Raw genomic sequence first — 115,343 nt, forward strand, 5'->3', positions numbered from 1 at the left:
GCCACTAAGTTATATCTTGTACAAGTACTCAATATTTCTCCGTTCGACTTGCATGTGTTAGGCACGCCGCCAGCGTTCGTCCTGAGCCAGGATCAAACTCTTAGTTTAAAATTTATTAAAACTGCTCATCGCAGTTTCTTTCTTTTTTACTATTTCGTGATCCAGGCTGCTTTTTTTCCGTTATTTTCCTTACTTTGCTCTTTTTCAGGCGCTTATTTAAAGTTTTCAAGGTTCTCCGCTATCAAGCGGCTCATTCATATTATCAAATCTGGCTCCCATTGTCAACATCTTTTACCCTTTTTTTTGAAAAAAATAAAGCACTCGACATAAATATCGGGCACTTTATTAACTGCTTAATAATTACTTAAAAAAATAAGGTTTATTCGCCGAAAAATTCGTTCAATTTTCCAACGAGATCATTAACATCTATCCCATGTACCTGGCATGCCTCTTCCAAACTTTCCCCTGCACTTGCTGGACATCCGACACAATGCATTCCTGCATCCATTAATATTTTAGCGCTATTGATATCGCGTTTTAATAAATCTCCCATAATGGTATCTTTTGTAATCTTAGCCATTTTATCTTCCTTTCTCCTTTTTAATTATTTTAAGTTTTTTTGGTGAACTTATGTTGACATTTATTGCAAGTTATATTAATTTTCCCTTTTCCTCTTGGCACCCTTAGTTTCTGTCCGCAGTTAGGGCATCTAAACACCTTGTGGTATTTATCTGTCTTTTCATTTACCGTCCCTTTTAATCTCTTAAATAAATTACTGAACCACGTGTAAAACTTATAGTTTTCAGAGCGCCTGCGCACTACGTTTTTTGAAAACATCCTAAAGATAACATATACAAATGATACAGCAACTAATATAGTACCTATTGTTGGCTGACCTACTAATGAAAATATTATATTTACGGCCATAGCCAGGATAAGTACGGCAAGTGATATGTGGTCCGGGCCGTTCCTGCCTTGAAATAATCTTTGAAACATTACTTTATCCTTAAAACTTTAATTTACAATAATTTATCTCCCCTAACAGATGGACAAATTACTTTAGTGTTTTCAAAATTGTTTTCCCTTTTAAATCTAGAAAAAACGTCCATCCGCTCTGAGTGCATCGGTATAAAAATACTTGGCTTTAATTCCTGAATAAAATACTTTGCACCTTCATCATGTTTACGCCCAAGACGTATATCCACTGGAAAAAATGCCAAATCTATCGTTTTTATATCTTTTTTTATATCCTTTATCTCTTCTAAGAAATCTTCCCTGGCTCTCGCCGCATATTCTTTTGAAGCCTCGTCTTCCCAATGCCAGCAGTTTAGATCTCCTGCATGAAATATTTTTATGCCGCCTGTTTCTACATAAAACGATATGCCTATATCTGTAGACCCAAAAGCTTTTACAAAAATATCTCCGTTATTAAATTCTGTCCCTTTTTTAAAAAAGTTTATGTTTTTTACGTTTAAAAGCCCTCTACTGTTTTGTATGTCTGAGTCTAGCATATAATACGTGTTATTATTATATTCCTGCCAATCAAATATAACTGGGTTGAAATGGTCAGGGTGAGAGTGGCTTACAAAAACATATACATGCTTTTTCTTCTCTAAATCTTCCTTACGGATAACTCCGCTGTTTACATTCTTTTCTTCGTCTAGTGTAGTGTTTTTATAATAATCAAACACTAAAAGCTTGTCTTTTAAAAAGACGGCGTATCCACTGTTTGAAAGATAATAGACCTGCATAGTTTAAGCTATTTCTCCGTTATATGCAATTACCGAGGCATCTAGGACGCCGGGCATAGTGCCTAACTTTTCAATGCTTTGCATATCGGATCCTGTTAAACGCATCTCTATTGTAAGTTCTATATAGTCGCGGTTTACAGTCTTAGACTTTATATTCCCCTGTGGCAAACGGCGAAGCGCATTTTGCACATCAGCACGTGCTGATTCTTCAAACCTTACTATTAATAGGTAAGGCATTGTCCTTTTATTTTTAAATACAGAGGAAAGGACCATAAGCCCACCGATTACGAGAGAGCCGATTATTGCCGGAGTATATTGCTTGGCTCCGAGTGTAACGCCGGCCGCTATGGACCAAAACATAAATACAGTATCCATAGGGTCTTTTACCGCAGTCCTGAAACGTACGATAGATAAAGCACCGACCATGCCTAAAGATAAAACGATATTGCTCGTTATCGGCAGTATCATCATAGATGTTACTAAGCAAAGCATTACTAAAGCGCTGCCAAAGTTTTTAGAGAACATAACTCCTGAAAACGTTTGCTTGTATATGAAATAGATAAATATGCCTATCAAAAATGCTATTACTAAAGTCAGCAATACAACAGGCACGGTCAAATCACTTGACGTTTGAAAATATTGCATTAATCCACTTGGTATTACACTATCAGTGGCCCTAGATATTAATCCTGATCCCATAAATTTTTCTCCTTATTCGTACTTTCTGCAAATTAAATATTTTGATATAGCGGAACGCGATGCACCTTCCGCAGTATTTATAATTCCCTTTATAAATAAAGGTAAAAACTTGTTATACTTAATCTCTAATATGGCAATGCCTTTTTCATATACGGGCATCGTTAAAAGTTCTTTGTCAAAAATATTCTTGTTAAACATTCCAGAGCGCAAGTTTAAATCAAATGTTACTCTCACGTCTTCTATCGGATATACAAATGCCTTTCTGAAATAATCTACAACGACTTTGGGAGATAAGCCCTTAAACTTTATCTCTGCAAAAAAATCATGTGCTAAAATGCTTTTTTTCTCAAGCAAAAACTCTATGTCGTTTGAAAGTATCCTCTCAAACTCATCCCTTGTTAAGGGTAAAGACTCTTTTGCTATGTATTCTCCTATCTTTTCCTTTCTCTCAAGCCGTATTATAGAATCACTTTTATTGTATATTCTGATACGGTACTTTTCCCGAGAATTAACTCCGCTTATCTTTTCCCTTAAAGCTCTGTCGTATAGATCGTCAAAGTATAAGCTTCTTACATGATATCCGCCTTCTATGGAATTTTCGTCCGGAAAAAGCGCACACTGAGCCGCAGATAAGAGCACACGGTAATCTCTCATATTTATATAGTACTTAAGCTCATGCCTGTATTGTTTTTTTGCTTCATTGTTTGCAGTTACATTATAAGGCTTTGCAGCCGAATGCTTATAAGAACTCCTTAAAGAAGATTTACCGCTGCTTGTCCCTGTTGAAGGGTGCGGCCTCAGTGCTTCCGGCATATTATGCTTAGGCGGGTTCTTTTTAACTGAAACTGTACCTTTGTCTAACCTGGGTTGCCTGTCTTCAGCCGGCTTGTCTTTAAAGACGCTTTCAGCGAGTTTGTTTTCCGCTTCTCTTTTAGGCTTTTCAAAGTTAAATAGTTCCGGCGTCTTTTTTACATCGTCCCGCGTCAATACCACGCGCCTGACAGATATGCCATCGCTTGTTACGCTAGCTTTATTGGATTTTCTTTTTATTACATGTTTTGTTTTTCCATAGGGCGTGCCTTTTACGCCGTCTTTATCTTTTATCGCCATGTATATATTCCTTAACCGTAATCAGTTTTAGTCTATTGTATCTTCAAGCATCTGCTTTTGTTCCGTTGTAAGTGATAAGTTGTTTTCCAGATGCTGAACCACATATTTGTTCCTGTTCTTTGCAAACTCCCTTAGTTTTTCTACATGGGACTCCCAGTTTGCAACAGTGCCTCCGAATTCTTCGCGTTCGGCTTCCATTTCGCCTTTCATTGAATTATAAATTTCATCTATCCTTGCAACTACTTTTTCTGAATTAAAAGTATTTTCAAGATGATATGCAAACCTCTCTATGAACTTGTCTTTCCAAGCTTCATTTTTGATCAGACTTCTGAAAATAGTCGTCGGGTACATTGAACCAACGCCGTGCCCGTCAGGATCCAGCTGCCTTTCTACCCTGTCACTGTCCACATAAGATGGCCACAGTGCCCAGTCTAAATCGTAATATATCCAGCGCCACTTACCGTCTGTTGTGCCGGATTTATCACGCCAATATTTTATATTGCCTGTATCCGAATTAGAAGACCATATCTCGCAAATTATATAGTCCATAAAATTATCGACATCCATTAGACTTGCTATATAGTCAAAATTATCCTGGTCAGCCAGGCTGTTATTTTCCATAAATTCTATCATCTTTTTATAGTCACTGTTGTCCCCAACTAGCGCAGTGCCTGTGCCTACTAAAAGATCTATGTTGTCCGGGTCTGAAAGCCCGTTGTTCTGTGCTATAAAATACTTGTTTATTTTTTCTCTTAAGTGGTAAGTACCCCAATATTCACCGTTTAAATAAGCGACATAAGTCTGGTATCCGGCAATGTCTAAATCAGTCGTTTCTTTTACCAAACTGGTGCATATTATATCTCTCATCTTTGCCATAGTCCCGTCGTTTCCGCCGTTTCTTAAAACTATGGATTTATATTCCGTAAAGTCCAAACTATCTATAAACGGATATTCAAGCATAGAAGCACCATACTCGCTCCTTGCAAATAAGCCAAAGACTTTGATTATTCTTTATTAAATCTCCGTTTATTCTAAGCTTCACATTTTAAGAGACTCCTGTCTTTATGACTTCAATAGACGCGGGCGCTCCCATTTCTGCTGAAAGTTAGCTTTTTTATATGGGAAATTATCGATATTATTCTTATACTCTTCCGTAACCTGGTCTCCCCAATCATAAATACCGGTAGACCCCCATAGATTATTGTCGTCTGTAACGATAGATATTATTGAAAGCTCATGGCTCACATTCATTAAATAAGTAGCCGTTGTCGAATAGCTTGGCAGATACCCTTCTTGTACTGCCATAGCCCTTAAAATAGTAGTCTTGCTAACTGTTATTGGTGCGGTATAGACCGTTGAATTCTTTGTAGGGGTACTATTATCAGTTGTATAGTAAATAGTAGCTCCGCTGGGCGCCTTGATTTCAACTTTCTGTGTGCTGGTATATATGCCTCCGTCAACAGTAAATGTCGGCGTTTCTGTAAAGCCTTGTGCGCCTGCTCCGTTAGCACTTCCGGGAGTTATATCTGTATAAAAATAAAGGCTAACATCGTCAGCATTTTTTCTCCCGCATGATACATCCGTTGGATTGTATCCCATGTTGTATCTATCTAACAGATTCCCGTCTGGATCGTAAAGTGCAACTATGTCCCCCTCATTGCTTAGTTTAAATGTCGCATGCATATAATTTTTACTAGAACTTTCAGAAGAGGTCAGCCCCGAAGCTAAAACGACTTTATATTCCCCTGCTTTTATTGAAATGTCTGGAAACTTCCATTTAGCCGGATTACCTGTATTGTTTGTTAAAGCATAATCCTTTAAATTTATGGCTTCACCGCTTCCGTTATATATCTCTATAAAATCGTAATAGCTGCCATCCCCTTCGAAATCCTTTTGAGTGTTTGAGGTTAATACTTCCGATATATAAATATCAGAGATAGCAACTTTATTGTTAGATGAAAACTCCGAATACCCTGCATCCGTATTCGGATATCCGGGAGTAGGTTTATAACTTACTTTAAAAGTGCTGGAAGGTGAGCCATCGCTGTATTCGCGTGCCCACGACGCATCAGATGTAAGTTCTGTTATGCTCGTCTTGTCAAGCAGTTTCCCATCCGACGTTGATAAGAGTATCGTCTCTTTATAAGTCGATATACGGAAATTAGCATGAGTGCCCTTTTTAGGGTCAGAGTCTGATAAATCGGGGTCCCCGGAACACCATACGATAAATTGTTCACCCGGGGCAAGTGTCACATTTGGAAACTGCCATTGCATCGGGTCTGTTTCATCGTCTGACAATCCCATACTATATAGGTTTACATTCTGGTCGCTGACATTAGTAACTTCTATATAATCTGAATATGCTCCCGTATTATCTGTTATGGTCGTCTTATTAGAACCCATTACTTCGGTTATCAATATAGAAGGATCCTCAACAGCCCTGGATTCTTTAAATGCAGTCAGCCCTTCTTCTGTATTGGGGAAGCCGGGCGTTGCATTTTCAAGCGCCTGCCATGTGCCGTCTTTTAGGCCCAGTGATACATTTTTGTCCATGTCTTCCCAGCTTTGTTTGTCTAAAACATCACCGTCAATATTTGATAGTAAAAGCGTTTCTTTTGATGCAGATAATTTAAAGCTGGCGTGGTAAATTCCATTTGATATATCTGAATAGCTGCTCTTGCCAGACATGAATACCACTAAATACCCGTCGGCCTTTAATGTACCTGCGTCAAACCCCCATTTTATAGGGGTGTTCTCATCGTCTGATAAAGCTAATCGGGAAAGATCTACGTCTTCTCCCGTGCCGTTATATATTTCTATCCAATCAGAATAATTTCCGTTATTGTCTACATAGGCCCCGCTGTTTGATGCCATGACTTCACTTATAACAACACCCCTGGTAACTGTTGAGGTGCCATTGTCATTAGAGCCGGCATTAAGTGCTAATATCGTAACTGTCACTGCCACGGCTGCTATTAATATTACCAAGAATATTTTTACTACTACTTTCATTAAATAACTTCTCCAACAATAAAACATTGTTTTTCGTACGCATTATTTTAACATTTACATGTGTATTTTGCAACAGAATATGTTTATTGTTAATAATTATACTGATTTATTTTATTGTCCATTTATAAATCATTTATACATGTATATATTTTATATCACTATAATTCATGTTCGCCGTATCTTAAGAAGTAAAGTATCTTTTGTTTAACTCTTAATCCAGTGATATTTAAAAGCGCACGTGCATAAAGATCAAGCTGTGTTTTGTAATTGTCAGAAACGTCTTTTATGCTTCCTTTTGAAACCCTGTTTGATTTATAATCAACGACTACCCACTCGCCGTCTTCTATAAAACATAAGTCAATGATTCCCTGTACTATAACTCCTTCATCGCTGTCAAACCCAATCTCACGGGCGGGGACTTCAAGGCAAAACGGCTGTTCGCGAAATGCCTTTTTTGCTTTTAAGGCCCGTAGCGCTATATCGCTTGCCAAAAAATTTTCAATAAGATTTATGTCTATCAATTTTGATTCTTCTTCTGTTATTTTTTGTTCCCTTACCATATTAAGTATAGCCCCGTTCACATCTGTCTCTGTAAAATCTATGTATCTCATTGCCAGATGCAGTGCCGTACCCCTTTTTGCCGCAGTTTCGCTTTGCTCGTCTGATATGCGCATATATATACGCTCTTTTTCCTCTTCTTCCTTCATCTTGGATACTGCACACTTAGTTGGTATCTTTGTGCTTAAACTATATTTATAGGAAAAATCAAGCTCTGCTTGCTTATCCTCTCCTAAGGCGGCTTTGAATTCATTTAAGCGGGCTGCCCTGTCGCTGCTTTTAATTGATTCTGCCGTGTTTAATATTTTGATTTCAATATTTTCATCTGCATATTCGTCTTTTTCTATCTTTAAAAACGGCAGGTTGTTTTTTACTTCCTTATCTAGTTCAGAGTTTTTTGTGGCTTTTAAAAGACGCGGCATAATAAAATCCAGATAGTTTCTTACCCGGCTTTTAGATTCGTCGTTTATCGGATAAGCCCATTTTAATATAGATTTATCCAGATTATGCACCGCAGCCATTATATGAAGCTGCTGTTTGGCTCTTGTCAAAGCAACATAAAGCACCCTTACCTCTTCAGACAGCATTCTTGAAAGTATGTCTTTAACTGCAAAATCTTTATAGATGCTGTTTTTCTTAACAAGCATCCTCTCATCTACAAATGCAGGGGCCAGGCCGAATTTCCTCGATACAAGAGGGTCTTTCCTCCTGTCCTGATCGTTTAACTGTTTTTGTAATCTCGGCAGTATAACTATCGGGAACTCAAGGCCCTTGCTTTTGTGTATGGTCATTATATTTACACAATCGCTCTGCATGGTTTTAGCAGTTAATTCAAATATCTTGTTTCTGTTTCGCATCTCGTCTAAATGCTCTAAAAACTCGTTTAAGTTATTTGCTGAATATTTTCCGGTTAAAGAAGCGTTTTCTATTAAATTGGATAAAAACGCACTTTTATCTGCTCCATCCTTTAAACCGCAAAGAAGAGTTAAAAAGTTAGTCCTGCGGTTTACCTCGTGTAAAAACTCTTTTAATGGCATATGCCGTGAAATTAAATTTAAATCTTTTATAACTGCCATAAAATTTTTTATCTTTTTAGACAGTTCGTTTGAATTGTCAGCCGCATAATTAATTACCGCACGGTAAAAAGGTATGCTTTGCTTTGTGTTTATACGTATACCGGCAAGCTCATCGGCAGTAAATGAAAAGGCATCGCACGTCATGGCGCTTAAAAGAGGTATGTCTGAATTAAAATTATCTACGATTCTTAAAATGTTTATAAAAGCTTCTGCTTCCGGCATATCATCAAAATTAGAATCTGCCTCTGTCGATACCGGTATATTCCTCTTTGAAATCGCTTTTTTTATCTTAGGCCCGGAACTACTCTGTTCCCTAAGAAGAATTGCTATGTCTCCAGGCTTTACAGGCCTTTGCTGCATTAGGTCCTGATCATATATTTCTCCTTTTAAAAGGCTGGCTACTTTTTGTGCTATCGCTTCAAACTCCGCTTCTTCTGCATCTATACCATTATTGATATCTTTATCTAGATCAGATAGCGTTATGCTTACTTTTCCACCCGTCTTGCCGCTCCCGTTATTTAGCTTTTCATCATCGTCATAAACTATATTGCCAATGCGTTCGCTCATTATATCGCCAAACAGTAAATTGACAAAATTTAAAATCTCGTCAGCGCTTCTGAAATTGTCGTTCATGCTTATGATAAGGCTGCTTTCGTCACACTTATATGCCTTTTCTTTTCTTTTGAAAATCTCCGTCTCAGCACGCCTGAAACTGAATATAGACTGTTTTAAATCTCCCACGCAAAAAAGCTTGCTGTTGCCTGAAACGGCATTTATAACCGCCTCTTGTATTGGGCTTGTATCTTGGTATTCGTCTACAAATACATATTTATATTTATTAAAATAACGCTTAGCAGCATCCTCGTCCATAAGCACCTTATAGGCAAGGTGCTCCATGTCGCTATAATCTATCGCGTTTTGTCTTTTCTTTAATTGGCTGTATTTTTGTTTGAATGCTAAATAGATTTTTTTAAACCTATAAGTGTCCTCAGCCAAGTGCACCCCTTCGTATAAATACTCTTTTACAAACTCATCTTCGGGTAAAATCTCGCCCGCCTCTTTAAAAAGCTTAGTTATCGTATTTCTTATGCCTTTTATATAATCTGCCAGATTAGAGTCCATATCCTTGTAGGTTGCTTTTTTCGGAAACACCATCCCGTCTTTTAAGTTTAAAAACCCGCTTGCGCCCTGTTCTAAGAACATTTCATAAAGCTTTTTGGCATATTCCTCGTTTTCGCTCTCTGTTTCGGCCATTTTTAAGTATCCGTTTTTTGCACATAACTCGCTTGAATAAGAAAACAGCTTTGCCGCATATTCTATCTTAATAGCCTCGGCAGCTTGCTTTTCTTTATACAGGGCTTTTGCTATATCTTCATCTTGCATCCTCTTGGCCGTTTCATCAAACCATTTCTCATCGTCTACTACACTGGATAAAAATTCGCTGATATCAAGAAGCCTTTCTGCAAACATCTCTTCCCTGTACTTGCCGTACCTTGCTACTAAGCATAAAAAGTCATCGTCTTCCCTTTCATACATATCGGCAAAGACTTCTTCAATGGCGCGCCGTTTCATCACCAGTATTTCGGCTGAAGAAAGAGTATAAGGTAAGGGTGCAATATCTAGTTTTAAAAAATTTTCCTTAACGATTTTTAAACAAAAACTATGAAGAGTGCATATATCCGCATTAAAAATCTGGTTTTTTAACCTTTTTATCTCATCTAAAGAACTACTTTGCAGTTTTATGCCTATTCGCTCTTTTAGCTCTGCTGCTGCTGCATTTGAAAAAGTAACTATCAAAAGCTCCTCTATACTTGCCTTTTTGTCACACAATAAAGAAACTGCCTTCTGTGTCAAAACGCTGGTCTTACCGGACCCTGCCGCCGCACGTATCAGTATATTTTTATCCGTTAATTCAATTGCTTTTAGTTGTTTTGGCGTCCACTTAGTCATTTGTTTCTCCAAAAAGCTTTTCTTGGCATGCTGTCCTGAATTCATTGCCTGAATAAGTTTCATCAAATCTGCAGATGCTTTTAAACCGGCAATATCTGCAAACTCCACTGTCATTTGTTTTTATCTTAATCGGATTTATGCTGATGTTGCCTTCATATATCTCATTCAATGCTTTAGTAACTAAGTCCTTAGTATAATCAAACAAGCTACTTAACTGATCTTCACTTAATATAACCGGTGCGCCCGTCCTGTCTATGCCATTTTTGGAAAGCTTAAGTTTTATGGCTTTTAATTCCCCTTTTTGAGTCTTACCCGAAAAATCAATAAGCGTGCCGATATCATCAACGCTTATGCCGTTCATTCTTTTTTCGCGGTATGCATCTATTTCATCTTCTTTTTGAAGATAATCAAGGCTTAAATCAAAATAATATGCACCAGACGGCTTAGCGTTTCTTTCTTTAAAATATTCCGATAAAACCATCAGATAGATAATGAGCTGGATATTGATACCTGCCAAAAACTCATCCTTGTTAAACTTCTTTTGGCTGCTCTTATAATCTACTACCCTAAAATAACTTTGTTCGCCTTCAAGTATGTCTACCCTGTCTATGAATCCGCGAAGATACGCTGTGCTGCCATTATTAAGTTTAATTTTAAATCCGGGTAATTTAGAGTTTAGCCCGAATTCCGCTTCGGTTAAAATAACCTTTGCAGCCGTATCCTCAAACTGCCACTTTAACGCATTTATAGAAGTTTCAAGCTGCCTCTTTGTTAAAGCGAGTAAAAGCATCCGCCGCTTATCATCAAAAAATCCTTTTTCTACCACTTCTTTAATGCTTTTATCAAGCCTTAAATTTATTTCAGCTTTATTAAGATCATTTAAATCTTTTTTATCTTCTATTAAGCCTTTAAAAAACAAATTAAGTACGCTGTGGCAAATGCTCCCTAAATCACGCCTTACGTCGTTAAAATCTTTCTCTTCTTTAATTTTAAGGCCGTTATTTAAAAAGAATTTATACGGGCATTCGCTAAACGTCTCTAGTTTGCTTACGCTCCCGCTGAAATCACCATAAAGCGGTACTGTCTTTTTTTCGTCTATCTTAAGAGCCTCGTTTTCAAATTTTAGCTGCCTTTCCATCCTGTCTATCAAAGGCTTATATTTTTCAGCAGACAAAAACCAGTTGCAAACTGCCGATAAATTTTTTGCTGGCTTTTTCCCGTCTAAATAGGCATTTAAATCAACAACCATGTTTTTAAACGTTCCGTTTTTCCCGATTAGCCTTAAATTCTCCTCATCAAAAGATGTCTTTACTTTCATCCCCGGAAAAATGGCACATATATTTTTAAGTATTATAGAATGGTTCTTATCCGGTACACTTAGATATAGCTTTTCTTTTGGCGCAGATAAAGCAGAGTAGATATCCAAACGCTCTATTTCTTCGTTCGTATTATAGCTCGTTTTGATGCCTGCGTCTTTTAGCATTGTAACTTCATTTAGATCAAGAAGCGCCCCAAAATTTTTGTTAGAAGGAATATAATTGCTATCAAGCCCAAGGATAAACAGCGCTCTTATATGCCCGGGTTTGCTTTTCTTTATGTCGCAAAACTTTATTTCATCTTTAACCGGAGGTATCGTTGAGATAAATACATTTGATGCCGAGAAAGATATTATTTCCCTTAGCTCGTCTGTCTTTATGTCCTCATCGTTAAAAACAGCCCTAAGCTCTGAAAGCATGTCCTTAAACTTGTCATAAGTCTGCCCGCAAATATCAGACAGCGTATTAAAGTTTATGTCGGATAGTTCTTTAGATTCTGCCTCAAGTTTCTTTGAAACTTCCATATTCTCCATGAAGTTTAAAATTGCGTCTATCTTTAGCCCTGCGTTTTTGCCTTTAAGCTGCGTTTCAAGTTTTATTATCGGGTCTGTCAGTTTTTTTCGTATGCGTTCAAATCCGCCGTACTTTTCTTCTATATATATAATCGGCTTTTTAAGCATATTGCCCCGAAGGGCAAATTCTTTCTGGCAGAGCAGAAAAATGCCTTGCTCATTTATCGTTAGATTGCTTAGTCCGGATTTTATGTGCGATATTATTGCACTCATCCGCATGTTGTCTTCTATTATAGATAATGCAGAAAGTAAAAACGCTGCTAAACTGCTGTTTGAAAGAGGTGTCTTTTTATCTATAAACACAGGTATGTCATTGCTTAAAAAAACATCGTTTAATGTAGAAGAATAACTTTCTTCGTCTGCCATAATGCCTATTTCATTAAAACGGTAACCCTTTTCAAAAACCAATTTAAAGATTTCAGAAGCGCACTTTTCCGCCTCGTCTTTTTTAGAAGCAGCCTGATAAAACGAAATGTCTTTTACTTCGCCTTTAAATACGTCGAAACTATCGGCATATAGATTTTGCTCCAGGTGGGAAAGCTCTTTTGAGGATTGCCTTTTTAAGATGTTTAGTTCTCCATTTGGGAGCCATACAGTGTTTATACTAGCGCCAGTACTTTGGCCAAAATAAGCAAAATCGTCTGAAAGCGCATTAGGTATTTCAAATATGTAAGCATCTTTGTCTTTATCTTTACAGGATTTTAAAGATACGTACGCTTCACTAGATGCTTTTACCGCTTCGCATGAGAGGCTGAACATCTGCTTTGTCATACTATCAAAACCATCTATTATAACTGTGGCGTTATTAAATATCTGGGCTTTAGCCGCTTTTTTAATAGCGCTGCTCATTATATCTTCACGGTCCTGCTTATCAAACTGCTCATAACTTTCATATATGATAGCAAGGTCATGAAATTTATTTTTTAAAGTCTCGTTTGAAACCTTGATATTAAAGACATCTTCAAATGATAGTTCTTGCTTTTTGAATTCTCCTATTAAACTTACTAAAGCCTCGTCAAACCCTTCCTTTTTATATATAGAAGAAAAGGCTTTAAATTTATCTTTATTTCTAAGCGCGGCCAAATGTACCATAGCGTACTTAGAAACGTCTGATACAGCACCTTTAAGCCCTCCCGCACATTCAAGTATACGGTTTGAAAGACGGTTTAAACTTAAAACTTCCACCCCAAAAAGGCCCTTGCCGGCAGTCAGCTCGATTATGTCTTTTTCCGTTTGATATGTCATGTGTTCGGGCACTAAAACTATTATTTTTTTAAAAGGATCGATCGAAAGTTTTTGGATGAGCCTTAAAACATACCTGCTTTTGCCACTTCCCGAACGACCGCGAATCAGCTCAATCTTTTTTACCAAGACTCTTCTCCTAAAATAAATTAACCTGCCTAAAATAAAATACCGCCCCCAAATAAAGGTTGCGGTTTAACTCAAAACCAATGATTAAGTTTCCATTATGAATTCCGACAGTAATTTAATATCATCTTCGTTAGATAAAATAAGTTCAAACTCAACTTCGTCGTTTTTCAGTTCTTCAAACATCTGGGTTAAGGCAATGTACTGGCAAAGCGTCGATTTTAAATTTAACAGGTCTCCTTCAGATGTAGCAAGCTCTACGTTGCCCTTGCATTTTTGTATGGTTTCAAAAAATTTTTGAGGTTCTTTTATACTTTTTATAATCAACTTTTTCTCCTCCAATTACACCCTAAGCTCATGATATCATAGCGATAATGTATATGTCAATTAGAGTAACTTTTGGTATTTTAACTTCCGTATTGAAACTCGTTAAGGCCCCATTTTGCGATAAGTTCTTTTAGCGTTCCGTCTTCTTTAAGCTTAGAAATTATCTCGTTTAATGCACGGCCTAATTCGGGATTAGAGGAGGAATAAGCTATTGTATAACCGTGCGGGAGAATCGTCCCTTCAAGCATCCTGCCACTTATGTTACCTTCTGTTACATACTTGTTGATCATAACGCTTCCGGCTGCGACCGCATCTATTTTCCCTCTCGTCATGGCATTGAATACATCCGGATAAGATGCATAGGTTAAAATCTCACAGTCTATATTTTTCCCCTCAAAAAACTTAGACAAGTTGTTTCCGGCATAACTGCCGCTTACAACTCCTATTTTCTTTCCTGAAACTTCTGCTATACTGTCAATGCCGTCTTCCGGGGCAAAAAATGCGACAGAATCTGTAAAGTATGGATCTGTATAGGATATATCGTCATCGTCTTCATAGATATACTGGGCGAAAACTAAATCTGCGTCTTCGCGGATTATGTTTACCCTTCCGGATTTAGAATCTACCCCGATTTGATTTATTAAAATATCTGTGCCGTCAAACAACCTCCTTATTATTTCGTTGGATAAATCTGCATCCAGCCCTATATAAGAATCAGTTTCCTCATCGTAGGTTGAAAAACCTCCCATATCGTCTTTTAACCCTACCGTAACCATACCATTATCTTTAAAAGGTTTGATGGCCACTTCATAGTCAATAGCTTTTGGAATTGAATTAATAACAATTATTGAAATTATCAATACGGCTAGCACAATAGCACTATATAAAATAAACTTTTTATTGATGCGTTTTTCAATATGCCTGTATATATCTCTAATAAAGCGTTTTGTTGAATCATATAAGTCTAGTAAAAACTTTATCATAAAATTTTCCTTCTTTATTTTTTATAATTATACATCATTTGTTTTTGATTGCCAAACCAATTTAATGGTGCTATTCTTATATCAAATCTTATTTCAATATCTTTAGAATCTATGGAGGCAACATGAAAGAAATAAATACAATATTAGTGTTAGGGGACTCTCTTTCTCGTGGCGTTCTTTTAGATGAAAAGCGCAAAAAATATTACTTTTCAGATAAATGCTTTTTTACGTTCGTAAAGGAAAAAATATCTCCTTTAATAAAAAATCTAGCAAAATTCGGTGCAACGACTCTTCATTGCCAAAAAAACCTGGAAAAAAACTTGGAAGAATATAAACCAGATCTTGTCTTAATAGAATACGGCGGCAACGACTGCGACTTTGATTGGAGCGAAATCGCCAAAACACCGCTTGAAGAGCACCTTCCCCACGTAACGTTAAAAGACTTTGAAGACCATTTAACAAAAATCATTTCAAAAGTCAAAGACTATGGTGCTATACCAATTCTAATGACGCTACCCCCGCTTGTGGCAGATTCTTATTTCAATTGGTTTACAAACGGCGATAAACAAATGGGAGATAACGTACAGGAATGGCTTAAAGGCACTTGGGTCATATACTATTGGCAGGAACGCTATTCATCTGCTATCAGGCACTTTGCCGATAAAAACAATTTAAATTTGATCGATATCAGGCATGCTTTTTTGGAACACCCTGATTTTAGGAAACTAATGTGTTCAGACGGGATACATCCAAATGAAGCAGGGCACCGCTTGATCGCAGACGAAATAATAAAATACGTCTCAGCTAACAGGAAAGAATTAATCGTCTGATTCTGCTTTGATATTTTCATCACTTATATAATCGACTTCATCCGGTGGCATTATGATTTCCCGTGCCCGGTCAAACATACATTCCGGCACGTACATCCTTGCGTGGACTTTTTCAAAATTAGGTATGTTTGCAAAATACTCATATAAATTCCCATGTTTTATCATAAAGGGGATTTCCTCTGCATTCAATAAGCTTTCTATTATAACAGTCTCGCTTTCTGTCCGTGTTATAACTAAAAGCTTGATTTTATCTTCCTCTTCGTCCTTTCTTCTTTTAAAAAACATAAATACCTCTATTGCTTTATTATATTAGATTATACTGCCCTTAAATTAAATAATTAAAAATATTTAATTAACTGTTAATTAAATACGCATAACAAAAGATGTTAAATAATTTCAATTAAAAATGGCATTTTTAAAAATGCCATTTTTAATATACTTCTAAATGAACCTTATCATCCTTGTATTCTAAAATACTATTTTTGTCCTCTGCGGGTAAACCTAACGCAACGGTGGTTACCGGTAATACGTCTTCTGGAAGTTTTAATAAAGTCTTTACCCGCTCTTCCTGAACGCTTCTACGGTAAGTACCGAGCCAGCAAGCGCCTATACCTTGCGCATGTGCTGCAAGTAATATGTTTTCCGTAGCGGCAGCACAATCGAGCATATATAAGGTCTGAGATGCTTCTGATGCATCTTTTAAATTAGCTACGACTGATATACATACATCTGCGTCTTTAAGAGTTTGCCAAAAAGGTATGCCTTCGCATAGACTTTTAAGCATTTCCTTGTCTTTAACTACAATGAACTCAACCGGCCTTCCCCCTTTAGCAGACGGGCTGGACATACCTGCATGTAATATCTTTTTAAGCTGCTCATCTGGTATATGCTCTTCCTTGAATTTCCTTATGCTTCTGCGTGTCAAAATACTATCAACTAACTCCATTTTTATCAACCTCCTTTTTTTATTATATCATTTATATTAAAAATATTAACATGTTTTAACATTTTTTAATCTTGACTATATTCAAAAAAACACTATCATTAATTATATGGTTGAATTAAAAGTAACATCAGACTACGATGAAAAAACACTTAAAACCTTTATAATGGATACTTATCCTGCGCTTAAACAAAGCGTATTTTTTGAGGCGCTTAAGAGTGGTGATATAAAGGTAAACGGCCTGCGCCAACGGCGTAATGTAGAGCTTGCTAAAGACGATAAAGTCACAGTTTATATAACCAATGCTAAGCTTAACTTTAATTTCTCCCTAGATATAGTTTATGAGGACCCTCATATACTTATCATAAATAAGCAAAGCGGCATTTCCGTTGACGACGATAAAAAGATCGGCGCACTTTCAATTTATTCTATGGCTATGGAACATATGCAGGATAAAGACGAAATCATAAACTGTATATCAAACGTTCCTCACTTAGTCCATCGCCTGGACCATTATACAGGCGGGCTTATGGTTATAGCCAAAAGCGACGTGGCGGCAGATATTTTGGTAAATGCCTTCCGCGAAAGAAAAATATCCAAATACTATCACGCAGTAGTAATAGGCCGCCCTTCTCCTGAAAGTTCGCAGCTGCATCATTTTCTAACTAAAGACGCAGCCGGTTCCCATGTATATATACATAAAACTCCTTCGCTTAAGTCGCTGCCGGTTGTAACTAGATACAAAACCCTTAAGACTAACGGAAAACTTTCACTGTTGGAAGTTGAGCTTGTAACCGGGCGTACTCATCAGATAAGGGCACATCTGGCATATATTGGCCACCCTATTTTAGGAGACGACAAATACGGCAAACGTATTATAAATAAACTTTATAAGCAAAAGCACCAGCTTTTATTTGCAAACCGTATGGTATTTAATCTAGGTCCTAACCATGTTTTATCATATCTAAATAACAAAGTATTTACACTGCCCGTTCCGTTTGAAACAGACGGTTCCATTTCCCTTTTTAAAAAAGATTAAACGGATAAACATCTGGCACTTTGCTTGAAATATTAAGCATTTCTTCCTTTGTGGGGTGTTTTACAATAAGCTGGCTGCAGAAGAGTGCAAGCTTATATTTTTCACCTTGCCCATATCGCATGTCGCCGACCAGCGGGCAGCCAATAGATGCAAACTGGACACGGATCTGGTGATGCCTCCCTGTCAATAAATCTACCTTGATAAGCGCCATGCCATCTTTTTTATTTAGCACTTTAAACTTTAGGCGCGCTTCTTTAGCACCTTCTTCGCCTTTTTCACATATCTTTGAATTTCCATTCGATTTCTTTATATATCCAGTAAGCTCGCCTTCATCTTGCGGCGGTATTCTTGACGTTACGGCAAGATAAACCTTTTGCATGCGGCCATTTCTTATTTCGTTAGAAAGCCTGGAGGCGGCTTTCGATGTCCTTGCAAATATCATGACTCCCGATGCAGGCCGGTCCAGCCTGTGAACAAGCCCTAAATATACGTCTCCCGGTTTTGAATACTTTTCTTTTATATATCCCTTTATTATGGTAAGCATATCCGCGTCTCCCGAAGAATCCGCCTGGGATAAGACGTTTGGCGGCTTGATAGCGGCTATTACATGATTGTCTTCATATAATATATGAAGCTTCATCTAAACCACCTCGTGGTTGCACCGCAAGGCAGAAGCGTTTTGGATTTTTCTATAGGAAGGGCAATTTCGCCGGCCTCAAAAGTTCCCTCCTTGCCTTTTAATGTCCTTATTAAAATATTTTTTGTAACTATGGGGCTAAGTCCAGTCGTATAAGAATTTATTATAAAAAACAATGGGTCTAAACTTAGTAATTTTACACTCTGTGCAACGAGCGAATATATGTTTTCCTCTATCTTCCAAAGCTGTCCGTCGGCTCCGCGCCCATAAGAAGGCGGGTCCATTATTATAGCGTCATAGGTGTTTTGCCGCCTTAATTCCCTTAAAACGAACTTTAAACAATCGTCGACTATAAACCTCACGGGATAATCTTTAAGGCCGGAGAGTTGAACGTTTTCCTTAGCCCAATTAACCATGCTCTTAGCCGCATCGACGTGAACTACTTCCGCCCCCGCTTTAAGGCAGGCAAGCGTAGCGCCGCCCGTATATGCAAAAAGGTTTAATACTTTGATTTTCCTCTGTGCTTTTTTGATTTTATCCATCATAAAATCCCAGTTGACAGCCTGCTCTGGAAAAAGCCCGGTATGTTTGAACCCTGTCGGGCGGACATAAAATTTAATATCATTATATGCTATCTGCCATCTCTCCGGCAGCTTCTTTTTAAAGCTCCACTTACCGCCGCCGGTCGAACTCCTTATGTAATCAGCATCTGAAGTGTTCCAAAGGTTTGGAAACTCTTTAGGCCAGATAGACTGTGGGTCCGGCCTGCGCAAAGTTACATCTCCCCATCTTTCCAGTTTTTCTTTATCGCCTGCATCTATAACAACGTAATCTTTCCAGCCAGATGCTATAAATTCCATACCATAACCTTCCACATATGTAATATTTCTTTAATTAAAAGCATACCATATAATTTTCCATTATGCTATAATATGATAGGTGATTTATTTGCACGGAATAATCTTAAAAGCGTACGCTAAGATCAATCTCTGTTTAAACATAGAAGGAAAAAGAAAAGATGGTTATCACGACATAGATACGGTTATGTTACCTATCTCTCTTTACGATACGCTTAGGATATTTAAAGATAAAGTATTAACAGTTAATACAGATAGCGAGCATATACCAAACGGCAAACACAACATAGCATATAAAGCTGCTAGCATTTTTCTAAAAGCCGCTAATATCTCGTCTGGTGCGCATATAACGATAAACAAACGTATACCGTCAGGAGCAGGTCTTGGAGGTGGGTCTTCAAATGCGGCGGCTGTAATTTTGGCTTTAAACAAGTTATATGAGACCAAATTTTCAATAGACGAACTGGTTAACATTGCAAAACGTATAGGAGCAGATGTACCCTTCTTTTTATATTATGGGTGCAAACGCGCCCAAGGCATAGGCGAGGTTTTGAATGTAGCTGAATATAATATTCCTGCGTATTTTGTTATAGTAAATTATAAATTGAGTGTATCTACAGCAAAGGCATATTCTGTTTGTTTAAACTTTAATTCTAAAAAAGCGGACATGCCTGCTGTATTAAGAGCTTTAAAAGAAGGAGATTTACCTTCTTTTATAAAAAACTCTGCCAATATGCTTGAAGCAGCGGCAAAAAGTATCGAACCAAAAATTAAAAATGCATTTCCACTCCTTAAAAAGGCAGGTTCGCTGTCTTCCATGATAACGGGAAGCGGAAGTGCGGTCTTTGGCGTATTCGACGATATAAAAAAGGCAATACTAGCTAAAACTTCACTTGAAGGTTTAAAGGCATTTGACTTTGTGTTTTTAACACAGGGAACGGACAAGACATTTGAAGAAATATTGACTATCTATTAAAGAGGTGTTTTTTATGGATAAATATTTAAGCGATTTGGCACGCAGCATCGTTCCATACACTGCAGGGGAACAACCTAAGAATAATGTAATAAAGCTAAACACCAATGAAAACCCATATCCGCCGTCACAGCATGCAATAGCTGCCGCAGCAAATGCAATAAAACCTGCGCTAAGGCGGTATCCTAAAACAGATGGGGGAGATTTTAGAGATGCAGCGGCTTTAGTAAATAAAGTCGATGCTAAAAACGTATTTTGTTCAAACGGCTCAGATGAGCTATTGGCTTTTTGTTTTGCCGCCTTTTTCGACCCTGATAAACCAGTTAAGATCTTTGACGTAACTTACAGTTTTTATCCTGTCTGGGCTAAATTTTTCAATATACCACTTGATATAATTCCTTTGAATAGCGATTTTAGCGTCCCTGTTAAAGAAATGTATATGAGTAAAGGCGGAGTTGTTTTTCCAAATCCCAATGCACCGACAGGTATGGCGATAAGCTTAAATGAGGTTGAGAAAATAGTAGCCAATAACGAGGGTAAAGTTGTAATCGTAGATGAAGCATACGTTGCGTTTGGCTGTGAGACTGCCGTACCCTTAACAAAGAAATATGATAATCTTTTAGTAGTTAGGACACTTTCAAAATCCCATTCACTGGCCGGGCTTCGGGCCGGATATGCCATTGGATCCGAATACTTGATAAACGGTTTGACCCGTATAAGGGACAGTTTTAATTCCTATCCTACAGATGCTATATCCCAAGAGATGGCTGCCGCAGCTTTAAAAGACGAAACTTATGCCAATATGGTATATCAAAATATATTGGAAACACGAAAGGAAACTATTTTAGCTCTTAAAAAACTTAAGTTTAACGTGCTTCCTTCTCTTGCAAACTTTGTATTTATATCACATGAAATCCCGGCAAAAACACTTCTTAATGAACTTAAAAAAGCCGGCATATTGGTAAGATACTTTAACCTACCGCGGATAGACAACTATTTAAGGGTAACCATAGGTACCGGTGCCGAAATGATCGCATTTATATCCAAACTTGAAAAAATTTTATCAAGCCTCGGATATGTTGTCGATTAGGTAATTATCATTAGAAGTCTTGTAAAATTCAAATGAGAAGCAGCGGATGTCGTATACATTGCTGCTTTTTTTATACCAAAGAGTAATTATATTACCCTCTTTAAACGGTGATTTAGTCGTTATTTTTGAAAATGGTCCTAAAAACTCACATATATCTTCGTAACACAGCCCGTCTAAAAGCTGCATCGTTAAAAATTTCAATGACTCTTCTTTGCGGTTCTTTAAAACACTATCTAAAAACAAAAGCGCGGTTGCCGTTTTTATATTTTCACAGCCTTCTATCATATTAATTTCACTTGATTTTAAAATAATCTGTCCATTTTCAGATGTAAAGTAATAATTTTTCTTAATTCCATTGTCTTTTTCTACTACATTAAACACAAGGCTGTCTAAGTGCACAGTCGCTTTTGCATTCAAAAACCCATCTATAAACCGTATTTCCGGGCTTATCTGAACTCCAAAGCAAAAATCCCCTTCACTTGATTCACCTGTGTATAATAAAAAAACGCTGTCGCCTATTTTATGCATTAAAACAGACGCGCTTTTAACGCGGAACCAGAGAGGATAGGCAAACACAGTATACCCTCTTCTTTCCTCTTCCAAAAAGATATATACTTCTTTCTCCTGATAGATTCCCGCAACGAAAGATATTCCTCCCGATTGAAATATAAACCTGCCGAACATCTGCGGCTTGATTTCGCCCCTTCCAGATGAAATAAAAAGCGGCTTGATCCTTATTAAATACATGCCGGGCATGCAGAGGACTTCTATTAACCCATCGTCTTCAAAAATAGATACCGTATTGCCGATTATTATCCTTCTTATAAGAGGCATCGCCATCCTTTCATATGATGAAGACAACGGCAGAAATGAAATATAAAAAGTACCTTTGCCCGATACTTGCGTGATAACCCTTTTCCCTTCTTCGCCTCCGACTTCGCCAGCAACGCCGTCGTTGATTTTAACGATGCCAGCAACACTGGATTCTATATTTATTATAACCGGTACGTTGTCCTTCACTAAATGTCTCTCCTTAAATCTTTTTTATTAATATATGTATATTATGTTTAAATTCCTTAAATGACTTTGGTTAACTTTAAAAAGTTTTTATTAACCCAATAGATGTTCTATATTTATTAAAATAGGCATAATTTATAATGTTTAAATATTTTTAACAAAAGCGAAGAGTTTCTTCGCTTTTATTTGTTTAATTTATATATTTTATGTTAATAATTATTAAAAATCAAAAATTCAAGGGGAGTAAGATATGGTAAACTCTGATAACAATCAACCATTAAGATCCTTTCAACGCCATCTTAAATCAGGCTGGAGTAATGAAGAAATTGAACTTTTATCTAGTGAATCGTCTCTGGCAGAGAAGAATGATCTGCCTCTTAACTATGTATTTGAAACTGTCGCTAAAAAAACAGGGCGCAGGCCAAACAGCATAAGAAATTTCTATTACTTAAAAATGCGGGAGAATTCAATAGGCCTTCATCCGCGTCTCAGTACTTTCGTACCTTTTAATAACGCTGAGATCTCGGAATTGATCCGTGAAGTATTAATCTCTCAGGCAAAAGGGGAATCTGTTAGAAGCTGTACTCTTAGAATAGCAAACGGAGATAAACAGAAAATGCTCAGGCTTCAGAACAAATACCGCAGTACAATAAGAAGCAACCGCGACCTTGTGAATTCTATCATGTTAAAACTTACAGAAGAGAACATTTTGTTCTTTAACCCTTATGTGGATAAAACGCTTCGCGGGAGAAAACCTCTTAAGATAAAAGAAAAGCAGCTAAACCTAGTTAAAATAATAGGCGATATCATAAAAAATCTGGATTATTTAGGTGAAGATACAGAATGTTTCTTTAAAAGCTTCTTGTCGCTGACAGAAGCGGCAGTGCAAAACGTATCGCTTAGCAAACAACCAACAGAACCGGCAAGGCAGGATGATTTATTAAACAGGTTAAATAAAGAAAATATTTACCTTGAGCAAAAACAAAAACAGCTGTTAGAAGAAAATACTTTTGAAAAACAAAAATACGATGAACTTTATAAAATGTATCATCAGCTGCTGGAAGCGAATAAAAATTTCCTAAGTTTAAACGGGCTAAATAAAATATCAGAACTTTCAAACTACATAGATACGCTTAATGAAGCTATCGGCAAAGCAAAAACAGGATGAAAAAACCGGTTTTAAACCGGTTTTTATTTTTATAATTTTAAAAAACTTTTCTGCCTTTTGTTAAATATCGTTATATATTTAAACCCTACATCTTTTAACAGCTCCATAGCCCATTTATTTTTATCACCGACCCTGCTTGCTGTATGCGCATCAGAACCTATCGTTATTATTTCTCCGCCCAGTTCATAATAACGCTTTATTATGTTAAGAGCCGGCAAACTTTGTTTAAATTTACTAAATGCAATAGTATTTAGCTCTATACCTTTATCTCTTGATATTACAGATTTAAGGATTTCATCTATAATGTCCAAAAATTCCAAAAATTCTATTTTTACATCTTTATACGGCACAAAACGGACTATATATCCGATATGTCCGACAACGTCAAAATTGTCAAATGCCGATATTTTATTAAATATTTCAAGAAGGTAGCTTTCGTAAACCGATTTCTGGTCTTTGCCTATATAATATTCTGGAAAATAAGGGTCTTCATCTCCTATCAAATGCTGGGAGGCTATTACAAAATCTAACCCATTGTTATCTATTATATCGTTCAGTCTGTCATAAACGCCGTCTTTTAAGCCTACTTCAATCCCTTTTTTAACTTTTAAATCGCCTTTTACTTTTATAGATTTAATAGCCTTATCATAAAGCTGCATATCAGAACACCAGTTATGTTTGGTTTGAAAAGGGTAGTCTAAATCCATATGCTCGGTAAAACATATTTCCTTTAACCCTTTTTTTTCAGCCGCCTCAACTAAGACCTGCATTGGATCTGTTGCGTCTGTAGATATGTTTGAATGAATGTGATAATCTATCATAATTGCTTCTCCGTTTTTTATTATAACGTCTTGCCCTATTTTTTACAATTGCTTTATATTATAAATGCAGGTTGCTTATTTATTATAATTTAAGCTATAATAACTTTATAGCTTAAATTATGGGGGAATAATCATGAGAGTTTATATAATAGATGGTCAGGGCGGTGGCGTTGGAAAAACCGTTATAGAAAAAATCCGCGCTAAAAAATCCGATTTAGACATCCTCGCAATAGGCTGCAATTCTCTTGCTACTTCTGCTATGCTTCGTGCAGGTGCAAAATTCGGCGCAACCGGTGAAAATGCAATAGTATATAATTCTAAAGTAGCAGAAGAATGCGATGTTATAATGGGCGCCGTTGGAATAGTGTGTGCTAATTCCTTTCATGGCGAACTGTCAGAAAAAATGGCATCAGCAATTTCTCAAAGCAAAGCAAGAAAAATTTTAATACCAACAAACAAATGCAATGTTTTCATCGGCGGCACTTATAGAGATTCATTAAATGAATGTATAGACCAGGCTGTGACCTTGTTGTTTAGCCTTTTTTAAAACATAAAAAATAAAAAACCGCTTTAAAGCGGTTTTTTTATGCATAGCGCATGGATTTCTTGAAAAACTTTTAAAGGTTTTCTTATTTACATCCAAATAAAACTTCTTCTGCTGCAGCAACTGCAGGAACGCATTTCTTAACGTTATTCTTACGGAATTCTTCTAATCCATCCCCTAAGTTTGTGTCAACAAATACTTTAGCCATATCACAAGCTAATTTTTCACCGATCATGAATCCGCCCATTGTAAGAACGTTTGCATTGTTTATAGCACGGCATTTTTCAGCTGAATATGTACTTTCACAAACAGCTGCATAAATACCTTTGTACTTATTGGCAATGATAGCCATTCCCATTCCTGTACCGCAGAATAAAATGCCTCTGTCATATTCACCCTTCTGTATAGAAGTTGCAACTTTAGCTGCAATGTCCATATACGGTATAGGCTTTGCAAGGTCTATAACGCCAACATCAAGAACCTCATGGCCTTCATCAGTAAGCATCTTTTTTACTGCATCTTTAATTAATACTGCATTAAAATCTGCGCCTAAAATAATTTTCATAATATCTTCCTCCTTAAATTAATGCAGACCTTTCAAAATCTGCTCTAAATTTATAACAAGCGCTATGCCCATTATAATCATATACGAATAGGAAATTTTTCCTATAGTATCTTTATTTATCTTCTTTAATACTTTAAGACCTAAAAGGCCGCCAAATATTACAGCTCCAACTGCAATTATAACATATATCCATGTACCAGGTATAGAGTAATTTCCATATATTGCATTTATTCCTATATCCCATATCTTTACTATAAACATTGTCGCTTGTATAGATGAAGCATATGCCAGTTTATCATCTAACACGGAAAAATAGTATACAGCTAAGACAATACCTGTTAAATTAAATAGCCCTCCCATAAATCCGGCTAAAAACCCTACGATAATACTGGCCGTAACTGAACGTTTAATAGATATTCTGCCGTTAAAGATAAACATAAACAGGCCAAATAGTATAAGTACTGCCCCAAGAGCCACTTTAAGAATACTGACGTCTACACTGATCAGTACATAAAACCCTAATGTATCCCCAAATAATGCGGTAATCGTTGGGATGATTATAAAGCTATAATCCACCTTCTGCCTTAATTTTCCGATTACCATGAAAGTTAAAGCAAGCATTGCTATTTTATTTATTACGGCAGCCGATACAAACGGTAATAAAAGCGGCATCAATGTCATAGCAAATATTGAATAACCAACTGCCGTGCTTGTATGCATAAATCCGCAAAAGGCTACAATGCTAAAGACGAGCAAGCAGTTAACCAATGTTACATCTAATACCGACTCCATAATCTAAAATACCTTCTGCCCTATTTTATATGAATTTACGAAAAAATATTTCCGCAAAATTTTATCAATTTTAAAAATTATTAATTTTTTGTCAAAATAAAAAACGCTTAAATCGTTTGAAAACTTTATACTAAGGATTTTAATATATACCACACTCTCAAGACATTTAAAAGCCTTGAGAGTGTAATAATATTATTTATTAATTTTTTTCTTATTTCTGCCCTGCTGCAGCGTTCATAAAACGTCTGTGGAACTGAACTACCAACGGTGAGCTTGTAAACTGAGCAAGGTGAGCCGGTGGAGATGTTATAACGATCTTATCCATTACATCATCAAATTCTCCATTGAATAATGTAGTATCTAAGAACGGATAAATTTCTTCTCCCTGGATGTTACAGATAATAAGCCTTGAATCTTCCATGTTGCATGTACGCATTACACGTAAGTTGTGCTTAACTCCATCTAAGCCTTCAAACCCATCGTATCCACAAGCTTCAAATCCACGGTAATCTGATAAGTATTCAGCACGGGATTTTACTGTATGTAAATCAAGAGCTAATTCGCCTGATGCGAGGTAGTCGTTTTGTACCATGTAGTTTCTTAATTCTTCTAAGAATGCATCGTCTCCACTAACTTCATATGCACCGAGCAAGCCTTTAATTCTCTGTGTCTGAGTCTGTCTGAACATTACGAAGCTGTTTATGAAATATGGCCTTGCCTGAAGAGCCATAGATGTCTGATACTGGTCAAACATAAGTGTGAAGTTAACTTTGTAACCATTCTCTTTCATTAAGAGAGCTAAGTTATGTCCACGGAAATTCGATTCTGCAGAACCGGCATTGTATCTTGTTTTAAACATCTTGTCGCCTGTCAAAAGCTCATTGACGTTTCCTGAATTAACTGGGCCGGTATGAGGAATCTTAATAACTGTACGCCATTTTCCTAAGATCTCTCTGAATCTTGCTGCTTCTTCTAAAAGCTGGCTTTCAGGTGTGCTGAATGGATCGTTTAATTCAACACTGATATCGATTCCAGGTCCTAAGATTCTGGCTAGTTCTGCCATAACTTCATCTCTTGTTTTAAACTTGTTACCAACATTAGCCTTTGGGTTGTTGATGAACATGTTGTAGATGATAGCTGGATTACATGTTAAGTTTGCAATTAAGTTCTTTATGCTTACAACTTCATATGGATTTGCAGAGTCTGCTGAGAAAAGCAGCTGTGTTGGGCGTTTTTCGCAGTTTTTGTCGTAAGATATATCACGAACTAAATCTACCAATAATAATCCTGAAGCTTTAAGCTCAAATCCTAAACGGAAACCTGCCGGTGTCTCGTTAGCCGGTACTTTAAAGTAGTCTATAACTTCTTTAAAGTTCTTCGTTACGCCTATAGTCTGTGCGCATTCACTCAATGTGCAGAATAAGTCATAGGACATTGGCATATCCATAACTCTCTTTGCATAGTCTTCGTCGCCGCGGGCGATAGAGACGCCATCAATTGCGCTAAGCGTACATTTTAACAAATCGTTTTCATATAAATATTTGTCAATCATGTATGTTTACCTCTCCTTTATTAATAATACATTTTATATCCATATGTTTACATTAAGGGATTTTCCCCCAATGTAAACAATGTTTTAAATTTAATTAGACATCTTCTAAGCTGTCGTTTTCCATCATGAGGTGAACAGCACCGATCTTGAATGTCTTAGGTAAAGCTAAGATATTCGGAGTTGGTCCAACGATCTTCTTGCAATCTTCCAATGCCTCTTCAAAAGTAGCGCGTGTCTTAAGCCCCATTCCGCGGGCAATACCTGGTTCCTCGGCTCCAACGATATAAATTGCGGCTGTATTCATTTCAGCAATGTGTCCGCAGCTCATCATGGAGAAACCATGGAACGGATGGAATGCATTTGTGAAACGATATTTACGTATGTATTCTTGATTTGTTCCGAAATATTCGCCGTATCTGTTCATATCAGGTAATATATTCATATAATCCTTCTGGAACAGCTCGTATACTTCACGAAGATATGGCCAACGTTCATCATGGAAATAACCGTTGCAATGAGATGAACAAATAATTACGCAGTTGTCAGCCATAATTCTCTTATGACGGATAACCTGTGCGGATAAAGCCTGCATCATCTGGATTGGGTTTGTGCCCATGCCGTTGCCATAGTGGAAAGCCTGTGGCATACCGAATAGTAAAACATTATATTTTTTCTTTGCCCAGGGAACGTATGTTCTCTTATCGGCTAATTTCCAGGAAATAGGCTGCATTTCTTTTGCATAGCCGCTGTAAATTCCTAACTGCCTTGAATAAGTATCTAAAACTGCATCACAGCAGAAGAATTTTTTGCCCATGCATTTTTCCATATGCATGCTGATTTCATCGAATTTTTTACGCATAAGCGAATGCTTTGAAACAGGTGTAAAACCAGGAATATGCATAACGTCAGGAACATGATGCGTAGCAATGCTTCTCCAGTGTGTTATACCGGTTGTGCTATGTTTATAACCGCCGGAATAACCACCGTATGGGTTTCCCTGTGCATGTCCGATTAATATAGCGATATCTGCATCATAAACGTATTTGTTCATAATTACGCGGTCGCCGCGGTCTGTATAACCAAGGTCAATAAGATGTTCATAGTCTTCGCTGTCGTGGCTTGTAATTTGATTGGTTGTATAGAATTCGTTGAATAATTCTGGCCCTAAGATTGCTCTTAATTCAGGTACTGTGGCTCTTGGATGTAACCCGTTTGATATTAAAAGTAAAATGTCTTTCTTTTCAACTCCTGCAGCGTAAAGTTCTTCTAATATAACTTTTATTGCAACTTTACGATGTGAAGTAGGCTGTACACCGCCTTTAACTATATCAGGAATAATAAATACTACTTTATCTCCTTTTTTAGCTGTTTTTGAAAGTGGCTCCATTCCTATAGGATTGTGAACTGATTTACGTGTTTCCTCAACAATTTTATCTTCTGGTATATGCGGAGGATCGGCAACTGTTTCGCCAGGAATAAATATATCAGTATTATCTGGAACATTAGCATCCATCATGCCATGACCGTATTCAAATGATAGTTTCATGTTTTTGTTTTCTCCTTTCAATGTTTAAAACATATATGCTACTTTACATATGCCATTATTATATTTTTAAGGCTCTGCGGATCAAATCCGATAGGCTGTACGAATTTTGTCAATGCAACTAACCCGCCGTCTATTGTGCTAACAGCAGCTATGCTCTCTGCATTTTCTTCTTTAAGCCCGCCACCGTAAACAACGTCTAATTCATATCCATAAAGCTCTTTTGTAACTTCTTTAGCATATTTGGAAACAAATGCTATGTAATCGCTGTCTGGAGGAGTTTTGCCTGGTCCAATAGCCCAGATCGGCTCATATCCTAAAACGATATCTTTTACTTTTTCTTTATCTATGCCTTTAAAAGCATTTTCGATCTGTGACCTTAAAACTGCTTTTACTCTTGGTGCATACTGGTCATATCCGCCTTCGCCTTTTTGCTCGGCTGTTTCACCTATACAGAAAAGAACATCCATTCCACGGTCTATTGCACACTTAACCTGTGCGTTAAGTAATGCATCAACTGCATCAGCGGATTTTTTAGCTGCAGCAGCATCTGTCTCTGTAGCTGGGTCATAAGCAGCGATCATCTGAAGTTTATCTCTTCTTTCTTCACTGTGGGCTATCATTGTCCAATTGCAGCCTATTTCTTTCATTGCAAGAGCAGGACGGTTAGATGTGAATGCACCGAAGTTTCCGCCGGCTTTGATGTCTGCGCGGTAAACAGATTGGCATCCTAAGTTAAGACGTGTTCTTTTTGATTCAGGATAGCCGTTAAGAGTGCTAAGTCCTGTATAAAGTGTTGCTTCTGGCAACAGATAACATACGAATACGTTATCGATGTTTCCTAAGTTAAGTTTGATAGATTCGTCAACTACCCATTTTGTCCACTCGATTGGATTGTCCATTGGGCAAATGCCGCCTTTTTCTTTACTAACTTCGAAACGTTTTAAGTTAACAAATATTTTTTTCATAATAACCTCCGTTACTTTAATTATTTTAAAAAATATTGCTTAAATTTTAATGCGCATATTTCCCATATTTTATGGATTTTTTGCACATGAAATACATGTTCCCATACTTTTTGTATTATATCATATATGGTTCATTTACGCCAACTGTATGTTGTGTTTATTTAAAAAAATATTGCACAATTTATAGATAAATTTTAACAACGAATTTTTTAAATTGCTAAAAAAATTATCAAATAAAAAAACTATAACTTATGCGGCTTTAATAAAAACCGCATAAGTATAGTTCTTTAAGAAAATATTCTTATTTTTACCACCATTTAATCTTGTCTGTAACATATCTTCTGATTTCAACAAACTCAGGAGTTGTGAAGTCACGTGGTCTTGGAATATCAACTATAACTTCTTCTCTTACTTTAGCAGGTTTATTTGTGAGAATTAATATTCTCTCTGCTAAGTAAACAGCTTCTTCGATGTTATGTGTGATAAATATAACCGTAGAATCAAACTCTTTCCACAGCTTTAGAACTTCGTCTTCTAAGTAATAGCGCATCTTTATGTCCATCTGGCCATAAGGTTCATCCATTAATAGAAGGTCAGGATATATAGCGAACGAACGTCCTATAACTATACGCTGTTCTGTACTAACTGACAACTGATGCGGGAAAGCATCACGGAATTTATCAAGGCCCATTAAATCACAAATTCTGTCGACTCTTTCTTTTATGATGTTTTCGGGCGTGTGCTTTATCCTTAATCCGAATTCCAGGTTCTGCTGAACTGTGAGCCAAGGGTAAGCCGAAGGCTCCTGGAAAACGAATGTCAGGTTATGGACTTTAGGATCGGCAACTACACCATCAACCAATATTTCTCCTTTTGTCGGAGGAATTAATTGTGTAAGTAAATTCAAAAATGTAGTTTTTCCGCATCCGGTAGGCCCAACAACGCACAAGAATTCGCCTTTATGAACGTTAAAAGAAATATCATCTAAAACGTGTAATGAACCAAAATATTTAGTTAAGTTCTTAACTTCAATTTTAATTTCTCTATTATCTGCCATTGCGTTGCTCCTTTTCTTATTCTTATAGAGCCAAGTCGGTATTGTAAGATATTTCTTTTCTCATGGTTAAGAAATATGGGTCAATCATATCTCTTGGCCGTGGAAGATCAATATCGTATACCTTCTTGATCTTAGCAGGACATGTTGTTAGCAATTGTATTCTGTCCCCAAGGTATATTGCTTCTTCGATGTTGTTTGTAATGAAGATAACTGTTCTTCTCTCTTCACTCCAAATACGTGCAACTTCGTTCTGCATGCTATATCTTGTCTGTGCGTCCAACTGACCAAACGGTTCATCCATTATTAGGATTTCCGGGTCATTTGTATATGCCCTTGCGATACCAACACGTTGTTTCATACCACCGGATAATTGATGTGGAAAATGGTTTTCAAATCCATTTAATCCAACTAAGTTTATGTAGTACTGTGCTTTTTCGCGTCTTTCTTTTTTATCTACTCCGCGAAGCTGTGGCCCTATTTCAACGTTTTCCATAACTGTTTTCCAAGGCATTAAGCCGAGTTTCTGGAATATCATACCTATTTTAGGGTTAGGACCAGTGACTTTTTCGCCGTCTAATGTAACTTCGCCTTCATCCTGTTTTAAAAGACCCGCCATCATATTGATTATGACGGACTTTCCGCACTGTCCTGGGCCAAGTAGAACGAAGAATTCATTATCATAAACGTCAAATGATACGTTATCAACAACCAGACGCGGTTCGCCTTTTACGCTGAAAAATGTTTTTGATAAGTTTTTAACACTTATTCTTGCTCTAGTTTTACGTTCCATGGACAGATCCACCTTTCTAAATAGTTTGTGATAACTGCAAGCAATGCACCTACGATACCAATCGTGATCATACCAACTAGTATCTGCGGAACATCAAAGTAGTCCATTCCGCGATAGATTAAGAATCCAAGGCCAGTTTTTGCAACTATCATTTCTGCGGCTAAAACAACCATCCATCCAAGAGATGTGGCGTTTCTGAATCCAGCGAATATCGCCGGTAATGCAGATGGAACCGCAATTTCCATCAGCAACTGGTTATTTTTCGCATTAAACATACGTCCTACATCCAATAACAGTGGATCTACAAGTCTTATACCAGTATAAGAGTTGATAACTAACGGTGTAAATGTTCCGATGAAAACTATGAATACTTTCGGGAATTCACCGATACCAAACCACATAACTGATAATGATAACCATGCAATTGGCGGTATTGGACGAAGTAATTCAAATAATGTTCCAAATATAGCTCTAAATGATTTGCTCCATCCGACCATAACACCAAATGTGATACCGGTTACAACAGAGATTCCAAGAGCTATTAAAACACGCTGAAGACTTGCCCAAATATGTCCGAATAAGCTAACTTTTGCAGAGAACTTTGTAAATGCGAGTTCTACAAACCTATCCCAAACTTTAAGGGGAGAAGGTACTAAGCTTCCATTGCTTGCTGATGCTAAGAACCATAGTACAACCAATAATATAATTGATAAGAATGGTGCAACTATATAAAAAACAGATCTGAATGTAATCTTCTTAACATCTTGTGCGCCTTCAATTACGGGCGCTTTGCTTTCTTTTGCCATTATACTGTCCTCCATTTCACTACAATATTTTCAATCTTGCCAAACACTGCCGTGAATATGAAACCGAGAACACCTATGATAAACATACCAAGTACTATTAAGTCGGTACGAACGAGCTGTCTGCCCATCGTTATCATATAACCAAGGCCAGCATTGGATGCCAGCAACTCAGCAGCTACCAGTGTTGCCCAAGCAGAGCTTAGTGCAACGCGCATTCCCGCAAATGCCATAGGCATTGAAGATGGTACACCCACCTTTCTAAACATCTGGAAATTGCTTGCGCCAAATGTTTTTGCAACATTGATATGAACTCTAGACGTACTCTTTATTCCAGTATAAGAGTTAATTACACACGGAACGAAAGCAGCGGCAAATATGATTATAGCTCTAGCTGTAAGTCCAATACCTACCCAAACTATCATTAAAGGTATCCATGCAATTGGCGGTATAGGTCTTACGAGTTCAAATATAGGGCTTACAAATCTGTCAAAACCTTTGTACCAACCCATAAGCAGTCCAAGTGGAGTTCCTATAAGTACAGCAGCTAATAATCCAGTTACAGCTTCCTCCAAACTAACCAATGTATGAGTTATAATAGTTGAATCATCCGGTTTTGTGTCCGTGAGTTTTACAAAGAAAGCTGAAATAACCGAAGTTGGGGTAGGTAATTTATCTGTAGAGACCCAACCTAATCTAACTACGGCTTCCCAAATTCCTAAAAACACTAAAACACTGCAGATAGCCATGATAGTGTACTTTAATTTACTAGTTTTTCTTTTTACAGGTGCCTTTTTGTTACTCATCTTTTCAACCTCATTTTCTGTGATGTTATATTTAATAATGAAATATTTATTAATTAATCTTTGTTTCTCGCCTGCGAAATATTAGCGAGGCACATCACAAAATGATACTTCCTCCTTTTCTTGAATTTTATTTTAATTAAATTTTCTATGCGCTAGTTTTGTGCTAGCGCATAAAAATTCAAAAACTTTGGACGTTTTATTATTTTTTCTTAGCCACAACTTCTTTAGCTGCTTCTACAATGTACTTGGATGTAATCTGATAAGCTTCTTTTAAGTAATCAGGTTTACCAACTTCACCGAATCTATCTTTGATGCCGACTCTCTTCAATAAAGTCGGGCAATCTTCTCCCAATACTTCGGCAACAGCGCTTCCAAGGCCACCGATAACGTTGTGGTTTTCAGCGGTAACTATTGCTCCTGTTTCTTTTGCGGCAGCAATAACAGTATCTTTATCTATTGGTTTAATTGAGAAAATGTCTATTACTCTAGCAGAGATTCCCTCTTCTTCTAAAGCTTTAGCAGCATCGATTGCTTCAACAACACAAATGCCTGATGCAATGATTGTAACATCTTTGCCATCGCGGATTTTAACAGCTTTTCCGATTTCGAATTCACTGCCGTCTTCATATACTTTTCTCTCGATCATTCTTGGTGTACGGATATAGAACATTCCATATGTTTCAACGGCTAATTTAACAACGCTCTTCATCATTGCGCGGTCAACAACATCTATAATTGTAATTCCAGGGAAAGCACGGATACAAGCTATATCTTCATCACCAGCGTGTGTGCCTCCGTTTAATGCTGCGGTTGCGCCAGGGTCTGTTGCTAAAAGTTTTACATTCTGGAATGCATAAGCACCCGACATATATATCTGGTCATTAGCCCTACGTGCTATAAATACGCTGAATGAATGGCAGAAAGGAATTTTGCCTTCTGCTGATAATCCGCAAGCTACACCAACCATGTTAGCTTCGCAGATACCGCATTCAATTATATTTTTAGGATACTTTTCCCAATATGGACGCATGCCAGATGCCATCATTAAGTCTGCATCTAAATGCATAACAGGTGCACCTTTGTCAAAATAACTTGTCATTACTTCAGCATAACCAGCTCTTACCTGTTTATCATCAGCTACATTTTCTTTTGCTAATATTATTTTCATAATTATATACCTCTCACTATCATCAATTTTACTGTTACGCTAATTCGGCAAGCTGTTTATCTAACAACTCACCAGCTTCTTTGTAATCATCCATGCTAAGTGGCATATTATGGTTTACTGGAGCTCTCAAAGCAGCTGGGCAATCTTTACCTTTTATAGTATTTAATGTAATAAATGTCGGTTTGCCTGACCCTTTAAATGATTTTGCTTTATCAACTGCGTCGCAGATTGCAGCAACATCATGGCCGTCTACTTCCAGTGCGTTCCATCCGAAAGCTTCCATTCTTTCACTTACATTACCAAGGCTTAAGCATTGATCTGTCGTTCCATCAAGCTGTTTTACGTTCTTGTCCAAAAATACAATGTAATTATCTAATTTCTGCTGTGACGCAAAAGCGAAAGCTTCCCAGCACTGGCCTTCCTGCATTTCACCGTCTCCGATCAAGCAGTATACATAATGGTCTTCTCCATTAAGTTTGCCAGAAAGAGCAATACCTGCAGAGCTAGATGTTCCCTGTCCAAGTGAACCTGTTGTCATATCTACGCCAGGTGTTTTTGACATGTCTGTATGGCTTGGAAGCCTTGTTCCCGGCTTATTCAACGTTTCTAATTCCTTTACTGGGAAAAAGCCTTTAAGTGCTAATGCAGAATACATAGATGGACCTGCATGGCCTTTAGACATAACAAAACGATCGCGGTTCTTCATTTTAGGATTTTTAGGATCAACATTTAAAATATGCCCATACAAACAAGCCATAAGCTCGCATATTGACATGGTTCCGCCTATATGTCCTACGCCCAAAAAAGCAATTTGGTAAATAGTTTGGCGTCTAATTTCAATTGCAAACTTTTTTAATTCTTTGATTTTTTCTTGTGATAACATTAGTTTCTCCTCGTATAATAGATTTACGGTATTTTTACGCAAGATACCGTATAAAAACTTGTCTTACATAAAATTAACAAAACTATCTGTGATAAGCTTAAAACAGCCCCTGCCATAAGTCTTTAAAGACTTCTTATTTGGAAAAAACGAGTGTAAAAACCTGGTTTGAAACAAACTAATTTTTGTCTTCAAAATAGATTTTTTTATGCATTAAGACGCAAATAAGAACAAACAGAACTCTCTACATTTGATGTTTTGTTCTCCAAATTTATATGAGTAAAAACAAGTTGCTTAAAGCAACCCCAATAATGGCTTATGTCTTAAGTTGTTTTTACTGTTTGTACTAACAGTAAGGATTTAAATTTTTAAAAATATATATAAACTTTTTACTAATGTTTAAATTAACATGCTATTTCTACTATATTCGTACAGATAACATCTGTATATTAGCACAATTATTAAATTTTTGTCAACAAAAAAAAACAATCTTAACAATTAATTGATTTCGTTTTTAGTTGTTTTTTGCATGGTAATATATGTATCGCTATTTTCTACTGTGTTAAGTCATCTAAAGTTTTAAATGTATACCCGGCTTTTTGATATTCATCTATTAAATCACCCAGTATACTTGCATTGGTTGAAGATGTACTGTGAAGCAGTATAATAGCTCCTGGATGGCAGCGGGGTATGAGCTTGCTCAGTGCATCTTCCTTTGTCGGCTGGTCATCCTGATACCAATCAACATAAGCCAGGCTCCAAAATATCGTTTTATATCCGAGCTTTTTAGCATACTGTAAGTTTAGTTCGCTGAATTTACCCTGCGGCGGACGATAATATTTGGATAAAGTTTTTCCTGTTACTTCCGTGAACAATTCTTCTAATTTAGTCATTTCTTCAGTAAATGTTTCTATGCTAGAAATTTTTGACATATCTGGATGGCTATAGGTATGGTTGCCGACTATATGCCCTTCCTCTACCATGCGACATACAAGATCTGGGTTCCTTTCTATGTAATTTCCTACTAAGAAAAAAGCTGCCTTTACGTTTTTTTCTTTTAAAGTATCAAGTATTTTGTCCGTGTTGCCGTTTTCGTAACCTGCGTCAAAAGTTAGATATATCGTTTTATCGTTTTCATCACCGACATAATAAGCGTCGTATTGTGATAGAAATTCTTTAGTTGCGTTTCCCGTCGGCTGAGTGCCGCTTTCGCCAAAACTAAGCCCCCAATTATCGACATTTGCTGCTGCCGTAACGCTCGAAACATCGCCTATACTTGGTAAAAATCCAATTAACATAATTATCATAACAGCAGTTATGGCTATATACATAATTTGATTTTTGCTCAAAGGCTTCATTTTGCTTCCTCCATATAGTATAGATAGTAAACTATTATCTATAAAGCTCTGTTTTTTTTATAAATATATTGTTATTAATACAAAAAAAGAACCTTTAAAGCATTGATTTATTGACGCCTTTTTAAATTGTAGTTATAATTAAATTGTAAGATTATACATATAAATTAAGTGTATTCATTGCAAAGGAAAGAGATAATAATATGGATAAATTAACAAAATATAAAAATATGACTGCTTGGCTCTCCATTATATATATAATTCTAGGATTAATATTTATTTTGTGGCCTGCTGCGTCTGTCTTATCTATATGTTATATAGTAGGAGCGGTAATATTAATAATAGGTTTAATAAAAGTGATTTCTTGGTTTTCTTATAACTACAGCCAAACAAATACTACTTTTACCTTTGATTTTGCATATGGTATTATAGCAACTTTGCTAGGGCTATTTATGTTGTTGTTCCCGCATATAATTGTATCCGCTCTTCCTATAGTGCTGGGAGTGTTGGTGCTCTTTGACAGTATAATTCGCATACAAATAGCGTTCGATTTAAAAAACGCAAGTTCAAAACGTTTTACATCAACTTTAATACTTGCGCTGTTAACCGCGGTTTTTGGCCTTATAATTATGTTTAATCCATTTAAAGTAGCAGTTACCTTAACTATATTTATAGGTATAGTATTTTTAATATCCGGTGCTGTAAACCTGTGGAATTATTTAAGTGTTAAAAAACTATTGAAATAAAGATTTATTAATTAGGGCGAAATAATTTTCGCCTTTTTTATTTTGCTACTAGTATAATTTAAAAAATATTTTAAATTTATCTATTGACATAAATGCTTCACTGTAGCATTTTAAGAATAAAATTATTTTAACTGTAGTTTAAATTATTATATTTAAATATTGCTTATAAAATGGGGGTTTTAAAATGAAAATTAAATTCATAGGTGCAGCTCATGAAGTTACCGGGAGCTGCTCTTATCTTAATGCATGCGGAAAAAATATTTTGATCGATTACGGCATGGAACAAGGAGTAGACTATTATGAAAATGAAAAGGTACCTGTTGCTGCATCTGAAATCGATTACGTTCTTTTGACACATGCACACATAGACCATTCCGGCCTTTTACCGCTTCTGTTCAAGGAAGGCTTTAGAGGTGAAATTCATTCAACTCAGGCAGCTTATTCGCTCTGTGACATAATGTTAAGAGATAGTGCACACATACAGGAATTTGAAGCAGAATGGAAAAACAGAAAGGCAAGGCGTTCCGGCAGCGGCGATTTTGTTCCTATATATACTATGGATGATGCTGTTGGTGCCTTAGGGCTGTTTCACCCGCATAAATACGAAACAAAAGAGATTCTTTGCCCCGGTATTGAAACACGCTTTATAGATGCAGGCCACCTGCTTGGTTCTGCAAGTATAGAAGTTTTCATAAAAGAAGATACTGTGTCTAAAAAATTTGTCTTTTCCGGAGATATCGGCAACCTAAACCAGCCGCTTCTCAGGGATCCGCAGTATATAAAAGAAGCAGATTATGTGCTAATGGAATGTACATACGGCGATAGAATACATAAAGAGGTCACAAATTATATCGAGGTTTTAACGGATATAATCCAAGATACTTTTGACCGTGGAGGGAATTTGATCATACCTTCTTTTGCAGTAGGTAGGACACAGGAGATGCTTTACTTTTTACGCAAGATAAAAGCGGACAACCTTGTAAAAGGGCACGGCTCTTTCCCTGTATATGTAGACAGCCCTCTTGCTATTGAAGCAACTACTATTTTTAATAAAAACAGTAACTCCTGCTTTGATCCACAGGCTCTTGAATTAATTAATAAAGGAATAAACCCGTTGATTTTCGACGGATTGAAACTTACAATTTCAACAGAAGAGTCAAAAGCGATAAATTTTGATCCTGAACCTAAAATTATTATATCTGCAAGCGGAATGTGCGAAGCAGGGCGTATAAGGCATCATTTAAAACATAATCTATGGAGAGAAGATTCTACAGTACTTTTTGTTGGGTACCAGGCTCAAAATACTTTAGGCCGCGCCCTATTAAACGGTGCAAAAAGTGTACGTCTTTTCGGTGAAGAAATAAAAGTCCGCGCGCAGATAAAAGAACTTCCGGGAATCAGCGCACATGCCGATCAAAACGGACTTATAGAATGGATAAGCAACTTTTCACCTAAACCAATAAAAGTCTTTGTCAATCACGGCGAAAGCGAAGTTTGCGATTCATTTGCTGAAAAACTAAAATCAAGCCTTAATTTGGATGCGGTTGCTCCGTTTAGCGGCATGGAATATGATTTAGCCACTAACACATGTACACACGAAAGCCATCCGGTTTTAATACAAAAGAAGATAGACAGGCTAAGCCCTGCGGCTTCGGCCTTTGCACGGCTTAAAACTGCTCTTGACCGCCTTGCTTCTCTGATTGATATAAGCTCCGGTAGGACGAATAAAGACTTAGCGCGTCTTACTGATCAAATCAACAGTATGTGCGATAAGTGGGAAAAATAACCTATATATTTAAAAGCCCTTATTCTTTTAAGATCAAGGGCTTTTTTTGACTCTCTATATATATAATGTATATAATTTTAATTAATACCACAAAATGTGTGTTTAAAGTGGATTGTTTTTCCCTGGGTTATCAATTGAATTTGAATATTTCTTCATATTTAACACAGACTTAACATTAAACCTCTTTTTGATTTTACATTGCTTTTTTATCATGAAATTGTAACAAGGAAAAGGAGAAAAAATATGAAGAAAAAAATATCAAAATTGATTTTATTTGTAACAGTGCTCGCAGTAGCACTTGCAGGATGTGCAAACAGTACTCCTGAAACTAGCACCAGCAGCGAAGCTTCTGATTCTTCATCTTTTGATCAGAGCAAAAGTATCACAGTTATTTCACGTGAAGAAGGTTCTGGCACAAGAGGTGCTTTCATCGAATTATTCGGGATCGAAGAAAAAGACGCTGACGGAAACAAAGTGGATATGACCACTGAAGAAGCAGAAATCAGCAATAGTACATCAGTTGTTATAACCGCAGTTGCAGGAGACGAATACTCAATCGGCTACATATCTTTAGGATCTTTAAATGACACAGTAAAAGCTTTAAAGATTGATGGCGCAGAAGCAACAGTTGAGAATATTAAATCTGGAACTTACAAAATCGCCCGTCCGTTCAATATTGCAACAAAAGGCACTGTAAGTGAAGTAGCTCAGGATTTTATAGACTATATAATGAGCTCAGATGGCCAGGCCATAGTTGAAGAAAACGGATATATCTCATCCTCTGATAATGCAGCAGCTTACAGCGGAAGCAAACCATCTGGTAAAGTCGTAATAGCCGGTTCATCATCCGTAACACCGTTGATGGAAAAACTTAAAGAAGCTTATCTGGCAATCAACACAAATGCAACGATAGAAATCCAGCAGAGCGATTCTACAACTGGCATGACCTCAGTAGCAGACGGTATCTGTGATATCGGTATGGCTTCAAGAGAATTAAAAGACAGTGAAGTAGACGGAGGCTTAAACGCAACGGTCATCGCAATGGATGGTATAGCAGTTATAGTAAACAAAAACAATACACTTGATGAATTAACCAGTGAATTAGTAAAAAAATATCTACACAGGTGAATCAACATTATGGTCAGATGTTTTCTAAAATAACATCGTAATAAAGGTAGCGAGCCGGGCTTTTGCTGATAAGCTAAAGCCCGGCTTGTATATGGGGAGCAATTAATGAAAAAATATAAAGAGAAAATAATGCGAGTGGTATTTTTACTAACAGCCTGCGTTTCCATATTAGCTGTATTGCTGATATGTATTTTTCTTTTGCAAACGGCATACCTGCTATTGGTAAAATAGGGGTATTTAATTTCCTGCTGGGCGATACATGGAAGCCTTCAAATGATATATACGGTATCCTTCCAATGATACTTGGTAGCATATATGTAACTGCAGGTGCAATGATAATAGGTATACCGATAGGAATACTCACTGCAGCATATTTGGCTTATTTTTGCCCTAAACGCATTTATAAAGTAATAAAGCCGGCAATAAACTTAATGGCTGGCATACCTTCCGTTATATACGGATTTTTTGGCCTGGTCGTAATCGTTCCTTTTGTACGGGATACATTCGGCGGCGGCAGCAGTATGCTGACTGCCTCGATATTGCTTGGGCTAATGATACTGCCGACAATTATAGGCGTTGCCGAATCTTCTATACGCGCAGTGCCAAGCAGTTATTACGAAGGAGCCTTGGCCCTTGGTGCAAGCCATGAAAAAAGCGTCTTCTCGGTGGTAATCCCCTCGGCAAAATCCGGTATTTTAGCCGGCGTAGTGTTAGGCGTTGGCCGTGCAATAGGTGAGACTATGGCAGTTATCATGGTAGCTGGGAACCAAGCCAGAATTCCGACAGATTTATTAAAAGGAGTAAGAACGCTGACCGCAAACATCGTTATAGAAATGGGATATGCGGCAGATTTACATAGAGAAGCTTTAATTGCAACAGCAGTTGTACTGTTTATCTTCATTTTGTTGATTAATCTGACGTTCTCTATACTAAACAGGAGGACGAACAAATGATTTTAAGTTTAATGAAAAAGTTTAAATCTAGGTTTAATGTTTATAAAAAAAGCCCCCTTTCGTTAGTACTCTTTATACTTGTGAACATTGCAGCTATAATTACAATAAGTGCTCTCGTTTTTATAATAGCGTACATTTTAATTAAGGGAGTACCGTATATTACGCCGCAGCTCTTTGCATGGGAGTATACAACCGAGACCCTGTCTTTGATGCCGGCTCTTATAAATACTATTATAATAACGTTTTTATCGCTTCTTATAGCAGCACCCCTGGGTATATTTTCGGCGATATACTTAGTTGAATATGCGCGTCGTGGCAATAGGCTGGTTGGTGTTGTTAGAATAACTGCAGAAACCCTGTCTGGAATTCCATCCATAGTTTACGGGCTTTTGGCCTGTTATTCTTCGTCACTACACTAGGCTGGGGGTATTCTATCTTAGCTGGTGCATTCACACTTTCGATAATGATATTACCGCTTATAATGCGTACTACCGAAGAAGCCTTGAAATCGGTTCCGGACACTTACCGTGAAGGAAGCTTTGGCCTGGAGTGCCGGGCGTTTAAGAACAGTATTCCGTATCGTTTTACCATCTGCAGTTCCGGGGATTCTGGCAGGAATAATCCTCTCCATCGGCAGGATAGTTGGCGAGACGGCGGCACTTATCTATACGGCAGGTACTGTTGCGCAGATAGCAGACAACGCTTTGTCCTCAGGGCGTACTTTATCAGTGCATATGTATGCACTTTCAAATGAAGGCTTATATATAAATCAAGCATATGCCACAGCTGTCGTTTTAATAGTCGTAGTAATTGCGATTAATTCCCTTTCGGCTTACATTGCAAAGAAACTAGTGAAAGGATAATCTTTATGAAAATAATAATAGAAAATTTAGATTTATATTACGGGGATTTTAAAGCGTTAAAAGATGTAAACCTAAAAATCCCTCAAAACGAAATTACAGCATTTATAGGCCCGTCTGGCTGTGGTAAGTCCTCACTTTTAAAGTCTATAAACCGTATGAACGACTTGATTGAGGGATGTAAAATAACAGGAAAGATAATGCTGGACGGAGAAGATATATATAAAGATATAGATATAAACCAATTAAGGAAACGTGTGGGGATGGTGTTTCAAAAGCCTAATCCATTTCCGATGAGCGTATACGATAACATAGCTTTTGGCCCGCGTACCCATGGAATCCACTCAAAAGCAAAGCTCGACGATATCGTTGAAAAATCACTTAAAAATGCAGCGATATGGGATGAGGTAAAAGATCGGCTTAAAAGAAACGCCCTTGGGCTGTCCGGCGGGCAGCAGCAAAGGCTATGTATTGCCCGTGCCCTAGCAGTTGAACCAGAGGTGCTTTTGATGGATGAGCCTACTTCAGCGCTAGATCCCATTTCCACCTCTAAAATAGAAGATCTTGCCGTAGAATTAAAGAAGAATTATACTATTGTCATAGTAACACATAATATGCAAGCAAGCAGCCCGAATTTCAGATAAAACGGCCTTCTTTCTTTTGGGTGAGATTATTGAATACAGTAATACTGAAAAAGATGTTTTCGGCGCCTCAGGATAAGCGCACCGAAGATTATATAACCGGGAGGTTTGGATGATGAGAAATAGATTTGATACTCAGCTCGAACTATTAAATACAGAACTAATTGAAATGGGCGCGCTTTGTGAAAATGCAATAGCCTGTGCCGCCAAAGCTTTAATCGAAAATGATAAAGATTCTATTAATCAAGCTATACAATTAGAAAAGGAAATAGATCAAAAAGAAAGGGAAATAGAAGATCTATGCTTAAACCTGTTGCTTAGGCAGCAGCCAGTAGCACGAGATCTCAGGCTTATTTCCGCCGCGTTAAAGATGATAACAGATATGGAACGTGTAGGGGATCAGGCTGCTGATATTTCAGAAATCGTTACGCTTGCAAATATAGGCTCTTCTGTCAATACAGTTCATATCGCAGATATGTCAGCCGCAACGATAAAGATGATGACCGATAGTATAGATGCATTTGTAAGGCGCGACCTCGAACTTTCAAGAGAAGTTATAGCATACGATGATGTAGTAGACAACCTTTTTAATAAGATAAAGAAAGAACTTATAAGTTTAGTCTCAAAAGATATAAAAAACAGCGAAGCTGTAATAGACTTGCTTATGATAGCAAAATACTTCGAGCGTATAGGAGACCATGCGGTAAATATAGCCGAATGGGTGGAATATTCCATTACCGGCAAACACAAATGGGAGGTTTATAGCGAATGATATACTGCGTAGAAGATGATGCAAGCATCCGGGAACTAATAGTCTATACACTTAAAAATACGGGATATGATGCTGCCGGCATAGAAGACGGGGTAGACCTGTTTAAAAATCTAAAGTCTACGATCCCTGAGCTCATTTTGCTGGATATAATGCTGCCGGGAGAAGATGGTATATCCATTTTAAAACGGCTTAAATCCATCTCGTCGACAAAAGATATACCTATTATACTGGTAACGGCAAAAGGCACTGAATATGATAAGGTTTTGGGCCTAGATTTAGGTGCAGACGACTATATAGCAAAACCTTTTGGTATGATGGAGCTTTTATCGAGGGTCAAGGCAGTCCTCCGCCGTAGTACGTATAAGAGAGAACCCGAAGAAAAAATAGTAGGCAATATTATATTAAATAAGGAAAGACACCTAGTTGAAGTTAATAATGAAAAAATAATGTTGACTTTAAAGGAATTTGAGCTTCTCTCTTACCTGATGGAAAACGAAGGTATAGTCATGACCCGTGACAAACTCCTAACTAAAATCTGGGGATATGATTTTGACGGAGAAACCCGTACAGTAGATGTTCATATTAGAACTTTGCGGCAAAAACTAGGTCCTGCTGGAGATATAATTGAAACAGTCCGTGGAATAGGTTACCGCATAGGAGCAGATACATGAAAAGAAAAATCTTCCGAAGCATGTGTTTAATTGCGTCTTTAACGTTTATACTTACTTCTCTTTTGATTTTTTTCGTCCTTTATGGAGAATTCTATAACAGTATGCGGGATGAAGTCAGAAAAGAAGCGATATACGTTGCAGAAGCAATTAACGGTTCAGGAGAATCTTATCTTTCAAGTATAAAAGATACGACTTTAAGCCGTATAACTTTAATTGCAGCAGACGGAACAGTTCTTTATGAAAGTGATGCCGATGCCTCTAAAATGGAAAACCATCTAACGCGCCCGGAAATTGCATCGGCATTAAAGAATGGAACCGGAGAATCAACACGCCTTTCAAATACTATCGGAAAACAAACCTTTTATTATGCAATACGTTTAGATAATGGAAATGTGATACGTTTAGCAAATACTACTTCAAGCGTGCTAAGCGTTTTTATGCGTTGTATCCCATATTTTCTCATTATAATTTTATTTATGCTCGTTTTAATCATATATTTTTCAAGATGGAGAACCAAAAATATCGTCGCTCCAATAAATCTTATTGATTTAAAAGAGCCTCTTTCAACTGAAACATACGAAGAACTTTCTCCGTTGCTTCTTAAGTTATCAAAACAAAATACCCAAATAGATAATCAGATAGATGAACTTAAAAATCAAAAAACTGAGCTCGACTCCATTGCAGAAAGCATGAACGAAGGGCTCATCATATTGGGTAATAACGGAATCGTGCTCTTAGCCAACAATAGCGCGCTTAAGATTTTTAATGCAAAACCGGATATAGTAATAGGAAAACACGTCTTTAATATAAATAGGAGTATGGCATTCAGGACTATAACTGAACGCGTCTTAAAGTGCGAACCGGCCGAAGCTTTGTTGACATTGAACAGGCATTATTACCAGCTAATGGCCACGCCTATTGAAAAAAACTCAAATGTAACGGGCGCAGTCATTTTGATTTTAGACGTTACCGAAAGAAGCGAAGCCGAGCAGAGGCGTCGTGAATTTACTGCGAATGTCTCTCACGAGCTGAAAACGCCTCTTACAGCCATTTTAGGTTATGCTGAGATAATAAAAGATGGAATAGCAAAACCGGAGGATTACCCCCGTTTTGCCGAGCATATCTATGCAGAAGCAACCCGTCTTATTGCACTTGTAAAAGATATCATTAATCTATCTAAATTAGATGAGGGTGATTTAGATACCGTCCGTGAAACTGTTGATTTGTTTGAATTGTCTAACAAAGTAATAGATACTTTAAAACCATTTGCAGACAGCAAAGGCATTTCCCTTTTGATTTCAGGCGAGCATGCTTTTATAACCGGAGTCAGGCAGATACTATATGAAATAATCTTTAATTTATGTGACAACGCCATCAAATATAATACTATAGATGGCACCGTTAAAATCACGGTTTCAAAAGAAGCCAAAGGAATACTGCTTAAAGTTAAAGATACCGGAATCGGCATTCCGATAGAACACCAAAGCCGTGTATTTGAACGCTTCTATCGTGTGGACAAAAGCCACTCCAAAGAAACCGGCGGAACAGGGCTTGGATTATCGATAGTAAAACACGGAGTTTTATATCATAATGCAAAGATAAAATTACAAAGCGAACCTGGCAACGGTACTGTTTTTGAAATATTGTTCCCTAATTAATATAACCTTTTAAAAGAAAAATAAAGAAAGCCTTTTTGTTAATTGCAGACATATAGCGCTGCTTTAAACAAACTAAGGCTTTCTTTATCTATATTATAATGAGATTTAGGCTTTTTAAACCCTGTTAAATCTTTTAATTAAAAGAGGGCGACGTAAAACCGCCCTCTTTTTAATTATTCTGCTTTTTTCTTTTTCTTAATTATTAAGGCTGTAGCAAAAGCTATAACAGCGACTATTAAAACGGCATACCAAATCCATGTAACTGAATCATCACCCGTTTTAGGGGTATCAGGTTCATCTGTTTCCTCAACAGTAAACACCCACTTTATAACGCCCTTAGTATTTTGATACTCGTCGCCAAGCGAACGAGGGACATCAAGCGTAACATGTAAAGTAGTATCTACCCCAGGACTTACGGTCCCAAGCAAGACGTTATTTACAAGGGTATCCTGCTGGTCTGCAGTAGCCTCAAAAAGTGTAGCATTTGTACTATCTTCACCATTTTCAACTACCTTAAGCGATAGCTGGCTTAAGAAAGAACGATATTGCTCCTCAACAGCCTCTGCTCTTAGATACACCTTAACGACCTTGTCGCCTGTATTTCTTACAATTATCTCCTGCGCAAGTTCATCTCCAGGCATGATATTCTTTAAATTCTGAAACAGGTCAGTAGTCTCAGGTACAAAGACAAAATTCTTTGCCGAGCCTTCATATACAACCAGCGAATCATTATTAGCATAAGCAGTTGTTCCTGTAAACAGAACTAATAGAAATATTGCCACCACGATGATGCGTTTGAGACGATTATATAATCTCATAGCTTTTCATCTTTCATTAAATAATTATTACTTTAAGCTCCGATCTCTCGGAATTAATTTGCCTTATTTAGTAAACTAAACTGTAGGCCAGCCTGTAGCTGTAAGTGCACTTGTACCATTGTTGTCGCTCTGTACTGCATATGCATTTACATCTATGCTGAGTTCTGCGCTTGCATATTCATTTCCAGCGCTTGTGCTGAATGTGTAAGAATCAAATAAGTCTTCTGTTTCATCACCTGGCTGTAATATGCTGTTGTAGTAGTAATATCCGTTGCTGTATGTCCAGTTTGTTGTGTTTAAGTTTAAGCTTATAACATCTGTTGAAAGCTCTTCATCATCAAAAGCAACGTCTAATTTTACACGTACATATGCTGCATCACTGCCTGTGTTCTCAACGCAAACGATCTTTGAACTTGTTGTTCCTGGTACTAAAGTATCTGTAGGATCTACATAAGGTACTTCTTCGCCATCATCAATCATTGTTTCGTTGACCTGAATTTCGATATCACCAGTCGTTATTGTGTTATTTGCTGTATCCTGGCTTGTAAACCAAGCGAGTGTTCCATAACCGACTAATGATATAGCCATAACCGCTAATGCGATTACTAAAATCTTCTTTTTCATATGAGTATCTCTCTTTCAAAATAATTTCTATTATGTTTTAAAAAGCAACCTGCTTTTTTAAGCTTTAATTATTTATAAGCCAACTTATTGCATCTGCCTCAATAGCTTCATATGAATTATTTGCAGATTGCTGAGCATATGCCTGGACTGTTATCTTAGGGTTAGTAAGCGACCTTATCTGAGTACGTGTTACATTTTCATCTATAGTCATCTTAGTAAACAACGCATCAAGAGTAGTATCATTCTCAGATTTTTCAATAATAGCAGGATTTATGCCGTCTGTTGTGTAAACATATATACCATTGGCAGCATCTATTAGTTTCCATGAGCTACTGAAATCAAATTCAGCTATACCGTCTGGAATGCTGTTGGTACATTGCATGAATACATAACAATCCTCGCTATCAGCCTCTATTGTTACTACCGGTTCTTTAGAGATCTCAGCGCCTGGATATATTTTATTTTCATTTTGATCCCAGTTGAGTTCTGTAAGCTTTATCGATATATTGCCAACCTGAAATGTATTAACAACAGGTCCGGTTTCGTCCGTTAGCCAGGCTAACGTACCGCCGAATGTCAATGCTACTAATAAAGCAACCAGCAGCGCAACAATTAATCCTTTCTTCATAATAATTCCTCTTCATCGTTATTTAAACGTTTTTCGCTTAATTATTTATTCCTTGCTTAAGTTTCCGTCACCATCGATTATTACCGGCCAAACTTCCTGTGCTGCTACGGTATCTTCTGCTTGTGTTGCAGAGATTATTACCTGCAGTTCAAATGTTTTTCCATCGTATTCTTCGCTTAAACCTTCGATTACTTTACATTCATCAATTAATATAGGTGAATACTCTCCAGGTTTAATAGGTGTTTTACAATAATAATATCCATCGTCTCCTACAAACCAGTTATTATCATAATCGTTTGGCCAATCTATCGTATAAGTCCCATCAGCTGTCAACGCTGTTCCTTCACCTTGTTCATCGCGCCATATAGGAACTAATGCCACCCTTATATATGCATCAATGTTTCCGGTATTTAAAAACATAACGTCTTCTTTAACATCATCACCATTGGTGAAATTTTCTTCTATGTTAAATGCTACATTGCCTGGAACAAAGGAGTTCACGATAGAATCGGTGCTGTCAATAAACCACGCTATAGTAAACCCGGCTGTACATAAAACTATAGTCAATAATAATATAAATGCTATTACAACTGTACTTCTGTTCCATCTTATTGATAGCCCTTTCATCGTTTCACCTCCTAATTTACAAATTTTTGTATTTTGTATTTGAATATTAAATTTCAATTCAATCTTTTTCTGTGATTAAATCACAGATTCGTTCTTTAGTCCTTTGCATTCTTTCTTATCTTTATCTCTGCTATAAACACAAGTAATATCAAAACGCCTAATATAGTAAGACCGATTATCTTGCCTGCCTGTGTGCTTAAGAACTCTGCTACATATCCCATATATGGAATAGTAAACACGGGCTTTCCAATAAGGTTTTTAAAATTAACCGGCGAACCATCCGCTGATTTATTTGCATCTCCCTTAGTATAAAACTGCTCATTTTCAGTATCAATTTCTACAACCCGGTGAGTTGCAACTACTAAGTTCTCATTAAGTACAAATGTTATTGGATCACCAACTTCAATTTCATCAGGTGTAGATTCTTTAACATATATCAGGCTTCCTACATGATATGTAGGTTCCATAGACCCAGAAAGAACTGTATATGGAGTAAGCCCAACAAAACGTATTCCTATCAGTAACAATGCCATCAACATAATAACTAAAACCAATATAGCAGTTATAATGTTTAATGTTCTAAGTGATCTTTTCTTTTTAATGTCCTTTTTCTTAGTACGCCTTAACTCAGTCTCCATTAATCTGCTCCCAATGCCTTAAATAGATTGATTGCAAAATTGTTTCCTGAGAGCCATTTGTCATTAGAATAAGAATTCTTAAATTCAACCTGGGCATTAGGATTACTGCTGCTAATAGTTACATTTTTAGTTGAACTATCTGCAGTATAGCGCCAAGACCAATCTGTCTGTTCTGTTATCGTATAGTCAGCGGCAACCAAGCCTGTTATAGTTTTGCTTCCGATCCCTTGTATAACTTCATATAATACAGCATCGTTGCCATCAAAATCGATATATTTTATTGCAAACAAGAACGACTGATCTTCTTCAATATTTGTTCCTGTTTTATCTATTGTTATAGTTCCTTTCTTTAAGTTTACTGTAAAGTCATGATCATCCGACGGAGAACCCGCTTTGGTCACGTTACAATAATCTTTGATAGAAACTGTGCCGCTTTGTCTTTGAACTGACACGTCAATATTTACATCAGTATAATTTTTAGGTCTAAATGAGCTGTAATTATCTCCAATATTAGATCCTCTTACAGTTGTAAAATCAATTATAAGGTCAGGAACTGTTCCTTCGGCAGCCGGAGCGATCTGGGTGCACTCCCAAGTTATTTCATCTACAATCGCTGTATTTAAATCAACCGAATCACCATAGAAAACATCTAAATCCTGAAGCGTTATATTTGGCTTATAAACATATACTGTAAAGTTATGGTCATCATTTTCGTGTGCGCTAACAACACTGTATTGACCTTCACTTAAAGTTAAATTTATATCCGTCCGTTTGACAGATGCAATATTTATATTTACAAAGTCAACATCAAGAGGTGAATACTCGTCAGCATTGTTTATAGTTTCTCCACTGCTTGCTAAAACAAAATCATAGCTGATTGAAGGAACGGCCCCATCCGGGTTCTCGATGCCTTCAGTACCACAAGACCATGTTACATTAGTGATCCTGTCGTTTAAGTCAGTTGTATTAGACAAGTATATCGAAGTATCCGAACATGTAAATGTCGGTTTAAACACGTATACATTAGAATTTACTGAAGAAGTCGATGCCGTTGAAGTACCAGTATATATAGGTGTTGCCGTAGCTGTTATAGTATAAAGCGTATTACTCTGAGGAGTTATCATTACCTGGCTGCCGTCAGTTACAGGATTGCCGTTTTCATCAAGCAATGTAAGTGTTGTTTCTCCTGCCGAAACCTTGTATTTAGCAATAACAGTATCGCCCTGCTTTATCTCATAAACTATATCTACATAAGAATTATTGAGCCCGTCAATAGTATATTGGGTGCTTGAACCTAATTTACTATAAACCGGTGCACCGTTTGAATCAGTCTTTATCAAACTTAACGCATCGATGCTGTCTCCTATATAAATGCTTTTATCATTGGCTACAGGTACATAGCTTATAGGTAAATCCACGTCCGGTTCTTCAAACAGACCCAACACCTGGCTTAAATCAGATGTGTAAACACCTGAATCTGATTTATTGGTCAGTACTTTGTTGCCGCCAATAAAATCTTCATTCGGCACAATATCAAACGTGGCGTGTACCACCCTGTCTTCATATCCAGGAGCTACATTACCATTAGAATCAAGGACTACCGGGCTCAATGTAACGCCGCTTACGTCAAGCGTATACGTACCGTCAGTATTTCTCACAACGGATACATCGTCCTGGTATTTAGACGGAGTTACCGTGCAGTCTACAGGATCAGGTATGTAAAACTGTGGTTTCACAGAATCCTTTATAACAGCATCCTCGACTTTATCGCCGATTAATTCGCTTATACTCTCAAAAATTTCATTTAATGCAGTTGGATTGGTCGCCGTCAGATAATAATTATAGTCTGAAGAAACCCTGCTTCCTGTACTATAAACACTTGTAGCATTTGGATAATTAGAAGATGTATAGTTCATAAAGCCATTTGCATTATTGCCTGTCTGGCTGGGATCTGCTCCAGAGAATACGCCGACTGTATAAACTGTTATACCGTCGTCTTTTATGTTTTTGCTTTCTGCTATTGCACTATTTGCAACAGTGGTATCGTATCCGCTGTAACCAGGTGCGCCGTCTGTAAACATAACTACTATACGGTTCCTGTTTTCCCCTTCAGAAAGTGGATCGTTTTCAAATATATTTTCTGCCATATTAAGCCCAAGGTTTGTATAGGTAGCACCTTCTGCATCTAACATATTTATAGCAGAAGCAACGTTTGTCCTTCCGGCTGAAGTGCTTACATCCTGTAACGCATTAGTGTAATTATAAGTTGTAAGATTGTTATATCTTATAGGTGCGCCTGAACCTGTAAGCATCTCTGTATTGTAATAATATCCGCCAACAGTGCTGTAATCGCCAGTACCAGGTCCGCCGTTAGCAAAACCAACTACCGCAATTCGATGATCTACATCATTTTGCTGTGCATTGGTTTGAACAGCGTTGATAAAAATATTAACAGCATCTTTAAGCGCATCTAAATTTGTCATATCCTCAGAAGTATAGAACTGAACATGGGTCGGGTCAGTATCGCTTGAACTAGTCATAGGCACAACGGTTATATTGCTCATGCCGTTATTCACATAATAGTACCAAATTTTTCCTGACCTAGCAGTATAAACCCTTAAATAATTACCATTTATATTTACATAATAGTTAGTTCCGTTTTGTCCGCTCCTGCTTGCTGCAGGAACATCATATGCAGCAACATAGCGCTGTCCAAAGGAATAATCCATACTGCCAGACTGGTCAAGCACCAATACTATGTCTGCCGGCATAGATGTAGTAACTAATTCCCCTATTGCATACGCGTTTAGATTAATGGTTACTGTTCCATCTTCGTTTGCTGTAGCTGACTTATCTAAAACTAGATTACTGTCATTACATGTTACAGTACAATCCAAGCTTTCAAGAGGGCCTGCTTTTGTCATGCTGACGTCTGCGGCGCCTTGCAATTCATTGTCTGCTTGTATAACAGGCGCTACGGAAGCACTATCATCTATCTGTGATCCAGAATCAACGGCAAAAGCATAGACTGAAAAAACGCTCATAAGCAATAAAACGCTTATGACAAAAATAATCGCCTTATCGATTCTGAAGGTATGTGTTTTATTTTTCTTTCTACGACTCATGGTATTCCTGTGACTCATAGCTTTTCTCCATATATATATTTAAAAAATTTTATTCAATAATTTCGTCCGTTAAAAACGCTAAAAACATAAGGTGTTTATTTTTTGTTTATTAAAGCACATATTTCTTATTTAAAAAACACACTTTAATTAAGGTGACAATATCAGTGACTCTATATTTTTCGTGAATAAGGTAACACACATAAACATATAAGGTCAACATCTTTATTTGTCAGTTTTGCAAAGACTTTGTAATCTAGTGTAATTTAATGCGTTTTACAACGATGTGTACATAGCTCTGCTTAAAATGCAATAAGTAATAATAGTATTTAAGCATACAAAGTAACAAGTCAAATACAAACTAATAGATTTAATTAGCGTATATACAGGAAGGTCTTAAGATTAAGATTGGATTGGAATATATAAAGTAAGAGTATTAAATGCTCGTTTTAACTATGATGTAACCTCACAAGCGCGATTTTTGATCTATACTTTAAAAATGCGATTAGAGGAACTCCTCTTTGTTTGCTACATATAGCCTATAAAAATGTATTCTATAAATATATTATAACACTAAACATACTTATAGTATATATTTTTGTCAGTAATAATATAGTATAAATGTAGCGTATTCTGACTATTCAGTTTCTTCTCTGTATAAACATAAAAACAATCCATAAATTTAAAAGCATTTTTATAATATGAATTGTCTCATTTAACTAGGTTGTTTACAGATTTTATCAAGTTCAAAATATTTTGTCAATACCTTTACCCAAAAAATCTGTAAATTTTTACGTATATTATATAAATACTTAACTTTTTATTACCATACAAAAATTTTTTTGTCAATACTTTATAACAAAAATTTAATATTTTTTACCTAAATTTAACAAAATCTCCAGCAAATACCTGGAGATTTTTATTTGGCGTGCCTGAAGGGATTCGAACCCCCGACCTTTTGATTCGTAGTCAAACACTCTATCCAGCTGAGCTACAGGCACATATTAATCAATTTAAATCAGCACATCAACTATATCATATGTAAAAATTTTTTACAATAAAATTTTGCGCTTCAAACCTTCTGAAATTATCCTTATTATTTTTGTGAAAATACTTATGTAATATACATATTTTAAAACCTTTTTATTATCCTTATATAAATATTTAAAAATACCAAAGTGTTTTAAAGCAAGAATATAAAAGGATAGAAAAAAAATTATAATTATGTGAAAACATATATATTGAATTATTTAAAAACAGATACACCAAGTATTGATATATTAGATAAGCTTGAGTTATCTAATATGTAAAAAATTTTTACAATTAAATTTTTTGCGTTTAAAAATTTAATATTTTATGATATATTTATTAATAATATATACTTTTGGGAGGGCACAAATGGGGAACGTTTTTTTCCTTTGGGAAAAATCGCTTCATATTTTAGAAAGCGAAATTGAAGGAATGAGTTTTGACACCTGGATAAAGGAAATAAAACCTGTTGCTGATTTGACAGATGCTTTGTATTTTGAAGTATCTAACGACTTTCACAAGCGTATATTAGAACAGCGCTATTTTGATGCAATATTTAACGCAATAAAGCAAGCCGCAGCAGATGTTGGTTTTACCGCTCCGTTTAAAGACCTAACTCCTGTATTCATAACAAAAGAAGAATATGCTTTAGTTAAAGTAAACTCCGTTCAGGACTCTACTCCGGACCTTATTAACTATTCGCTTAATCCAAATTATACTTTTGAAAGCTTTGTCGTTGGAAGCAACAATAACTTTGCGCATGCTGCATCTATTGCCGTTGCAGAAAATCCGGGATCTAAATACAATCCTCTTTTTATATACGGAGGAACCGGACTTGGGAAAACGCATTTAATGCATGCCATTGGCAACTATGCGTCATCTCAGTTTAAAGATAAAAAAGTTATGTATGTAAAAAGCGAAACTTTTTTAAATGAACTAATAGGAGCAATAGCAACTACGCAAGACGTTCAGGACTTTATGAAACATAAATACCGCCGAGAAGCCCAGGAACAGTTCAGAAATAAATACAGAGGCGCAGACGTACTTTTAATAGACGATATACAGTTCATTTCTGGAAAATACGGTTTCCAGGAAGAATTTTTCCATACTTTTAACGATCTATATCAATCCAATAAACAAATAGTAATTTCTTCAGATAAACCGCCAAAAGAAATAGCCCATTTGGAAGACCGCTTACGTTCCAGGTTTGAGTGGGGTTTAATTGCTGATATCCAAGAACCGGATTTTGAAACAAAAGTTGCTATTTTAATGAAGAAAGTTGAAGAGATGCGAAGCCGCGGTCTTTTAAATTTCCATATAGATAATAGTATACTGCATTTTATAGCAACGAAATCAACTTCAGATATACGCCAGCTCGAAGGAGCGCTTCAAAAAGTAATAGCATATACAAGCTTACTTAATATAAATACTGTAAACGTACAGATCGCGGAAGAAGCGCTTAAAAATTACTTCTTTGCAGCTAAAACTAAAAGGATAACTCCTCAGATTATTATAGAGACCGTGTGTTCTTACTTTGATATATCAGATGAAGATATAAAAGGAAAAAAGAAAAACCGTGAAATTTCATATCCTCGCCAAATGGCAATGTATCTTATTCGTTCAATGACAGATTGTTCGCTGCTTAAAATCGGTGAAATCTTCGGCGGAAAAGACCATACAACTGTAATGCATGCTATCGATAAAATAAAAACGCAAATAGATGAGGACGTGGAAACAGAAAAAGTTATAAACGACCTTGTGGATAAAATTAAGAAATAACTGTTTATATATATAATATTTAATAGGAATTTTCTTTTATAATATGTGTATAAAAAAAAGTAAAGTTATTTTAAAAGATATTTTTACCTATTAAAACAGTATTTATTTTAAAAAATTTTATAGGATTTCAATATTATTTCTGCAATAAATTTATATAATATACACATAACTAAATTAATTTTTTCGTTCATTTATAAGGGTTAAAAATGTTATTCACAATATATACATAACCTATTACTACTAATTTTATATAATAATTATTATTTAATAATTAAGGAGAGATAAGATGAAATTTTTCTGTGAAAAAAAAGACATTCTAAAAGCAACTAACATAGTTTCAAAAGCAGTAGCTATAAAATCAGTATTACCTATACTTGAATGTATTTTAATAAAAACTGAAAATAATTGTGTAGTGTTAAAAGGAAGTGATACTACTTTATCTATTAAAACAAATTTTCCTGCACAAATTTCAGACAGTGGATGCGTTGCAGTACCCTCAAGGCTTTTTCAGGAAATAATAAGCAAATATCCATCCGGTGAAATGACAATATGGACAGATGAAAACAATACGTTAAACATAAAGAGCGGAAGCTCAAAAGCATCTCTTGCTTTTTTGGAATGCGATGAATTTCCGGATTTTCCAAATGAAAATTTAAATAATAAGATAGATATGCCTGAAATTACATTTAAAAGTCTAATAAATCAGACTATTTTTGCAACTGCGATAACTGATGATAAGCCGATATTAAAAGGCGTTTTGTTTGAAAAAGAAGGAAATAAGTTAAACGTAGTGGCATTAGATAGATTCAGGCTTGCTATGAGAAGTGAAGAAATAAATACTAATTTAGACGATTTAAGTGTTGTAATACCATCTAGGTCGTTAAGGGAATGTGCAAAAATTTTAGATGACAATGCAGAAAATATAAGTATTTGCATAAGCAAAAACTGTGTTGCTGTATGCATCGGCGAAACGAGGATATATACTCGTCTTTTAGAGGGAGACTATGTAAAATATAAAAATATACTGCCGACTAATAATAATACGATAATAAAGATAGAAAAAGAAGAATTTTTAGAAGCAATAGAAAGGGCTTCTATACTGTCAAGAGAAGAAAATAACAATTTGATCAAAATAACCGTAATGGAAGATACCATATCTATAACAGCTAATTCAGAGATAGGAAAAGCATATGAAGAAGTTACGGCGATAATAGAAGGAAAAGAGCTTGAAATTGCGTTTAATGCAAGATATTTGACAGATGTTCTTAAAAATATAGACGATACAGAAATAAATATCTATATGAATACGAATGTAAGCCCTTGTTTGATACGCTCCAAAGAAGGCGACAGCTTTTTATATCTGATATTGCCGGTGCAAATAAGAGGTTAAATTGTATATAAAAAATATATCGCTTAAAAATTTTCGCAACTATGTTGATGAAAAAGCGGAGTTTCAAAATGAAATAAATATCTTTCAGGGAAAAAACGCTCAGGGAAAGACCAACCTGCTTGAAGCAATATACTTTTTAAGCTGTGCAAAATCATTCAGGACTAATAAAGAAGATGAAATGATTTTAAAGACAAGCGATTTTTCAAGCATTTCACTTTGTTATAATAAAAACCAATTAGATAGCTTAGTTGAAATTAAACTAAGAAAAGGCCTTGGAAAGAATATAGCTGTGGACAAAAATCAGATAAAGCGTATAAGCGACCTTTTTGGAAGGCTTATATGCGTTATTTTTGTTCCGGACGAACTTAAGATGATTAAAGACGCCCCGTCTTATAGGCGAAAATTCATGGACATAGAGATAGCAAAGATCCGGCCTAAGTATTTAGAAGACTTAAAAGAATATGAAACCTCACTTAAAAACAAAAATGCGCTTTTAAAATCCAATATGAACAAAGAAAAACTGTTTACGCTTATCGATATATTCAATAAGAAGATCGCTGCAGCTGCTAAAAGTATAGTAGCTTCAAGAGCCTACTTTATATCGCTTTTGAATGAACGCATACTTTTAACTCACGAGGAGATAAGCGAGAAAAAAGAAAAGCTTTTTATAAACTATAAAAAATGCGTAAACGATATAAAAAACACAGAAGAAGAACTCTATTTAAAGATGACGAAAGAATATAATAAAGAAGCTTGTGCCGGATATTCGCTTTTCGGGCCGCACAGAGAAGACATAGAGTTTTTGATAAACGGCGAAAATGCGGTTTCTTTTGGCTCTCAGGGGCAGCAGCGTTCCATTATCCTTTCTGTTAAAATCGCCATTGCAGATATAATTTATGAAAAGACGAATGAAAAGCCGGTGTTATTATTAGACGACGTTTTTAGTGAACTGGATTCATACCGTTTAAAGGCACTTTTGTCAGTAGTAAAGAAATATCAGACCTTCATAACGACCACATCTAAAATACCTGAAAATATTGATAAAAACAACATCTCTTTTTTCAATATAAGTTCGGGAAAGATAAAAAAAGCACTATAAAAACCTTCCATTTTATTCATTTTTAATATATAATATGGTATATAAAGTATAGTAAAGAGGGAAAAATGGTACTACATTTAGGTATGGACTATATTCTTCCAAAAAAGGATATTTTTTTTATTTTCAAGTATGATAAGGGTTTTAGGGAAGCTAATGAGGCGGTATTTTTAAATTTGGAAAAAAATTCGCAAATAGTTTATATAGGCAAAAAGAAATTAGAAAATATCAAATCTGTAGTTTACGGAAACTTTTTAGGGCGAAAATATATTTTTTATTCGCCCATATCAGCGTCAACGTTGGTAAAGAGAATGAAAGAAACAGCTAAATAAAATTTAAGGAGAGGCAAATGTCTTACGAAGCATCAGATATACAGGTTTTAGAGGGATTAGAACCAGTAAGAAAACGGCCTGGTATGTATATAGGATCTACAGATCTGCGTGGTTTGCACCATCTAGTATACGAAGTTGTAGATAATTCTATAGATGAAACTATGGCCGGTTTTTGTGATGAAATAATAGTTGAAATAAACGAAGATTCGAGTGTAAAAGTTACTGATAACGGCAGGGGAATTCCCGTTGGGATACACGAGAAGACGGGGAAATCTGCGCTTGAAGTTGCGCTTACAATACTTCATGCCGGCGGAAAATTCGATTCTTCCGGATATAAGGTGTCAGGGGGCTTGCACGGAGTCGGCGTGTCCGTCGTCAATGCTTTGTCTAAAAAGCTGATAGCTACGGTTTTTCGTGAAGGAAATGAGTTTACACAGGAGTTTTCACGCGGGCTGCCTGTAACAGACCTTATAAAAAAAGGCAAAAGCGATGAAACCGGAACTGTTATAGAGTTTTGGCCAGATGAGGAGATATTTGAAGACACTATCTTTGATTATGATACACTTAAAACTCGCCTTCGCGAACTTGCGTTTTTAAATAAAGGTGTGTCGATAACCATTGAAGATAAAAGGCTTTCCCCTCCCAAAAAGCACGTTTACTGCTATGAAGGCGGTATAAAGTCGTTTGTAAAATATTTAAACAAAACAAAGCAGCCGCTTTTTGAAGATACTATTTATTTTTCAACGACGGAAGGCGATACTGTGGTTGAAATAGCCATTCAGTATAACCAAGGATACAACGAAAACATATTCACCTTTGCGAACAACATATCCACATATGAAGGGGGATCACACCTTTTAGGTTTTAAATCAGGTTTAACGCGCGCAGTTAATGACTATGCGAAGAAGTTCAAGATGATCAAAGAAGGCGAACAAAACCTCTCCGGAGAAGATATCCGCGAGGGAATAACCGCAATAGTAAGCGTTAAATTAACAGAGCCGCAGTTCGAAGGGCAGACAAAGACGAAGCTTGGCAATTCGGAAATACGCCCAATAGTTGAAAATACGGTTTCTTCCGGCATGTCCGCTTATTTAGAAGAAAACCCAGGTATTGCCAAAAGAATAATAGATAAATGCTTAATGGCGCGCCGTGCAAGGGAAGCTGCAAGAAAAGCAAGAGAGCTTACAAGAAGGAAAACTGCTCTTGAAAGTACCGCCCTTCCGGGCAAACTTGCAGACTGCAGTGAAAAAGACGCTTCTCAGTGCGAGATATACATAGTAGAGGGAGATAGTGCAGGAGGAAGCGCAAAACAGGGAAGAGACAGGCGTTTTCAGGCTATACTTCCGCTTCGCGGCAAGATATTAAACGTAGAAAAAACGAGATACGACAAAGCTCTTACAAATAACGAGATAAAAGCAATGATAACTGCGTTTGGCGCAGGCATAGGCGAAGAGTTCGACGTTACCAAACTAAGGTATAACAAAATAATCTGTATGACAGATGCAGACGTCGATGGCAGCCATATAAGGATACTTATGCTCACGTTTTTTTACAGGTATATGAAACCGCTGATAGAAGAAGGGCATGTTTTTATAGCGCAGCCGCCGCTTTATAAAGTCACAAAGAACAAACAGGAAAAATACATCTATTCCGATAAAGAACTTGAAAACTATCTAAAAGAAATAGGAAAAGACGGGATAACGCTTCAGCGCTATAAAGGCCTTGGCGAAATGAACCCGCAGCAGCTTTGGGATACAACGATGGACCCTGATACGAGGACGCTTTTACAGGTATCTCTTGAAAATGCAATAGCAGCAGATGAGATATTTACGCTTTTAATGGGTGAAGTAGTAGAACCAAGGCGTGAATTTATCGAGCAAAATGCAAAACTTGTTTCAAATTTAGACGTTTAGGTAACAAATGAGGTGGAAAAATTGAATTCTGCAAGCAATAAAATTATCCCTATAGATATTGAACATGAAATGAAGAAATCTTTTATTTCCTATGCAATGGCGGTTATAATAAACCGTGCCTTGCCGGACGTAAGAGATGGGTTAAAACCAGTTCACAGGCGTATTTTATACTCTATGAACGAACTTTCTCTAACTCCTGATAAACCGCACAGGAAATGTGCCAGGATAGTCGGCGATGTTTTGGGTAAATACCATCCGCACGGCGACAGTGCTGTTTACGATGCATTGGTAAGAATGGCGCAGGACTTTTCCATAAGGCATATGCTGGTAGACGGGCACGGCAACTTCGGCTCCGTAGATGGAGACGGCGCCGCAGCTATGAGGTATACGGAAGCACGCCTTTCAAAGATATCTATGGAAATGCTAAGAGACATAGATAAAGACACAGTAGATTATTATCCTAACTTCGATGAGACACTTATGCAGCCGGTGTGCCTGCCTTCAAGATACCCTAACTTATTGGTCAACGGATCTGGGGGTATTGCAGTCGGCATGGCTACAAATATCCCTCCGCACAATTTAGGCGAAACGATAGATGCATGTATCGCATTGTTAGATGATGAAGATTTAAGCATATCTCAAATAATAGAAAAACTGCCGGGGCCGGATTTTCCGACAGGCGGCATTATCATGGGAAAAAGCGGCATAAATTCCGCATATTTAACTGGCAGAGGGCGTATAGTAGTCAGAGGCCGGGCGACTATTGAAAGCGGAGAAGGAAGAGACAGGATAATAATTACTGAACTTCCATATCAGGTAAATAAAGCAAATCTTGTAGAAAAGATTGCAGATTTAGTTCATGATAAAAAAGTAGACGGCATAGCGGACCTTCGGGATGAATCCGATAAAAACGGTATGCGTATAGTTATAGAGGTAAAACGTGATGGCAATGCAAATGTTATTTTAAATAGGCTTTATAAGCATACACAGCTTCAGGATACTTTTGGTGTGATAATGATCTCGCTTGTTAACGGCGAGCCTAAAGTATTAAATATAAAGCAAATGCTTGCATATTATCTAGAGCATCAAAAAGACGTTATCAGAAGAAGGACACAGTTCGAACTTGAAAAGGCAAAAGCCAGGGCGCATATCTTAGAAGGCCTGATAATTGCACTTGACAATATAGACGAAGTCATAGCCTTGATAAAAGGTTCTCCCGATGCTGCGACTGCAAAACAGGGTTTATGTGAAAGATTCGCTTTAAGCGAGAAACAAGCCCAGGCCATACTTGATATGAGGTTACAGCGTTTAACAGGGCTTGAGAGGGACAAAATAACGGCCGAGTATGAAGAACTGAAAAAGAGAATAGAGCATCTGGAATTAATACTTGCAACCCCGCAGATGGTTTCCGATATCATAAAGAAAGAAATGCTTGAGATAAGGGATAAGTATTTGGATCCACGCCGTACCGAGATAAGTATAGATGAGACGGAGATAAACTTCGAAGAATTAATAGCAGAAGAGGAAATGGTAGTTACTATTTCACACTTTGGCTACATAAAGCGTACGAAATCGGATATATATAAAACACAGCGCCGCGGCGGAAGAGGCATTTCCGCGATGACGACTAGAGAAGAGGACTTTGCGGAAAATGTTTTTGTAACTTCAACGCATAGCGAAGTGCTGTTCTTTACGAGTAAAGGCAAAGTTTATAGAATCAAATGTTACCAGATACCGGAGGCGGGCAGACAGGCAAAAGGCCTTGCCATAGTCAACTTACTGCCGCTAGAGCAGGGAGAAAAAGTCCAGGCGGCCTTTCCGGTTGAAAGCTACGAAGAAGGAGACCTTCTGATAGCGACGAAAAAAGGATTTATAAAGAAAACTCATGTAAAAGCTTATGCAAACATAAGGCAAAACGGCCTTTTAGCCGTAGGCTTAAGGGAAGACGACGAGCTTATCGGCGTTATGAAAACGACAAAAGACGATAATGTGATCATTGGTACAAAGAATGGCATTTCAATAGCATTCAGCGTATCCGACGTACGGGCCATGGGAAGGGGTGCAATGGGAGTTACTGCTATTTCCCTTAAAAACGGGGATGAAGTGGTAGACGCATGCGTTGTTTCACCGGATAAAGACGTTTTGGTAATAACGGAAAACGGATACGGTAAAAGGACCCGTGCAACCGAATATAAGATACAGCGCCGCGGCGGAGTCGGGATAAAGACTATTAAAGTAACGGGAAAGACGGGTAAATTAGTCGGCTTAAAAGTTGTAGATGAAAATGACGAAATAATGATAATAAACGATGCAGGCATAATTATAAGGACCAGCGTAAAAGAGATATCTTTATTTGGCAGAGATACACAAGGTGTTAAACTGATGCGTTTGTATGAGCAGTCTAAAGTTGCCTGCATAGCCAAAATACCGCCGAATGAGGACGAGGATTTAGAAGAGGAAGCAGAGCAAGAATAAATAAAAATGTTGATAATTGGGGTTATATAAGTAATGGAGATTCAAAAAGAAAAGACGCCGTCGTATCTAAAGATTTTTATCGTATTGATTCTTTGCGGTTTGTCCGGCATGACATGCGGGCCATTAATGAAGATTCAGATGGCGTCTGGTATTAGTCCCATGTGGGTGGCGTTTTTACGCCAGGCAGCATTTGTTTTACTTTTTTGTCCTATTGGTTTTTTTAAGAAACAATACAGGCAGGAAATCAAAAGTTTATCTAAAAAGAGCATAATTTTATGCGGTGTATCCGGGCTTTTATTGACAGCTTATTTTATATTATGGATACTTGCACTTAAATACACTTCTTCATTCAATACCGTCACGGTAATTTGTTCACAGTTTATTTTTATCGCTTTACTTGGTTTTATCTTTTTAAAAGAAAAGCTTGGTAAAATAGCTATAATCGGTGCGGTAGCTGCTTTTATAGGCATAGGGCTTATAGGCTATTCAGACTGGACTGCAATCGGGGACTGGTACGGGACCGCGATAGCCGCTGGGTCTGCCTTCATGCTGGCATCCTATTGGATAGTAGGGCGCGTTGTAAGGCGGGAAATATCAGTAATACCGTATATGAGCATCATAAATATAATAAGCGGTATTTTACTGGGCATTTTAGCAGTTTTGATAGGCGGGCCGCTTCGCCCTCTTAGTTTTTATGATGTAGGAATTGTTCTGATGGTAATGTTATTCGGATCTGTTTTCGGTCATTTAGGGCCGAATTGGTCTGTAAAATACATAACAAGCGAAGTTTTCGGCATTACACAGCTTTTTAATCCGGTTTATACATTTATAGATGCTGCATTGATAGCTTGGATCTTTAACACACCATATGAATCTATGCAATTAATAGCTGTTATAGGATGCGTTATAATAGTGCTTGGAATAGCTACATATATGTATCTAAAAAATAAAGAGAATTTAAAAAAGGCAAAGATGAACCAAAATTCAGTTAATATAAGCGAAGAAATAACAGGCTAAAGCCTGTTATTTCTTATATTGTTCAGGCCCTATTTCAAAAATGTCTTTACCAGTTGAATCGATTGCAACGGTTAAAGGCATATTTTTTACCGTTAATTTATAAATAGCTTCCGATAATAAATCTTCATACGCAATTAATTCAGCAGAGATAACGCTAAGCGCTATTAGCGCACCCAACCCTCCTGTAGCACAAAAATAAATGCATTTATTCCTTATAATAGCGTCTTTGACTTCGCTTGAGACCTGCCCTTTCCCAATAACGCATTTAACACCTTTGTCATAAAGAAGCGGGGCATATGCATTCATACGTTTGGAAGTAGTCGGCCCGCAGGAGTTAATAGGACGGCCGGGAGGGGTAGGGCATGGACCAGTGTAGTAAATCACGGCGCCTTTTAAATCTATAGGGAGAGGCTTGCCATTACTTATAGCTTCATAAAGCCTTTTATGTGCTGCGTCCCTTGCTGTATATATCTCGCCTGAAAGGGAAACGCTGTCCCCGGCTTTTAAATTTGAAATATCTTCTTGTGCCAGCGGTAATGTCAGTTCTTTCATATCATATCTCCTCAAAAGCATGACGGGAAGCATGGCATTGGAAATTTATAGCCACCGGCAAACCGGCTATATGTGTCGGGTATTTATCTATATGTACGGCCAGGCAGTAGTTGCTTCCGCCCATTGCCATAGGACCTAAGCCAAGAGCATTTATATCATCTTTTAGAGTTTGTTCTAGGTTTGCTAAAAAACTGTCCGGATTTTTGCTGCCTATATCGCGTAAGAGCTGTTTTTTTGCCATAAGCGCGCATTTTTCAAAGTCCCCCCCTATGCCTATGCCAAGTACGATAGGTGGGCAGGGGCTTCCTCCGGCTGAAAGGACGCTTTCAGTTACCAGCTTTTTTATGCCGTTAATTCCGTCAGAGGGATTAAGCATCTTTAAAACGGACATATTTTCGCTTCCAAAGCCCTTTGGCGCTACGGTTACCCTTATTTTATCACCGGGAACAATAAAGTAGTGTATTATGGCAGGCGTGTTGTCTTTGGTATTGACTCTTGTTATAGGGTCAAGTACGCTTTTTCTGAAAAAGCCCTCTTCATAGGCAGCGGCTACGCCTGAATTGACTGCGCTTTCAATGTCGCCGCTAATATGTACATCCTGCCCGATATCTAAAAATACGACAGCCATGCCGGTATCTTGGCAATAAGGCATCCCGGTTTCTTTAGCAGTATCCGCGTTTTTTATTAAACTATCTAAAATAGCTTTTCCATATGGGCTTTTTTCTGTTTTAGCCGCATACTTAATTGCAGATAAACAGTCTTCACCAGGGCAAAGCGCTGCTTTTAAAAACAGCTGTTTAACAGTTTTTCCTATTTTAGCTGCTGAAATTTCTCTCATATAAAAACCTCTTAAACATTCAATAAATAAAGTATACTTTTTTTGATTTAAAAAGTAAAATAAAAAAGCCTGATTTTTCAGGCTTTTTTTAAAAATTATTTCTTTTTCTTTTTTTGGTTTTTAGTAGTATTTTTTGTATTTTTATTCTCATTAAATATCTTTTTTCTAACATTTAACTTGTGTTCATTCCATACTACCCAAAGCGGGCAAGCTATAAACAGTGAAGAGTAACATCCGCTTATTAGACCGACCATCATAGGAAGTGCGAAATTAACTATAGATGTCAGATTATAAACCAATGCTACGATCAATACGCAAAGCATACTTGCAACTGTGGTTAAACTCGTGTTTATCGTTCTTGTCAAAGTCTGGTTTGAACTTACGTTTATCAAGTTGGCAAACGTTGTCTTGCTACCGAGTATGCGCTGATTTTCTCTTAATCTGTCGTATATTACTATGGTGTCGTTTATAGAATATCCAAGTATCGTTAGGATAACTGCAATGAAGCCGTTGTCAAGCGGTATTTTGAATGCAACGTAAGCCAAAAATACCATTATGACGTCGTGCAATAGCGCAACTAATGCCATTATGGCGGCAGAAAGCCCGTGTATTATCTTAAAACGCATGCTTACGTATATAACGGTGATTATACAGGCTAAAATTATCGCAGTTAAACCTTTTCTTAAAAACTCTGCGCCAATGGAAGGATTTACTGAAAAAGCTTCAGACAATTTAAGTGAGTTATCCGGAAAAGCCTGAGTTAAGGCTTCGGAAAGCTCATATTGTGTGGAACTATCAAGAGCTATATTTCCGGAAATGTTTAGAACCACTTGCTGTATATCATTTATCGGGTCGTTAGTCTTGGTGACCGATAAAGTTACATCAAGCACCTCTTGCGCAGTCTCAGCAATCGCATTCTCATCTATTTCCCCAGAGTACTCATATTTAAGTACGGCTCCGCCCTTAAATTGTATATCAAGCGACACACCGTTTACGAAAATCATGATTATACAAGCTAATATAAGTATTCCGGATACTATAAAGAAGATATTTCGCTTTTCATAAAAATTGAAATTAAACATCGCTCTTGCCTCCTTTATAACAGTAAAGCCACTTGTTATTTATAAAACGAAGAGCTCCAATAGATTTTTGCATGATTCTTGACAGATAAACTCCAATAAATAGATTTAATATAACGCCGACTAAAAGAGTAAATCCGAAAGATATCATAGTGCCGGAAGATAAAAGCAAAAGGAGCACGGCAGCGATAGCAGTTGTGATATTTCCGTCGATAATTGCGGAAAATGCTTTTTTATAACCGGAATCAATAGACAATCGTATGGATTTGCCTAAATTTATCTCCTCTTTTATTCTCTCGGATATAATAACGTTTGCATCTACGCCCATGCCGATTGAAAGGATGATACCTGCAATACCAGGCAAGGTTAATGTATATTGGGAAACCGCCAAAATCAAAAGCTGGCCGACTATCTGCCCAAACAGTGATATTATTGCAACAAAACCCGATAAGCGGTATACAAGCAGCATAAACAAGCAGATAAAAGCAAAGGCGATAACGCCGGCGATAACCATTGTCTCAAGGGCAGATTGTCCAAGAGTCGGGCTTATCGTACTGTTGCTGTTTGAAACCAGTTTAAAAGGAAGAGAGCCAGAATTTATAGTATCTGCAAGAGTCTTAGCTTCTTCAAGTGAAGAACAGTAAATTACAGCAGAACCACTTGGGATAGCTTCTTCAACAGTTGGGCTGTCTACTAAAGTTTCGTCCATATATATGCTTATTTGCTGATCGACCAACTCGGCTGTTGCTTCAGCAAAAGCTTCTGTGCCTGAAGCGTTAAATTCAAGAGAAACACCGGGTTCGTATGTACCGCTCGATTTTTGTATATTTCCTGCTTCAGCGCTCTCAACATCTGTGCCTTCTACGATTATGTTACCGTCAGGGTCCCTAAAAGTCAGAACTCCCATTTGGCCTAGTTCAGTCAAAGCGTTTTGGGCATCGTAAAGCGTCTCACTTGATTTCCATGGGAAGCGGACGAGTATCCGCTTATTATCGTAATCCACCATAACTTCTCTGTCTGAAATATTTTGTGCGTCCATTCTAAGTTCTATAATGGCTTTTGCTGCGTCAAGCGTATCACTTGTAACTAATGTCGGGTCTGTTCCGTCTTCTGCTTCGAAGTATGCTTCGACGCCGCCACGGATATCTATACCGAACCGTATTTCTGAAACGCTTGGCATACTGAAAGCTGTTCTACCGCTGTCATTGTATATAGTTATGCCATTAATCATAAAAAAAGCAGCGATAGCAAATATAAGAACCGGAATTATAAATCCCAAGCCTTTATTTTTCATAAAACAAAAGACTCCTTTCTTAAATAAAATAGGATTTACAAAATAGGGATGATTTTTTATAAAAATAACATTATAATGATACTTTATAATAGGTATTTAAGTCAATAAGGTATAAATAATTATTTAAATTATATAGTTACTTTTATTAATAAAGTATTTGACACTTAAAGGCGCTTTTTATATAATAAAAACGTCTTACTATACGTAAAAACCGTTAAAAGTTTATATATTTGAAAGAAATTTTAAAGAAATGAGGTGTAATAGATGTTACAGACATACCAACCTAAAAAAAGACAGAGAAAAAAAGTCCATGGTTTTAGAAAACGCATGAAAACAAGAACAGGAAGAAATGTTTTAAGTGCAAGGAGAGCTAAGGGCAGAAAAGTCTTAAGCGCATAAAAGATTTGAACAGACAATATTCTTTGCGGCGAAAGAAGGAATTTCGCTACGTCTATAATAGAGGCAAAAGTATTGCAACTAAAAATATAGTGCTTATATACTGCAAGAAAAAGACAGATGGTTTAAAAATTGGTTTTTCTGTAAGCAAAAAAATAGGCAAAAGTGTTGTTAGAAATAAAATCAAGCGAAGGCTTAAAGAAAGTGTACGTTTAAATCTATTTGATATAGATAAAAAGAACTTACTTATCTTTATAGCCAGAACGCCTATTAAAGAAGCAACGTATGCACAGATTTTTGCAGATGTAAAATATTTAATTAAAAAGGCTGTGCCAAACAAAAATGAAAAAATTGATGATCTTACTCATTAAATTTTATAAAGGGGCAATATCTCCGTATCTTCCCAGGTCCTGTCGGTTTACACCCACCTGTTCTGAGTATGCCATAGAGGCTATCAGTAAATACGGCGCTTTTAAAGGAGGGGTTAAGGCGGTATGGCGTATTTTGCGCTGCAACCCGTTTAGCCACGGCGGATATGATCCTGTACCTTGATAATAAGGATAGTATTTTTAGTCTTTGGGAGGATTATTTTAAGTGAGTATATTAACAAATAACTTTATCTCAGACTTTTTTTTGATAGTCATAAGATGGATTTATAGCATAGTCAACGATTATTCAATAGCAATAATATTATTAACGTTGGTTTTAAAGCTAGCAATGCTGCCGCTCGATATAAAACAAAGAAAAAGTTCTTTGAAAATGGCGGCAATAAAGCCGGAGCTTGATACCATAAAGAAAAAATATGGAAGCGACCCTCAGCTTATGAACAAAAGGCAGCAGGAGCTTTATAGGAGTTCTGGTGTAAAGCCGCTTGCAGGTTGTCTGCCGGCAATACTGTCTATGTTTATACTGTTCCCTTTCTTTGGCGCTCTTAGGGTTTTAGCAACTGAACAGACGATTGCACTTTTATTAAATGCAGTTAATTCAGGGGCTACTTCCATTCATCTGCCGCAATGGCTGTGGGTACATAACTTATGGCAGCCAGATTCAGGTTTTTCTGCAATAATTCCATCATCAACTGAGTTTTTGTCTTTTATAAAGACAAATTCAACTTATATATCACCTCAGACATTGAGTATGTTGCAGCAGGGAGGCCTCATATCCTTTGACAGTGCGCAGGGCATTTTGGTAAACGCAGATACTTACGGCACCCTTACAAGCGGGATTCTGTCTTCCAATGGAGTTGAAGGTTTAAAAAACGGGTGGTTTATTCTGCCGGTATTAGCTGGCGTTACGATGTATTTCTCGCAGTCCATGTCGATGAAGAACAATGCGCAGATGCAGCAGCAGGGAAAGATGATGCTTTACGTATTCCCTGTGATATCGGTATTGATATGTGCTTCTTCAAATACTGCGTTCTCACTTTATTGGACGGCGTCAAACGTATTTATGTTAACCCAGTATTTAATAATAGGAGTTATAGCTAAGGCAAGAGCAGTTAATAAGGTTTAAAAAAGATCTTTAAAATTTAATTATTGAGTGGAGGGAAAAAATGATTACCACTGAGGCTAAGGGTAAATCTGTAGACGAGGCAATTTGTAACGGACTTCAAAAGCTAAATTTGTCCATTGATGAAGTTACAATAGAGATTTTAGAAGATAAGAGCGGTAGTATATTTGGAATCGGCAAGACATCTGTTGTTCGGCTGACAAAGAAAGAAGGCCTGGCAGATGCGGCGGAGAAATTTTTAACAGGTCTTTTTGATAAAATCGGCGTTAATGCGGCTATCATAACAGAAGAAGACGAAGAGAGTATAAAGATCAAGGTTGAAGGGGAAAATACCGGATGCCTGATAGGCAGGCGGGGCGAGACACTAGATGCAATACAGTATTTGACCAGCCTTGTTGTAAATAAAGAGAAAAGCGAATATAAAAAGATAATGCTGGATTGTGCGGATTACAGGAATAAGAGAGAAGAAACACTTATTGCACTGGCCAACCGCCTAGCAGCAAAGACCAAAAAGTATGGGAAGAAAACGATGCTGGAGCCGATGAATCCATATGAGAGAAGGATATTTCATTCAGCGCTTCAGGGAGACAGCAAGATAAGGACATACAGTGAAGGCGAAGAGCCGTATAGGTACGTAGTTATAGACCTAAAGAAAAATTAAGTCACATATACCCGGCTTTTTAAAAGCCGGGTTTTTATATCTTATTTAAAGAAGGAAAGTTTAAATGCCGGATACTATATTTGCACAGTCCACTCCTGTTGGGACTGGGGGCATTGCTATAATCAGGATAAGCGGGACTAAAGCTGAAGAAATTATTAAAGAGATATTTAGCCCTGCTTATAAAGAAGAAGATTTTATACCCCGAAAGCTTTATTACGGGGACATAGTAAGAGGCGGCGAAATAATCGATAAGGTTATGGCCGTTATATTTCGTGCACCAAACTCATATACGGGAGAAGACATGGCTGAAATACATTGCCATGGAGGGCAAATGGCAATTACGCGCTTGATGTCCCTTTTATCCGAAGTCGCGGACAGGGCCGCTAAGCCGGGCGAATTTACCAAACGTGCTTTTCTAAACGGAAAGATGGATTTAACAGAGGCAGAAGCCGTTATGTCGTATATAGGCAGCATATCCGAGGCCGGAGCTAAAAATGCGGTAATGCAGTTATCCGGCGTGCTTGGCAATAAGATAAATGAGATAAAGGCAAAGCTTATAAATTTGACTTCTTATATAGAAGCTGTCATCGAGTATCCGGAAGAGGATTTCGATGCCCCGGAAAAGACGGCTAAAGAATCATTGACAGAAGCCAGAGATTTAATAGATGCTTTAATCAAAAGCTTTAATGCCGGGAAAATAATAAAGGAAGGTTTTTATGTTGCCATAGTCGGCAAGACCAATGTCGGCAAATCTTCGCTTTTAAATGCTATTTCTGGAGAACAAAAAGCAATAGTTACGGAGATACCGGGAACTACAAGGGATATAGTTGAGGCTTTGGTTTCGGTAAACGGTATACCCGTCTGTTTTTGGGATACGGCCGGGATGAGGGATACTTTAGATAAAGTCGAAGCTATCGGCATTGACCGTACAAAGGAAAAAATAGAAAATGCGGATATGATAATGTTCGTTATAGACTCGTCTGAAAAACTAAGCGAAGAGGATATTAAGATACTAAATAAACTAAATGAAAAAAATATGTTTATAGTATTAAATAAGACAGACGAGGAGCAGCTAACGACAGAGGAAGACATAAAAAAACTGACATCCGCGCCGATAATAAATGTATCGGCCAAGACAGGTAAGAATATAGAAGGGATATTTGAATATATCTTTTCTAATTTAGCGTATATCCCCCATTCAGATGGGCTTATCATAACTAATGAAAGGCACAAAAACTCTCTTTCCTTGGCAAGGGATAATTTGAATGAGGCTATAGCAGCGCTGGGCGATTTTCCGCTAGACGTTATATCGATAAATATACTGGATGCACTTAATTGTCTGGGTGAAATAACCGGTGAAAATATTACAGAAGAAATTATAGACAAGATATTTACTAACTTTTGTTTGGGGAAATAAAAATGACTTATGATTATGGGACATACGATGTAATAGTTGTGGGTGCAGGACATGCGGGCTGTGAAGCGGCCCTTGCTGCCGCCCGTCTTAATATGAAAACGCTTATGCTGACCATAAATTTGGATTCCGTTGCATTGATGGCATGCAACCCTGCGATCGGCGGAACGTCCAAGGGGCATTTGGTACGGGAAATCGATGCTCTTGGCGGGGAAATGGGAAAAGCATCTGATGAGACTTTTATCCAGATAAAAATGCTGAACACCTCTAAGGGAGAAGCAGTAAAATCCCTTCGTGCGCAGATGGATAAAAAGCAATATCATACATATATGAAAAGCACCCTTGAAAGAACGGATAATTTAGAGATCCGCCAGGCCGAGGCTGCACATATCATGGTTAAAGGCGGCAAAGTAAGCGGGATAATAACGACTTTAGGAGCAAAAATATATGCGCACACAGTTATTCTTTGCACCGGGGTATATTTAAAAAGCAGGATAATAGTCGGCGAGACGGCTCTTGAGAGCGGGCCCGCCGGATTTTTCGGCGCAAACAGCCTTAGTAATTCTTTAATTGAATTAGGCTTTTCCCTTCAGCGCTTTAAAACGGGAACGCCGGCAAGGGTAGACAGGCGGAGCCTAGACTTTTCCAAAATGGAGATACAAAGAGGCGATGAAGCGGGATATGCGTTTTCATTTATGTCGCCTAAGATATTTAGAGACCAGGAAGTCTGCTATCTTACTTATACGAATGAAACAACACATAATATAATACGTGAAAATATACATAGAAGCCCACTGTTTAGCGGGATGATAGAAGGTACCGGGCCAAGATACTGCCCTTCTATCGAGGACAAAGTCGTTAAATTTCCGGACAAGGTACGGCATCAGCTGTTTTTAGAGCCGGAGGGTAAAAGTACCAGCGAAATGTACGTGCAGGGAATGTCCTCCAGCCTGCCGGAAGAGGTGCAGCTTAAAATATACCGTTCTGTACGGGGGATGGAAAACGTCATATTCACACGTACGGCTTATGCAATAGAATATGATGCCATAGATTCAAAGAGGCTTAAAGCATCTCTTGAGACAAAGGACATACCCGGGCTTTTTATGGCCGGGCAAATTAACGGTACTTCCGGATACGAAGAGGCTGCGGCACAGGGTATAATCGCAGGTATAAACGCAAGCATGTATATAAAAGGCGAAGAACCTATTATATTAGATAGGTCAAACGCTTATGCCGGTGTATTGATAGATGACCTTATCACAAAAGGGACTAAAGAGCCGTATCGTATGATGACGGCGCGGGCAGAGTACCGGCTGTATTTAAGGCAGGGCAATGCGGATATGAGGTTGACAGAAATGGGAAGAAGGGTAGGCCTTGTAGATGATAAACGTTACGATGCATTTATGAATAAACGTGAAGCAATGGAGAAAGCTTCTAAAGTCTTTCGCGAAAGGAACTTGTCTCTAAAAAGCATAAATGAGCTTTTAAAGAGAAAAGGCGAGGCGGAACTAATGGCACCCACAAAGGCCAAAGAACTTTTAAAGAGGCCGCAGATAAGCTATACGGATTTATTGCCGCTTTTAGATGAGTTATCCGGCTTTAACGATGAAGTGTTATCCGAGGCGGCAACAGAGATAAAATATGAGGGTTACTTAAAAAAGCAGCAGCGCCAAATAGATCATTTTAAAAACCTGGAAAAAAAGGTGATACCATCTGATATAGATTTCTCTACTATACCAGGTCTGCGGCTTGAGTCTAGGCAAAAATTAAATGCCGTTAAGCCTGAAAATCTAGGGCAGGCTGGTAGGATATCCGGTGTATCGCCGGCGGATATCTCAGTGCTCATAGTTTATTTGTCCAGGAGAAAAGCCAATGTCTGAATTTACAGATAAACTTTCAAATGTATTGCTTAAAATCAACGTAAAAACGCAAGAGGAACAACTTTTTTTATTCGAAAAGTATTTTGAAGAGATTGTAAAAGCAAACAAGACGGTCAACTTAACCAGGATACTAGATGAAGACGATGCAATAGTCAAGCACTTTGCAGACAGCCTTTTAATATTTTCGTTTTTGAATTTTAAGAAAGGAGACAGGGTGCTCGACATAGGCACCGGCGCCGGCTTCCCGGGAGTGCCTATAAAGATCTTTTTTAAAGACATAGAAATGACAGTTTTGGATTCTACTGAGAAAAAAATCAATATAGTTCGAACCATAACGAATAATATTGGGATAGATGTCAAATGTATAACAGGAAGAGCCGAAGTATTGGCACATGATTTAAGTTACAGGGAAAAGTTCGACGTGGTAGTATCAAGAGCCGTTGCCAGATTAAACGTGTTGCTAGAGTTATGCCTCCCCTATGTTAAAACGGGCGGGTTGTTTCTAGCTTATAAATCTCAGGGAGTGGATGAAATCAAAGAGGCTTCCAGCGCACTTAAAGAATTAAATGCGCGAATTGAGGGAGTACATAATATCGCGATCGAAGGCATAGAAAGAAGCATAATAGTTGTTAAAAAGATTGGGAAAAATCAGAAAAAATATCCAAGAATATTCTCAAAGATAAAATCAAAGCCGCTTTGATAAAAAAATGCTTGTCGTTTTATAAGAAGTTTTATACTATTATGATTTGTTTTATAACATAAGGGCGAAGGCCCTTTTTTTCGTATTTTTACTAAAGTATAATATGGACAAGCAAGGTAAAGGGAGGTAAAATACGATGCTAAAGTTTTGTAAGGTACCACAGGATTTTGATGAGAACATTGACAATATAAATGCGGATGCAAAACTTGAGACCATACCCCTCGAAATGATACGTCCGAATCCATATCAGCCGAGAAAAATGTTTAACCAAGAAGCACTCGAAGAACTGGCAGCGTCTCTAAAGCAATATGGATTGCTTCAACCCATAAGCGTGAGGAAAATGGGTGCTGGAAGATATGAACTTATTGCGGGAGAAAGAAGATTCCGTGCGGCGCATTTGGCTGGCTTTACAACCATACGCGCCATTGTTTTTTCTGCGGTAGAACAGGACAGTGCGATGATCGCAATGATAGAAAACCTTCAGCGGGAGAATCTTCACTTTTTTGAAGAAGCAGAAGGTTATTTGAATCTTTTGCGGGACCATGGATTTACTCAGGAGGAGCTGGCAGTAAAGCTTGGTAAGAATCAGTCTACAATTGCAAACAAACTGCGCATTTTAAAACTGTCGACTAAAGTTAAAGACAGGATATTTAAAGAGCATTTAACAGAGCGGCACGCAAGGGCGCTTTTAAGGCTGCACGACGAACAAGAGCAATTGAAGTTAATACAGATAATATGTGAACAAAGTCTTTCGGTTAAAAAGTCGGAAGACTTGGTGGAAAAGACTTTGCAGCGCATGTACGGAGAGCTGCCTAGAAGGAATAAAAACAGCCAGAATGTCTTTTATATAATGAAAGATTATAAAGTATATTTAAATACCATTAAGAAAATAATAAAAAAAATGCAGGAAACGGGAGCAGATATATCCTATGATACGGAAGATATGAGCAAAAAGTTAAGGATAAATATCACCATAGCAAAGTAAATGGCTTATGGTAATGCCAAATGCCATATATTAATTAGTCCCCAATACCCCTACTTATAGGGCGATGTGTAGAAAAATTTTACACATCGCCCGTTTTTTTTCTTTAATTAACTGGAAAAATGAAGTATAATTTAATAAAAATATAAATGTTTCACATGAAACATTTTTCGGAGGTACAAATGCAGGTAATTGCGATTGCAAATCAAAAAGGCGGAGTAGGAAAGACTACAACAGCAATAAATCTAAGTGCGTGTATTGCTGATTGCGGCAAGAGAGTATTATTATTGGATTGTGATCCGCAGGGGAATTCTACAAGTGGTCTTGGAATAGACAAAGCTGAAGTAGAAAAATCCGCTTACGATATTTTATTAAATGATGTAGACATAAAAGATACGATATTGCATACAGTCCAAGAAAGGCTGGACATCGTACCGGCGAATATCAATCTTGTAGGTGCAGAAATTGAATTGGTTCCTGTGATGGCAAGGGAATACATATTGAAAAAAGCACTTGAAACGCTAAAAGATGAATATGACTACGCATTTATAGACTGCCCCCCTTCTCTAGGGCTTTTGACAGTTAATTCACTTTGCGCAGCCAATAAGATACTAGTCCCCATACAATGCGAATACTTTGCATTAGAAGGCCTGTCTCAGCTAATGAATACAATCAGGCTTGTGAAAAAGCAGATAAACCCAAGCCTGGAAGTAGAAGGTGTTGTTTTGACCATGTTCGACGGAAGGACAAACCTATCCATTCAGGTTACTGAAGAAGTAAAGAAGTTTTTCAAGAACAAAGTATATATGACTATAATTCCAAGGAACATAAGGCTTGGAGAGGCACCTAGTTTTGGTCTGCCGATAATAAAATACGACCCTAAATGCTTAGGTGCAGAGGCTTATATCAATCTAGCAAAAGAACTATTATCAGAAAGTAGGGATATATGATGGAAAGGCGTAGTCTAGGAAGAGGCTTAGGCGCTCTTTTAAATGAAAATATCGAAGTTACTACAAGAAAAAAGGATAATGAAGTACAGGAAATAGACGTAATGCTGATAGACAGGCAGATAAACCAGCCGAGAAAGTTTTTTGACGAAAACAAGTTAAAAGAACTTGCGGATTCCATTCGCCTGCATGGCATAGTACAGCCTATAGTAGTAAGAAAAGATGACGGCAGGTATTTGATTATTGCCGGGGAAAGAAGATACAGGGCCGCTCGACTTGCCGGGCTTAAAACTGTTCCGGTAGTTATAAGAAATATAGATGATAAAGAAGTCATGGAACTTTCGCTTATTGAAAATATCCAAAGGGAAGACTTAAATGCAGTCGAGCAGGCAGCGGCAATAAGGCTTTTAATGACGGATCACGGCATGACACAGGAACAAGTATCGGAGAGGATAGGGAAATCAAGAAGCGCAGTGGCAAATATATTAAGGCTGCTGACACTTCCGTCTCAGATACTTGAACTTATAAGAAGCGGGGCAATAAGTGCAGGACATGCACGTTGCCTGGTAGTTGTACCGGACGAAATTAAACTTGAATTAGCTCAGCGTATTGTAAAAGAAGGCTTGTCTGTACGCCAGATAGAGGATTTTATTGCATCACAGGACAAGAAGCGGCCTGTAGCAAAGCCGAAAAAAGAGCATGCTTCTAAAGAAATAATAGACGTACAGCAAAAAATACGTGATGCGCTTGGAACTAAGGTTAAAATAGTAGGCAAAGAGGATAAAGGAAAGATAGTAATAGAATATTATTCGATGGAGCAGTTACAGGGGCTCTATGATATGTTTGTTAAAGAGTAAAATGTAAATGTTTCATGTGAAACATTTAAAAAAGCCGCTTTTAGCGGCTTTTTTGATAGTTTAGTTTATTAAATTGTTCCACTTATTAAGAATACAAAGGCATTTACCTTGTAATAAAGCGAGCCCAGCAAGGAAGAGGAAACATATTGTGTCAGCTGGGACACGTTTGCCGTAACCAGCCCAACAGATACCAGCAGGAAGAATACGGACAACAGGAGTGAATAAAGCAAGGCGCCTGCAGCTCCTGCAAAAAGAGCTTCGTGCTTTTTAAGCACATAAAAGCCTTTGCGATGGTCCATGATATTTATTATAAACCGCATAGCTAAATAGTAAATAAAGAAGAGAAGTAAGAAACATACAGTATTTAAAAGGGCGCAGGCGAGTGTTTTATCTACATATTCGCCGAGTGTATATATTTCATTTTTGGAAAAAACACGATAATGTATATTGTTTTTTATAATATTTGAATAAGGCGCCGGAAAACTTGCTTCATCTATAACGCTCATAAGTTCGCTGTCCTCAGTAGTTTCAATATCCAAATGCTGGCTTTCTACCGAATCCAGCCTGTTTGAACCTTCTACATATAGCATTAAAGCGTTGCTTACATTTTTCTGCGAATTTAATATGCTTGATAAAATAGGATATGTAATAAGGCTTAACAGTATTGCCAATATTACAGCTATACATCCAAAGAAAGTGTTTAAAAAGCCTTTATGTATTGCTTTTATAACACCGAACGCCAATAATAATATTATAAAGAGATCGATAAAATTCATATTTTCTTCCTTTTTCGTTTATTTACTATGAGAGAGGGTAAGAATACACTTTATCTCCCTTGGAAAATAGTACGTAATCCTGTCCGGTTATACGTATACTTTCATACGTATAGGGCAGCGTAATAGCCTTTTCCTGAGTTCCAGAAATATCATACTTATATATTTTATTTAAACCTATCAAGTATATCTTATTTTTGTAAACGGTTATATTCTTAATGCCACCAGGCAGGTTTATTTGTGTGTCGGAAACGCCCGGTGTTATTATACGCATCATAGTATGCTCGTCTTCAGAGCGTTTTAAGCACATAAACCTGGGTGAACCGTCTATCACGGAGATACAGTCTGAATGCCAGCCATATATTAGTATAGTATTTTGTATTGAACCGTATAAATCGTATGTGCTTAAATAATTGGTTGTAAGTACATACATGTAACTATCATTAAAGTATACATCTTCTACTATGTTTTCTGTAAATTGGATATTACCTGTAACTGCTTTGCCGGGTTTGTATGTGACTACTTCAGATACAGGCGTTACACCGGATGTATCAAGGGATAATGTCCATAATTCATCGTCATCAGAATAAAAGTCGTATTTTAAAATGTTTTGATCTTCAAAGTCAATAGTCTCGATTTCATCTCCTGAGAGGTTTAAAACCAAAAGGTAATTTTGAGTCTGTTCTGTTTCAGAGTCAGAAGTCACCGAATAAAAGACACCGATAGAATTTTTGCCGCATATTACTTTTACAATATTTTGCCCTATATTTTTAGTAAACATAGAATCCCCATTGCTTTTAAAGACCTGAATAGTTTGCTCCTTAAAAGCAACTACATAATTATCCGACGCAAAAAGCGAAACTCCGGATGCAAACAATTGTGAAGACCAGAGCTGCTTTCCCGAGCTGTTTATGCATATTAAAGCATCGTCGGAAGCATACATTATGCCTTTTTTATTGTAAATAGACGAGGTTGCCGTTTGAAACGGCATTGTCTTTAAAAGGTCTTTTGGATTTGAACTTTTAAAGATAGTTATACCAATAATAAGAAGCACAGCGGCAAGAACGGCCAAAGAAATAAAAAAAATCAAACGTTTCTTTTTCTTTTTTACTCTATTTTTTTTAACTTCGGCGTAATTTTTTATGTACATATAAAAAAACCTCAGATAAATTATCGATTGGACTTTTTTATATTATAGTACAACGCACGGAAAAAAGCGATTAAAACATTGAGGAATACAGCTGGTTTTTTAGTATTTCAGCAGAAGTTACAACAGACTTGTTACGGACATTTAATAAAAAAAGAGGCTTTTTATCAACAGATATAGTAGAAAAGAGGTTTGTATTTTCACTTTCGCTATATATAAGTGCATCGAAAGGCATTCCGCTTTCATATGGGAACAATTCAAACCCAAATTCTTCTAGTTGCGTCGCGTATTTTTCCAAACCTTTGATATACCCGATTTTCTTCATAAAAAATAACCTCTTATATAATTTATTTACAAAAGAGGTTTGTTTTATTCTAACTTTTTTTAAAAGTATTTATTATACCGGTGAAAATACATTGAGCGCACTTTTTAATAATTTAAATTTTACAGGGGTTGTCCCGATCAAATCGCCGTCCATGTTTATAGAAAGGGTATTTTCACATAAGACTTCTATTTCATCGCACACAAAGGATTTGATTTCCGTAAATTTTTCGTGTTGCCCTTTAATAAAGCGGGGAAGCATAAAGAGTATCTTTAATTTAGAAGGCATGTCTATCGTCGTGATATGGAATATGCCGTCGTCTGGTTTTGCCATAGGGGCAACTTTCATTCCGCCGCCATATTGTTTACCGTTGGCGATTGCAATGAGCATTAGTTTTTTGGTTATAGACTGGCCGTTTGCAACTATTGTCATAGTCTGCCCTTTGTATTTAAGTATGGATATCAAAACTGCCAGATAGTAAGCTGGCATACCGGTAAAAAAGCGGTTAGTTTTCTTAGTGTATTCAACTACACATACGTCGAACCCGGTACCTGCGACGTTTAAAAAATAATTGTCGTTAGCCATGCCAACGTCTACTTTTTTAGTATTACCGGCTAAAATATTTTCAATTGCCGCCTCGAGGTTATTTGAGACGTTTAATGATCTTATAAAATCGTTTCCCGTTCCGCCTGGAATTATGCCTAAAACCGAGTCTGTATTTAAAAGGCCCTTTGCCACTTCAAGTACAGTACCGTCCCCTCCGAGAGCCAAAATATTTTTTTCCCCACGTTTAACGGCATCGCTGGCAATTTGAGTTGCATGGCCAGGGTATCTAGTTTTTATGATTTTATATTTAGCGCAAGCTTTATCTAAAAGCTTTGTTGCAAGTGAAAGCGTTTTTAAGGACCGGCCTTTACCAGCCACTGGGTTTGCGATAATAAGATACATATTTTCACCTTTTATAATAAAAAACTCATTATATCATACTATAAATAAATAAAAATGTACAGGAAAACTTAAGTTTGAGTTTTACATGATTAATGGTATAATATTTTTAACAATTTTATACTAAATATAAAGGAAAATTAGCTATGAACATAACAAAAATGCAAGGTCTTGGAAACGATTTTATTATCATCGAAGATGAAAAAGGAATAGATTTAAGCGGGCTTTCAAAGAGGCTATGTACCCGCCGTTTGAATATAGGGGCGGATGGTATTATAGTTGTCTGTAAATCAGATAAAGCTGATACGCGTATGCGCATAATAAATGCGGACGGATCCGAAGCCGAGATGTGCGGAAACGGGATACGTTGTTTTGCAAGGTACGTTTATGACAGGGGCATAGTTTCAAGCAAGGTTATGACCGTTGAAACTTTGGCCGGGATAATGAGCCCTGAAATCGTTGAAGAAGCAGGGCAGACGCTTGTAAAAGTAGACATGGGCAGCCCCTATTTCGACAGGGAAAAGATCCCGATGATTGGTACGGGTAGTGCATTATGCACGAATATCGATGTTGACAGGCGGGATATTGAGGTCTCCTCCCTTTTGATGGGAGTTCCGCATACCATGATATTTAGAGATGAGATAAGTGATGAAGAAGTTTGTGAATTAGGGCCTAAAATAGAAACAAACAAAGCTTACCCTAGAAAAACAAATGTCAATTTCGTTAAGATAATAGATAATAGGACGATACATGTAAGGACTTGGGAAAGAGGAGCAGGGCTGACACTTGCCTGCGGCACAGGGTCCTGTGCCAGCGTAGTGGCAAGCTCTATACTTGGAAAAACCGGAAGAGAAGTTGATGTAATGCTATCAGCCGGTAAGCTTCATATAAATTATGAACAGGAAAACAAAGTATTCATGACCGGAAATGCCGAATATGTGTTTGAAGGAAGGACGCTTTAAAAATTGAATGAGCGTATGGTGGTCTCGCCGGCTTTAAGTGAACTTGGCGGATACTTTTTAAAAGAGGGGTTTTCCCTTTTCTTAGTCGGCGGATATGTGCGAAACAGCATAATGTCTATTTTTGAAGGCGATCTGGACGTTTGCTCTTGCGCGCGCCCTGACGAAGTTAAAGCTATCTGCAGAAAAAGCGGTTTAAAAGTCATTGAAAAGGCTCCTGACTTAGGCACAGTCGAGATACATTTGGTAAAAAATGGAAAAAATACCTTTGAGCACACGACATTCAGGAAAGACTATTATTCTGCCGGCGGGGAGCACCGCCCTAAAAAGGTAGTATTTACCGACGATATGAAAGAAGATGCGCTAAGGCGTGATTTTACGATAAATGCGCTTTATCAAGACGTTAATACAGGGGAGATATCAGATCCGTTAAAAAGCGGCAGAAGTGATATAAAAAGAAAGTTAATAGCGGCCTGCCAAAAGGAAGCAGATAAGACGATAAAAGACGACGGGCTAAGGATTCTAAGGATGGTGCGCTTTGCATGCGAGCTTAATTTTAGTATAGAAGATGGTTTGTTTAAAAAAGCAAAGGAAAAGGCTTTTTTACTTAAAGACATCTCAAAAGAGCGCATTAGAGATGAATTTGTAAAAATACTTTTGTCTGACCTTAGGTATAAAATAAAAAGCTCTGTCTCGCCTGTTAAAAAAGGCATTGATTTGCTTTTTAAGCTACATGCATTTAAATATATATTTACTGGATTTAACGAAAATTCTTTTGATTATAATATACTGCTTAGGCTTAAAGAGGCGGATTTATATACACGCCTTGCCGCATTCTTTGCATTTGCCGGGGAAAAAGAGGCGGCAAGCCATCTTAAAGACCTAAGGTTTGACAATAAGACAATTAAAACAGTTTGTGAATTGATAAAACATTTAAATATAGCAGACGATGAACCAAACATAAGAAAAGCTGCCGCAGCAGTTGGAAAAGAACAGTTTTTAAGGCTTTGTTTACTAAAAGAAGCTAAATTGCAAAACGGAATATGGCCAAAAGCTTTAGGCAAAATGCTTAATGAAGGCGCGCCGTTTAGCGAAAGCGACCTTAACATAACAGGCCAGGATATTATGGACGCTCTTGATATATCTGCAGGGCGCCACATTGGGAAGATAAAGCGGGAATTACTTTTTATCTGCATAAAAGACCCTACGCAAAACAAAAAAGATATACTTATAAAACACGCTAAAGACATTTTTAAAGATTTTTAAGATACTTAACAAAAGAAAACATAAAGGATAAAACGATGCAACAGCCAACATTAAGTGATGCACAAGAGAATATTATAGCAACTCAGCAGTTAAAGGGGCTTATTTCAGGGTATTTTCTTGATGCTCCGGCAGAATATGTAAAGATATATGCATGCGCATATGCTTTTTTATCTGAAGGCAACGCCAATTTCGATGATTTTTGCCGTCTGCTTAACATGAGCTTTAACGACGTATTAAATGCTTTAGAATATTGGCAGCAAAAAGGGATACTCCGCATTGTAAACGACCAGACGGTCAAATTCGAATTTATACTGAAAAAAGATAAAAAAGAAGAAGATAATCTTTACACACAGGCCGGATACAACGAGACGCTGCAGCGTATATTTGGCATGAGGATCCTTAACTCCAACGAATATATGAGAATCTACGACTTTACGGATATATTCGGGCTTCCAAAAGATGTGGTGCTTTTACTGCTTGAATACTGCATAAAGAAAAAAGGCAATGCAGTTTCCGTTGCTTATATAGAAAAAGTAGCAAAGGCATGGTCTCAGGAAGGCATTTTTACGATAGAGGATGCAGTGCAGAAAATAGACAAGCAGGACCTTTATTTAAACGGCTGCAGAAAAGTCCTGGATCATTTGGGTATGATAAACCGCCTCCCCTCCCAGGCCGAAATAGCGCTTTACAATAAATGGACCAAGGAATGGGGTTTTTCACTTGACGCTATCAAGGCGGCATGCGACTGTACGACTTCTGCATCTACCCCAAGCCTTAAGTATTTAGACGGTATTTTGAAAAACATGCATGAAAACGGCGCGATAAAGACGAGGGAAGTAAAGGATTTTAACCTGATAACTGCAAAACAATCACAAAAAATCAGGGCGATATTAAAGAGGATAGGGATAGCAACGCAGACAATTACTTTGGAACATAAGAAATATTACCGTAAATGGACGGATCAGTATGGATTCAGCCAGGAAGTTATTTTACATGCGGCGTCTATCGCAAGCAAGAACTCAAAACCTTCTCTTGCGTATGTAGATAAAATACTTGAAAACCTGAAAAAGCAAAAATTATTTGAACTGCCTGAAATAGAAAAGGTAGATAAAGGCGTTTTAGAGCAAAATAATCTTTTAAAAGAAGTATTTAAAAATATCGGGATTAATAAGATGCCGTCCGAACAGGACAGGATTAAATATAAAAAGTGGCGGGAACAGGGCTTTTCACATGAGGTTATACTGCTTGCCGCTAAAAAGAGCCAGGATACACAGTCTCCTTATAAATACTTAGAGCATCTTTTGGGCATATGGAAAAACGAAGGTATTTTGACCGTAGACCAGGCATTAAAGGCCGCTTTTAAAAAGTCAACTAATAGTGCAAAAGAAAAATTAATAGCGCGTGAATATGAAAAAGAAGACTTAAATAAGATTGCTGTTGATTTAATGGCAGACGAGGAGATAGACGAATGAACGAAGCATATGCTGATATTTTAATGGAATATGAAGATACGCGCTATAAAAACGGGCAGGAATACAAAAACAGGCTTAAAACCGCCTATAAAGAGCAGCCAAGGCTATTAGCTTTAGAAAATGAGATATTAAAAGTTAGAGATGCCCTTGCCCATAGTATATTAAGGGGCAGTGAGAACAGGCAGGAACTAGAAGGAACTCTTTTAAAGCTTTACCGTGAAAGGGAAGACATATTAAAGACTTTTGAAAAAGGTTATCTAAACCCAATTTATACCTGTAACAAGTGCAAGGATACAGGATATATAGACAAACCGAAAAACATAAAGTGCCCGTGCTTTGAAAAAAAATTAAATGAGCGCCGGTTCAGGGAATATTCAATTGAAAAAAACGAGAGCTTTGAATCGTTTGATTTAAACCTCTTTTCAGATCAAAAATCGGGTAAACTGTCCCAAAGAGAACAGATGGAAAGGATAAGGGACAGGCTTTTAAAATATGTAAAGGATTATCCTGACAACAAGCAGCATACTCTGATTTTTTTAGGTGGCACCGGCCTGGGGAAGACATTTTTACTAAAGTGCCTTTTAAGGGAATTTAGCAAAGACCTTACATGTGTTTTTACATCTTCTTATAAGATGTTTAACGATTTTCACAAAAACCGTTTGGGAGAGGAAAACGATATAGATGCATATTTCGATGCTACGTGTCTTTTCATAGACGACCTTGCAAGCGAGCCAGTTACCAAAAACGTTACGGTTGAATATTTCTTCAACCTGTTAAACGAAAGACTGAGATTAAAAAAGTATACGTTCATAGCGTCTAACGCAACACTTCAGGGCTTAAAAGACAGGTATACCGAGGCAGTCTTTTCTCGGATTGCAGATAAAAAGAATTCCTGCGTTTATATTCTCGAAGGAAAAGACATAAGGATAAATTTATAAGTTTTAGTGAAATTAAAAGCGCTCCGTTTTAGGAGCGCTTTTTGCTATATCTTAAGAAGCCTAAAAACATTTGCAACGATAAAACATATAATTAGGCCTAAAACAGTTGGAATAGCGGCTGATAAAAAAGTCCACTTTGCACTTTGGGTCTCTTTTTTTATCGTTAGGCAGGTAGTTGCACATGGGAAATGCATCAAGGAAAAAAGCATTGTGCAGATAGCCGTTACAAAGGTCCACCCGTTTGCAACGAGCAGGTCTCTTAGCTGGCTTATACTATCTAGTTCTGTCAAGCTTCCGGTAGACATATACGCCATGATGATTATGGGAAAGACTATTTCATTGGCCGGAAAGCCTAAGATAAACGCCATTAAAATAACGCCGTCTAACCCTATTAATCTGGCAAACGGGTCCAAAAACCCGGTACAGTGGTTTAAAAGGCTTACGCCCTCTACATTGAGGTTGGCAAGCAGCCAGATAATAAGCCCGGCAGGTGCAGCAACGGCAATGGCCCGGCGTAGTACGAAAAGCGTCCTGTCTAACAGCGAGCGGACTAAAATCTTTCCTATCTGCGGCCGCCTATATGGCGGCAGCTCGAGCGCAAAAGACGAGGGATAGCCCTTTAAGATAGTTTTAGACAGCATTTTAGATACGAATAAGGTCATCAATATGCTGAATATTATCAAAGCGGTAAGTATGCCTGTTGATACTACAGATTGAAAAGACATGGCTACGCCGCCGGCGAAAAACATAGTTATAATGGCTATAAGCGTTGGAAAACGCCCGTTGCAGGGAACGAAATTGTTGGTTAATATTGCTATTAGCCTCTCCCGCGGAGATTCTATTATACGGCAGCCTATAACACCGCATGCGTTGCATCCAAAGCCCATGCACATGGTTAAGGACTGTTTACCATGGGAACAGGCTTTTTTAAAGAACTTATCCATATTAAAAGCCACTCTTGGCAGATACCCTAAATCCTCTAAGAGAGTGAACAGCGGAAAGAAAATGGCCATAGGCGGCAGCATAACGGCGACGACCCAGGCAAGCGTCCTATACATCCCAAGCACTAAAATGCCGTTTACCCAATCCGGTGCATTTATACTTGTAAAAAACAATGTGAGTTTTCCCTGTATAAAGGAAAAAGCGCTGGACAGCAGTTGGGAGGGATAATTTGCGCCCACTATCGTTATATAAAATATAAGCCCTAGAAGCGCTATCATTATAGGTATTCCGGTTAATTTAGAGGTTAGTATTTTATCTATTTTTTTATCGCGGTTAAGGTAGTTTTCATTTTTTAAAGTAACACAGTCTAAGTAGATTTTTTCCGCCTCGTTAGCGATTTTAAAGACTATTAGATCGTGGACCTGTTCTTTATCTATATTTTCATTTAGAAGGTAAGCCTTTGCTTCTTTTATGGCAGTTTTGACTTTATCTGTATTGAGCAGATTTAGTTTTAAGTTCTTATTGATTGTTGAGATGTATTTTTCATCGCAATCCAGCAGCTTTATAGCTGTAAAACGCCGGTCTATATTTTCAATTCCGCTTAGGCTTTCCTTGATTATATTTATTGCTGTCTCGATTGGCGGTGAGTATGTAAGTTTTTTAGGAATAGATTGTTTCAAGCCATGGGAAAGCAGATAGATTTCTTCTTTTAATTTATCTAACCCATCCCCGCTTCGTGCACTGCACCCAACAACAGGTATGCCAAGAGAAGATTCTAATTTTTTTAAATTTATGTTTATTTTTTTCTTTTTGGCTTCGTCTAAAATATTTAAGCAAAGTATTGCATTATCAGTTAGTTCTATTACCTGCAAAACAAGGTTTAAGTTTCGCTCAAGGCATGTTGCGTCTGCAACTATAACTGTAGTATCGGGGGAAGAAAAGCATACGAAATCCCGGGCTATTTCTTCTTCTACAGATGTCGCCATTAAAGAATATGTACCAGGCAGGTCCACCAGTATAAAGTTAAAGCCCTGGTGGACATATCTGCCTTGAGCATTTGCTACAGTTTTTCCCGGCCAGTTTCCGGTATGTTGGTTTAAGCCGGTGAGTTGATTGAAAACTGTGCTTTTTCCTACATTGGGATTTCCGCAAAGCGCTATAACTTTATCATCCGGAGTGGTTTTAACTATGTCTAATTCTCCGGATAGCACGGAAGTTCCCGTTGATTTATGTGTCAGCCCCATTATTACCTCCTAAAAAATATATAAAAATTGTTAAACGTATTTAACATAAATTTAAATTATTTATAATTGTATAAATATATCTTTTGCGTCATCTTCCCTAAGGGCAATGACAGTACCTTTGATAAGGTATGCTTTCGGGTCTCCTGATGGGCTTTTAAGTAAAGTTTCGACAATGCTGCCGGAAACAAAGCCTAAGTCTAGCATACGCCTTCGTTTAGAGCCGGTTGAGGCAAGGGACTTGACCTGGGCCCTGCCGCCTATTGGAAGGCTTAAAAGTGAAGGATTTACATCCATAAATAAACTCCTTTCTGTATATATAAACGGAAAAGTTTCCCTAGGCTAATATATGCAATGTAATAAACAGGTGTTCATGCATATAATTTATTAAAGGGGTGAAATTTTTGAACGATTTTTATACAGTGCGCGGTTATGAACTAAAGAACAGGGAAAATAAAGTGCTTTCCCCATCTCTTGAAGACTATCTTGAGATGATTTACCGTGAAATAGGGGAAAAAGGCTATGTGCGTATCAACGAGCTTGCTAAAAATTTAAACGTAAAACCGCCGTCTGCTTCCAAAATGGCGGCAAAGCTAAGTGAAAAAGGTTTTATAAGCTATGAAAAATACGGGATAATAAAGGGGACAGAGAGAGGGAAAGAGCAGGGGGCATATCTTCTTTGGCGGCATAAAGTGGTTTCAGATTTTTTCTCCCTTTTGTCGGATGATAAAGACGATAAACTCAAATTTATCGAAGTAGAGCAAGTTGAACACGTTTTAAACCCTAAAAGCGTATATGAAATAGAAATGCTTGTAAATTATTTTCAAGATGGGGAGAATTTATCTGAATATTTGAATTGGAAAGGTAAAACTAATATTAAAAGCGCTGAGACAGAGCATAAAACATAATCCCGCGGCATTCCCTCAGCCTTAAATACCATAAAAATTCTTTATCTGTCGGCATTGAGACTACTGTCATATCAAAATATCCAAGTTTACGCGCTACACTTATGCACCTTAGCAAGTGAAAATCGTTTGACACTAGTATAGAAGAAGAAAAACCGTTTTTCTCCATTATCTCTTTCACAAATATAAAGTTTTCCCACGTATTGGCTGCTTTTGTTTCAAGTATTATGCTGTCTTTAGGCACACCTAAGCCGGTAAGCATATCACATGCGCTTTGAGCTTCGGTCTTACATATATTTTCATCATAACATCCGCTTACTATTATATAGCCAGAGTAACCGCCTTTAAAAATTTCAGCCGCCTTTTCGCAACGTGAATATAATATGTCCGTTCCGCCGGTAGTTCCGGGAACTATTATGCAGTCTGCTTTAGTTATAGCGCAAGGAAGGTTTGTATACCCCATCATAACGGAAAAAGAAAAACAAAAATAAACGATAAACGCCGCCAAAGCGGAGACCACCGTCCATAATATAACAAAAAGTATATTTTTATTTAAACTTTTAAAGTTCGTAATCGATTTCATATTGCGATAAAATATCCTTAGAGCCATTATGGGCTTTTAGCTGTATATTGGCTAAGATGCTTGCATAGCCTTCTTTACTGACTATTATATGATCCAGCAAAGATATATTGACTGTAGACAAAGCCTTATTAAGGCTTATTGTTAAGTCTATATCATTTTTAGATGCATTAAAAGAACCATTTGGATGACAATGCGCAAGTATCACTTTTTTGGAGTTTGAGCGTATAGCCTCTGCGACGACTTCCCTTACGTAAAGGGGAACTTCGTCTATAGTTCCCTGCGCGATGCACTTTAAGCGGATTATTCTTGATTTAACATCTAACAGCAGGATATAAACTTCCTCTTTATTAGAATGCATCATAACTGCAGATAAATATTCACCAGCTTCACGTACGTTTGTAATTCTTTGCTTTGGGCGGGTTTTGTTTGAATTATACCGTTTTAAAACATATAAAAAAAGGTTTAAGAAACGCGCACTATTAGGCCCGACTCCTGAAACTTTTTGCAGGTCGAAAAAATTTGCATCCAGCACATTTTCAAAACTCCCAAATTCTTCTATAAGTCCATGTGCTATATTATTTGTATTTTTTCTGGCTTGAGTAAAAAAGAGCATATATTCCAAAAGCTCATGGTCAGCAAAACTATCTAACCCGGTTTTGTCTGCTCTTTCAAACATCCTCTGTCTGTGATAGTGATGCGTTGAAGTACTCATGATTTTAAGTCTCCAATATTTATTGCTAGTTAGTTATTTCGACGCAGAAACTTAAAAGTCCTTTTTCTTGGTAAAGATTTATTGAAAAGGCATGTTGCATATGGTATATTTAAATATTAGAAAATGAAAAGCAGACGGTATAATTTATGGATTTTAAAGAGCAAATAGCAAAACAATTATCAAAATCAGTTAATATGGACTTTAATTCAATATATGAGATGATAGAAGTCCCTAAAGACTATAAAATGGGAGATTATGCGCTTCCTTGTTTCAAGCTGTCCAGGGTTTTAAAAAGTGCGCCTGACAAAATCGCAAAGGAGCTGTCTCAAAATATAGACAAAGGGGAGTATATTGAAAAGGTAGAACAGTTAAATGGATATTTAAACTTCTTTTTAGACAGGGAAAAGTTTACTTTAAGCGTTTTAGAGGAGATACAAAGCAAAAACGAGGCTTACGGGTCTTCAAACGAGGGAAACGGCAAAACTATTTGCATAGACTATTCTTCTATTAATATAGCAAAGCCTTTTCACATAGGGCATCTGCTTACTACGGTAATAGGGAATGCGCTTTATAATATCTATTCTTTTTTAGGATATAAGTGCGTTTCGATTAATCATTTGGGAGACTGGGGTACCCAGTTTGGAAAACTTATATATGCGTATAAGCACTGGGGCAGCAAACAGTCTGTCGAAAAAGGCGGAGTTAATGAACTAACCAGGCTTTATGTCAAATTTCATGATTGCGCTAAAGAGGACGAGTCCTTAGAAGATGAGGCAAGGGCTTGGTTTAAAAAAATAGAAGAAAAAGATGAAGAAGCTATTGAGCTTTTTTCATGGTTTAAGGAAATAACGCTAAAAGAAGTAAGCAGGGTCTACGATATTTTAGGCATTAAGTTTGATTCCTATGCCGGAGAAAGCTTTTATAACGACAAGATGCAGACGGTAATAGACGAACTAAGAGAAAAAAACCTGCTTGAGTTAAGCCAGGGTGCGTATGTAGTGAATCTAGACGAATATAAGCTGCCTCCCTGCTTGATTCTTAAAAAAGACGGAGCAACGCTTTATTCTACTCGTGATTTAGCTGCTGCATTTTACAGAAAAAAGGAATATAATTTTTATAAGTGTTTATATGTAGTTGCATATCAGCAGAACCTGCACTTTAAACAATGGTTTAAAGTCGTTGAAAAACTAGGATATGACTGGGCTAAAGATTTAGAACATGTTGCATTTGGCATGGTGTCTCTTGAAGACGGCACGCTTTCTACGCGAAAAGGCAAAGTGGTTCTTTTAGAGGACGTTTTAAATAAAGCAATAGAAAAGACAAAACAGATTATTGAGGAAAAAAACCCGGATATTTCAAATAAGGAAAAAGTATCTTCTCAGGTTGGCGTCGGCGCTGTTATATTTAACGCCCTACTTAATAACCGTATAAAAGATATGGTCTTTTCCTGGGACAGGGCGCTTAACTTCGACGGGGAAACAGGGCCTTATGTACAGTATACCCACGCAAGGTGCAATAGCGTTATTAAAAAGGCCGGGGAAATAAAGCAAAAAGGGGATTATTATAGCCTTGATAACGACGAAGCTTTTATAGTTTTAAAGATGCTTTATAGTTTTCCGCGCACCGTTGCCGAGGCAAAGGAGAAAAACGAGCCATCATTGATAACCAGATATTCGGTGGATTTGTCTCAGGCGTTCAATAAGTATTATTATGAGCATAGAATTATAGATGAAGATGAAAAAGGAACTGCTAATCGCGTATTACTTACAAAATGCGTTAAAACGGTAATCAAGACCGCACTTAAACTAATCGGTATTGAAGCACCGGATCAGATGTAGTAAAACATAAGAAAAAATTATATAAATGAGGTAAGAAATTGTTAGATATAGTAAGGATCAGGGAAAACAAAGAAGAAGTAATAAAAAGCCTTGGGAAAAAGGGCGTTAAAAGCTGCGTTATTGATAATTTGCTTAAGTTAGACGAATCCCGCCGGGCAAATATAGTAAAAGTTGAAGAACTTAAGGCTAAGAAGAACGAGGCTTTAAAACAGGTCCCGATTTTAAAAAAGCAAGGGAAAGACGTTGAAGCGCTTTTTTCACAGATGAAAGAAGAATCCGAGCTTATCAAGAGTTTAGACGAAGAACTAAATACGCTTAACCAGCAGATTTTGGATATGCTTTTATCCATTCCGAATATGCCTCATGAATCTGTCCCCGTCGGTAAAGACGATACGGACAATGTGGAGATAAGAAAATATTTGGAACCTAAAAAGTTTTCATTTGAGGCTAAAGCGCACTGGGACATAGGAGAAGCGCTAGATATTTTAGATTTTAAAGCTGCTGCAAATGCTACCGGAGCGAGATTTGTATATTATAAGGGGTTAGGGGCACGCCTTGAACGCGCGTTGATAAACTTTATGCTTGATACACATACGGGCGATGGTTTTACAGAGGTATTTCCGCCGTATATGGTCCACAGGAAAAGCATGGTCGGCACAGGGCAGCTTCCTAAATTCGAAGAGGATGCATTTAAGATTTTTGGTACGGAGTATTTCTTGATACCGACGGCAGAAGTCCCGGTGACCAATATGCTAAGAGAGACGATACTTAACGGTTCAAAGCTACCGATAAATTATACGGCATATTCCGCATGTTTCCGTGCAGAGGCGGGAAGCGCCGGAAGAGATACGAGGGGGCTTATCCGCCAGCACCAGTTTAACAAGGTGGAACTTGTTAAGTTTGTCCGGCCGGAAACTTCGTATGAAGAGCTTGAAAAGTTAACTGCACAGGCAGAAAAGATACTAAAGCTTTTAAAGCTTCCGTATAGGGTCGTATGTTTGTCTACCGGAGATATGAGCTTTACTTCGGCTAAGACGTATGATATAGAAGTCTATATGCCGAGCTATCAAAGGTATGTGGAGATTTCCTCTTGCTCGAATTTTGAGGATTACCAAGCCAGGAGAGCAGGAATAAAGTTTAAAGATGGGGCTAATGCAAAAGCCAGGTTCCTGCATACGCTAAACGGCAGCGGCTTGGCAGTGGGAAGGACGGTTGCAGCTATACTTGAAAATTACCAGAATAAGGATGGCAGTGTTGCCGTACCCGAGGTTTTGCGCTCTTATATGAGAACTGATATAATAAACTAAATACTTTTTAATTGATATTAATAAATGGGGAAATAAAGGTCTTCCTTAAAATTAAACAGCTTAAATTTTTAAATTAAGAAGAGGCAGGGGTTGGAGAACAAATTAAAACAATTTAATTTAGAATTTTTAGCTGCCGGCATTTTAACTGGAGTACTAGTTTGGCTGGAAGCTATATTTCCATTAAGCCTATTATTAGTGCCAATACCTGCTATATATATAGCCGTAAAAAGAGGTTGCGTATATTCACTTATAACGTTTTCATTTGGTGCTATAACGGCATTCGTTTTTTATGGGTTTACGGCAGGCATGTTTATAATCTTAAATTTTTTACCTCCTGCTATTGCTGTAACCATATGCTTAAAAAAACGCCTTCGTATGTTTGAATCGGTCTTGATTTCCATGGCCGCGATAGCTTTAAGCATTATATTTTTTATCATATACGTTAACTTTAAATTCAATTCGGATTTGCTTACTTATTTTATTGATTTAACGCAAAAGACGTTTGTAAAAAACCAAGAAAGTGCGAATGCGTTTTTGATAGCTTATAATTTAGGGGAGATAACGGCGGGGACAAAGACGTTAGAGTATTTTACGCAGCTTAGCCAGTCTGATGCTATTCAAATGGCCATGGTCTATGTAAAAGATATATTTACATCGTATCTTCCGACCTTTTTGGGCCTGTACATTTTATCAAGCGGGCTGTTTAATTATACGCTCTCCCATTATCTTCTTAAAAAAAGCGGCGTAGACTTAGCCCCAATACCTTCATTTGAAAATTATACGCTGCCTAAAAATTTTATATGGGCTATTGTGTTTGTCATACTATATGTTCTTTTCGGAACTTATATCAATGAGGAAAACTATGCATCTATAAGTACTACTCTTATAACGGGGCTGATATTTATATTAGCTATTGAAGGGGCAAGTTTTGCAAGCTGGTTTTTAAAGAGAAAAAATGCAGGGACCTTTTTTAGGCGCTTTATATTGATTTTTGCATGGTTGGTTTTATACAATGTATTTATGTATATGGGTATATTTGAGTATATATTTAAAGTAAGGAAATCTTTTAATAGTATAGGGGATTCAAATAAGCTATGAAAAAATTGATTAAAAAAATAGACAAAAAAATACTTTTGCTTGTTTTGTCCTTTATAATAGTGGTCGCAGTTGTTTTTTCTCTTGACAGAACTTTAGAGAAAATACTTTTTGCCGCGCTGTCATTTATATTATTGCTGGGATATATATTTTTTATTAGCGCCAATAAGCTTAAGGATAAATACGTATATTCCGTTTTATCCAATATAAAAAATGGTCAGCGGCCTTTGGTTATAGGCGATGATATACCAACTGCGCTAATTGATAAGGGAAATAAAATTTGTTGGTTTAACCATGCTTTTGCTTCAATAGTTGATATTTCTCCAATGGGTGAAGACATCTATATGCTTTTACCAGATTTAGCACAGCCAAATAAAGAAAAACAAGTTACAATCAATGATACGGTTTATACAAAAAATTTAACAGAACACGAATTTAAAAGGCGTAAATTTAAGCTTCTTCGCCTTCTAGATAAAGAAAACGAGGAAGATATAAAAAGGGCTTATTTAGGCCATATGGGAGCTGTATGTTATGTACAGATAGATAATGTAGATGAAATTTCTACAGATATTACACTGTCTGAACGCTCCGCATTGTTTAACGAGATAGACAAGATTATAAATGACTTCACAAAGATGTTAAACGGCATATGTTTTAAATTTGATAGGGATAAATACATAATATTTTTCGAAAGAAGATATTTAAACGTAGTTTTGAGCAGGCGGTTTGGCATACTGCAGGAGGCGAGAAACTATAAAATAAATGGATTTAATGTTACGTTAAGCTTAGCCATTGGTGTTGCCGATACTCTAAATCAGGCAAATGAGTCTGCAGTTAAGGCATTAGAGTTAGCCCAGGGTCGCGGCGGAGACCAGGCTGTTGTAAAACAATATGACAAATATAATTTCTTCGGCGGGCTGCAAAAAGGCATTGAAAAGCGGTCTAAGGTAAAAATTAGGCAGTTTTCACGCAGCTTCAGGAACCTAATGGAACAGGCCGGCGATATCTTTATCATGGGGCACACTGTGCCGGATTTGGACAGCTTCGGTAGTGCGCTTGGTATTTTAAGCTGTGCCAGAAAAGTGAATAAAAAGGCGTATATCGTGCTTAGCCGTCCAACTAAAACGATATCTAACTTGATATCCGTTATGAAGGGCGAAAAGGAATATAACGGAGTAATAATAACCGAAGACGAAGCTGAGCAGATAATCAAGCCTACTTCCATGATAGTTATCTTAGATACACAGATAAGAAACCATTTGGAGGCTCCGGATCTTTTGGACAGGACGGATTTAATCGTTATTATCGACCACCATTTCAGGGGAACGGATTTCATATCGGACGCAACGCTTTTTTTGCATGAACCGTATGCCTCGTCTACATGTGAAATGGTAACGGAAATGATACAATATTTTGATGAAAAGCCGGTTCTTTTACCGTTTGAAGCAGAGGCGCTTTTGGCCGGCATAACTCTTGATACCAAGAGCTTCTCGTTTAAAACCGGTGCGCGGACTTTTGAAGCAGCCTCATTCTTGCGCAGGGTAGGGGCAGACGCTAAAAACATAAAGCAGTTTTTCCAGGATGATTTAGAGACATTTTCGATGAGGGCGGAAGTCGTCCGTCATGCCAGCATTTTAAGCCCCGGGATAGCCATAGCGACGGTACCGCCGAATACTGAAAATGCCGCTGTTATTGCACCGCAGGCTGCGGATTCGCTTCTTACCATAAGAGGGGTCATTGCATCTTTTGTCATATCCTCTATTGATGGAAACGTACTTATATCCGGCAGGTCTCTTGGAAGTATCAATGCGCAGATTATTTTGGAAAAGATAGGCGGAGGCGGGCAGACGACAGTCGCAGGGGCCCGCATAAAGAACGTAGATATAAAGACAGCAACTAAAATGCTTAAAAAAGCTATAGACGAATATATGGCGGAAGGGAAGGTAGAGCAATGAAAGTACTTTTGAAAAAAGACGTTAAAGGCCAGGGTAAAGCAGGACAGGTTGTAGAAGTCAGCGATGGCTATGCAAGGAACTATCTATTGCCGCATGGTTTAGCAGAAACTGCCGATGCTCAAAATGTAAACGAAGCAAAAGTTAAACAAGGTGCTTTAAATCATAAAAAAGACATGGAAAAGCAAGCCGCTCAAAATTTAGCGGCAAAACTTGAAGGTATGGAGCTTGTTTTGCAAGTTAAATGCGGAGACGGAAACAGGTTGTTTGGATCTATAACAGCCAAAGAAATATCCGAAGAATTAAAAAAGCAAAAGAATATAAATATAGACAAAAAAAAATTCGTTTTAAAAGGAAATATAAAAGAATTAGGCGAATATATAATTCAAGTAAAGCTTTATGCTTTAATCAGCGCCAATATAAAAGTTATTATTAAAGCAGGTTAAGGAAATTATGAGTGTAAATGCCTTAAGTAAATTGCCGCCACACAGCGTAGAAGCAGAGCAGTCTATTTTAGGATCGATGATTTTATCGTCTAGGGCTGCGTATTCGGTTTTGGAACGGCTGACCTCCGAAGATTTCTATGTCAAAAAACACAGCAAGATCTTTGCAGCGATGGTCGAGCTCATTATGGAAGAAAAGCCGATTGACTTAGTTACGCTTTCCGACCGGTTAGACAAGATGAAGATACTTTCAGGCGCAGAAGACTTAAAGTATATAAGCGACCTAACACAGATAGTTCCCAGCATTTCAAATGTCGAGCATTATATAGACATCGTCGAAGAAAAAAGCGTACTTAGAAGATTGATAAGTGCAGCAGACGGTATAATCAAAGATGCATACGACGATTCTGAAGAGGCTGTGGACGTGTTAAATCGTGCCGGCGGAAGTATTTACGACATAGCTACTAAAAAAAGCCATGATTCCTTAAAGCATGTAAAAGAAGCGCTTGTTGAAAGCTACAATCAAATAGGCCGTGCAGCGGAGAGCAAAGACGGTATTTTAGGCGTTCCGACGGGATTCCCAAGACTTGATAATAAGCTGTCTGGACTGCAAGGCTCACAAATGGTAGTTATAGCAGGAAGGCCGGGCATGGGCAAGACGAGCTTTGCCCTTGATATAGTAAGAAATATAAGCATGAAGAAAAAACTGCCGGCAGCCGTATTTTCCCTTGAAATGTCTTCGGCACAGTTAGGGACAAGGCTCATGTGCTCCGAAGCCGGGATAAATATGCAGGATATCCGGTCTGGCAAATTGTCTGAAAATGATTTTAAGAGGCTCATATCCTCTATTGAGAAGTTCAGTTCCTCGCCTCTTTATATAGACGACACGCCGGGGATAACAGTTGTTGAAATATTAGCTAAGGCAAGAAAGCTAAAGATGGATAAAGGCCTTGGCGTTATAATGATAGATTATTTGCAGTTGATGAGTTCTAACTCGAGAACGGAAAACAGGCAGCTTGAGATATCTGAGATAACGCGTTCTGTCAAACTGGTTGCAAGGGAACTGGATGTACCTATACTTTTACTCTCGCAGTTAAGCCGTGCATCCGAAAAAAGGGACGGCAAGATACCTATGTTAAGCGACCTTCGCGAATCCGGCTCTATTGAACAAGACGCAGACGTAGTTATATTCCTACACAGGGACAACTATTATGATGAAGAGGCGGATAATTCCTGTAAGGTTATAATAGCAAAACAGAGGATGGGCCCTACCGGCATAATAAAAATGCAGTGGATCGGAGAAAACACCCGGTTCCTTGAACTGGATGAACAGCATCAGGAGTTTTAAATGGGAAATAACGATAAAAGACAAGAAGGCATTATTACTAATAAATGGTTCCTTGGCAAAAGTGAATTTAAGGATATTAAAAAAATAAGGCGGGAAGTATTTATTAAAGAGTTTTTAGTAGATGAAAAAGAGGAATTCGATTCTTTTGACCGCTATGCCGTGCATGCAGTTGTTTATATAGACGATATTCCATCAGCAACTGGGCGTATATGGCATGACGGAAAAAAAGCTATGGTAGGAAACATAGCAGTATTAAAACCTTTTCGGGGTATAGGCATCGGGGACTTGCTCATACGTGTTTTACTGGTTAAAGTATTAAAGTCCTCTAATGAAGTTGAAATTTGCTCGCCAGTGTATCTCAATAGTTTTTTTTCAAAGTTTGGATTTAAAGCAGTTGGGGAAAAATTTAATAAATCGGGTATATCGTATATCAAGATGAATCTTAAAAGAGAAGATTTTACTCTTCCGTCTAAGTGTGGATGTGATTAAAAATCCAAATAGGTATTTTTAAATGAACGAGAACTTTTTTGAAAAAATCTGGAACAGCATTAAAGAGGGATTTTTAAAATTAGCGGACAACGCAGATGTTATTATAATTAAGATATTAATTATTATTGCGATTATAGTTGTTGCAAAACTTGTAATCGTCATTTCAAATAAGATAATAAAAAGAATACTAGATTCAAAAAGAAAAAAATCTTCGGCAAAAGAAATTAATAGGCGCCTTGAAACGCTTTATACCCTTTTTAAAAGCATAGTCCGCTATACCGTATACTTTTTTGCAATAGCTACCATCTTAGGAGAGCTAGGACTCGGTATAACTGCCGGGTCAATTTTAGCAACTGCCGGGATCGGCGGAATTGCAATAGGGTTAGGTGCGCAAGCGCTTGTTAAAGACGTGGTTGCCGGAGCGTTTTTTATGTTCGAAAGCCAATTTAAAGTTGGCGATATCATTGAAGCAGCCGGCGTAAAGGGTACGGTTGAGGAGATAACGCTAAGGACTACAAATATAAGGGCTTATACCGGTGAGTTGTTTATAGTGCCAAATGGCCAAATGGAAAAAATAACAAATTACAATAGGGGCAATTCTCTCTTTGGCGTTACGGTAGCAATTTTAAATGCTCTTGATATAGAAAAGACCATGGATATAATGAAGAACGAATTTTTAAAGTATGCGGCAACCGAAGATGGAAGCGTATTACTGGATGAACCAAAAGTTTTAGGGGTTATAAGTGTGGACTCAGATGGAATAAAGATAAGAACAGTACAGCACTCGCAGGCGCTTCAGTATTTCGACGCAGAACGCGAGCTTACAAAAAATATATATATGGAACTTACGCGCCAGGGAATAGAAATTCCAGTTAAGAAGCATATTGTAATAAAGAAGGAATAGGTAGTGGAACTAAATTTAAATGATATCGTAAAGATGAAGAAAAAGCATCCTTGCGGGGAAGATAGATTTTTAATAATAAGAACAGGCATGGATGTAAAGGCAAAATGTCTTAAATGCGGGCGTATAATCATGCTTCCATATGAAGACTTCGTAAAGAAAGTAAAAAAGGTGCTATCAAATGAATGAAGTAAACGACGAACAGCAATTTTCTTCTAGAGTTAAGGAGAAACGCATAAAAAAGAAAAGAGACAGGATAGGCTTTATGATCACGATTTTGATTGCAGCCGTCCTTGCGCTTTCGATACGTTTTTTTGTATTCGAATTTATAGTAGTAAACATGACCTCAATGCAGCCGACGTTGGAACCTGAATCTGTTATGTGCGTTGAGAAAGTGTCTTATATGTTAGGAGAGCCGGGCAGGGGAGATATAGTGATATTTGATTATGCCGGAGAAGACAAAGACCTAGTAAAGCGCGTTATTGGTATTGAAGGAGATACTATTGAAATTTTAGAAGGCCATTTATATATAAACGGCCAGCTTAAAGAAGAAAGTTATATAAAAGAACCGATGAGCAGTGATACGACTTACGGACCATTTGTCGTCCCTGAAGACAAAGTCTTCGTTATGGGGGATAACAGGAACGTGTCAAAGGATTCGCGGGACCCCAGTGTAGGTGCGGTAGATTTAGATACTATTATAGGCAGGTGCTTCTTTGTCATTTGGCCGATAGATCAAATATCATCTGTTAGTTAAAAAATAAAAAAATCGGGCTTTAAGCCCGATTTTTTTATTGCCCGATAGTAGCTTTTATACGCCTTACCCCTGCGGAAGAACTTTCCTCTTTAACTATCTTAAAACTCTTAAGCTCTCCTGTTGAATTGGCATGGGGGCCGCCGCATATCTCTTTTGAAATATCGCCTATAGTATATACTTTTACTATATTTCCATACCGCGAATCGAATATGCCTGTCGCACCGGATTTCTTAGCTTCATCTACAGGCATTTCTGAACAGTCTATTTTTATGTCTGCTGCAATGGCCTCGTTAACTAATTGTTCTATTTTATTAAGTTCCTCTTTTTCAAGTTTTCTGGGGCAGGTAAAATCAAACCGTAAACGCTCTGCGGTTATATTGGAACCGCGTTGCTCAACTTCAAACCCCAGGACTTTTTTTAATGACGCAAGCAAAAGATGCGTTGCCGTATGCAGCATGGAGGTCTGCTCGCTTGAATCGGCAAGCCCGCCTTTGAATTTTTTGTCCGCGCCTGCGTGGGACTTTAACTGGTGTTCGTGGAATGCCGCGTTAAACCCGTCTATATCGACAGTCAGGCCGTTTTCCTGTGCTAATTCCTGTGTAATCTCAATCGGGAACCCGAATGTATCGTAAAGTTTAAAGGCTGATGCACCGTCTATCTTAGAAGAAGTTTCATTCTTTAAATTTACAAGCATTTTATTGAATTCTTTTAATCCCTGTTTTATAGTTATCTGAAAGCGGTTTTCCTCCAGGTTTAATTCGTTCATTATAAATTCGCGCTTTTCACTGAGTTCGGGATAGACTTCTTTATACTTATTTATAATGACGTCTGCGATTTTAAAGAGAGCGCCTGTCGGCAAGCCTATACGCATACCAAAGCGGACGGCCCTTCTTATAAGCCGCCTTAATACATACCCCTGGTCTACATTAGAGGGGGTTATCGGACGAACATCGCCTAAGATAAAGGTGGCTGTCCTTAAATGGTCTGCGATTATACGGATAGCGCGGGTAACCTCTTTGCCTTCACCGTATTTTTTTCCTGAAAGCTCTTCGATTTTTTTGATTATCGGGGTAAACAAGTCCGTTTCATAAACGGAATTGACACCCTGTAGAACGCAAATAGTACGTTCAAGCCCCATGCCGGTATCTACGTTTTTTTGAGAGAGCGGAAGGAATTTTCCGTCTGCCGCTTTATTGTACTGCATGAAAACGTCGTTCCATATTTCAAGATAACGCCCGCAGCTGCATGCGGGTGAACAATCCGGCCCGCAGGGCTCCTTATCTGTTATGATAAACATTTCTGTATCCGGTCCGCATGGGCCTGTCTGCCCTGCCGGCCCCCACCAGTTATGCTTCTTGCCTAAGAAAAAAATGTTTTTTTCTGAAACGCCGTGGCTTTTCCAGCATTCGTAGGATTCCAAATCTTTTGGTACGTTTTCATCTCCTTCAAAAACTGTAAAGGCCAAGCGGTCTAAAGGTATATTTAGATACTTCTCGCTTGTTAAAAATTCAAAGCTAAAATCTATTGCTTCTTTTTTAAAATAATCCCCTAAAGACCAGTTGCCCAGCATTTCAAAAAAAGTCAGATGCGAGGCATCTCCGACGTTGTCTATATCGCCGGTACGTATACATTTCTGTACGTCTGCAAGCCTTTTGCCTTCAGGATGCGCCGCCCCTAAAAGATAAGGCACTAAAGGGTGCATGCCGGCAGTTGTAAACAGTACAGTCGGGTCGTTTTCCGGAACTATAGAAGAACTGGGAATTACAGCATGTCCCTTTGATTTAAAAAAATCCAGATACATTTTTCGCAATTCGTCACTTGAGAGTTTTTTCATAAAATACCTCCGCTTATATGTAAAATTTTCTTTTATAAAAACAAACGCCCCTAATATAAATTAGGGACGAAAATTCCGCGGTACCACCCACTATTTGGCGCTAAAGCGCCCAGCTTTTAAAGCCCTTAACGGGGGCAAAGCGGCGTTAATTTTACTAACGCTGCTAAACGGATAGCAAGACTTAAAAATTTTTACGGTATTTCCACCCTCGACCGCTCTCTTAAAAAAATACAAAAGGCTTTTTCCGCATTAAACGCATTTAAAATATTTTTCTAAAAAATTATATATTTAAAATTTAAACATGTCAAATATTATTCGCAGATCTTTGTTATTGCTTTTGCTATCATCGTTGCATTTAAGTAAAGTTCTTCTAAAATTATATATTCATCGGGGCCGTGTTCTAAGCTTGGAGCACCGGGGAATTTAGGCCCGAAAGTCACTGCGTTTGAAAACGCACGTGCATATGTGGCACCGCCTATCGAGATACAGTAAGCCTTCTTGCCTGTAACCTCTTCATAGACAAATTTTAAATCTTTTACAAGGTCGCTTTCTTCATCGACGAAGTGTGAATCAAGCTTATGTTTAACTGCAATTTCAAATATGTAGCCAAAGTGGTATTTTAGTTTGGACATTATAAATTCCGCATCGTATGAAACGGGGTACCGTATATCGACCACGATCTCAAGGTTATATTTATCATACGACACTTTGCCGACATTGAAAGTGAGCGCACCTGAAAGTTCGTCTTTTATATCTAGCTCTATTCCGCTTCCGTCGTGGTTTAATTTTATTTTACCGTAAAACGATTTAAGCGCATCTTTAAACTCACCGGATGCCAAAGGCAGAGTAAGCAACATATTAGCTAAATAAGAGGCAGCATTTACACCGTCTTTTGGGCGGGAACCGTGTGAGGCTACGCCCTTTACTTTTATTATGGCTCCTTTTGAATTCTTTTCAATAGTATATTCTATATTATTTTGCTTAAAGAATTTATCTGCGCTTAAAGCTATTTCATCGTAGTCTCCGGCAAGCATGCACTGCGCTGAGTTTGGCACTATGTTTGCCCTGCTTCCTGAATCAAAGGAGACGATTTTTATGCCATCCTCGCTGTTTGACATACATTTTGCAGTTAAAGATACGTGAAGCAGCCCCTTTTCAGTGTTTATTATAGGATAATCCCCATCTGGCGAAAATGCTATATCCGGATCTTTTTCATGAGATTTTAAATAGTCTATATCCGTCCAGCCGGATTCTTCGTCGCAGCCAAAGACCAGGCGGACTTTTTTATTTAATGGTATTTTTTGGTCTTTTATCATTTTAAGCGCATAAAGGGAAGCAATAGCCGGGCCTTTATTGTCTATGGTGCCACGCCCGTACATCTTGCCGTCTGTTATATCGCCGGCAAATGGATCAAACGTCCAGCCGTCTCCGGCGGGTACTACGTCTAAATGTGTGAGGACTGCCAAAGTTTCATCTCCGCTACCGTAGTCTATGAAACCTATGCGCCCATCTAAATTAGTAAAGTCAAACCCTAAGCGGCTTGACAACTTAGACATAAATTCAAGCGCATCAAATACTTCTTTCCCATAAGGCATTTTGGGTTGAGGAATGTCTTTTACGCTTTTGATTCCAATTAGCTCTTTTAAACTGTTGACCATGTCGGATTTGTAAGGTGAGATATCCATCAAAAATCTCCTTAAATTTTCTTATTTTTAATCTTACAATATCTATTATATTCATTTTGATAAAAAAAAATAGTTATTGCCCTTAATCAATATAAAATTTACGGATATATATTTAAAAGCAATTATTTACGGCAAAATTAAAATGTGGTATAGTATACAATAAATTGTTATGTATATTTGCGGCATAATTAAAAATTAAGTTTAAATCATATGCCGTTTATTAATGAAGAAAATTAAAAATTAATGTTTCAGCAATGGAGGAAAAACAAATGACCATAGAGCAAAAGCTGGGGATAAAGGTACCTGAGGTCTTGTTACCAGACAATAAGGTAAACATGAGAAAATGGGCAGTAATAGCCTGCGACCAATATACTTCTAATTTGGAATATTGGAGAGAAGTGTCGCATATTGTAGGAAGTGCTCCTTCCGTTTTACACATGATTTTACCAGAAGCATACTTGGACGCTAGTGACAGAGATGACAGGATCGCACATGCCAAAACAGTTATGAAGCAGTATATAGAAGACGAAGTTTTGGTTCAGCTACCAAGAGGCATAATATTAGTTGAGCGTCAGACATCTGTAGGCAAAAGAAAAGGGCTGATGTTTTGTGTTGATTTGGAGGAATATGATTTTAAACCGAAAAATAAAAGTTTGATACGTGCTACAGAAAATACCGTTATTGAAAGAATACCGCCGAGAATGGATTTAAGGCGCAGTGCGGTACTGGAAAGTTCGCATATAATTTTATTGATGAACGATGAAGAAGACAGTGTAATCGGCCCGGTTTACCGCAAAAAAGAATCCTTATATAGTTTGTACAAATTTGAATTGATGCAAACAGGCGGGCAGGTAAGCGGCTGGTTTATAGACAACGAAGAAGAGATAAATGAAATTTTAGAATCTATTCTTAATTTAAAGAAAAATGACAAAATGCTTTTTGCGGTTGGCGACGGGAACCATTCTTTGGCAACGGCTAAGGCTATTTGGGACGAGGCTAAAGAAGATTTAAGCGAAGAAGAAAAAAAAGACCATCCTCTTAGATACGCGCTTGTTGAGATAGTTAACTTATATGACCCGGGCATTAGTTTTGAGCCCATTCACAGGGTCGTATTTAATGTAGAACCATCCAGGCTTATCGTTGATTTAATGGAGATACTTAAATCAAAAGGATACAACACTAAAGTTATCTATTCCAGGATGAAGGGCGAATCGACAGATAAGATGCAGGTAATTAATTTTGTTACGAAGGAGTCTACCGGGCGAATAGAAATACTAAATCCGAAATTTGAAAATGAGATAGAAACACTGCAAGACATACTAGACGATTATATGGCTAAAAATGATAAGGTTAAGCTTGATTACATCCATGGAGAAGAAGCGTTTGATAGCCTGTCAAGGCAATATGATTGCATTGGATTTATAATGCCTGCGCTTAACAAGGATAAGTTATTTGACATAGTTGAAAAAAACGGCCTGCTGCCGCAAAAATCATTTTCCTTAGGAGAGCCTAATGAGAAGCGTTACTATATAGAATGTAGGCTTATAGTTCCAGCTACTCAAAAGCAGACAGAAGAAGTCGCTGTTGAGGAAAAAGCTATTAAAGAAAATATCAAACTAGAAGAAAAAGAAGCTATGGCATTTGAGGAAACTGCGGAAATCGAAGCTCCCAAAGGGGAAAAAGCAAAAGCCAAAAAGAAAAAGGCAAAAGTACAAGAGGCAAAGGTAGAAGAGATACAAGAAGAGGCAATAGCAGAGGAAAATAAAACTGATAACGAAGTAAAACCTATTATAGAAGAGATAGAAATCGAGGAAGTTTTATTAAAGGGAAGAAAAGAAAAGACGAAGAAGGCAGCAGCAAAAAAGCCTAAGAAAGAAAAAAATATAGAGATAGAGTTTATATCCGAATAATAGGGCAGTGATATAAAGGGAGTTGTTATATGGCAGCAGTTGTTGCAAAGTTTGGCGGAACGTCTCTTGCAGATGCAAAACAATTTAAAAAAGTTAAAGATATAATTATGTCTGATCCGGACAGAAAATATGTAGTTCCGTCTGCACCGGGCAAGAGATTCAGTGACGATACAAAAGTTACTGATTTGCTTTATTCGCTTTACGCTAAAAGAAATGACGGAAAAACAGAATTCGAAGATGTATACAAAAAGATTTTTACACGTTTTTGTGAACTTAGGGACGATTTAGATTTAAGTATTAAAATTGAGGATCATATTGAAAAGATAAAAAATGATATACTTGATGGCGAATCGGAGGATTATGCTGCTTCCAGAGGCGAGTACTTAAGCGGGGTAATCTTAGCTGAATATTTAGGCTACGAATTTGTAGACCCTAAAGATTATATCTTTTTTGACGAGAACGGAGTTTTTCAAGAAGAAGAGACGAAAACGGTATTCCGTGGGAAATTAAAGAATGTTAAAAATGCCGTTATACCTGGATTTTACGGTTCAACTCCAAGTGGCAGTATTAAGACTTTTTCGCGTGGAGGATCAGATATAACGGGAGCTATCGTTGCAAGGACCGTAAGGGCCAGGCTTTATGAGAACTGGACAGACGTATCTGGTTTTATGATGGCAGACCCGCGTATAGTTAAAGATCCTAAAATAATTAAAACTATTACATACCGCGAACTTCGCGAGCTTGCATATATGGGAGCCACAGTTATACACGAAGACTGTATCTTTCCTGTGTTTACTGCGGGGATATCTATTAACGTAAAGAACACCAATGCGCCGGAAGAAGAAGGCACAATGATAATACCCGATATGTCTAAAAGTAAGGAAGCAGATATAATAACCGGTATTGCAGGAAAGAAGAACTTTACTGTAATAGCTATAGAAAAAAACAAAATGAATTACGAGCTTGGATTTGGCAGAAGGATTTTAAGGGTTATAGAAAAAAACGAGATAAACTTCGAACATATGCCAACGGGAATAGATACGCTTTCTTTAGTAGTTGAAACGGATAAGATAAACGGGAAGAAACAAAAGATAATAGATGACATCTTTAAAGAATGCGAACCGGATTCCATAGAGATATTTGACAACTTAGCTTTGATAGCTACTGTAGGCCGCGGAATGATAAGAAATGTCGGTATTGCGGCAAAGCTGTTTGCAGCGCTTAGTGATGCTAATATAAACGTAAGGATGATAGACCAGGGTTCAAGCGAGCTAAACATTATAGTCGGAGTGGAGAATGACGATTTTGCAAAGGCGGTAAACGCTATTTACAAAGCATTCGTTTAGGAAACAAAAATCATGATTTTTAAGTCGGTTACAGCTGTTATATCGGTCTTTTTTATGATCGGTATCGGCGTACTAGCTGCAAAACTTAAGTGGGTCAATAAAGAAGTAGCTAATTTTATCCCGAAAATAATAATAAACGTATCTCTGCCCTGCCAGTTGATAGTTACGTTTTCAACGGAATTTACAAAGGAACAATTATCTACTGCATGGGTTTACGTAGCAGCGGGGATTGCAGCTTCTCTAGCCGGCATCTTAATAGCTTATATAGTAGCATTATTAATAAAAATACCTAAAAGCAGGCGCGGGGTCTTTTGCGTACTGTTTGCGCTTTCAAATTCTGTATTTATCGGGTTCCCGGTAGCGTCTGCTATTTTTGGAAATCCGGGAATGCAGTATGCCTCTTTCTTTTATATAGCGAATACGACGTGTTTTTGGACATTCGGTTATGCTATGATAACGAACGACGCAGAAGTAATACACGGGGAAACGCAAAGCCTTAGGCCTTTAGACAGGGTCAAGAAAATTTTATCCATACCTATTTTAACGTTAATAGCAAGTTTTATACTGATACTGTTAAACGTTTCAATACCTGAATTGATAACAAATACGGCGGGATATTTAGGCGGACTTACAACGCCATTGTCCACGCTGTTTTTAGGATATACCCTATATAACATGGGCAAAAAGATGTTTAAGTATGACAAAGGCATGATATCATATATTATAGGGCGGTTTCCCGTATCTTTTATGCTTATGTATTTAAGTTGTTTGGTATTTGGGATAGAGGGGCTTGCCAGGAATGTGCTTTTGACGCAGATGTCCCTTCCTGCTATGATACAAACCGTAGTTACCAGCGAATATGTAGGCGCGGACAGCGATTATGCGGCACGAGGCCTTGCAATAACCACGTTGCTTTCGCTTTTTACGATACCGCTGTTTAGCTTTTTAGGTTCTTGAAAAAAGTATAAAAAAATTTTTATATATTAGGAGAAATGTAAGATGTCAGGGGTAAAGAGAATATACGTTGAAAAAAGAGAAGGATTTGACATTGAGGCGGATGCGTTTTTTGCCGACTTAAAGGAGAACTTAGGTATTTCAGGGCTTAAAAAAGTCCGCATTTTAAACCGGTATGACATTGAAGGCCTTGAAGAGGAAGATTTTGAGCGCACCCTTAATACAGTATTTTCAGAACCAGCGGTAGATGCCGTTTACAAAGAGACTTTTGAGACAAAGATAGGGGATATATATTTCGGTGTCGAGTATCTGCCGGGGCAGTACGACCAGCGTGCGGACAGCGCTGCACAGTGCGTACAGCTGTTGACGCTAAAGGAGCGCCCGATAGTCAAGACTGCTAAAATATTCGTTTTATCCGGAAAAGTACGCGACGAAGAACTTGAAAAAATAAAGAAGTATGCGATTAACCCCGTCGATTCTATGCTGTCCTCATTTGAAAAGCCAAATACTTTAAGTATGGAACTTGAGGTGCCGACGGGCGTTGAAACTATAGACGAATTTATAAGCTTTAGCGAAGACGAGCTTGAAAAATTCAGGCTTGATATGGGCTTTGCAATGAGCCATGCGGATATATTGTTTGTTCAGGATTATTTTAAAAGCGAAAAAAGAGCGCCTACTATTACAGAATTAAGGGTAATAGATACCTATTGGTCCGACCACTGCCGCCACACTACATTTTTAACGCGTATTAAAGATGTTGAGTTTGAAGACAGCAAAATGGCAGCCAGGGTTAAAAAGGCATATGAAGAGTATCTTGAGTCCCGTAAATTTGTTTACGGAGACAGAAAAAAAGATATAAATTTGATGGACTTAGCTACAATATATACTAAAGAGGCAAAAAAGAAAGGGCTTTTATCCGGATTAGATGAATCCGATGAGATAAACGCCTGCACGATAAAGGAAAAAGTATCAGTTGATAATAGGCAAGAAGATTATCTGATACTGTTTAAAAACGAGACACACAACCATCCAACGGAAATAGAGCCGTTCGGCGGAGCAGCGACCTGCCTTGGCGGAGCGATAAGGGACCCTCTTTCCGGCCGTGCATATGTCTACCAGGCTATGCGTGTCACCGGCGCAGGAGACCCGCTTCAAAGTGTAGCAGATACGCTTGAGGCAAAGCTACCCCAGAAGAAGATAACGCAGGGTGCGGCCCTCGGGTATTCTTCTTATGGAAACCAGATAGGCCTGGCTACCGGCTTGGTAGATGAGATATACCACCCAGGCTATATAGCCAAAAGGATGGAAATAGGTGCGGTAATTGCTGCCGCCCCTGCTAAAAACGTAATAAGGAAGCAGCCAAGACCCGGGGACATAATATTGCTTTTAGGCGGAAGGACAGGTAGAGACGGCTGCGGAGGCGCAACTGGGTCCAGTAAGGCGCACAACAAAAAATCCATAGTGACATGCGGTGCCGAAGTTCAAAAGGGCAATCCGCTTATAGAAAGAAAGCTGCAGCGGTTATTCAGGGACGAGGAGTTTTCCCGCCTGGTGCTTCGCTGTAACGACTTTGGCGCAGGCGGAGTATGTGTAGCTATCGGTGAACTGGCACCGGGGCTGGAAGTTAATTTAAATGCCGTGCCTAAAAAATATGAAGGGCTTTCGGGGACAGAGCTTGCGATATCCGAATCACAGGAGAGAATGGCAGTTGTTATAAGCCCCGAAAATGTAGATAAGGCATTAGACAAGGCAAAAGAAGAAAATTTAGAGGCAACAGTCGTTGCTGAAGTTACAGATGATAAGAGAATGAAGCTTTTCTTTAACGGAAAGGCAATAGTTGATATATCAAGGGAATTTTTAGATTCAAACGGAGCGACACAGGTATCTGAGGCTTACGTAGGCAATTTAAAAGAAGATGTATTTGCCGAAAAAGAAACCGGTAATTTAGGGAGTATATTAAAAAGCCTTTTAAACGACCTAAACATATGTTCTAAAAAAGGCCTTTCAGAAAGGTTTGACTCGACAATAGGGGCGTCTTCAGTTTTAATGCCGTTTGGCGGAAAGCACCAGGCCACGCCTACCCAAAGTATGGCAGCTAAAGTTCCGGTTGAAGAGGGAGACAGCAAGACAGCGACCATAATGGCCTATGGGTTTGACCCGTATCTTTGCGAGGCAAATGAATTTTTAGGTGCAGTATACTCTATTGTGCTTTCTGTTGCTAAATCTGTCGCTTCGGGCGGCAATATAGACAAGATGTGGCTTACACTTCAGGAGTATTTCCAGACGATGGGAACAGACCCGAAACATTGGGGCAAGCCCCTAACAGCGCTTTTAGGTGCATATACGGCACAAAAGGGGCTAAAGGTGGCGGCTATAGGCGGGAAAGATTCTATGTCCGGCAGTTTTATTAATATGCATGTTCCTTCTACATTGGTATCTTTTTCAGTCTGTGCACAAGATGCAGACACTATCATATCAAATGAGTTTAAAAAGCCAGGCAGCAATATTTACCTTCTAAGCATTGAAAGGGACGGATTCGGCCTTCCTGAATTTGAAGATGTAAGAAAAAAATATGCGATATTAAGTGAGTATATAAAAGATAAAAAAATCCTATCTGCGTATGCTGTTGAAAGAGGCGGGATATTGGCCGCCGTATCTAAGATGGCGTTTGGTAATAAAATTGGCGTTTCAATAGATAATGGTATTGCAAAAGAGAAGCTTTTAAGCAAGAGCTATGGGGATATAATCATAGAATCAGATGAGGAACTGCCCGAGTTTGAAAAGATAGGGAATACGGTTAAAGAGTTCACCTTATCTGCGATAAACGAGAAAGCTGATTTAAATGAAGCTTACATTGCATTTTCAACAAAGTTAGATCCTATTTTCCCGCATAAAGCAGCTTTTAAAGAAGAAAAAAATATCAAGATACCGCTTTATAAAAAGAGGAGTAAGACAACAAGGCAGGCTGCTTTTGCCCGCCCCAGGGTTATAATCCCGGTATTTCCGGGCACCAACTGCGAGTACGACACTGCAGCAGCATTTAAGCGCGTCGGAGCAGACGCACATGTGCTGGTAATAAAGAATTTGACTCCGCAGGATATCGAAGAGAGCATTATTAAACTAAAGGATGAAATAAGCAAGTCACAGATAGTGATGATACCAGGAGGGTTCTCCGGCGGTGATGAGCCGGACGGCTCAGGCAAGTTTATTACTGCTGTCTTTAGAAATCCCAGTATATCCGATGCGATAAACGACCTTATGGAAGTTAGAGACGGGCTTATGCTTGGGATATGCAATGGCTTCCAGGCGCTTATCAAGTTAGGCCTTGTTCCTTACGGCAAGATAGTTAATATGCGGGAAGACAGCCCGACTTTAACATATAATACGATAGGCAGGCACGTTTCTTCTATAATCAATACAAAAGTCGTTTCAGTTAAGTCTCCCTGGCTTTTAAATGCCCAAATAGGAGAAATACATAGTGTGGCGGTATCCCACGGCGAAGGAAGGTTCGTGGCTACAGAAAAAGAGATAGCTAAATTGATAAAAAACGGCCAGGTTGCCACACAGTATGTAGACCTTAACGGGAACCCAACTATGGAGTCTCCCTATAATCCAAACGGGTCTTTTTATGCAATAGAAGGAATAACAAGCCCAGACGGCAGGATTTTAGGGAAGATGGCGCACAGCGAGAGAAGCACTGAAAATACTTATAAAAATATCTTTGGGAATCAAAATCAAAAGATTTTTGAATCCGGGGTTAAATATTTTAAATAAAAATTTTACGGGCGGCTTTAAGCCGCCCGTAATTTAACTTTAAAAATTTATTGCAAATACGTATTAATTACGTTATAATTCAAAAGGCAAGCGCTGATGTAGCTCAGGAGGTAGAGCACTTCCTTGGTAAGGAAGAGGTCCCGGGTTCGAGTCCCGGCATCAGCTCCAGCGAAAAATCCCTTACCATAAACGGCAAGGGATTTTTTATTTTACTTTTGAATATTATTTAGATAGAATTCACATATATTTAGACCAAAGCAAAATATTGACAATTTGTTTTATATAACATATGATGAAATCAAATTTATAACGAAAATCTAATTTTAGGGGGTAGTGTATCTATGGAAGAAAAATCTGATCTTAAAGAAGAAAAAACCGAATGTGAAGAGAAACCGAACAAGTGTGTTATAAAAAATATAGATAACCATTCAGGTGGTGCTATATACGGGATAGGCTTTATAGGTGCAGTTATATATTACATTTCAACAGCAACTACTTTTTGGATAGGCGTTTTAGGTATCCTTAAAGCTATTGTATGGCCGGCTTTTCTCGTTTACGAAGCATTTAAATTTTTAGCACAGTAGGTATTTAAACAGATTGACTTAAAATTATATTTATGGTATCCTTTTGAAGTAAACAGTTAACCATGAAGGTAAGCAAAAGATTAAAATCAAACGATAAGTACAAAAACAACAATTACATATTTTAAAAGACTAACCATGAAGGTATGTCGTATGAAACGGCAAATTTTCATGGTTTTTTATTTGCTTTTCAAGGAGGAAGAACTATTAAATGGACAAAGAACTGTGGGAAAGGTCGGTTAAGTTTCATGGCCATGAGTGCCCTGGCCTGGCAATAGGCGTGCGGGCATGCGAGGCAGCGATGGAAAAGATAGGAGTAAAATTTGCACCGGATGAAGAGGTAGTGTGTGTTACGGAAAACGATGCTTGCGGTGTAGATGCGGTACAGGTCATCACAGGATGCACTATGGGAAAAGGCAACCTTATTTACCATGACACAGGGAAAATGGCTTTCAGCTTTTTTGACCGCACAAACGGGAACAGCATAAGGGTTGTCTTAAAACCAAACACAAGCGGAATGGACAGAAAGCAGCGCCAGGAATTTATTTTAAACGCACCTGTCAACCAAGTTTTTGATTTTACCGAGACAAAGTTTGATCCGCCGAAAAAAGCCCGTCTATTTAATAATGTAATTTGTTATAACTGCGGAGAAAGTATGCCAGAGCATAAGGCGAGGATACAAAACGGCAAGATAGTTTGCCTTGATTGTTTTGAAGAATATTCAAGAGGATGGAAATAAGGCTATTTAATTACGATAATTAAGGGGAAACCCTTTAAAGTTTAATAAAGTGTGGCTACTCATTATTCTTAAAACCTTATTATATGGTTGTTTCATGTTGATAAAAGTGGAGAAATTTCTCCACTTTTATCGTATAATCAAAAGATATTTTCAAGATCAAACAATATTATTGAAAAAGCCCTAAAAATCGTATAAAATATTTTTGTAGATATTTCCTATAATTTTGGAGGTCAATGTGGATTTAAATGCTATTTTGTATGTAATCGTAGATTATGCGATATTGTTGTTTGAATATATCGGCGTGGGTGTTTTGATAAAATCCGGCATCGTAGCCTTGATAAACCTTTTCAGGCGTAAACCAGGCACACGCCTTGGCCTGGCCAAAGGAATGGCGATGGCGCTTGAGTTTAAACTTGGAAGCGAAATTTTAAGGACCGTGGTTTTGCGTAACTGGGATGATTTATTAATAGCAGCAGGAATAATCGTTTTAAGAGCCGCGCTTACATTTTTGATCCATTGGGAAATTACAAAGGAAGAAGCAAATTGCGTTTCAAAAGAAAGCGAGATTTAATAGCTAAAATAATTAATCTAAATTTGAAAGGACATTGTTTCGGCAATGCCTTTTAGTTTATAAAGACAAAATAGTTGCGTTAATAAAATTTTTACAAATCCTGAAAATCAAGTGATACAGCCAAATTTAAGTATATATCAATACTTCTTGTTGGGAAGATATGTTTTTTGTGTATACAAATTAAAATTAATGTTATATAATCTAAGTAATAAAATTGTAACATATATAAATAAAATTGTAACATTTATCAAATAATAAGATAGGGGCCTGAAAGGAATACTCATCTATGAATAGGTATATGAAAAAGATAAAGCTAAAATATAAGAATATTTTAAAAAATATAGCTAGACGGCTTAAGCAAAGGGAACTTAAGCGGCAAAATAAAGCTAATATTAAAAGTAAAAGAAGGGTAACTAAAAAAACCAACTTTATCTTAAAAACTACAATATCAAAAACAAAGAATGCCTTTAGTTTATTTGCGGCGAAAATAAAAAACATTATAAAATTACTGGCTATAAAACTCAAACTCAAGGGTAGAAGTGTTCAAGAAGAAGGAAGCGAACAGTCTTTACTCAGATCAAAAAAATTTAAATATAACTTTAATTCATGGATAAGAAGCAAGCGAGGGTTAATAAGCATTGGTGTAGCAGTTCTGATTATCGTTACACCGATAGTTATGGTATACGCATTCGGGAATAAAAATGGTGAGGATCAGGCTGCAACCAGTAGTACCGATGATACCCAAGATACAGCCAGTAACGAGATAACTTTAAATGATATGTTTTACGGGGTAGATACGCTTTCTGTTATAAGCACTGCTGTAGAAATAGACAGAGAAGATATAAAACCAGGTATAACATCTCCATATGTTGCTGAGTTACAGGAAAAACTGATGGAACTTGGATATATGGAACCTGATGAACCGACAGAATACTATGGTCCCGTCACCAAACAGTCAGTTATACTGTTTCAGCGTGAACACGACCTTACTATGGATGGTTGTGCCGGTGAAAAGACTTGGGAAATACTTCTTTCGGGGAATGCAAAACCCTATACAGTATCTATTGGTGATCAGGGAACAGACGTTTCAGAATTACAGAGCAGGCTAAGAGAACTTGGATATATGGATACTGTAAATGGGAACTTTGGAACGGAAACTGAGACGGCCGTAAAGAATTTCCAGGAGAAAAACGGGCTATCTGCAGATGGAAAAATAGGAGAGCAGACAAGAGAAGCGCTTTATTCGGAAAACGCTAAAGCATATTCTATTTCATATGGGGAAGAGAGCGAATTAGTAAAAACATACCAGCAGAGGCTTAAAACTTTAGGGTATTTAACGACAACGCCAGATGGTAAGTTTGGTGAAGATACAGTTGAGGCGGTTAAAAACTTCCAGTCTGATAACGGGTTGATTGCCGATGGATATATAGGGCCTACAACTAAAGAATTACTTATGTCTGATAACGCAGAAGCAAACGTACTTAAACTGGGAGACAGAGGAGATACAGTTACTAAAGTACAAAAGAAATTAAACAGCTTAAGTTATTTGAGCAGCAAAAACGTAACTGGATATTATGGGTCTATAACCGAGAGTGCAGTTAAAGCATTCCAGAAGAGAAATTCACTTAGTGCAGACGGAAAAGTTGGCGCAAAAACTATGACAGCGCTGTTCTCTGGTTCAGCCAAGAAGGCTTCTTCAGGAAGTTCGTCTTCAGCCGCATCTGCTGATACATCTAAGGTAAATCAGTTAATAAGCATCGCAAAGTCCAAACTTAATTGCAGATATGTTTGGGGTGCAAAGGGACCAAGTACATTTGACTGCTCCGGATATGTATACTGGTGCTTAAATCAAATAGGATTAAGACAAGGATATTTAACTTCTTATGGATGGAGAAGCGTATCAAAGTATCCTAAGATTACTAGCTTTAGCAGTATAAAAGCTGGAGACATAATAGTCTTTAACGGCCACGTTGGCCTGGCAATCGGCGGAGGGAAGATGATTAATGCATCGTCTAGCAAAGGCAAGGTGGTAATCTCATCCCTTGGGCAGACATATTGGAAAACGCATTTCATTTGTGCGTACCGTGTACTGTAAGATAAAAGATATTTTTTAAGAGGCAATTCATTGCCTCTTTTTTTTGGCCGTGTTATAGTTTTATATATAAAGAGGGGTTTAATATGAAAAAGTTTTTACTGGCGCCCGATTCATTTAAAGGCACTATGAATTCTATTGAAGTATGCCGCATTATGGAGAAAGCTATAAAGAAAAGCTATCCTGATTCCAAAATTCAAAAGGTACCTATATCAGACGGAGGAGAAGGCACTGTAGATTGTTTAATAGAAGCGCTTGGCGGGAAAAAGATATTTACAACAGTAAAAGGTCCGTATATGAATGATATGGAAAGCTTTTACGGTATGCTACCAGATGGCAGGACTGCTGTAATTGAGATGGCCGCATGCGCAGGGCTGCCACTTGTAGGAGAAGATAAAAGGGTAAGTGAAGCGACGACTTACGGCGTAGGGCAGCTTATATTAAAAAGCATTGAAAATGGTGCAAAAAATATAATAGTAGGTCTTGGCGGTAGTGCGACTAATGATTTAGGGGCGGGTATGGCCGCGGCGCTGGGCGTTAAATTTATAAGAGAAGATGGAGAAAATTTTATTCCAGTTGGAAAGAATCTCTCTAAAATAGTTAGAATTGATATATCAGGCTTAAAAGAGAAGTTAAAAGGTATTAAAGTAACGGCTATATGTGACATAACCAATCCCCTTTACGGCAAGAACGGAGCGGCATATGTATTTGCCCCGCAAAAAGGTGCAGATGAAGAAATGGTTAAGTTTTTGGATATGCAGCTAAGGTCTGCGGCTAAAGTAATAAACCG

Annotated in this window: 102 protein-coding genes, 2 tRNA genes, 1 rRNA gene and 4 pseudogenes (1 of these 109 running past the window's edge); 58 read left to right on the plus strand and 51 right to left on the minus strand. The window is 37.6% G+C overall.

What is annotated here, in order from left to right:
• From R2876_06695 to R2876_06750, 12 genes are all read right to left on the minus strand, one after another.
• Window positions 1-108, minus strand: a 16S ribosomal RNA gene (locus R2876_06695); the annotation flags it as partial.
• 271 nt (window positions 109-379) lie between these two features.
• Window positions 380-580 carry a DUF1858 domain-containing protein gene (locus R2876_06700; protein ID MEZ4358291.1) on the minus strand — a complete coding sequence of 67 codons (201 nt, stop codon included), beginning with the start codon at window positions 578-580 and terminating at the stop codon, window positions 380-382.
• A 29-nt stretch (window positions 581-609) separates the two neighbouring features.
• Window positions 610-996: a hypothetical protein gene (locus R2876_06705; GenBank protein MEZ4358292.1), complete on the minus strand. Its 387-nt coding sequence runs from the start codon at window positions 994-996 to the stop codon at window positions 610-612.
• Between the two features lie 23 nt (window positions 997-1,019).
• Complete coding sequence (locus R2876_06710; GenBank protein ID MEZ4358293.1) at window positions 1,020-1,751, minus strand: MBL fold metallo-hydrolase; 732 nt, start codon at window positions 1,749-1,751, stop codon at window positions 1,020-1,022.
• Window positions 1,752-1,754: 3 nt separating this feature from the next.
• Window positions 1,755-2,450: a DUF4956 domain-containing protein gene (locus R2876_06715; GenBank protein ID MEZ4358294.1), complete on the minus strand. Its 696-nt coding sequence runs from the start codon at window positions 2,448-2,450 to the stop codon at window positions 1,755-1,757.
• 12 nt (window positions 2,451-2,462) lie between these two features.
• On the minus strand, window positions 2,463-3,560 hold the full coding sequence (locus tag R2876_06720) for a polyphosphate polymerase domain-containing protein (GenBank protein MEZ4358295.1): 1,098 nt from the start codon (window positions 3,558-3,560) through the stop codon (window positions 2,463-2,465).
• Window positions 3,561-3,587: 27 nt separating this feature from the next.
• A complete protein-coding gene (locus tag R2876_06725) occupies window positions 3,588-4,520 on the minus strand; it encodes a CotH kinase family protein (protein MEZ4358296.1) in 933 nt (310 codons plus the stop codon).
• Window positions 4,521-4,622: 102 nt separating this feature from the next.
• A complete protein-coding gene (locus R2876_06730) occupies window positions 4,623-6,572 on the minus strand; it encodes a lamin tail domain-containing protein (protein MEZ4358297.1) in 1,950 nt (649 codons plus the stop codon).
• A 158-nt stretch (window positions 6,573-6,730) separates the two neighbouring features.
• Window positions 6,731-10,264, minus strand: coding sequence for a UvrD-helicase domain-containing protein (locus R2876_06735; GenBank protein MEZ4358298.1), 3,534 nt, complete (start codon window positions 10,262-10,264; stop codon window positions 6,731-6,733).
• Window positions 10,149-13,415, minus strand: a complete 3,267-nt coding sequence (locus tag R2876_06740; GenBank protein ID MEZ4358299.1) for a PD-(D/E)XK nuclease family protein — start codon at window positions 13,413-13,415, stop codon at window positions 10,149-10,151. Before R2876_06740 ends, R2876_06735 begins: the two co-directional genes overlap by 116 nt.
• Window positions 13,416-13,499: 84 nt before the next feature.
• Entirely contained in the window at window positions 13,500-13,739 is a 240-nt protein-coding gene (locus R2876_06745; GenBank protein ID MEZ4358300.1) for a polya polymerase, read from the minus strand.
• Window positions 13,740-13,819: 80 nt separating this feature from the next.
• Entirely contained in the window at window positions 13,820-14,722 is a 903-nt protein-coding gene (locus tag R2876_06750; GenBank protein MEZ4358301.1) for a transporter substrate-binding domain-containing protein, read from the minus strand.
• A gap of 122 nt (window positions 14,723-14,844) precedes the next feature.
• On the opposite strand from R2876_06750, the gene R2876_06755 reads away from it, so the two are divergent.
• A complete protein-coding gene (locus tag R2876_06755) occupies window positions 14,845-15,552 on the plus strand; it encodes an SGNH/GDSL hydrolase family protein (GenBank protein MEZ4358302.1) in 708 nt (235 codons plus the stop codon).
• On the opposite strand, the gene R2876_06760 is transcribed toward R2876_06755, so the two are convergent.
• Together R2876_06760 and R2876_06765 are read right to left on the minus strand one after the other, a co-directional pair.
• Window positions 15,541-15,837: a hypothetical protein gene (locus R2876_06760; GenBank protein ID MEZ4358303.1), complete on the minus strand. Its 297-nt coding sequence runs from the start codon at window positions 15,835-15,837 to the stop codon at window positions 15,541-15,543. The two genes, R2876_06755 and R2876_06760, sit on opposite strands and share 12 nt — an antisense overlap.
• A gap of 145 nt (window positions 15,838-15,982) precedes the next feature.
• Window positions 15,983-16,498, minus strand: a complete 516-nt coding sequence (locus R2876_06765; GenBank protein ID MEZ4358304.1) for a nitroreductase family protein — start codon at window positions 16,496-16,498, stop codon at window positions 15,983-15,985.
• 106 nt (window positions 16,499-16,604) lie between these two features.
• Here R2876_06765 and R2876_06770 point away from each other — a divergent pair, with 106 nt between their 5' ends.
• A complete protein-coding gene (locus R2876_06770; GenBank protein ID MEZ4358305.1) occupies window positions 16,605-17,534 on the plus strand; it encodes an RluA family pseudouridine synthase in 930 nt (309 codons plus the stop codon).
• Here the strand turns inward: R2876_06770 and R2876_06775 are convergent.
• Together R2876_06775 and R2876_06780 are read right to left on the minus strand one after the other, a co-directional pair.
• Window positions 17,521-18,174: an RNA pseudouridine synthase gene (locus R2876_06775; protein MEZ4358306.1), complete on the minus strand. Its 654-nt coding sequence runs from the start codon at window positions 18,172-18,174 to the stop codon at window positions 17,521-17,523. The two genes, R2876_06770 and R2876_06775, sit on opposite strands and share 14 nt — an antisense overlap.
• Window positions 18,171-19,031, minus strand: a complete 861-nt coding sequence (locus tag R2876_06780) for a class I SAM-dependent methyltransferase (protein ID MEZ4358307.1) — start codon at window positions 19,029-19,031, stop codon at window positions 18,171-18,173. The genes R2876_06775 and R2876_06780 overlap by 4 nt, the downstream gene beginning before the upstream one ends.
• Window positions 19,032-19,119: 88 nt before the next feature.
• Between R2876_06780 and ispE the strand changes: the two genes are divergently transcribed.
• Together ispE and hisC are read left to right on the plus strand one after the other, a co-directional pair.
• Complete coding sequence (gene ispE, locus R2876_06785; GenBank protein ID MEZ4358308.1) at window positions 19,120-20,004, plus strand: 4-(cytidine 5'-diphospho)-2-C-methyl-D-erythritol kinase; 885 nt, start codon at window positions 19,120-19,122, stop codon at window positions 20,002-20,004.
• 13 nt (window positions 20,005-20,017) lie between these two features.
• Window positions 20,018-21,091, plus strand: a complete 1,074-nt coding sequence (hisC, locus tag R2876_06790; GenBank protein MEZ4358309.1) for a histidinol-phosphate transaminase — start codon at window positions 20,018-20,020, stop codon at window positions 21,089-21,091.
• On the opposite strand, the gene R2876_06795 is transcribed toward hisC, so the two are convergent.
• Window positions 21,065-22,111: a hypothetical protein gene (locus R2876_06795; GenBank protein ID MEZ4358310.1), complete on the minus strand. Its 1,047-nt coding sequence runs from the start codon at window positions 22,109-22,111 to the stop codon at window positions 21,065-21,067. The two genes, hisC and R2876_06795, sit on opposite strands and share 27 nt — an antisense overlap.
• A gap of 247 nt (window positions 22,112-22,358) precedes the next feature.
• On the opposite strand from R2876_06795, the gene R2876_06800 reads away from it, so the two are divergent.
• A complete protein-coding gene (locus R2876_06800) occupies window positions 22,359-23,276 on the plus strand; it encodes a hypothetical protein (protein MEZ4358311.1) in 918 nt (305 codons plus the stop codon).
• A gap of 29 nt (window positions 23,277-23,305) precedes the next feature.
• On the opposite strand, the gene R2876_06805 is transcribed toward R2876_06800, so the two are convergent.
• Window positions 23,306-24,097, minus strand: coding sequence for a histidinol-phosphatase HisJ family protein (locus tag R2876_06805; protein ID MEZ4358312.1), 792 nt, complete (start codon window positions 24,095-24,097; stop codon window positions 23,306-23,308).
• A 133-nt stretch (window positions 24,098-24,230) separates the two neighbouring features.
• On the opposite strand from R2876_06805, the gene R2876_06810 reads away from it, so the two are divergent.
• The gene (locus R2876_06810) at window positions 24,231-24,644 is read left to right on the plus strand and encodes a DUF3842 family protein (GenBank protein ID MEZ4358313.1); all 414 of its coding nucleotides are present in this window, start codon (window positions 24,231-24,233) and stop codon (window positions 24,642-24,644) included.
• An 82-nt stretch (window positions 24,645-24,726) separates the two neighbouring features.
• Here the strand turns inward: R2876_06810 and R2876_06815 are convergent, their stop codons facing one another.
• The 12 genes from R2876_06815 to pdaA form a co-directional block, all read right to left on the minus strand.
• Complete coding sequence (locus R2876_06815) at window positions 24,727-25,206, minus strand: RpiB/LacA/LacB family sugar-phosphate isomerase (protein MEZ4358314.1); 480 nt, start codon at window positions 25,204-25,206, stop codon at window positions 24,727-24,729.
• A gap of 18 nt (window positions 25,207-25,224) precedes the next feature.
• Window positions 25,225-25,998: a sulfite exporter TauE/SafE family protein gene (locus R2876_06820; protein ID MEZ4358315.1), complete on the minus strand. Its 774-nt coding sequence runs from the start codon at window positions 25,996-25,998 to the stop codon at window positions 25,225-25,227.
• Window positions 25,999-26,209: 211 nt separating this feature from the next.
• Entirely contained in the window at window positions 26,210-27,550 is a 1,341-nt protein-coding gene (locus tag R2876_06825; protein ID MEZ4358316.1) for a transaldolase family protein, read from the minus strand.
• A gap of 94 nt (window positions 27,551-27,644) precedes the next feature.
• On the minus strand, window positions 27,645-29,096 hold the full coding sequence (locus tag R2876_06830) for a lactate racemase domain-containing protein (protein MEZ4358317.1): 1,452 nt from the start codon (window positions 29,094-29,096) through the stop codon (window positions 27,645-27,647).
• Between the two features lie 38 nt (window positions 29,097-29,134).
• On the minus strand, window positions 29,135-30,061 hold the full coding sequence (locus R2876_06835; protein MEZ4358318.1) for a triose-phosphate isomerase: 927 nt from the start codon (window positions 30,059-30,061) through the stop codon (window positions 29,135-29,137).
• A 307-nt stretch (window positions 30,062-30,368) separates the two neighbouring features.
• The gene (locus R2876_06840; GenBank protein ID MEZ4358319.1) at window positions 30,369-31,118 is read right to left on the minus strand and encodes an ABC transporter ATP-binding protein; all 750 of its coding nucleotides are present in this window, start codon (window positions 31,116-31,118) and stop codon (window positions 30,369-30,371) included.
• A gap of 22 nt (window positions 31,119-31,140) precedes the next feature.
• Complete coding sequence (locus R2876_06845; GenBank protein ID MEZ4358320.1) at window positions 31,141-31,908, minus strand: ABC transporter ATP-binding protein; 768 nt, start codon at window positions 31,906-31,908, stop codon at window positions 31,141-31,143.
• Window positions 31,881-32,714, minus strand: coding sequence for an ABC transporter permease (locus tag R2876_06850; GenBank protein ID MEZ4358321.1), 834 nt, complete (start codon window positions 32,712-32,714; stop codon window positions 31,881-31,883). Before R2876_06850 ends, R2876_06845 begins: the two co-directional genes overlap by 28 nt.
• On the minus strand, window positions 32,714-33,295 hold the full coding sequence (locus R2876_06855; GenBank protein MEZ4358322.1) for an ABC transporter permease: 582 nt from the start codon (window positions 33,293-33,295) through the stop codon (window positions 32,714-32,716). Before R2876_06855 ends, R2876_06850 begins: the two co-directional genes overlap by 1 nt.
• 421 nt (window positions 33,296-33,716) lie before the next feature.
• Window positions 33,717-34,685: a transketolase C-terminal domain-containing protein gene (locus tag R2876_06860; protein ID MEZ4358323.1), complete on the minus strand. Its 969-nt coding sequence runs from the start codon at window positions 34,683-34,685 to the stop codon at window positions 33,717-33,719.
• A gap of 34 nt (window positions 34,686-34,719) precedes the next feature.
• A complete protein-coding gene (locus R2876_06865) occupies window positions 34,720-35,568 on the minus strand; it encodes a transketolase (GenBank protein MEZ4358324.1) in 849 nt (282 codons plus the stop codon).
• 551 nt (window positions 35,569-36,119) lie between these two features.
• On the minus strand, window positions 36,120-36,872 hold the full coding sequence (pdaA, locus tag R2876_06870; GenBank protein MEZ4358325.1) for a delta-lactam-biosynthetic de-N-acetylase: 753 nt from the start codon (window positions 36,870-36,872) through the stop codon (window positions 36,120-36,122).
• A 278-nt stretch (window positions 36,873-37,150) separates the two neighbouring features.
• On the opposite strand from pdaA, the gene R2876_06875 reads away from it, so the two are divergent.
• From R2876_06875 to R2876_06915, 9 genes and pseudogenes are all read left to right on the plus strand, one after another.
• Window positions 37,151-37,666 carry a DUF308 domain-containing protein gene (locus R2876_06875; protein ID MEZ4358326.1) on the plus strand — a complete coding sequence of 172 codons (516 nt, stop codon included), beginning with the start codon at window positions 37,151-37,153 and terminating at the stop codon, window positions 37,664-37,666.
• A gap of 184 nt (window positions 37,667-37,850) precedes the next feature.
• Entirely contained in the window at window positions 37,851-39,452 is a 1,602-nt protein-coding gene (locus R2876_06880; GenBank protein MEZ4358327.1) for an MBL fold metallo-hydrolase, read from the plus strand.
• Window positions 39,453-39,695: 243 nt separating this feature from the next.
• A pseudogene (locus R2876_06885) lies at window positions 39,696-40,608 on the plus strand (substrate-binding domain-containing protein).
• Between the two features lie 77 nt (window positions 40,609-40,685).
• Window positions 40,686-41,533 (plus strand): annotated as a pseudogene (gene pstC, locus R2876_06890) (phosphate ABC transporter permease subunit PstC).
• Window positions 41,534-41,544: 11 nt separating this feature from the next.
• Window positions 41,545-42,396 (plus strand): annotated as a pseudogene (gene pstA, locus R2876_06895) (phosphate ABC transporter permease PstA).
• A gap of 5 nt (window positions 42,397-42,401) precedes the next feature.
• Window positions 42,402-43,150 (plus strand): annotated as a pseudogene (gene pstB, locus R2876_06900) (phosphate ABC transporter ATP-binding protein PstB).
• Window positions 43,150-43,806, plus strand: coding sequence for a phosphate signaling complex protein PhoU (gene phoU / locus R2876_06905; protein ID MEZ4358328.1), 657 nt, complete (start codon window positions 43,150-43,152; stop codon window positions 43,804-43,806). The pseudogene pstB and the gene phoU overlap by 1 nt, the downstream one beginning before the upstream one ends.
• Window positions 43,803-44,477, plus strand: coding sequence for a response regulator transcription factor (locus tag R2876_06910; GenBank protein ID MEZ4358329.1), 675 nt, complete (start codon window positions 43,803-43,805; stop codon window positions 44,475-44,477). The genes phoU and R2876_06910 overlap by 4 nt, the downstream gene beginning before the upstream one ends.
• Window positions 44,474-46,135 (plus strand): ATP-binding protein, encoded by a 1,662-nt coding sequence (locus tag R2876_06915; protein MEZ4358330.1) that lies wholly within the window; start codon window positions 44,474-44,476, stop codon window positions 46,133-46,135. The genes R2876_06910 and R2876_06915 overlap by 4 nt, the downstream gene beginning before the upstream one ends.
• Window positions 46,136-46,308: 173 nt before the next feature.
• On the opposite strand, the gene R2876_06920 is transcribed toward R2876_06915, so the two are convergent.
• From R2876_06920 to R2876_06950, 7 genes are all read right to left on the minus strand, one after another.
• On the minus strand, window positions 46,309-46,953 hold the full coding sequence (locus R2876_06920; protein ID MEZ4358331.1) for an LPXTG cell wall anchor domain-containing protein: 645 nt from the start codon (window positions 46,951-46,953) through the stop codon (window positions 46,309-46,311).
• A 75-nt stretch (window positions 46,954-47,028) separates the two neighbouring features.
• Window positions 47,029-47,577 carry a TasA family protein gene (locus tag R2876_06925; protein ID MEZ4358332.1) on the minus strand — a complete coding sequence of 183 codons (549 nt, stop codon included), beginning with the start codon at window positions 47,575-47,577 and terminating at the stop codon, window positions 47,029-47,031.
• A gap of 64 nt (window positions 47,578-47,641) precedes the next feature.
• The gene (locus R2876_06930; protein MEZ4358333.1) at window positions 47,642-48,205 is read right to left on the minus strand and encodes a hypothetical protein; all 564 of its coding nucleotides are present in this window, start codon (window positions 48,203-48,205) and stop codon (window positions 47,642-47,644) included.
• 45 nt (window positions 48,206-48,250) lie between these two features.
• Window positions 48,251-48,832: a hypothetical protein gene (locus R2876_06935; protein ID MEZ4358334.1), complete on the minus strand. Its 582-nt coding sequence runs from the start codon at window positions 48,830-48,832 to the stop codon at window positions 48,251-48,253.
• 95 nt (window positions 48,833-48,927) lie between these two features.
• Window positions 48,928-49,470 carry a signal peptidase I gene (locus tag R2876_06940; protein MEZ4358335.1) on the minus strand — a complete coding sequence of 181 codons (543 nt, stop codon included), beginning with the start codon at window positions 49,468-49,470 and terminating at the stop codon, window positions 48,928-48,930.
• Window positions 49,470-52,613, minus strand: coding sequence for a VWA domain-containing protein (locus R2876_06945; GenBank protein MEZ4358336.1), 3,144 nt, complete (start codon window positions 52,611-52,613; stop codon window positions 49,470-49,472). Before R2876_06945 ends, R2876_06940 begins: the two co-directional genes overlap by 1 nt.
• 903 nt (window positions 52,614-53,516) lie before the next feature.
• Window positions 53,517-53,593, minus strand: a tRNA-Arg gene (locus R2876_06950).
• Between the two features lie 397 nt (window positions 53,594-53,990).
• Here R2876_06950 and dnaA point away from each other — a divergent pair.
• From dnaA to R2876_06985, 7 genes are all read left to right on the plus strand, one after another.
• Window positions 53,991-55,400 carry a chromosomal replication initiator protein DnaA gene (dnaA, locus tag R2876_06955; GenBank protein ID MEZ4358337.1) on the plus strand — a complete coding sequence of 470 codons (1,410 nt, stop codon included), beginning with the start codon at window positions 53,991-53,993 and terminating at the stop codon, window positions 55,398-55,400.
• 286 nt (window positions 55,401-55,686) lie between these two features.
• Window positions 55,687-56,790 carry a DNA polymerase III subunit beta gene (dnaN, locus tag R2876_06960; protein MEZ4358338.1) on the plus strand — a complete coding sequence of 368 codons (1,104 nt, stop codon included), beginning with the start codon at window positions 55,687-55,689 and terminating at the stop codon, window positions 56,788-56,790.
• A 1-nt stretch (window position 56,791) separates the two neighbouring features.
• The gene (gene recF / locus R2876_06965) at window positions 56,792-57,889 is read left to right on the plus strand and encodes a DNA replication/repair protein RecF (protein MEZ4358339.1); all 1,098 of its coding nucleotides are present in this window, start codon (window positions 56,792-56,794) and stop codon (window positions 57,887-57,889) included.
• Between the two features lie 65 nt (window positions 57,890-57,954).
• The gene (locus R2876_06970) at window positions 57,955-58,218 is read left to right on the plus strand and encodes a DUF370 domain-containing protein (protein ID MEZ4358340.1); all 264 of its coding nucleotides are present in this window, start codon (window positions 57,955-57,957) and stop codon (window positions 58,216-58,218) included.
• Window positions 58,219-58,235: 17 nt separating this feature from the next.
• Window positions 58,236-60,131, plus strand: a complete 1,896-nt coding sequence (gyrB, locus tag R2876_06975) for a DNA topoisomerase (ATP-hydrolyzing) subunit B (GenBank protein ID MEZ4358341.1) — start codon at window positions 58,236-58,238, stop codon at window positions 60,129-60,131.
• 21 nt (window positions 60,132-60,152) lie between these two features.
• Window positions 60,153-62,606 carry a DNA gyrase subunit A gene (gyrA, locus tag R2876_06980; GenBank protein ID MEZ4358342.1) on the plus strand — a complete coding sequence of 818 codons (2,454 nt, stop codon included), beginning with the start codon at window positions 60,153-60,155 and terminating at the stop codon, window positions 62,604-62,606.
• A 33-nt stretch (window positions 62,607-62,639) separates the two neighbouring features.
• Window positions 62,640-63,623: a DMT family transporter gene (locus tag R2876_06985; protein ID MEZ4358343.1), complete on the plus strand. Its 984-nt coding sequence runs from the start codon at window positions 62,640-62,642 to the stop codon at window positions 63,621-63,623.
• A gap of 6 nt (window positions 63,624-63,629) precedes the next feature.
• Here the strand turns inward: R2876_06985 and R2876_06990 are convergent, their stop codons facing one another.
• From R2876_06990 to secD, 4 genes are all read right to left on the minus strand, one after another.
• Complete coding sequence (locus tag R2876_06990) at window positions 63,630-64,175, minus strand: Fe-S-containing hydro-lyase (GenBank protein MEZ4358344.1); 546 nt, start codon at window positions 64,173-64,175, stop codon at window positions 63,630-63,632.
• A gap of 1 nt (window position 64,176) precedes the next feature.
• Entirely contained in the window at window positions 64,177-65,013 is an 837-nt protein-coding gene (locus R2876_06995) for a fumarate hydratase (protein ID MEZ4358345.1), read from the minus strand.
• 95 nt (window positions 65,014-65,108) lie between these two features.
• On the minus strand, window positions 65,109-66,095 hold the full coding sequence (gene secF / locus R2876_07000) for a protein translocase subunit SecF (GenBank protein ID MEZ4358346.1): 987 nt from the start codon (window positions 66,093-66,095) through the stop codon (window positions 65,109-65,111).
• Complete coding sequence (gene secD / locus R2876_07005; GenBank protein MEZ4358347.1) at window positions 66,088-67,386, minus strand: protein translocase subunit SecD; 1,299 nt, start codon at window positions 67,384-67,386, stop codon at window positions 66,088-66,090. Before secD ends, secF begins: the two co-directional genes overlap by 8 nt.
• A 264-nt stretch (window positions 67,387-67,650) precedes the next feature.
• Between secD and rpmH the strand changes: the two genes are divergently transcribed.
• The 11 genes from rpmH (at window position 67,651) to R2876_07060 (ending at window position 76,732) form a co-directional block, all read left to right on the plus strand.
• The gene (gene rpmH / locus R2876_07010) at window positions 67,651-67,785 is read left to right on the plus strand and encodes a 50S ribosomal protein L34 (protein ID MEZ4358348.1); all 135 of its coding nucleotides are present in this window, start codon (window positions 67,651-67,653) and stop codon (window positions 67,783-67,785) included.
• A gap of 5 nt (window positions 67,786-67,790) precedes the next feature.
• Window positions 67,791-68,153: a ribonuclease P protein component gene (gene rnpA / locus R2876_07015; GenBank protein MEZ4358349.1), complete on the plus strand. Its 363-nt coding sequence runs from the start codon at window positions 67,791-67,793 to the stop codon at window positions 68,151-68,153.
• Window positions 68,125-68,334 (plus strand): membrane protein insertion efficiency factor YidD, encoded by a 210-nt coding sequence (gene yidD, locus R2876_07020; GenBank protein MEZ4358350.1) that lies wholly within the window; start codon window positions 68,125-68,127, stop codon window positions 68,332-68,334. Before rnpA ends, yidD begins: the two co-directional genes overlap by 29 nt.
• A gap of 42 nt (window positions 68,335-68,376) precedes the next feature.
• Window positions 68,377-69,294, plus strand: a complete 918-nt coding sequence (locus tag R2876_07025) for a YidC/Oxa1 family membrane protein insertase (GenBank protein ID MEZ4358351.1) — start codon at window positions 68,377-68,379, stop codon at window positions 69,292-69,294.
• Window positions 69,295-69,334: 40 nt separating this feature from the next.
• Window positions 69,335-69,952: an RNA-binding cell elongation regulator Jag/EloR gene (gene jag / locus R2876_07030; protein MEZ4358352.1), complete on the plus strand. Its 618-nt coding sequence runs from the start codon at window positions 69,335-69,337 to the stop codon at window positions 69,950-69,952.
• 64 nt (window positions 69,953-70,016) lie between these two features.
• Window positions 70,017-71,369, plus strand: a complete 1,353-nt coding sequence (gene mnmE, locus R2876_07035; protein ID MEZ4358353.1) for a tRNA uridine-5-carboxymethylaminomethyl(34) synthesis GTPase MnmE — start codon at window positions 70,017-70,019, stop codon at window positions 71,367-71,369.
• Between the two features lie 2 nt (window positions 71,370-71,371).
• Window positions 71,372-73,246: a tRNA uridine-5-carboxymethylaminomethyl(34) synthesis enzyme MnmG gene (gene mnmG, locus R2876_07040; protein MEZ4358354.1), complete on the plus strand. Its 1,875-nt coding sequence runs from the start codon at window positions 71,372-71,374 to the stop codon at window positions 73,244-73,246.
• On the plus strand, window positions 73,239-73,946 hold the full coding sequence (rsmG, locus tag R2876_07045; GenBank protein ID MEZ4358355.1) for a 16S rRNA (guanine(527)-N(7))-methyltransferase RsmG: 708 nt from the start codon (window positions 73,239-73,241) through the stop codon (window positions 73,944-73,946). The genes mnmG and rsmG overlap by 8 nt, the downstream gene beginning before the upstream one ends.
• A 136-nt stretch (window positions 73,947-74,082) precedes the next feature.
• On the plus strand, window positions 74,083-74,931 hold the full coding sequence (locus R2876_07050; GenBank protein MEZ4358356.1) for a ParB/RepB/Spo0J family partition protein: 849 nt from the start codon (window positions 74,083-74,085) through the stop codon (window positions 74,929-74,931).
• Between the two features lie 179 nt (window positions 74,932-75,110).
• Window positions 75,111-75,878 carry an AAA family ATPase gene (locus R2876_07055; protein ID MEZ4358357.1) on the plus strand — a complete coding sequence of 256 codons (768 nt, stop codon included), beginning with the start codon at window positions 75,111-75,113 and terminating at the stop codon, window positions 75,876-75,878.
• Window positions 75,878-76,732 (plus strand): ParB/RepB/Spo0J family partition protein, encoded by an 855-nt coding sequence (locus tag R2876_07060; protein ID MEZ4358358.1) that lies wholly within the window; start codon window positions 75,878-75,880, stop codon window positions 76,730-76,732. Before R2876_07055 ends, R2876_07060 begins: the two co-directional genes overlap by 1 nt.
• Before the next feature lie 68 nt (window positions 76,733-76,800).
• On the opposite strand, the gene R2876_07065 is transcribed toward R2876_07060, so the two are convergent.
• The 4 genes from R2876_07065 to R2876_07080 form a co-directional block, all read right to left on the minus strand.
• Window positions 76,801-77,508 carry a hypothetical protein gene (locus R2876_07065; GenBank protein MEZ4358359.1) on the minus strand — a complete coding sequence of 236 codons (708 nt, stop codon included), beginning with the start codon at window positions 77,506-77,508 and terminating at the stop codon, window positions 76,801-76,803.
• Between the two features lie 25 nt (window positions 77,509-77,533).
• On the minus strand, window positions 77,534-78,655 hold the full coding sequence (locus R2876_07070; protein MEZ4358360.1) for a hypothetical protein: 1,122 nt from the start codon (window positions 78,653-78,655) through the stop codon (window positions 77,534-77,536).
• A 70-nt stretch (window positions 78,656-78,725) separates the two neighbouring features.
• Window positions 78,726-78,977, minus strand: a complete 252-nt coding sequence (locus R2876_07075; GenBank protein ID MEZ4358361.1) for a hypothetical protein — start codon at window positions 78,975-78,977, stop codon at window positions 78,726-78,728.
• Between the two features lie 72 nt (window positions 78,978-79,049).
• Window positions 79,050-79,922, minus strand: a complete 873-nt coding sequence (locus R2876_07080; GenBank protein MEZ4358362.1) for a diacylglycerol kinase family lipid kinase — start codon at window positions 79,920-79,922, stop codon at window positions 79,050-79,052.
• Window positions 79,923-80,065: 143 nt separating this feature from the next.
• On the opposite strand from R2876_07080, the gene dapF reads away from it, so the two are divergent.
• Genes dapF through R2876_07100 form a run of 4 tightly spaced genes read left to right on the plus strand, consistent with a single transcriptional unit; the run spans window position 80,066 to window position 84,554 of the window.
• Window positions 80,066-80,881 carry a diaminopimelate epimerase gene (dapF, locus tag R2876_07085; GenBank protein ID MEZ4358363.1) on the plus strand — a complete coding sequence of 272 codons (816 nt, stop codon included), beginning with the start codon at window positions 80,066-80,068 and terminating at the stop codon, window positions 80,879-80,881.
• A 3-nt stretch (window positions 80,882-80,884) separates the two neighbouring features.
• Complete coding sequence (locus R2876_07090; GenBank protein MEZ4358364.1) at window positions 80,885-82,144, plus strand: hypothetical protein; 1,260 nt, start codon at window positions 80,885-80,887, stop codon at window positions 82,142-82,144.
• A gap of 35 nt (window positions 82,145-82,179) precedes the next feature.
• Window positions 82,180-83,616, plus strand: a complete 1,437-nt coding sequence (locus tag R2876_07095; protein ID MEZ4358365.1) for a DnaD domain protein — start codon at window positions 82,180-82,182, stop codon at window positions 83,614-83,616.
• Entirely contained in the window at window positions 83,613-84,554 is a 942-nt protein-coding gene (locus tag R2876_07100) for a hypothetical protein (protein ID MEZ4358366.1), read from the plus strand. The genes R2876_07095 and R2876_07100 overlap by 4 nt, the downstream gene beginning before the upstream one ends.
• Window positions 84,555-84,598: 44 nt before the next feature.
• Here the strand turns inward: R2876_07100 and feoB are convergent, their stop codons facing one another.
• Window positions 84,599-86,740: a ferrous iron transport protein B gene (feoB, locus tag R2876_07105; protein ID MEZ4358367.1), complete on the minus strand. Its 2,142-nt coding sequence runs from the start codon at window positions 86,738-86,740 to the stop codon at window positions 84,599-84,601.
• 60 nt (window positions 86,741-86,800) lie between these two features.
• Window positions 86,801-87,034, minus strand: a complete 234-nt coding sequence (locus tag R2876_07110; protein ID MEZ4358368.1) for a FeoA family protein — start codon at window positions 87,032-87,034, stop codon at window positions 86,801-86,803.
• Window positions 87,035-87,141: 107 nt separating this feature from the next.
• On the opposite strand from R2876_07110, the gene R2876_07115 reads away from it, so the two are divergent.
• Window positions 87,142-87,645, plus strand: a complete 504-nt coding sequence (locus R2876_07115) for a MarR family transcriptional regulator (GenBank protein ID MEZ4358369.1) — start codon at window positions 87,142-87,144, stop codon at window positions 87,643-87,645.
• Here the strand turns inward: R2876_07115 and R2876_07120 are convergent.
• Together R2876_07120 and radC are read right to left on the minus strand one after the other, a co-directional pair.
• Window positions 87,614-88,108 carry a YdcF family protein gene (locus R2876_07120; protein ID MEZ4358370.1) on the minus strand — a complete coding sequence of 165 codons (495 nt, stop codon included), beginning with the start codon at window positions 88,106-88,108 and terminating at the stop codon, window positions 87,614-87,616. The genes R2876_07115 and R2876_07120 overlap by 32 nt on opposite strands.
• A gap of 94 nt (window positions 88,109-88,202) precedes the next feature.
• On the minus strand, window positions 88,203-88,937 hold the full coding sequence (gene radC, locus R2876_07125) for a DNA repair protein RadC (protein MEZ4358371.1): 735 nt from the start codon (window positions 88,935-88,937) through the stop codon (window positions 88,203-88,205).
• A gap of 146 nt (window positions 88,938-89,083) precedes the next feature.
• Here radC and argS point away from each other — a divergent pair, with 146 nt between their 5' ends.
• From argS to lepB, 10 genes are all read left to right on the plus strand, one after another.
• Window positions 89,084-90,775, plus strand: a complete 1,692-nt coding sequence (argS, locus tag R2876_07130) for an arginine--tRNA ligase (protein ID MEZ4358372.1) — start codon at window positions 89,084-89,086, stop codon at window positions 90,773-90,775.
• Between the two features lie 38 nt (window positions 90,776-90,813).
• Window positions 90,814-92,082: a serine--tRNA ligase gene (gene serS, locus R2876_07135; GenBank protein ID MEZ4358373.1), complete on the plus strand. Its 1,269-nt coding sequence runs from the start codon at window positions 90,814-90,816 to the stop codon at window positions 92,080-92,082.
• A 90-nt stretch (window positions 92,083-92,172) separates the two neighbouring features.
• The gene (locus R2876_07140) at window positions 92,173-93,180 is read left to right on the plus strand and encodes a DUF2232 domain-containing protein (GenBank protein ID MEZ4358374.1); all 1,008 of its coding nucleotides are present in this window, start codon (window positions 92,173-92,175) and stop codon (window positions 93,178-93,180) included.
• Window positions 93,177-95,132: a DHH family phosphoesterase gene (locus tag R2876_07145; protein MEZ4358375.1), complete on the plus strand. Its 1,956-nt coding sequence runs from the start codon at window positions 93,177-93,179 to the stop codon at window positions 95,130-95,132. Before R2876_07140 ends, R2876_07145 begins: the two co-directional genes overlap by 4 nt.
• Window positions 95,129-95,575 (plus strand): 50S ribosomal protein L9, encoded by a 447-nt coding sequence (gene rplI, locus R2876_07150; protein MEZ4358376.1) that lies wholly within the window; start codon window positions 95,129-95,131, stop codon window positions 95,573-95,575. The genes R2876_07145 and rplI overlap by 4 nt, the downstream gene beginning before the upstream one ends.
• A gap of 7 nt (window positions 95,576-95,582) precedes the next feature.
• Window positions 95,583-96,920 (plus strand): replicative DNA helicase, encoded by a 1,338-nt coding sequence (gene dnaB / locus R2876_07155; GenBank protein ID MEZ4358377.1) that lies wholly within the window; start codon window positions 95,583-95,585, stop codon window positions 96,918-96,920.
• Entirely contained in the window at window positions 96,921-97,409 is a 489-nt protein-coding gene (locus tag R2876_07160; GenBank protein MEZ4358378.1) for a GNAT family N-acetyltransferase, read from the plus strand.
• 22 nt (window positions 97,410-97,431) lie between these two features.
• Window positions 97,432-98,313: a mechanosensitive ion channel gene (locus tag R2876_07165; protein MEZ4358379.1), complete on the plus strand. Its 882-nt coding sequence runs from the start codon at window positions 97,432-97,434 to the stop codon at window positions 98,311-98,313.
• A 3-nt stretch (window positions 98,314-98,316) separates the two neighbouring features.
• Window positions 98,317-98,499: a DUF951 domain-containing protein gene (locus R2876_07170; protein ID MEZ4358380.1), complete on the plus strand. Its 183-nt coding sequence runs from the start codon at window positions 98,317-98,319 to the stop codon at window positions 98,497-98,499.
• A complete protein-coding gene (lepB, locus tag R2876_07175; protein MEZ4358381.1) occupies window positions 98,492-99,067 on the plus strand; it encodes a signal peptidase I in 576 nt (191 codons plus the stop codon). The genes R2876_07170 and lepB overlap by 8 nt, the downstream gene beginning before the upstream one ends.
• A 34-nt stretch (window positions 99,068-99,101) precedes the next feature.
• Here lepB and R2876_07180 read toward each other — a convergent pair whose 3' ends face one another.
• Entirely contained in the window at window positions 99,102-100,901 is a 1,800-nt protein-coding gene (locus tag R2876_07180) for an alanine--tRNA ligase (protein ID MEZ4358382.1), read from the minus strand.
• Between the two features lie 311 nt (window positions 100,902-101,212).
• Window positions 101,213-102,586, minus strand: coding sequence for a dipeptidase PepV (gene pepV / locus R2876_07185; protein MEZ4358383.1), 1,374 nt, complete (start codon window positions 102,584-102,586; stop codon window positions 101,213-101,215).
• Between the two features lie 269 nt (window positions 102,587-102,855).
• Here pepV and R2876_07190 point away from each other — a divergent pair, with 269 nt between their 5' ends.
• The 10 genes from R2876_07190 to R2876_07235 all read left to right on the plus strand — a co-directional run.
• Window positions 102,856-104,496, plus strand: coding sequence for a DUF1015 domain-containing protein (locus R2876_07190; protein ID MEZ4358384.1), 1,641 nt, complete (start codon window positions 102,856-102,858; stop codon window positions 104,494-104,496).
• Window positions 104,497-104,525: 29 nt separating this feature from the next.
• Window positions 104,526-105,842 (plus strand): aspartate kinase, encoded by a 1,317-nt coding sequence (locus tag R2876_07195; protein MEZ4358385.1) that lies wholly within the window; start codon window positions 104,526-104,528, stop codon window positions 105,840-105,842.
• 12 nt (window positions 105,843-105,854) lie between these two features.
• Window positions 105,855-106,799, plus strand: a complete 945-nt coding sequence (locus R2876_07200) for an AEC family transporter (protein ID MEZ4358386.1) — start codon at window positions 105,855-105,857, stop codon at window positions 106,797-106,799.
• A 42-nt stretch (window positions 106,800-106,841) separates the two neighbouring features.
• The gene (locus R2876_07205) at window positions 106,842-110,570 is read left to right on the plus strand and encodes a phosphoribosylformylglycinamidine synthase (GenBank protein ID MEZ4358387.1); all 3,729 of its coding nucleotides are present in this window, start codon (window positions 106,842-106,844) and stop codon (window positions 110,568-110,570) included.
• A 92-nt stretch (window positions 110,571-110,662) separates the two neighbouring features.
• Window positions 110,663-110,738 (plus strand) — tRNA-Thr (locus tag R2876_07210).
• 173 nt (window positions 110,739-110,911) lie between these two features.
• Window positions 110,912-111,154 (plus strand): hypothetical protein, encoded by a 243-nt coding sequence (locus tag R2876_07215; GenBank protein MEZ4358388.1) that lies wholly within the window; start codon window positions 110,912-110,914, stop codon window positions 111,152-111,154.
• A gap of 208 nt (window positions 111,155-111,362) precedes the next feature.
• Window positions 111,363-111,890: an FmdE family protein gene (locus R2876_07220; protein MEZ4358389.1), complete on the plus strand. Its 528-nt coding sequence runs from the start codon at window positions 111,363-111,365 to the stop codon at window positions 111,888-111,890.
• A gap of 235 nt (window positions 111,891-112,125) precedes the next feature.
• Window positions 112,126-112,461: a DUF1622 domain-containing protein gene (locus R2876_07225; GenBank protein ID MEZ4358390.1), complete on the plus strand. Its 336-nt coding sequence runs from the start codon at window positions 112,126-112,128 to the stop codon at window positions 112,459-112,461.
• Between the two features lie 286 nt (window positions 112,462-112,747).
• Entirely contained in the window at window positions 112,748-114,556 is a 1,809-nt protein-coding gene (locus tag R2876_07230) for a peptidoglycan-binding protein (protein MEZ4358391.1), read from the plus strand.
• Between the two features lie 83 nt (window positions 114,557-114,639).
• Window positions 114,640-115,343 carry the 5' portion of a glycerate kinase gene (locus tag R2876_07235; protein ID MEZ4358392.1) on the plus strand. It continues 433 nt past the right edge of the window, so only the first 704 of its 1,137 coding nucleotides appear in the window; the start codon lies at window positions 114,640-114,642; its stop codon lies beyond the right edge, outside the window.

It is taken from the genome of Eubacteriales bacterium (genome assembly GCA_041390245.1).
Classification (GTDB): domain Bacteria; phylum Bacillota; class Clostridia; order Christensenellales; family JAWKQI01; genus JAWKQI01.

Coding starts and splice junctions, on each gene's coding strand:
- R2876_06700 (MEZ4358291.1), bottom strand. CDS start 580: ATGGCTAAGATTACAAAAGATACCATTATGGGAGATTTATTAAAACGC.
- R2876_06705 (MEZ4358292.1), bottom strand. CDS start 996: ATGTTTCAAAGATTATTTCAAGGCAGGAACGGCCCGGACCACATATCA.
- R2876_06710 (MEZ4358293.1), bottom strand. CDS start 1,751: ATGCAGGTCTATTATCTTTCAAACAGTGGATACGCCGTCTTTTTAAAA.
- R2876_06715 (MEZ4358294.1), bottom strand. CDS start 2,450: ATGGGATCAGGATTAATATCTAGGGCCACTGATAGTGTAATACCAAGT.
- R2876_06720 (MEZ4358295.1), bottom strand. CDS start 3,560: ATGGCGATAAAAGATAAAGACGGCGTAAAAGGCACGCCCTATGGAAAA.
- R2876_06725 (MEZ4358296.1), bottom strand. CDS start 4,520: ATGCTTGAATATCCGTTTATAGATAGTTTGGACTTTACGGAATATAAA.
- R2876_06730 (MEZ4358297.1), bottom strand. CDS start 6,572: ATGAAAGTAGTAGTAAAAATATTCTTGGTAATATTAATAGCAGCCGTG.
- R2876_06750 (MEZ4358301.1), bottom strand. CDS start 14,722: ATGATAAAGTTTTTACTAGACTTATATGATTCAACAAAACGCTTTATT.
- R2876_06755 (MEZ4358302.1), top strand. CDS start 14,845: ATGAAAGAAATAAATACAATATTAGTGTTAGGGGACTCTCTTTCTCGT.
- R2876_06760 (MEZ4358303.1), bottom strand. CDS start 15,837: ATGTTTTTTAAAAGAAGAAAGGACGAAGAGGAAGATAAAATCAAGCTT.
- R2876_06765 (MEZ4358304.1), bottom strand. CDS start 16,498: ATGGAGTTAGTTGATAGTATTTTGACACGCAGAAGCATAAGGAAATTC.
- R2876_06770 (MEZ4358305.1), top strand. CDS start 16,605: ATGGTTGAATTAAAAGTAACATCAGACTACGATGAAAAAACACTTAAA.
- R2876_06775 (MEZ4358306.1), bottom strand. CDS start 18,174: ATGAAGCTTCATATATTATATGAAGACAATCATGTAATAGCCGCTATC.
- R2876_06780 (MEZ4358307.1), bottom strand. CDS start 19,031: ATGGAATTTATAGCATCTGGCTGGAAAGATTACGTTGTTATAGATGCA.
- hisC (MEZ4358309.1), top strand. CDS start 20,018: ATGGATAAATATTTAAGCGATTTGGCACGCAGCATCGTTCCATACACT.
- R2876_06800 (MEZ4358311.1), top strand. CDS start 22,359: ATGGTAAACTCTGATAACAATCAACCATTAAGATCCTTTCAACGCCAT.
- R2876_06805 (MEZ4358312.1), bottom strand. CDS start 24,097: ATGATAGATTATCACATTCATTCAAACATATCTACAGACGCAACAGAT.
- R2876_06810 (MEZ4358313.1), top strand. CDS start 24,231: ATGAGAGTTTATATAATAGATGGTCAGGGCGGTGGCGTTGGAAAAACC.
- R2876_06815 (MEZ4358314.1), bottom strand. CDS start 25,206: ATGAAAATTATTTTAGGCGCAGATTTTAATGCAGTATTAATTAAAGAT.
- R2876_06820 (MEZ4358315.1), bottom strand. CDS start 25,998: ATGGAGTCGGTATTAGATGTAACATTGGTTAACTGCTTGCTCGTCTTT.
- R2876_06825 (MEZ4358316.1), bottom strand. CDS start 27,550: ATGATTGACAAATATTTATATGAAAACGATTTGTTAAAATGTACGCTT.
- R2876_06830 (MEZ4358317.1), bottom strand. CDS start 29,096: ATGAAACTATCATTTGAATACGGTCATGGCATGATGGATGCTAATGTT.
- R2876_06835 (MEZ4358318.1), bottom strand. CDS start 30,061: ATGAAAAAAATATTTGTTAACTTAAAACGTTTCGAAGTTAGTAAAGAA.
- R2876_06840 (MEZ4358319.1), bottom strand. CDS start 31,118: ATGGCAGATAATAGAGAAATTAAAATTGAAGTTAAGAACTTAACTAAA.
- R2876_06845 (MEZ4358320.1), bottom strand. CDS start 31,908: ATGGAACGTAAAACTAGAGCAAGAATAAGTGTTAAAAACTTATCAAAA.
- R2876_06850 (MEZ4358321.1), bottom strand. CDS start 32,714: ATGGCAAAAGAAAGCAAAGCGCCCGTAATTGAAGGCGCACAAGATGTT.
- R2876_06860 (MEZ4358323.1), bottom strand. CDS start 34,685: ATGAAAATAATATTAGCAAAAGAAAATGTAGCTGATGATAAACAGGTA.
- R2876_06865 (MEZ4358324.1), bottom strand. CDS start 35,568: ATGTTATCACAAGAAAAAATCAAAGAATTAAAAAAGTTTGCAATTGAA.
- pdaA (MEZ4358325.1), bottom strand. CDS start 36,872: ATGATAATTATGTTAATTGGATTTTTACCAAGTATAGGCGATGTTTCG.
- R2876_06875 (MEZ4358326.1), top strand. CDS start 37,151: ATGACTGCTTGGCTCTCCATTATATATATAATTCTAGGATTAATATTT.
- R2876_06880 (MEZ4358327.1), top strand. CDS start 37,851: ATGAAAATTAAATTCATAGGTGCAGCTCATGAAGTTACCGGGAGCTGC.
- phoU (MEZ4358328.1), top strand. CDS start 43,150: ATGAGAAATAGATTTGATACTCAGCTCGAACTATTAAATACAGAACTA.
- R2876_06910 (MEZ4358329.1), top strand. CDS start 43,803: ATGATATACTGCGTAGAAGATGATGCAAGCATCCGGGAACTAATAGTC.
- R2876_06915 (MEZ4358330.1), top strand. CDS start 44,474: ATGAAAAGAAAAATCTTCCGAAGCATGTGTTTAATTGCGTCTTTAACG.
- R2876_06920 (MEZ4358331.1), bottom strand. CDS start 46,953: ATGAGATTATATAATCGTCTCAAACGCATCATCGTGGTGGCAATATTT.
- R2876_06925 (MEZ4358332.1), bottom strand. CDS start 47,577: ATGAAAAAGAAGATTTTAGTAATCGCATTAGCGGTTATGGCTATATCA.
- R2876_06930 (MEZ4358333.1), bottom strand. CDS start 48,205: ATGAAGAAAGGATTAATTGTTGCGCTGCTGGTTGCTTTATTAGTAGCA.
- R2876_06935 (MEZ4358334.1), bottom strand. CDS start 48,832: ATGAAAGGGCTATCAATAAGATGGAACAGAAGTACAGTTGTAATAGCA.
- R2876_06940 (MEZ4358335.1), bottom strand. CDS start 49,470: ATGGAGACTGAGTTAAGGCGTACTAAGAAAAAGGACATTAAAAAGAAA.
- R2876_06945 (MEZ4358336.1), bottom strand. CDS start 52,613: ATGAGTCACAGGAATACCATGAGTCGTAGAAAGAAAAATAAAACACAT.
- dnaA (MEZ4358337.1), top strand. CDS start 53,991: ATGGGGAACGTTTTTTTCCTTTGGGAAAAATCGCTTCATATTTTAGAA.
- dnaN (MEZ4358338.1), top strand. CDS start 55,687: ATGAAATTTTTCTGTGAAAAAAAAGACATTCTAAAAGCAACTAACATA.
- R2876_06970 (MEZ4358340.1), top strand. CDS start 57,955: ATGGTACTACATTTAGGTATGGACTATATTCTTCCAAAAAAGGATATT.
- gyrB (MEZ4358341.1), top strand. CDS start 58,236: ATGTCTTACGAAGCATCAGATATACAGGTTTTAGAGGGATTAGAACCA.
- R2876_06985 (MEZ4358343.1), top strand. CDS start 62,640: ATGGAGATTCAAAAAGAAAAGACGCCGTCGTATCTAAAGATTTTTATC.
- R2876_06990 (MEZ4358344.1), bottom strand. CDS start 64,175: ATGAAAGAACTGACATTACCGCTGGCACAAGAAGATATTTCAAATTTA.
- R2876_06995 (MEZ4358345.1), bottom strand. CDS start 65,013: ATGAGAGAAATTTCAGCAGCTAAAATAGGAAAAACTGTTAAACAGCTG.
- secF (MEZ4358346.1), bottom strand. CDS start 66,095: ATGTTTAATTTCAATTTTTATGAAAAGCGAAATATCTTCTTTATAGTA.
- secD (MEZ4358347.1), bottom strand. CDS start 67,386: ATGAAAAATAAAGGCTTGGGATTTATAATTCCGGTTCTTATATTTGCT.
- rpmH (MEZ4358348.1), top strand. CDS start 67,651: ATGTTACAGACATACCAACCTAAAAAAAGACAGAGAAAAAAAGTCCAT.
- yidD (MEZ4358350.1), top strand. CDS start 68,125: ATGAAAAAATTGATGATCTTACTCATTAAATTTTATAAAGGGGCAATA.
- jag (MEZ4358352.1), top strand. CDS start 69,335: ATGATTACCACTGAGGCTAAGGGTAAATCTGTAGACGAGGCAATTTGT.
- mnmE (MEZ4358353.1), top strand. CDS start 70,017: ATGCCGGATACTATATTTGCACAGTCCACTCCTGTTGGGACTGGGGGC.
- mnmG (MEZ4358354.1), top strand. CDS start 71,372: ATGACTTATGATTATGGGACATACGATGTAATAGTTGTGGGTGCAGGA.
- rsmG (MEZ4358355.1), top strand. CDS start 73,239: ATGTCTGAATTTACAGATAAACTTTCAAATGTATTGCTTAAAATCAAC.
- R2876_07050 (MEZ4358356.1), top strand. CDS start 74,083: ATGCTAAAGTTTTGTAAGGTACCACAGGATTTTGATGAGAACATTGAC.
- R2876_07055 (MEZ4358357.1), top strand. CDS start 75,111: ATGCAGGTAATTGCGATTGCAAATCAAAAAGGCGGAGTAGGAAAGACT.
- R2876_07060 (MEZ4358358.1), top strand. CDS start 75,878: ATGGAAAGGCGTAGTCTAGGAAGAGGCTTAGGCGCTCTTTTAAATGAA.
- R2876_07065 (MEZ4358359.1), bottom strand. CDS start 77,508: ATGAATTTTATCGATCTCTTTATAATATTATTATTGGCGTTCGGTGTT.
- R2876_07070 (MEZ4358360.1), bottom strand. CDS start 78,655: ATGTACATAAAAAATTACGCCGAAGTTAAAAAAAATAGAGTAAAAAAG.
- R2876_07075 (MEZ4358361.1), bottom strand. CDS start 78,977: ATGAAGAAAATCGGGTATATCAAAGGTTTGGAAAAATACGCGACGCAA.
- R2876_07080 (MEZ4358362.1), bottom strand. CDS start 79,922: ATGTATCTTATTATCGCAAACCCAGTGGCTGGTAAAGGCCGGTCCTTA.
- dapF (MEZ4358363.1), top strand. CDS start 80,066: ATGAACATAACAAAAATGCAAGGTCTTGGAAACGATTTTATTATCATC.
- R2876_07095 (MEZ4358365.1), top strand. CDS start 82,180: ATGCAACAGCCAACATTAAGTGATGCACAAGAGAATATTATAGCAACT.
- R2876_07100 (MEZ4358366.1), top strand. CDS start 83,613: ATGAACGAAGCATATGCTGATATTTTAATGGAATATGAAGATACGCGC.
- feoB (MEZ4358367.1), bottom strand. CDS start 86,740: ATGGGGCTGACACATAAATCAACGGGAACTTCCGTGCTATCCGGAGAA.
- R2876_07110 (MEZ4358368.1), bottom strand. CDS start 87,034: ATGGATGTAAATCCTTCACTTTTAAGCCTTCCAATAGGCGGCAGGGCC.
- R2876_07120 (MEZ4358370.1), bottom strand. CDS start 88,108: ATGATGGGGTATACAAACCTTCCTTGCGCTATAACTAAAGCAGACTGC.
- radC (MEZ4358371.1), bottom strand. CDS start 88,937: ATGAGTACTTCAACGCATCACTATCACAGACAGAGGATGTTTGAAAGA.
- argS (MEZ4358372.1), top strand. CDS start 89,084: ATGGATTTTAAAGAGCAAATAGCAAAACAATTATCAAAATCAGTTAAT.
- R2876_07145 (MEZ4358375.1), top strand. CDS start 93,177: ATGAAAAAATTGATTAAAAAAATAGACAAAAAAATACTTTTGCTTGTT.
- rplI (MEZ4358376.1), top strand. CDS start 95,129: ATGAAAGTACTTTTGAAAAAAGACGTTAAAGGCCAGGGTAAAGCAGGA.
- dnaB (MEZ4358377.1), top strand. CDS start 95,583: ATGAGTGTAAATGCCTTAAGTAAATTGCCGCCACACAGCGTAGAAGCA.
- R2876_07160 (MEZ4358378.1), top strand. CDS start 96,921: ATGGGAAATAACGATAAAAGACAAGAAGGCATTATTACTAATAAATGG.
- R2876_07165 (MEZ4358379.1), top strand. CDS start 97,432: ATGAACGAGAACTTTTTTGAAAAAATCTGGAACAGCATTAAAGAGGGA.
- lepB (MEZ4358381.1), top strand. CDS start 98,492: ATGAATGAAGTAAACGACGAACAGCAATTTTCTTCTAGAGTTAAGGAG.
- R2876_07180 (MEZ4358382.1), bottom strand. CDS start 100,901: ATGAAAAAACTCTCAAGTGACGAATTGCGAAAAATGTATCTGGATTTT.
- pepV (MEZ4358383.1), bottom strand. CDS start 102,586: ATGGATATCTCACCTTACAAATCCGACATGGTCAACAGTTTAAAAGAG.
- R2876_07190 (MEZ4358384.1), top strand. CDS start 102,856: ATGACCATAGAGCAAAAGCTGGGGATAAAGGTACCTGAGGTCTTGTTA.
- R2876_07195 (MEZ4358385.1), top strand. CDS start 104,526: ATGGCAGCAGTTGTTGCAAAGTTTGGCGGAACGTCTCTTGCAGATGCA.
- R2876_07200 (MEZ4358386.1), top strand. CDS start 105,855: ATGATTTTTAAGTCGGTTACAGCTGTTATATCGGTCTTTTTTATGATC.
- R2876_07205 (MEZ4358387.1), top strand. CDS start 106,842: ATGTCAGGGGTAAAGAGAATATACGTTGAAAAAAGAGAAGGATTTGAC.
- R2876_07215 (MEZ4358388.1), top strand. CDS start 110,912: ATGGAAGAAAAATCTGATCTTAAAGAAGAAAAAACCGAATGTGAAGAG.
- R2876_07220 (MEZ4358389.1), top strand. CDS start 111,363: ATGGACAAAGAACTGTGGGAAAGGTCGGTTAAGTTTCATGGCCATGAG.
- R2876_07230 (MEZ4358391.1), top strand. CDS start 112,748: ATGAATAGGTATATGAAAAAGATAAAGCTAAAATATAAGAATATTTTA.